We start from the raw sequence: 115343 nt of genomic DNA, 5'->3' as shown, positions 1-115343 counted from the left end.
GCCGACCGGGCGCGATCCGGCTCAGGGACGCTGGCGGCGCAGCACGTCCACTACCGCCCGCATCAGGCTGGCGAGTTCGCCGTCGGCGATCGTCAACGCCGGCGTGAGATAGACCACATTGCCGAACGGCCGCACCCACACGCCGGCTTCGACCAGGCGCCGCTTCAGGCCCTCGCGGTCGGCGATGCCGTCCAGTTCCACCACGCCGATCGCGCCCAGCACGCGCACGTCGCGCACCCAGGGCAGCTCGCGGCACGGTTCCAGGCCGGCCGTCAGGCTCGCGGAGATCGCTTGCGCCTGGGCCAGCCGCGGTTCGGTCTCAAAGAGATCCAGCGAGGCGTTGGCTGCGGCGCAGGCCAGCGCATTGCCCATGAAGGTGGGGCCGTGCATCAGCGCGTGCGAAGGATCGTCGGACCAGAACGCCTCGAATACCCGGCTGCTGGCCACCGTGGCGGCCAGCGGCAGGGTGCCTCCGGTCAGCGCCTTGGACAAGGTCACGATGTCCGGCCGGATGCCGGCCTGCTCGAAGGCGAACATGGTGCCAGTGCGGCCGAAGCCGGTGAAGATCTCGTCGAAGATCAGCAGCAGGCCGTGCCGGTCGGCCAAACGGCGCAGACGGCGCAGTACTTCCGGGTCGTGCAGCAGCATGCCGCCCGCGCCCTGAACCAGCGGCTCGACCAGGATGCCGGCCAGCCGCGAGCCATGGGATTCCAGGTGGGCCTCCAGCGCAACCAGCTCCGCTTCGCCGCGCGGCAGGTCGACGATGTCGTGTTCGGCCAGCATGCCGCGGTACAGGCTGTGCATGCCCTCATCCGGATCGCACACCGCCATGGTGCCGAAGGTGTCGCCGTGATAGCCGCCGCGGAACGCCAGGAAACGGCTGCGGCCGCGTTCACCCTGGTTGAGCCAGAACTGCAGCGCCATCTTCATGGCGACTTCCACCGCCACCGAGCCGGAATCGGTATAGAAGACGCGGTCCAGTCCCGGCCCCAGCATGCCGGCCAGGCGGCGGGCCAGGGTCAATGCGGGTTCATGGGTCAGTCCGCCGAACATGACGTGCGGCATGGCGTCCAGCTGCGCGCGCACCGCCTGGGCGATGTGCGGGTGGTTGTAGCCGTGGCAGGCCGTCCACCAGGACGCGACGCCGTCGATCAGGCTGCGGCCGTCGGCCAGCTCAAGCCGGCTGCCATGGCTGCGCACCACGGGCAGCGGCGGCGTGGCCGTCTTCATTTGGGCATAGGGTAGCCAGATATGGGGCTGGCCCTGGGCCACCCAGTCGGGCGTGTGCATGATTCACCTCTCGATACCGGCGGCGCGAGCCGGGTCCGCCCGGCGCATCCGGCCGGAACGGGGGCAGCGTCCGCCTCCACTACAATGGCCCGCATTCTACGGCCTGGCGCGGCCTCCCCCTGCCCGGCCGCTGCCGGAAATATAGATGTCCAAGCTGGATCCGCTTTTCTCCTCCGAGCTGGCGCGCGCGGAAGCGCGCCGCGTGCGCCGCCGCCTGCGCACGGCCTCCGCCGCCGCCCCGGGACGCCTCGTCCTCGAGGGCGAGCCGGTCCTGAACTTCTCCAGCAATGATTACCTCGGCCTGTCGCGGCATCCGCTGCTGGTCGAGCGGTCGCGCGAATGGGCAGCCCGCCACGGCGCGGGCGCCCAGGCGTCGCGCCTGGTGACCGGCAACCTGGACCTGCACGAACAGGTGGAAGCCAAGCTGGCCCGGCTGAAAGGCACCGAAGCCGCGCTGCTGCTGGCCTCGGGCTGGCAAGCCAACGCCGCCGTGCTGCCCGCCCTGCTGCGCGCGGCCGCCAGCCAGGGCGAGGTCGAGCTGTATGCCGACAAGCTCAACCACGCCAGCCTGCACCATGGCTGCCAGGCGGCGGGCGTGAAGCAGATCCGCTTCCGGCACAACGACCTGGACCATCTGGAAAGCCTGCTGGCCGCCAGGGCGGACAGCGCGGCCGGCCAGCCTGTATCGCGATTCATCGTCACCGAAAGCGTGTTCAGCATGGACGGCGACCGGACCGACGTGGAACGGCTGGCAACCCTGGCCGACCGCTACCGCGCCTTCGTCTACCTGGACGAAGCGCACGCCACCGGCGTGCTGGGCCCCCGCGGCATGGGGCTGGCAGGGCTGGCGCCCGGCCGCATCGACCTGGCCATGGGCACGTTCAGCAAGGCGCTGGGCGGATTCGGCGCCTACGTCGCCGGTTCGCGCGCGCTGTGCGACTACCTGGTCAACGCCTGCTCGGGCTTCATCTACACGACGGCGCTGCCGCCCGCGGTGCTGGGCGCCATGGACGCGGCGCTGGACCTGGTGCCCACGCTGGACGCCGAACGCGCCCGCCTGGCGGCCGCGGGCGACAACCTGCGCGCCGCGCTGCGCGGCATGGGGCTGGACACGGGGGCATCCTCCACCCAGATCGTGCCGGCCATCGTGGGTGACGAAGCCCGCGCCCTGGCGCTGGCCTCGGGACTGGAACAGCGCGGCTTGCTGGCCGTGGCGATCCGCCCGCCCACCGTCCCCGCCGGCACCAGCCGCCTGCGCGTCACGCTGAGCGCCGCGCACCGCGACGTGGACGTGGCGCGGCTGATCGACGGTTTCGCCGCCGCGCTGGCGTGATGGCCGCCGTTCCCATGCAAGCCGGCATGCCCCGCCCCACCCTGCTGTTCGTACACGGCTGGGCCTTCGACGGCTCGGTCTGGACGCCGCTGCGCGCCGAACTCGCAGACTGGCCGCAAGCCGTCTTCGACGCGGGCTACTTCGGGCCGGCGCAGGAGCCTGCCATGGCCGGCCCGGTGATCGCCATCGGCCATTCGCTGGGCGTGTTGCGCCTGTTGCGCGAACTGCCGCAAGACTGCCTCGGCCTGGTGTCGATCAACGGCTTCGCCCGCTTTTCCGCCGGCCCCGGCTTCGAGGCCGGCGTGGCGCCGCGCGTGCTGGATCGCATGTCCAGGCGCCTGTCCTCCGACCCCGCGGCGGTGCTGGGCGACTTCCGCCAGCGCTGCGGCGACGCCACCGATTTCAGCGAGCCGCAGCTGGCGCCGCTGGCGCGCGACCTGCAAGCCCTGCGCGACGAGGACCGGCGCGAGGCCCTGGCGGCGCTGCCCGTGCCGCTGTTGGTCCTGGCTGGCGCGGACGACCTCATCGTGCCCCCGGCCATGACGCAGGCAGTTTTTGCCGGCAAGGCCGACACGGAGATCCATGAGCGGGCTGGCGGCGGCCACCTGCTGCCGGCGTCGGATGCGCCCTGGTGCGCGGAGCGGATCCGCGCCTTCGTTGCCGGACTGGCGCACGCCGCATGACGCAAGCTCCCCGCAACGCTGGCGTCGGCGCGCGCTTTGGCGCCGCCGCCCCCGCCTATGAAAACCACGCGTCCGTCCAGCGGCTGGCAGCCGAGCGGCTGGCCGGCGATATCGCGCTGCTGCCCCTGCCATCCCGCCCGCGCATCCTGGAGATCGGCTGCGGCACCGGCCTGCTGACCCAGGCGCTGGCGCGCCGCATCGGTCCCGCCGACTGGACCGTCACCGACATCGCTGCCGGCATGCTCGCGGCCGCGCAGCGCGGCCCCGCATTGCCAGGCCAGGCCCGCTATCAATTGCTGGACGGCGAGCACCCCGCGGGGCTCGAAGGCGGCTACGACCTGATCTGCTCCAGCCTGGCGGTGCAATGGTTTTCCGACCTGAATGCCGGGCTGGGCCGGCTGGCCGCGCTGCTCGCCCCGGGCGGCTGCCTGGCCGTGGCGACGCTGGCGAACGGCACATTCCAGGAATGGCAGGCCGCCCATGCTGCGGCAGGGCTTGCCGCCGCCACGCCGCGTTACCCGGCCGCCGCCTCCATCCATCCGGACAGGGGCAATCTGGCGGGTGGCGTGCGCAGCGAACGGCTGATACAAAATCATCCTGACGGGCTGCATTTCCTGCGCGCCCTGAAAGGCATAGGCGCCACCACGCCCGCTCCAGGACGCGCGCCGCTGGGCGCGGCGCAACTGCGGCGGGTGCTGGCGGCGTTTGACGAACAAGGAGCCGGGGTGACCTATCACCTGGCCTACGGTATGTGGAAAAAATCGAACCAGTCCCCCGCCGGCGTTTTCGTGACCGGCACTGATACCGGCATCGGCAAGACCCTGGTGTCCGCGATCCTGGCGCGCGCCTGGAACGCCGACTACTGGAAGCCCGTGCAGACGGGCGTGGCGGAAGAACCCGGCGACACCGAGACCGTGGCGCAACTGGCCGGGCTGCCGCCCGAACGCCTGCACCTGCCCGCCTACGTGCTGCAGGCGCCGCTGTCGCCCTGGGCCGCGGCCACGCTGGAAGACACCATCGTCGACGCCACCAGCATCGTCCCGCCGGCCACGCAGGCGCCGCTGATCGTGGAAGGCGCGGGCGGCCTCTACGTGCCGATCGACGACACCCACATGATGATCGACCTGATCGCCAGGCTGGATATGCCGGTGGTGCTGGCCGCCCGCAGCGGACTGGGCACCATCAACCACACCCTGCTCAGCCTGGAGGCCCTCAAGCGCCGCGGCATTCCGGTTCTGGGCGTGATCATGAGCGGACCGCTTTCGGCGGGCAACAAGGAAGCCATCGAGCGCTTTGGCGACGTCCGCGTGCTGGCCGAGATTCCGCCCTTGGCCAAGGTCGACGCGCAAACCGTCCAGGCCCTGGCCAGCGCCATTCCTCCGCTGGCGGAATGCCTGCAGGCGCTGGGCGGTGCGCCCGCGGTCGCCAGTTGAGATCCTGGCGCGGCCGCGGATGGCGTGATTTCCGGGGCCATAGCCGTTACGCATTCGTACAAAATAAATTCCGCTGACGGCCACCCGTCCCCCACGCGGACAGGTTCCGCCGCAGCACTTCGCGTGGCTGAGGATGGCGGCAAAAGTCTCATGCAAAGCATGAACTTCCCCGGCGTAAGCACGCCTCTCCTACATCTTTCAGCCACATCCGGATTCTCAAGCCGGCGCGGCCGCGGCGACAGCGGCCGCATGCTCGTGCGTTGTTGACTACTAACGCAACACAACGATAATTTTCGCCACATTGGCAGTTCGATTCGCAGGTAGCTGGACGTGCAGGATTTCGTTCCTGGGTTTCCTTATTTGCAGGAGAACTGGCATGGTCACCAGAAGGCTGAACATTCCTGTTTTGGCCCCCAATCCCAACCGTAATTTCTTCGACGGCACCCGCCCCGGCCATGCCGTGCTGCGCCCGGCCGATCTGCTGGCCTTGCGGCTGGAGCTGCGCAACCTGACGGTCACGCCGGGCCAACCTCCTCGCCTGAAAAAGGCTGGCGACGGGGCCGCCACGCTCATCGTCCACTTCCCGCCGCAGTCGATCAGCGAAGAGACGTTCTTCGAACGTCCGCCTCCCGGCACCGCCAACCAGCCGCCGCCCCGTCCTACGCCGGGCAAGCCGGAACCAGGCGGCGTGGAAGATCCCACCGGTCCGCCGGTGCGCGCGCGCATCGCCGGCGAATCGCGGCTGGCCTTTGACGTTCCCGACGGCTTCGACGTGCCCTACACGCTGGAAGGCGTGCTGGCCGCGATGGAGTCGCTGCCGTTGACCGTGGCCGCCAATGCGCGCCCGCCCGGGCCCAGCGCGCCGCGCCTGAACCTGCGCGATCTGTTCGACACCCGCATCGACAAGCTCTCGCCGGTGCAACGCGCGGCGCTATCGAGCTTCGCGCTGCGCAGCGCACGCATCGCCACGCAGCAGAACGCGCCCGGTGCGCTGTTGCTGCGGCAGGCCGGCGGCGCGCCAGGCCTGCGCGCATTGCGCCTGGGCGGCGGCGCGCCGGTCCGTGAGGTTCAGCGCACCAGCGCCCTGATCGAAATCCTCAGGCGCGGCCCCAAGCCCGCGCTGCCCGCCGCGCAGCAGACGGCGATAGAACTGCCGTGGCGGCTGATCCTCAGCCCGCATGCGGACGAACGCTGGCGCCACGCCAAGGCGCCAGCGACTTCCGCCGCCACGCAGCACACCGAGCTCTGGCATACCCAGCTGCTGGCCGCGCAGCCGCAGAACAGCGCAACGGCGCCGCAGGCGGACGATCCCAAGCCGACCCTGCGCGCTATCTGGGCGCTGGGCGGCGAAGGCACGACCAAGCCCATGCAGGCAGCGTTTCCCGTGCCGGCGACGACCTATCTGCCGCAACCGAACACCTCGCCCTTCCGCATGCCGATGGACGATTTCGACCGGTTCCAGATCGCGCACCTGTCGTCGAATTTTTCCGTCGCCAACTACACGCCGCAGCCGGTGGACGCCAAGCTGCTGATGCTGTCCGCGCTGGGCGCCTGGCTGGACTCGCGCGGCAACTGGGACGCGCCCGGGCTGTCGCTGGAAGAATGGACGCATCGCGGCGCCATGGGCCGCGACCACTACGTCCGCGTGGTCTACAAGGGCCTGCTGTTCCCCTTCGGCCACCGCGCTTCGCTGGTGAAGGTCAGCGAACGCAAGTTCCATACGGCCAGGGCGGGTAACCCGGCCTACCTGCGCCAACGCCTGTTCATCATCGTGCGCCAGCGCGAACGCGTGTATGCCGATCCGCAGCTGCAGGCGCGGGACGACTCGGGGAACATGATCTTCCTGCATCGGCAGATGCCATTCTCCAGCGTGCGCATCCTGACCACCGTCACGCCAAGTTTGGATGCCCCTACCTCCCAGGCCAGCAACATCGATGGCCTGGGACAATTGCTGTTCTGGCCGTGCATAGGCGGAACCCCCTTCCGCTTCGCCTGTTCGGCCACCGACATCGATGGCCGCATCGTGCAGTTCGACCTGCCCATGATCTTCATGGACGGCGGCCATGCCTGCCCGCGCAAGCTCAGCGGCCAATGGCTGACGCCGGACTACGTGAACGCGGAGATTTTCGCGAAGCAGACGCGCAAGGCCTGGCGCGATGCCGAATCCGGCCGCCGCACCGCGCAGTTCAAGCAGCAGCGCGTCACGTTCGCCTCCCCGCTCAAGCCCGGCGATACCGCCGCGCAAGCGGAGACGATCGAGTTCGACGGTTTGGTCGATCCGGGCAATACCCAGCTGCGCGCCTACAGCGACTCCTTGAACGGCCCGCTGTTCTATCCCGGCATCAAGCGCGCCGAGATCCGCATCGCCGCGCTGGCTGAACTGACCGGCAGCGACAGCAACAGCGTGCTGAGCTGGAACGACCATTACCTCCGGTTCGGATTCGATTCCGGCAACGTCGGCCAGGTCTTCGGCAACATAGACGCCGAGCCCGGCTATCGCGGCGACGCGGTGCTGAACTTCTCCGCGCAGGGCGACCGCGCGGGCGGCTTCGTCCAGCCGAATCTGCGCCCCACGGCGCTGTCGCGCATGGCGGGTCCGGTCAGCGGCAAGGTCTCGGACTTCGTCGCCGGCAAGATGAGCGGCCCGGACATCTTCCCCAAGGTCATGTCCTCGGACCTGCCCTTTCCGCTGCTGTTCGGCTGCATACCGCTGGGTGACGTGATTGAAGCGGTGTCCAACGCCGCCGGCACGCCGGAGCGGGTGCCGCGCTTCGTATCGGAAGCCTGCTCCCAGCTGGAAAGCCTGGTCAACGAAATGGGCCGGCTCTACGCCCTGGTGGCGGACCTGGCGCAGCAACCAGGCCGCATCGCCGAGGCCGCGTTGCAGGTGTTGAAAGACACCTTGCAGGATCTGCTCGGCCAGGCGCAGGCCTACGCGCAGAACCTGGTGCAGGACGCAAAGGCCCGCGTCAACGATCTGATCGCCGCGCTGGACGCCGTGCGCGCGCAGGTCGCGCTGCTGGCCGGACTGTCCTTCGACGCCGCGCCCGCGCTGCCGGGATTGCCTGCCGTGCTCACCGCCGCGCGCGATGCCGCGCGGGCGTTGAGCACGGCGGCGGACGCGCAGGTGAACGGCGCGCACTTGCCTGATGGCCTGCGGCAATCGCTGCGCCAGGCCGCCAACACCGCCCAGACGCTCCTGGACAGCGTCGGCGTCGTGCCGGCGCTGCTGGTGCAGGGCAAGGCGCTGTATGACGCGCTCGACGCGGTTGTGGGCCACCCCGACCAGCTGGACGACCTGTTCGCCGACGCCGCGACGCTCAGGCCGCGTCTGCAGGCCATCACGGCCGCGGTCGATCCGCTGTCCGGCACCATAGGCGGCGCACGCCTGCTGGAAGGCGCGCCGCGCCAGATCGCGCAGACAGCGCTGCAGGCGGTCAAGCTGGCGGTCGATGCGGTGCTGGCCAGCGCGGAGCTGCTGGAACTGCTGACCGGCGATGAGCTCACCCTCCGCTTCGACTGGAATCCGGTGATCAAGAGCTGGTCGATCAAGCCTGGCGACCCGCCGCTGTTCCGCGTCAACGATACGCATGGCTTTCGCGTGGCGGTGGAAGCGCGTGTGCGCAAGAACGGGCAGAGCGCGCCCAAGATGTCGGTGGTCTGCTCGCTGAAGGACTTCGACCTGGTCCTGATCGCGCCTGCCAGCTTCATGGAGCTGAACTTCGAGAAGATCGAGTTCCGCATCGACACGGCCGCGAAGATGGACGTGGACGTGCTGCTGACAGACATCAAGTTCGTGGGCCCGCTATCCTTCGTCGAAACGCTGCGCGACCTGATCCCGCTGGACGGATTCTCCGATCCGCCTTATCTGGATATCTCGGCCAAGGGCGTGGACGCCGGCTTCGACCTGGCGCTGCCGGCCGTCGCCATCGGCGTCTTCAATCTGTCCAACCTCAGTCTGGGCGCGGGCTTCACCGTGCCCTTCATCGGCCAGCCCCTGTCCGTGCGCTTCAATTTCTGCACGCGCGAACAGCCTTTCAACCTGTCGGTATGCATGTTCGGCGGCGGCGGGTTTTTCGGCATCACCCTGGATCCCAGCGGCATCCAGCTGATGGAAGCGGCCTTCGAGTTCGGCGCCAGCGTGTCGGTGAATCTGGGCGTGGCCTCCGGCGGCGTGCACGTCATGGCCGGCATCTACTTCCGCATGGAAAAGAACGCCTGCTCGCTGGCCGGCTACTTCCGCATGGGCGGCTGCGTCAGCGTGCTCGGCATCGTCAGCATTTCCATCGAGATCTACCTGGAACTGCGCTACGAGTTCGAAAGCGGCAAATGCGCGGGGCGCGCCACCATCACCGTCGAGATCGAAGTCTTCATGTTCTCGATGAGCGTGTCGCTGTCATGCGAACGCAAGTTCGCCGGGTCCAATGGCGACCCCGGCTTCCGCGACCTGATGGGGCCGCATCCCGACCTGCCGCTGGCGCAGGAACTGGCGCAGATCGACGACAGCAGCGAGTACGCCTGGCGCGAATACGCCGAAGCCTTTGCCTGAGGAACGTCCATGGCCAAGCAAACGATAGTCTGGACCGCGATCCCCAACGGCCGCGTGCCCGCCGGCCCCGACGCCGGCCGGCTGCGCATCTCCATCGTGGCCTCGCCGCGCCTGACGCCGCAGGCCGTCAACGAGCAGCAGTTGCACGCGTTCGCCGACTGGGTCAACTGGCCGCGCACGCTGGAGCGCGTGCGCTTTGCGCTGAACACCGGCGCGGCGGAGATCGAACTGGAGCCGCAGGCGCAGGCCGACGCGGCGCTCTGGGAACGACTGCTGCCCAAGACCACGCCGGTCGCCGGCTTCGTGTTCCGCGACATGAGCAAGGTCAACCTGTTCTCGTATTCGGTGGCGGGTGTGCTGGGCTTGGCGCGCAAGCACTACGGCAGGCTGGCGGTGCAGGCCACCGGCACGCCGCCCACCCTGCTGCCCTGGCGCGACGCGCATCCGGGCCTGAAGGACATGCTGGGCGACTGCGGCACGCGCACGACCTTCATCTCGCTGGGCGACCGGCGCGTCGAAATGCCGCTGCCTGGCTTCGACCGCTTCTTCGACGACGGCGGCGACGGCGCCGAGCGCGTGCTGCGCTCGCAGGTCTACGGCCCGCACAGCGTCTACGAAGGCCACGCCGCCGCGCCGGGCGTGAACGCTGAAGGCAATCCCCAGCCCGGGGTGAGCTTTCCGCTGCGCGCCCTGCCCACCCGCTGGAACGACGGCGGGCTCGCCGGCCCCGACCAGAACCTGATGAAGCTATGGAACTCGCAGGCCGAGTACACCCTGTTCCAGGCCAACCGCTTCTATCGCCGCGATCCGCCCACGGCGCAACAGCGCAGCATCCGGCGGCCGGACGGCGAGAACGTACCCGCGCCGCCCGTCCAGCCGGAAATGGATTTCCACGCCATCGTGGCGTCCTACGGCGATTACCCGGCGCTGCTGCGCCAGCTCGGACTGGTCATTGATTGCCTGGTCCCGGCGGGCTCGGCCTTGGAGCAGCAGTTGGCGGCGGCGCCCGCCGCGCAGGGCTATTTCTTCCTGACCCTGCGGTGGGAGGACGGGCACGACGCCGGCGATGACGCCTGCCCTGCCACCGCTTGGACGGGCGACGCGGAACGCTTCACCACGCGTCCGCGAAACCCCGCCGACCATGAGCGCGGCATGCTGAAGCTGCGCCGCGCCGACGACAGCTGGAACCTGTACGAACCCCGCACGCCGTTCGACGTCTACCAGGTCGACGCCGACGGCGCGGCGCTCAAGACCGTGGACTTCGTGCTCAGCGCACAAAATCTGATCGCCAGGAGCCTGGCGCTGGGCGCCGACGGCGCGGTGACCTACACCACCGGCGACAAACAGGGCGTGGCCGCGCTGCGCTCGGGCGGCCTGGGCGTGGCGCGGCGCGGCCGCGCCTGGGAAGTGGCGCAGAACGCGGCGGCCGCGGCCCTGAAGAATGCCGCCCTGTCGGGCGCGCCGGGCAGCATCGTGCTCTATGCCGAGGATCTGCTGCGCGGCTATCGCGTGGATGCGCAAGCGCAGGCTCCGGGCGATTCCCCGAAATGGCGCTCGTTGTGCCAGCGCGCCGGCGCCTACCGCTGCACGGACGGCGGCGCGCCGCTGCAATTTCCTGATGACGAGGGCTATGTGAAAGGCGCCTCCACCAGCGGCGGAGAGAATCCGGACGACCAATACCTGCATGAATCCCTGTTCCGCTGGACTGGCTGGAGCCTGGTGGCGCCACGTCCGGGACGCACCCTGCGCGATCGCGTGGACCCGGACAGCGGCGTGCAGGGCGAAACGCCGGAAGAGGTGCAGGACACGGCCACGGAGAAAGGCAACGGCCTGGCGGTCAGCTTCGCGGCGGCCAAGGGCAGCCTGCCGCGCCTGCGCTTCGGCATGCCCTACCGCTTCCGCGCGCGCCTGGTGGACCTGGCCGGCAACAGCCTGGCGCATGACGATCCATCGCTTGAGCGCGACGACAACGCCACCCAGCCGGTCGTCTACTGGCGCTTCGAACCGGTGGATCCGCCCGCGCTGGTGCAGCGCGCCCGCCTGAGCGAAGGCGAGTCGCTGGAACGCATGGTGATCCGCAGCAATACCGGCATGGACCCGGCGGCCTACCTCGACAGCCCCGATTTCAAGGCTGCACGCCAGGAGGACGCATCCAAGGACTACGCGTATACCGCCATCAATGAACGCCACGTGGTGCCGCCCAAGGCCTCGCAGCTGCAATGCGAAACACATGGCCTGTTCGACGGCATGATGGGCAACCCCGCCAACATCAAGCAGGCCTATGAAATCGCAGCCCGCGACGCGGGCACGCTCTACGACCAGGGACCAGGCACGGACATAGAACTCGTGACGCCGCAGGCGTTGGACCAGGTCGCCACCACCGCACAGGTGCCGCCGAAAGAGCCCTCGCCCGAGCACCCCACCGGCGAGCGCCTGGCCGCCGGGCAATATGTCATCCACCGCGAAGCCCAGGTGCTCACGCCCTATTTGCCGGACCCCGCTGCGGGCGGCATCGCGCTGCGCGCCCAGCCCGGCCATGCCCTGCCCGGCGTCACGGGACCGAAGGTGCTGGGACCCAGCGCGGTGATCGCGCTGACGCCCGCGCAAGAACTTGTGCTGCTGGTGGCGCATGCGTCCAAGTGGCCGGACACGCTGGGCTTGCGCATCGTGCTGGAAGAGCGCCGCGCCACCCTGGCCGACCCGCCCTGCTCGGAGGATTTCCTCGACGACGGACTCCCAAGCTGGGACGAGGCCAAGCGGGTCCTGACCTTCTACCTGCCCAAAGGGCGCATTGCCCGCTTGCGCTATTCCAGTTTTGTGAATCCCGGCCTGGCCAACACCTTCGGCATCCCCGCCTGGGCGAGCAACGAAGGCGAGCGCGCGACGCTGCGCCTGTCGTCCGTGCTGGGCGGCTGCTGGATGGTCACGCCGTACCGCTCGCTGGTGCTGGTCCATGCGACCCAGCAGCCGATCTGCGAGCCCCTGCTGCTGATGGCCGAGGAACCGCAGCGCGGACCTGGCGATGCCCATGCAAACCTGTATGCCCGCGTGCGGTTGCACGGCCCCACCACCGGCAAGGTCGAGATCGAGGCCGACTGGCACGAATGGGTGGATGACCTGCAGAAGCCGCGTCCGGAACGCCAGGCCGGCCATGGCGTGCTGGCGGAGGTTCCCTTGTCCGAAAACTACGCAAACCTCTTCACCCTGAGCAATGCGGTGAAGGAACAACTGAACGCGGACGGCAAGCTGCGCGCGCGCGGCGACCGCCATGAATTCGGCGACACCCGCTTTCGCCTCATCCGCTACCGCCTGCGCGCGGCCACGCGGTTCCGCGAATACCTGCCGCCCTCGCTGTACGCGCAGACGGACAAGGTCACGCGGCTGGGGCCCGTTGCCGACGGCCCGCTGGTGGAAACAGGAGCGGACGATGACCCGGGCGCTCCGGTGCTCAGGCGCGACGGCACGGCGCAGAACACCATCGTGCGCGCCAGCGCGCCGCCGGACGCCCCCGTCCTGACCTACGTCGTGCCGACCTTCCGCTGGGAGGAAACGGCGAGCAACGGCAAGCTGGACGTGACGCGACTGGGCAACGGCCTGCGGGTCTGGCTGGAGCGGCCCTGGTTCTCCTCCGGCGACGGCGAGCTGCTGGGCGTGGTGATCGCGGGCGACGGCCAGAACTTCACCGACATCACCAACCCGCTGACGCCGTTGGTGACGCAATGGGGCATGGATCCGCTCTGGGAGACGCCCCCGCCCAAGCACAAGGCGCGCGTGTCGGACTTCTCGGCGCGCGTCACCGACGAGCAGGTCTATCTGCAGGAAATCCCGGCCCAGCTGGTCCACGTGGTCGGACACCGCGTGCGCTGGAGCGAGGAACGCGCGCGCTGGTACTGCGACATCGAGCTCGATCCCGGCCGGACCTACATGCCCTTCGTGCGCCTGGCGCTGGCGCGCTATCAGCCCAACGCCATCGGTTCGGCCAAGCTGTCGCGGGTGGTGCAGGCCGAGTTCTCCCAGGTGCTGCCGCGCCGCCGCGCGGTGTTCGAGGTCAAGCGCGGCCGGCTGGCGTTCAGCCTGCGCGGCGTGGTGCCCAAGCATGGACCCATGAAGTTCCCGCTGGACTCCGAGTACCTGAACATCTCCTTCATCCCTGGCATAGGCCAGACCGCCGAAAGCGGCCGCAACCGCGTAGAGCTGGTGCTGCAGACACGCGACCCGGCGCTGGACAGCGACCTGGCCTGGAGCGACGCCGCCGTGCTGGCGTCGGGCCTGCTGGACCCGTCCGGGCCGGCGCCCCAGCCGCCCGGCCCGATACCTGGCCCCATACTCATAGACCGCATGCGCGAACTGCCCATCCTGGAAACCGCCACGCCCGCGACGCTGGCCGATCTATCGCGCCTGGGCAACGTGGCGGTCGGCCCGGTGGTGCGTTTTCCGCCGGTACTGGAGGGGCCTCTGCTGGGCGAACTGCTGGACCCGGTCATCTGGTCCGCCAGCGTCACGCTGCCCGACCGCGGCGGCAAGCCCGCGCGCATCGCGGTGCGCGAGTATGAACGCTATTACACCGACAACGCCGTGCCCGAACGGCGCGCCGGCGCCATCCAGCAGCGTCGCGTGGTGGAGGAAAGGCTGGTGTATTCGGCGTTCTTCGGGCTCTAAAAAAAAGGGTGCCCGAAGGCACCCGAATCCACCCTACAACAGCAACTACAACTGCATAACTCTCCTGCGATGCTTACGCGGCCTTCTGTTCCTTGCCGTGTTCGAACTGCGCTTCCTCCGTCGAACCGGTCAGCGCGGTGGTCGAGGACTGGCCGCCTTCGATGGTCTGCGTCACGGCGTCGAAGTAGCCGGTGCCGACCTCGCGCTGGTGCTTCACGGCGGTGAAGCCCATTTCAGCGGCGGCGAACTCCTTCTGCTGCAGTTCGACGAAGGCGCTCATCTGGCGGCGGGCGTAGCCGTGGGCCAGTTCGAACATGCCGTAGTTCAGCGCGTGGAAGCCGGCCAGCGTGATGAACTGGAACTTGTAGCCCATGGCGCCCAGCTCGCGCTGGAACTTGGCGATGGTGCCGTCGTCCAGGTTCTTCTTCCAGTTGAACGAGGGCGAGCAGTTGTAGGCCAGCAGCTTGCCCGGGAACTGGCGATGGATGGCCTCGGCGAACTTGCGGGCGTATTCCAGGTTGGGCGTGGACGTTTCGCACCAGATCAGGTCGGCGTACGGCGCATAGGCCAGGCCGCGCGAGATGGCCTGGTCGATGCCGGCCTTGGTGCGGAAGAAGCCTTCGACGGTGCGCTCGCCGGTGATGAAGGGACGGTCGTTCTCGTCGACGTCGCTGGTCACCAGGTCGGCCGCGTCAGCGTCGGTGCGGGCCAGCAGCACGGTGGGCGTGCCCATCGTGTCGGCCGCCAGGCGCGCCGACACCAGCTTGGCGACGGCCTCGCGGGTCGGGACCAGCACCTTGCCGCCCATGTGGCCGCACTTCTTGACCGAAGCCAGCTGGTCTTCGAAGTGCACGCCCGAAGCACCGGCCTCGATCATCGCCTTCATCAGTTCGAACGCATTCAGCACGCCGCCGAAGCCGGCTTCGGCGTCCGCCACGATCGGGGCGAAGAAATCGATGTAGCCTTCGTCGCCCGGATTCTTGCCTTCCATCCACTGGATCTGGTCGCAGCGGGTCAGCGAATTGTTGATGCGGCGGACCACTTGCGGCACCGAATTGGCGGGGTACAGCGACTGGTCGGGATACATCTCGCCGGCCAGGTTGGCGTCGCCGGCAACTTGCCAGCCGGACAGGTAGATCGCCTTCAAGCCGGCCTTGACCTGCTGCATGGCCTGGTTGCCGGTCAGGGCGCCCAGCGAATTCACGAAAGGCTCGCTATGCAGCAATTCCCACAGACGGGTGGCGCCGCGGCGCGCCAGCGTGTGTTCCACGCCGATGGAGCCGCGCAGGCGGATGACGTCCTCGGCGCTGTAGTCGCGCTTGATGCCTTGCCAACGGGCGTTTTCAGCCCAGTCCTTCTGCAGATTGCGGATTTCGGTTTCGCGGTTGCTCATGTTGATGCTCCTGGTCAGTGATGGGAAGACTTCAAAAGATTCGCGTCCTGCGTTGCGTGAATCGTTGGACAAAGTCTATGCCTCTGCTGCGGAGCAATGTGGACTGATGTCTTATAGAAGACGAAAAATATTATTCTTATAAATCAATTAATTACAAAGTTGATTTCGTATTGCGGAACGCAATTATCATCTGTGAAATGGGCTCCCGCTGCTGCGCAGCAGTGGCTTTCACATGACGAAGGTTACATTTCACAATGTGGAAAATCGGCCTTTTTTACGACCGCCTACAATGCGTTCATTCTTCAAGTTTCCGATGACTCCGCTATGACGCTGTCCCACGGCCCGCTGGGCCAGAGCGTGGCCTACGCCTCGCAATACGACCCCTCCCTGCTCTTCCCCATCGCGCGTTCGCACAATCGCGCGGCGCTGAACCTGGAAGCCGGCAAGCTGCCCTTTACCGGCGTGGACCTGTGGAATGCCTATGAGCTGTCCTGGCTGGATGCCAAGGGCAAGCCGCGCGTGGCCATGGCCACCTTCTCGGTGCCGGCCGACAGCCCCAACATCATCGAGTCCAAGTCCTTCAAGCTCTATCTGAACTCGTTCAACCAGACCCGCCTGGTCAATTCGGCCGCCCTGCGCGGCCGTCTGGAGCGCGACCTGAGCGCCGCCGCCGGCGCGCCGGTGGGGCTGGATTTCTTCCTGCCGCAGCGCTTCTCCGAATTGCAGATGGGCGAAATGGACGGCATCTATATAGACAAGCTGGACATCGAGATCGACACCTACGAGCCCGCGCCCGAAGTGTTGCGCACCCGCCCGGGCGACGTGGTCGAGGAAACGCTGGCCTCGCGCCTGCTGAAATCGAACTGCCCTGTCACGGGCCAGCCCGACTGGGCCAGCGTGCAGATCCGCTACCGCGGCGCGCCCATAGACCGCGAGTCGCTGCTGCGCTACGTGGTCTCGTTCCGCCAGCACGCGGAATTCCACGAGCATTGCGTGGAACGCATCTTCAGCGACATCATGCAGGCCTGCCGGCCGGAACAACTGACGGTCTATGCGCGCTATACCCGCCGCGGCGGGCTGGACATCAACCCCTGGCGCAGCAACTTCGAAGCCGGGCCGCCGGCGGACGTGCGTACCGTCCGCCAGTAGGCGCCGGAAACCGCGTTACTTCACAAAAGGCTCGGGCCGCGGCGTGTCATCCGCCGACGGCGGCAGCACCGGGTACTGGATCGCCGGCTGATCGCCCGTCAGGGTTTTCAGGAACGCCACGATCTGCGCGTTCTCATCGGGCGTGAAGGTCCGGCCCAGCTGCAACCGGCCCATCACGTCCACGGCCTGCGTCAAGGTAGCTGCCTCGCCATCATGGAAGTACGGATAGGTCAGCGCCACGTTGCGCAGCGTCGGCACCTTGAAGTTGAAGCGGTCGGCGTCCTTGCCCGTCACCGCCGCGCGGCCCTCGGCCTTGTTCTCGGTGACGTAGGGCGTAACCAGGCCCATCTTCTGGAACGAATTGCCGCCCACCGCCACGCCGTTGTGGCAGGCCACGCAACCGCTGTTCTTGAAGAGTTCGTAGCCGGCCAGCTCGCGCACCGTCAGCGCCTTCTGGTCGCCGCGCAGCCACTGGTCGAAACGCGAATTGGGCGTCACCAGCGTTTCCTCGAACGCGGCCAGGGCGCCGGTGACCTCGTCGATGGTGATGTCGTCCTTGCCGAAGACCTGCTTGAATTCCGCCCGGTAGCCGGGAATGGAATTCAGCACCTGCACCGCTAGTTCGTGAGTGGACGCCATCTCCATGGGATTGGCGATGGGGCCGCCCGCCTGCTCGCGCAAGTCCTTGGCCCGGCCGTCCCAGAACTGGGCGATGTTCAGACTGGAGTTGAGCACCGTCGGCGAATTGATCGAGCCCTGCTGCCACTTGTGCCCGATCGAGGCCTTGAGATTGTCCGAACCGCCCATGCCCAGGTTGTGGCAGGAATTACAGGAAATCGCGCCGGAACGGGACAGGCGCGGATCGAAGAAGAGCTTTTTGCCCAGTTCGACCTTGGCCGGCTCCTTGATGACCGCCGGCTCCACCGGCTGTATCGGTTCCTGCGAAGCCGCCTGGGCCAGACCCATCCAACTGCCCAAGGCGACCCCGGCCGCCAGCAACGCGCTTGCCCTTCTCATTTCGCTTCTCCTGTAAATAACCTTTGTCCCATAAAGGTCATTACATCAGAGGGAAACGGGTCGAACCTTGCGCCGGGTCAAACGGTCGGGCCCGTGCAGGGCCCGCCATGATCAGGAACGCACAGCCGCCGAAGCCGCAGCGGCGGGTTCCGCACGCCGCGCCTGCACCGCGATCCATTGCGCCAGGAAGGCGGCGGCAGCGAATGCCACGCCCGCGCCCACCCAGGGGCCCTGCCGCAGCCCGGCGTCCAGCAGCAGGCCGAAGGCCAGCGGCCCCAGGGCCGAGCCCACGTCCATGCCGGAGTACACCAGTCCGTAGACCGAGCCGGTGGAACCCTTGGGCGTGACGCGGCGGATCAGCATGTCGCGCGACGGCGCCGCGACGCCGGAGCAGAAGCCCGCCAGGGCCACCACCGGTGCGGCCATCACAGCCGGCACCAAACCCAGCGCCAGCACCACCAGCGTCAGGCCCGCCAGGATCAGGGCCACCATCACGGTGCGTTCGGTGCGCGGATTGGCCGACACCAGAAAGCCGCCCGCGGCCATGCCGACGGCCGAAGCCACCATGTAGCCGGACAGCGCCGAACTGGCCGCGACCTTGGACAGGTCGTACAGCTGGCCCAGCAAGGGGATGGTGTAGTTCTGCACCGAGGACAGCGCAATGGAGGTGCAGGCGAAGAACAGGAACGCGCCCCACAGCGCCGGCTTGGACAAGAGCGTGGTCAGCGTCGTCAGCACGCTTTCCTGCGGCTTTGCCGTGGGCTTGGGAGCGGCCTTGCCGGCTTCCACGTCCGCGTGGCCTTCCAGCGGCGACGGGCCGCCGATCAGATCGCGACCCAGAATCGTCAACAACAGCACCAAGGCCACCAGCCCGGCGGCGCTATAGGCCGCTACGCGCCAGTCTGCGAGCAAGGTGATGCTGGTCATGAAAACCGGGGTAAGCGCCCAGCCCAGATTACCCGTCAGCCCGTGCGTGGAGAAGGCATGTCCCAGGCGCGGCGCGGAAATGCGATGGTTGATGATGGAATAGTCGGCGGGATGGAACACGGAGTTGCCGATGCCGCCCACGACGGCCGCCACAATCAGCATGGCGTAGCCGTTGGCCGATCCGATCAGCACGCCGGACAACACGAAGCACGCCAGCCCGAACCACAGCACCGGCCGCGCGCCGATGCGGTCCACCACGAAGCCCGAGGACGCCTGGCCGATGCCGGAAACCACATAGAACGTGGACACCAGCAGCCCAAGGCGGGCAAAGTCCAGGCCGAACTCGTTGCCCAGCGAGACATAGAGCGAGGGCAGGACCAGTTGGAAGAAGTGGGAGGAAGCGTGGGCCACCCCGATCAGCAGAATGATCTTCCAGTCGCGCCGGCGGGCGGCGGCGTCCAGGGCCAGGGTATTCGCAGCGGTGTTCATTGCAGGCGGCCGCGGTCAGCGGCAGGTGGCGCGGCGCCGATGCGGCGGTGCGCGGGTTGTCTCCGGCAACGTCCGGATGTTCCGGGCGTTGGACTGTAGGCGCCGTCCCGGACACGCCGGCGGATCGCTCTTGGTATGTAACGGCGGCCGCCTTGCGCGAGCCGTGCCGCCGCTCTGCCAAACAAAAATACGGACTCTGGACTACATGGCCTTTTCGCGGATGGCAGGCCACGCGCGCTGCAGGTAATACAGCATCGACCACACCGTCAGTACCGCCGCCACGATGATCAGCACATCGCCCAGCAGGCGCGAGCTGACGCCGTAGATCGGCTGGTTGTACAGCAGGCAGGGAATCGCCACCATTTGCGCGGCCGTCTTGAACTTGCCCAGCCGGTGCACCGCCACGCTGGCGCTGGCGCCGATCTTGGCCATCCATTCGCGCAGCGCGGAAATCGTGATTTCACGGCCGATGATGATCAGGGAAATAAAGGCGTCGACGCGGCTGAGGTCCAGTAGGACGATCAGGGCCGCGCAGACCATCAGCTTGTCGGCGACCGGATCCAGGAAGGCCCCGAACGCCGAGGTCTGGTTCCAGCGGCGGGCCAGCCAGCCATCGAACCAGTCGGTCAGCGCCGCAATAATGAAAGCCCAGGCGGCGAAAGTGTCGCGCACAGGGACCGACATCCAGCTTTCGGGCAGGTAGAACAGCCCGACCACCAGCGGAATCATGGCGATGCGCAGCCATGTCAGGATAATGGGTACATTAATTGGCATAGTGTCCGTATGCTAACAGTAAGACGCCCCCCCGAAGCGCCTGAGGCGCTTCCCCCCCAGGGGGGCGCCGCTGCGGACCGGCGGAGCCGGATCCGCGCGGCCCGGCGGGCGCTACGCCGGTTGCTGCGTCTGTAACCGAGCAGAGGGTGAGTAACCGCCGGCATTTATGCATGGCGGCTACCGCAGGGCTTCATAGATGCGGATCGCCAGGTCTTGGGAGATGCCGTCGACCGAGGCCAGGTCTTCGATGCTGGCCGAAGCCACGCCGGAGAAGCCGCCGAAACGGGCCAGCAGGCGCTGGCGGCGGCGGGCGCCGATGCCTTCGATTTCTTCCAGGCGAGAAACGTTGCGGGCCTTGGCGCGGCGGGCGCGCATGCCGGTGATGGCGAAGCGGTGCGCCTCGTCGCGCACTTGGGCGATCAGCATCAGCGCGGCGGATTCGCCGCCCAGCGCCACCGGCGGGCGGGCGTCGGCGAACACCAGGGTCTCAAGGCCGACCTTGCGCCCTTCCCCCTTGGCCACGCCTACCAACGTCTGGATATCCAGGCCCAGTTCCACGAACACCTGGCGGGCGACTTCCACCTGGCCCTTGCCGCCATCGATCAGCACCAGGCCGGGCATGGGCGCCTCGCCGTCCGCCACCTTGGCGAAGCGGCGGCTCAGTACCTGGCGCATCGCGGCGTAATCGTCGCCCGGCGTGATGCCGGCGATGTTGTAGCGGCGGTACAGCGACGGCTGCATGTCGTGGTGTTCGAACACCACGCAGGACGCCTGGGTCGCTTCGCCCGCCGTGTGGCTGATGTCGAAGCATTCGATGCGCAACGCGTCGAGCGCGGCTTCGTCCGTGTCCAGGTCCAGCGCCTCGGCCAGCGCCAGTGTCCGGGCGGCGCGGGCGCCGGACTCGGTCAAGGCGCGGGCCAAGGCCATTTCGGCGTTCTTGGCCGCCTGCTCCAGCCAGGCGCGGCGCGCGCCTTGCGGACGCGTCAGCACCCGCGACGGGCGTCCGCCCGCCTGTTCCACCAACAGGCCGATCAGGTCAGGATCCGGCAACGCGTGCGAACAGACCAGCACCGGCGGCATGGCATTGTCGGTGTAGTGCTGGGCCACGAAGGCTTCCAGCACCTGCGGCGCGGCCTCGCCCTCGGCATGCGTGGGAAAGAACGGCTTGTCGCCAAGATGGCGGCCGCCCCGCACCATGGCCAGATTAACGCAGACCTTGCCGCCCGCGATCGCCACCGCAATGATGTCGGTGTCCTCGCCGCTGACGTTTTCCATGGTCTGCTGGTGCAATACGCGCGCCAGCGACCCCATCTGGTCGCGCAGCGCCGCCGCTTCCTCGAAGCGCAGTTCGCTGGCCGCCTGCTGCATCCGGCTTTCGATTTCGCCCATCACCTCCTTGGCTTCCCCGTTGAGGAAGCGCACGGCGCGCTGCACGTCGCGTTCGTAGTCGGCGGCTTCGATCGCGCCGACGCAGGGCGCCGAGCAGCGCCCGATCTGATGCAGCAGACAGGGTCGCGAACGGTTGGCGAAGACCGAGTCCTCACAGGTCCGCAGGCGGAATACCTTCTGCAGGATCTGGATGGTCTCGCGCACGGCCCAGGCATTGGGGAACGGCCCGAAGTACTGCCCGCGCTTGTTGGTGGCGCCGCGGTAATAGGCAATGCGCGGCCATTCGTGGCCGGTGATCAGCAGGTAGGGATAAGATTTGTCGTCGCGGAACAGGATGTTGTAGCGCGGCTTCAGGGTCTTGATGAGGTTGTTTTCGAGGATCAGCGCTTCCGCTTCGGAGCGCGTCACCGTCACCTCCAGCCGCGCCACCTTCGCCACCATCTGGGCGATGCGGGGGCTGGCCAGGTTTTTCTGGAAATACGACGAGACGCGCTTTTTCAGGTCGCGCGCCTTGCCGACATACATGACCTCTCCGGCCGCATCCAGATGCCGGTACACGCCCGGCAGATGCGGCAGGTCAGCCAGGAACGATTTGAGATTGAAGTCGTCGGGCATTCTGATAACGGCTTTCAGCCTGCAAGGTATCCCAGTCCGGCGCGTCAAAGCGCGGCATCAGGCGGCGGATGCGCGCCACGGACTCGGGCGCGTGCTCGAACTTCAGGCGTTCGAGCAATTCGTCCGCCAGGTCCGGCCGGTTGCATACGAGCACCATGTCGCAGCCGGCGCCCAGCGCCGCGTTGGCACGGTCCAGGATGTCGCCCGCGACCGAGGCGCCTTCCATGGTCAGGTCGTCCGAGAACACCACTCCATCGTAGCCCAGGCGGGTGCGCAGGATGTCCTGCACCCAGCGCTTGGAGAAGCCGGCCGGGTGCTTGTCGACCTTGGGATAGATCACGTGCGCAGGCATCACCGACGGCAGCACTGCGTCGCCCAGCCAGGCGTACGGCGCGGCATCGTCCTGCAGGATCTTGTCCAGCGGACGCGGGTCCACCGGGATCTCGTGGTGCGAATCCGCCTCCACGAAACCATGGCCGGGGAAATGCTTGCCGCAGGCCGACATGCCCGCCAGCTGCAAGCCCTGGATCAGCGCGCGCGACAGCATCGTGACCACGCGCGGGTCCTGGTGGAAGGCGCGGGTGCCGATCACCTTGCTGACGCCGTAGTCCAGGTCCAGCACCGGCGTGAAGCTCATGTCCACGCCGCAGGCGCGCAGCTCGGCGGCCAGCACGTAGCCGGCTTCGGTCGCAAGGCGCATGGCCTGCAGCGGATCGCGGTCCCACAACGCGCCCAGGTCGCGCATGGCGGGAAGCGCCGTGAAGCCGTCGTCGCGGAAGCGCTGCACACGGCCGCCTTCGTGGTCCACCAGGATCAAGAGCGGCTCCTTGCGGGCCTTGTGGATCTGGCGCGTCAGCTCGGTCAGTTGCTTGCGGCTTTCGAAGTTGCGCGCAAACAGGATCACGCCGCCCACCAGCGGATGGCGCAGGCGCTTCTTCTCCGCCTTCGTCAGCGAGTGTCCCGCCACATCGACCATCACGGGGCCGGGCGGCAGGACCGCCCTGGATTTCTTCTTGGCCATGTCAGGCTGTCCTTCTGTCTAAGTCTGGCAAGCCGGCGGCGGACACGAGTCCGCCGATCAGGGCTTGCGTTCGACCACCACGTAAGCGGCGGCCATGTCGGATTCGTCGGTAATGGAAACGTGGGCCGCACCAAAGCGCTGCTCGTACCATTGCAGCAGTTCGGGCGCGATCACCAGCACGGGACGCCCGCCGGGCGCGTTCAGCGTCTGCACGCGCCGCCATGTCATGGGCATGCGCATGCCCAGGCCTATGGCCTTGGAAAACGCCTCCTTGGCCGCGAAGCGCGTAGCCAGGAAACGCAGGCCGCGCACCGGGTCGCGGGCGCGGCGCGCGTGGAACTTCTGCAGTTCTTCGACGCCCAGGATCTTTTCGGCGAAACGGTCGCCGTGGCGCGCCAGCGCGCGCTCGATGCGGTCGATGCGCAACAGGTCCATGCCGATGCCGGCAATGGCGCCTGCGGGCGCAGCGGGGCGGGAAGCGTCAGACATGGGAATCAGCGCGCGGCCGCAGGAAAAAACGGGATAACGGGCTCGCGGTCACAGCCCGCGCAGCGCTTGCAGGCGGGCCTGCACCATCAGCGCCTTCATGTCGCGCACCGCTTTTTCCCAGCCGTCGAACACCGCCTGCGCCACGATGGCGTGGCCGATGTTGAGTTCGGAAATGCCTTCCAGCGCGGCCACCGGCTTGACGTTGCCGTAATGCAGGCCGTGGCCTGCGTTCACGCGCAAGCCGTGGCGCAGCCCTTCGGTCACGGCCAGGCGCAAGCGCTGCAGTTCGGCCTCGGCGGCCTCGCCTTCAGCTTCGGCGTAGGCGCCGGTGTGCAATTCGATCACCGGCGCGCCGGCCTTGGCCGCGGCCGCGATCTGCACGGGATCCGGATCGATGAAGAGCGACACGCGGATGCCGGCCTCGGCCAGCAGGCCCACCGCATCCGACACCGGCCCCATGGCGCCCGCGACTTCCAGGCCGCCTTCGGTCGTCAGTTCGGTGCGCTTTTCGGGCACCAGGCAAACGTCGCTGGGCTTGACCGCGCAGGCGATCTCCAGCATTTCCGCCGTCACCGCGCATTCCAGGTTCATGCGCGTACGCAATTGCGGACGCATGGCGTAGACGTCCTTGTCCTGGATATGGCGCCGGTCTTCACGCAGATGCAGCGTGATCAGATCGGCGCCGGCGTCCTCCGCGCGCAGCGCGGCGAGCACCGGGTCCGGATAGGTCGTGTGGCGCTGTTGCCGCAGCGTGGCAACGTGATCGATGTTTACACCAAGTTCTATCATTGCACTTTCGTTGTTTCTTCCCAGCCGCCGCCCAGGGCCTTGTACAGCTCCACGCGGTTGATCAGCGCGGCCAGGCCAGTCTGGACCAGGGCGAGCTGGGCATTGAAAAAGTCCACCTGCGCGGTCTGCACCTGCAGGTAGCTGTCGATACCATTGGTATAACGCAGATTCGACAGTTCCAGCGTGCGGCCGGACGCGTCCTGCAGGGCGCGCTGGGCATCCAGTTGCGCCCCGTAGGTGGCTTCGCCGGCCAGCGCGTCCGACACTTCGCGGAACGCCTGCTGGATGGACTGTTCGTACTGCGCCACGGCGATATTGTCGCGCGCCTTGGCCAGGTTCAGCCCTTCGCGGATGCTGCCGCCGGCAAACAGCGGCGTGGTGATCGACGGCGAGAAGCTCCAATAGCCCTGGCCGCCCTTGAACAGGTCGCCCAACGAGGGGCTGGCCACCCCTAGCAGGCCGGTCAGCGAGATGGTCGGGAAGAACGCCGCGCGCGCCGCGCCGATATTGGCGTTGGCGGACAGCAGCTGGTTTTCCGCGGCCATGATGTCCGGACGGCGCTCGAGCAGATCGGACGGCAGGCCGGCTGGCACCGTCGCCAGAAGCTGGTCGCGGCCGAACACGGCCGGCGCCGGCAGGTCCGGCGGCAAGGGCGTGCCGACCAGCAGCACCAGCGCGTTCATGGCCTGGGCCTGGGCGCGGGCCAGTTGCGCCAGATCGGACGAGGCCGTATCCAGCAGCGACTTGGCCTGGTTCAGGTCCAGCTCCGAAGCCACGCCGCCGTCGAAACGCCGCTTGACCAAGTCATAGGATTCCTGGCGCGACGCCAGGGTGCGCTGTGTCAGGTCCAGCTGGACCTCGGCGGCGCGCAGGTTGAAGTACGACTGCGCGACTGCGCCGACCAGCGTGATCTGCGCACTCTTCTGCGCCTGCTCGGTCGACAGGTACTGCTGATACGCCGCCTCGGAGAGGTTGCGCAGGCGGCCGAACAGGTCGATCTCGAAGGTGGTCAGGCCGATGCCTGCCTGGTACGAGCTGCTGATCGAACCCGCGCCGGGCTGCCGCATGTTCTGGGGCAGATGCTGACGCTGGCCCTGGATGCCGGCGCCGATGCTGGGCCATTGCGCGCCGCGCTGGATGCCGTATTGGGCGCGAGCCTCTTCCACGCGCTCCACCGCCACGCGCAGGTCGCGGTTGTTGACCAGCGCCAGCTCGATCAGGCTTTGCAGGCGCGGATCGCGGAAGAACTCGCGCCAGCCCAGATTGGCCGCCGGCGTGCCGTCCTGCGGCATGACCGCGGTGGACGGCTGGGTGCCCAGCGAGGTGGGCTTGGCGTAGCCGCCATACTGCACCTTGGGCTGATCGGGCCACGTACCGGAAACCGGCGCATCGGGGCGCTTGTAATCGGGCGCCAGCGAGCAGCCGGCCAACGCCACCGCCACGAAAGCGGACAAGGCGGTCTGTTTGAACTTCAGGGCTTTCATTCCTTGCCCTCCTGGCCACCGTTGGGTTGTGCGGGGTGTTGCGCGGGCGCGTCCGGCGCAGCCTGTCCGGCTGCGGCCTTCTTGGCCGCCTGCTCTTCTTCGAAGGCGCGCAGTTCAGCGCCCAACAGGCGCGGACGGGTCTTGAACAGGCCCAGCACCACCACGAAGAAGGTCGGCACGAAAATCACCGCGAACGGCGTGGCGGCCAACATGCCGCCCAGCACGCCCAGACCCACGGCGCGCTGGCTGGCGGCGCCTGCGCCGGTCGCCATGGCCAGGGGCACCACGCCCAGGATGAAGGCCAGCGACGTCATCAGGATGGGACGGAACCGCAGCCTCGCGGCTTCCACCGCGGATTCATACAGCCCCATGCCGCGAGCGTACTGATCCTTGGCGAATTCCACGATAAGAATGGCGTTCTTGGCCGCCAAGCCGATCACGGTCACCATGCCCACCTGGAAGTACACGTCGTTGGACATGCCCAGCGCGCTGATCAACGCCACCGCGCCCAGCATACCCAGCGGCACCACCAGCATCACCGAAATCGGGATGGCCCAGCTTTCATACAGGGCGGCCAGCACCAGGAACACCACCAGCAGCGACAGGCCCATCAGGATCGGAGCCTGGTTGCCGGCCTGGCGTTCCTGGTAGGAAAGGCCGTTCCACTCGTAGCCGAAGCCCTGCGGCAACTGGCCCACCAGACGCTCCATCTCGGCCATCGCCTCGCCCGTGGTGTAACCAGGGGCGGCGTCGCCGCCGATACGCATGGACTCGTAGCTGTTGTAGCGCACCACCTGCACCGGACCCTGCTTCCACTCGGCCTTGACGAAGGTGGACAGCGGCACCATGCCGCCCTGGCTGTTGCGGGCGTTCAGCTGCAGCACGTCATTGAGCTGCATGCGGTACGGCGCGTCGGCCTGCACCCAGATGTTCTGCATCCGGCCCAGGTTGGGGAACTTGCTCAGGTAGGCGGAGCCGACCGCGGTGGAAATCAGCGAGGCAGCCTCGTTGAAGTCCACGCCCAGCGCAGCCGCTTTCTCGCGGTCGATGGTCAGGCTGAGCTGCGCGCCCGGCCCCAGGCCGGTGATGCGCACCTGCGACAGCACGGGGCTCTTCATGACCAGGCCCATGAGTTCGCCGGTGGCCGCGGCCAGGGCGGCGGAACCCGCCGCGCCGCGATCCTGCAGGCGGAAGTCGAAGCCGGTCGCGTTGCCCAGGGACGAAATGGCGGGTGGCACCAAGGTGAACACCTGCGCGTCATGGATGCCCATCAGCTGCTTTTCGAAGGCATGGAAGGCAATGGCGCCCGCCGAGTCCTGGCGCGACTTGCGCTCGCTGAAGTCCTTCAGCGTGACGAAGGCGATAGCGGCGTTCAGGCCGTTGCCGTTGAAACTGTAGCCCTGCACGGCGATGATGTTCTCGACCGCGGGCACGTCCGAGAAGTACTTCTCGACCTGCTCGATGACCTCGACCGTGCGGTTGGCGGTAGCGCCGGTGGGCAGCTCGATGTTGCTGACCACGTAGCCCTGGTCTTCCTCGGGCAGGAAGGACGAAGGCAGGCGCAGGTACAGCCAGCCCAGCAGCACGACCAGCAGCAGGAACGCCAGCATCATGCGGCCGCCCTTGTGCAGGATGCGCGACACCCAGTTCTGGTAGTTGTGGGTGGTGGCGTCGAACTTGCGGTTGAACCAGCCGAAGAAGCCCTTCTTGTCCTCGTGGTGGCCCTTGGGCACCGGCTTGAGGATGGTGGCGCACAGCGCCGGGGTGAAGGTCAGGGCCAGCAGTGCCGAGAAGAAGATCGACACGGCCATCGCGATCGAGAACTGGCGGTAGATCACACCCACCGAACCGCTCATGAAGGCCAGCGGCAGGAACACCGTCACCAGCACCAGCGTAATGCCGATGATGGCGCCGCTGATCTGCGGCATCGCTTTCTTGGTGGCTTCCTTGGGTGGCAAGCCCTCTGTGGACATGATCCGCTCGACGTTTTCCACCACCACGATGGCGTCGTCCACCAGAATCCCGATGGCCAGCACCATGGCGAACATGGTCAGCACGTTGATGGAGAACCCGAGCGCCAGCATCACCGCGAACGCCCCCAGCATGGCCACCGGCACCACCAGGGCCGGGATCAGGGTGTAGCGGACATTCTGCAGGAACAGGTACATCACCAGGAACACCAGCACCATGGCTTCCGCCAGGGTGTGGACCACCTGCTCGATGGACACCTTGACGTAGGGCGCCGTGTCGTACGGAATGGAGTACGTGATGTTGCCCGGGAAGTACTTGGACAGCTCTTCCATCTGCTGGCGCACGCCCTGGGCGGTGGCCAGCGCGTTGGCGTTGGGCGACAGCACGATGGCGAATGCGGCCGTCGGCTTGCCGTTCAGGCGGGCGCCGAACTGGTAGTTGTCCGCGCCGACTTCGATGCGGGCGACGTCGCGCAGCAGCACCTTGGAACCGTCGGTGTTGGCGCGCAGGACGATCTTGCCGAAGCCCTCCACCGTGCTCAGCTGGCCGTTGGCCGTGACCGTGGCGGTGATGCGCTGCGAATCCGGGTTGGGCGGCGCGCCGATGCTGCCGCCGGAAATCACCACGTTCTGCTGGGCGATGGCCTGGTTGACCTGCGACATGCTCAGGTTGAACCCGACCAGCTTGGCGGGATCGACCCACACGCGCATGGCGCGCGGCGCCGCGAACAGCTGGAACTGGCCCACGCCGGGCACGCGGGAAACCGGGTTCTTGATGTTGCGGGTGATGTAGTCGGCCAGCGCCGTCTGGTCCAGCGAACCGTCCGTGGACGACACCGCCGCCACCATCAGGAAGCCGGTACTGGTCTGCTCATATTGCAGGCCCTGCTGCTGCACGGCGGTGGGCAACTGCGCGACCACGTTGGACACGCGGTTCTGCACGTCCACCTGCGCCAAGTCTGGATTGGTGCCAGGAGCGAAGGTCGCGGTGATGGTCGAGGTGCCGTAGGAATCGCTGACCGACTCGTAGTAGATCAGGCCCTTGGCGCCGTTGAGCTGGTCTTCGATGATACTGGTGACCTGCTCGGCCACTTCGTTGGCCGACGCGCCGGGGTACGTGGCCGTGATCGTGATCGCGGGCGGCGCTACGTCCGGGTACTGCGAAATCGGCATGTTCGGGATCGCCAGCACCCCGGCCAGCAGGATGAACAGGGCGACTACCCAGGCGAAAATCGGTCTATCAATAAAAAATTGCGGCATGTGGGCTGACTCTGAAAGCGATGCTCACCAAAGAGGAACGCGGCGCTTGCGCCGCGTGCCGCTTAAGATTTCTGGCCTGCGGCCTTGTCCTGCTGCGCAGGCTCGGCCGGCTTGGCGCCAGGCTGCGGGGCGGATTCCGCGGGCTTGGCGCCCGGTTGCGCGGGCGCCTGGCCGCCCGGGGCGGGCGTGCCGTTCTTCCATTCGCTGGCCTGAACCGGAGCGCCCGGGCGAACCTTCTGGAATCCTTCCACCACGACCACGTCGCCGGCCTTCAGGCCGCTGGTGACGATCCAGTTGCTCTTGAGGGCGCCGCCGGTGGTGACCGGAATCTGCTCGATCTTGTTGTCCTTGACCAGCATCAGGCTTTGCAGGCCGTCCGCGGTACGCTGCAGCGCTTGCTGCGGCACCATCAGGGCCTTGTCGTCCACGCCCTGCTCGAGGCGCACGCGCACGTACATGCCGGGCAGCAGGATGCCATCGGGGTTGGGGACTTCGGCGCGCAGGTTCACCTGGCCCGTGGTCGGATCCACGGTGATGCCGGTGAACAGCAGCTTGCCCGGCTGGCCGTATTCGGAGCCGTCTTCCAGCACGATGGTGGCGCGCGCCGTATCCTTGCCGACCTGTTGCAGTTGGCCGCTGGCGAAGGCGCGGCGCAAGGATGCGAGTTCCGCGGTGGACTGGGTGAAGTCGACGTAGATCGGATCCAGCTGCTGCACCGTGGCCATCTGCGTGGCCGAAGTGGCCTCGACCAGCGCGCCTTCGGTGACCAGCGGCTTGCCGATGCGGCCGGTAATGGGCGAGGTGACGTCGGTGTAGCCGAGGTTGATGGCGGCATTGTCCTGCGCCGCCTTGGCGGCGGCGACGGAGGCGTCGGCCTGGCGGTACGAAGCCACGGCGTTGTCGTATTCCTGCTTGCTGACGGCGTTGGCCTTGACCAGCGGGGCGTAACGGTCGGCCAGCAGCTTGGCGCTGAACAGGTTGGCCTGCGCCTGCTTGAGCTGCGCCGTCGCCTGATCGTAGGCAGCCTTGTAGGGCGCCGGATCGATCTTGAAGAGCAGTTGGTTTTCCTTGACGTCGCCGCCTTGCTCGAAGGCGATCTTCTGGACGATGCCGGTGACCCGCGAACGGATCTGCGCATCCCGGACGGCGTCGACGCGGCCGGGCAATTCGGACACGATGGGCGCGCGCTGCGGCTGGATCGTAATGACGCTGACCTGGGGCATGCCTGGATTCATGTGCGGCTTTTCGCCGCAACCAGCCAATATCAGTGCGAGGACCCCGCCGGAAAAAGCCAGCCCTGAAACACGTTTAGGCGAAAACCGCATTGAAACCCCCGCGTAGCGTAATTAACCGTAATCGCGTCATGTAATCGCAGTATTTAAGCGCGACATTGGCCACGTTAAATAAGAAGCATGCGTCATCAAGGCACGTAATCAGCCCAGTAATGTAACTCAGTTATTGGGGAAATCACTGATTTTTAGTGCTTCAAATGCCACGCGCGCGGGGATTTCATACAACAGATCAGCTCTCGGAAAGCTCCCGCAACTTGCCCAGGAACACATAGCCCATGCCGTGCACGGTATGCAGCGGCAGCCTGGCGCCGGCCAGCAGGACCTTGCCGCGCAGGCGGCAGATCGCCACATTCAGTGTGCGCATGGTGGTGCGTTTGCGCACCGCCATAAATTCATCGCGCCGCAATTCCCTGGCGGGATTGCCCGCCAGGCAAAGCAGGCAGGTACGCTCCAGGGCTGTCAGGCCGATGCGGGCTCCATGGGGCGTAAGCAGTGTCCAGCCCTGGTAGACCAGGGACCACCAGCCGTCCATGGCGTAAGAAGTGTCGGCCGCGCGGGCGGGCGCGACCTGTGCAAGGCGAGCGGGGGCATTCACGACGGATCTCCACCAGGAAGGCCCGCGCCGCACGGGGTGGCGGCCGGTTCCCGGAACAAGGTTGCAATTGGCCCCGAAAGCCTACCGCTGGAACCCGTGGGCGTTGAAATTGCAAGGCATCTATAAGACCAATCCGGCAGGAAATCCGTCCGGACTTTGTCCAGATGTGCCGCACTCGCCCCCCCTGCCCGCCAGCTCAGGTGCGCTTGCCGTTGCGATGGATATCGTGAGTGACGAAACAACTGTCCTGGGTCGGACGGGCCAGGATCCCGGGCTTGGCGAGCGTCGCGCGGATGTCGGCCAGGCCCGACTCCCAGTGCTCGCGCATGGCCTCGGTGCCGAATTCGTAGTCCTTGGAAAAGCGCTCGCGGTGCTTGGACTCGTAGATGAGGTTGATGATGTTGGTGGCCGGCGTATGGGACAGCTTGCGGATCTCGGCGAACTCCGCCGCGTTGCGCTCGGCCGCCGGCAGCTTCGCCAGCAGGCGTTGCAGGCCGTGGCGCAGCTTGAGCACGCGCCGCAGCTGGTCCGTGACCAGGCGGGTGCGGCTGGAGTACTGGATATCCTTCTGGCGCTCGGCCACTTCCTCCAGGTTGCTCGGCAGACCGCCGCGCGCGGGCCACAGATCGACCTGGAACGCCAGCGTGTCCCGCATGCTGTCGGTGGTCAGCACTTGTGCCAGCGGCGTGTTGGACACGACGCCGCCGTCCCAATAGTGTTCGCCGTCGATCTCGACGGAAGGGAAGCCTGGCGGCAAGGCGCCCGAGGCCATGATGTGCTCGGGCCGCAGCGTGTCCTTCAGGCTGTCGAAGTAGGCGAAGTTGCCGGTCCGCACGTTGACCACGCCAAAGCTGGCGCGCACGGCCCCGCTATTGAGCAGGTCGAAGTCCACGAACTCCCGCAAGGTCGCAGCCAGCGGCGTGGTGTCGTAGAAGCTGGTGGACGCCGCGCCCCTGCCATGCACCAGGTAGGGCGGCGGAAAACGCGGTTTGAAGAAGCCTGGCTGGCCCGAGAACAAGGCCTGGAAGGCTGACACATGCCCGTTCATGACCGGCGAACCAAAGCCGAACGGCAAGCCTTCGAACATGGGACCGAGCGTCTCGCCCCAGGGTACCGAAGCGAAACCCGCAGGCCGGCAGATGGCTTCCCAGAAGCCGCGCAGGCGCTCCACGCGCTCGTCCTCGGGCGACCCCGCGATGATGGCCGCGTTGATCGACCCGATGGAAATGCCGGAAATCCAGTTGGGCCGGATACCCGCTTCGTGCAGCCCCTGGTACACCCCGGCCTGGTAGGCCCCCAGCGCCCCGCCGCCTTGCAGCACCAGGGCGACGACTTCATAGGGCGGCGTATCGCCGGTGTCTTGCTTCGGAGCCTTGCGGCGAGTACTCATGCGGCTTCCTCTAGGCAGGGCCGGCGGACCGCCCTACTTGCTTTTGTCCGGCAACTGCGGCGCAGCCACGCCGGCGCGGAACGGATACTTGGAGAAGATCTGCGCTACCACCTTGTCCGTGTTCTCGGGCGAGGCGCTGGCATCGGGCTGGACCTCGCCCACCGCCACGCCTTCCCACACCAGCTGCCTGCGGCGCGCGTCGACGAGGTCGATGTTCAAGGTGCCCTCAGTATATTGGTAGACGTCATCGCCCCAGCCGTAGCCGGGCCAGCCGCCATAGAAGCCGGCGCGATAGCCGTAGTACGGACCCATGGGCGGCGCGGCCGGAGTGACCTGCACCTTCTGCTGCAGCTTGGCGCTGAAGTTGACCAGCAGGTCGGGATTTGCTGCGCTATAGGTATAGCCGCGCATTTCCATCTGGCCGCGCGTGGCGTTCTTCAGGCGCTCGGTCAGCAAGGTGCTGTAGCCGGCCTTGTCGGTGCCCAACGGCGTCATGTACCCGAAGGTTCGGTACTGCGCGAAATTTGCCTGATGATCGTAGTCGCTCTTGACGTCAGGGCCAGTGGCGCAGGCCGCCAACAACGCCGTCATGGAACCCGCAGCCAGCAATTTGAACGCTTTCATGTCGTTTTCTCCGTGAGCCCGATGCCTGAACATAGTGCCGCGAAGCCTGCAAAATTTCAACAGAATCTCATTCGCATCGCGTCCGCCGTGAACCACGGGCACAGCCCCCGTCCATTACACTTTCAGCTATCCCATACCCTGACCACGGCACGACAAAGATGTTGGAACTCGACGGCTCGATTTGGTTTCGCTCCGGCGCCCAGACCTGGGGCGGAAAAAACCGCATAGACCTGCTGGCGCAGATCGACGCCACGGGATCCATCACGGCCGCCGCGCGCGCCGTGGGCATGAGCTACAAGGGCGCATGGGACGCCATCGACGCCATGAACAATCTGGCGGGCGAGCCTTTGGTGATCAGGGCCGCCGGCGGCAAGGGCGGCGGCGGCACGCGCCTGACGGACCGCGCGCGCGGCCTGATCGGCACCTTCCGCGCCCTGGAAGCCGAACACCGCAAGTTCATGGAAAACCTGACCCGCGCTGGCGTGAACGCCAGTGGCGACATCGATCTCATGAGGCGTTTCATGCTCAAGACCAGCGCACGCAACAAACTGCTAGGCACCGTCATCCAGATCCGCGCCGGCGCCGTCAATGACGAAATCGTGCTGCGCATCGCGGGGGGCCTGACCATCACGGCCACCATCACCCGTGAAAGCACGCAGGAATTGGGGCTGGCGACCGGCAAGGAAGCCATCGCGCTGATCAAGGCGTCGTCCGTCATCGTGGGCGCGCCCGGCCCCGGCCTGCGCCTGTCGGCGCGTAATCAGCTGCCGGGCAAGATCACGGCATTGCGCCCGGGCGCCGTCAATAGCGAGATCCTGATCGGACTGGACGGCGGCATGACGCTGGCGGCCATCGTCACCAATGAAAGCGCGCAGGACCTGGGATTGGACGCAGGCGCCGACGCGGTGGCGATCTTCAAGGCTTCCAGCGTGATTCTGGGCGTGCTGGACTGAGCCGATCAGACGCCCACGTCTTCATCGTGGCGTCGCACCCTGCCCTCGCGCACTTCGAACACCTCGTCGGCCAGCGCATCCACATCCGCCGGGTCGTGCGTGATCAGCAGCATCGGCACGTCCAGCTGGCGCTGCAAGGCATTCAGTTCCAGCCGCATCTTGCCGCGCAACTGCGAATCCAGCGCTGAAAAGGGCTCGTCCAGCAGCAGGATGTCGGGCCGCAGCATGAGGGCTCGAGCCAACGCCACCCGCTGCTTCTGGCCGCCGGATATCTCGCTGGGATAGCTGCCCACGATGGAACCCAGTTCGAACGCGTCCACCCAGCGCTGCGCCTCGGGCCCGACCTCGCGCCGGGGCGGGTTGCGCCAGCCGCGGCGCAGCCCGAAAGCGATGTTCTGCGCCACTGTCAGGTGGGGAAACAGGGCGTAGTCCTGGAACAGGTAGGCCACCCGGCGCGATTGCGCCGGCAGGTTGACGCCGGCGTCCGTGTCGAACAGCACGCGGCCGTTGATCTCGATGCGGCCCGCGTCAGGGCGCAGCAGGCCCGCCACCGCGCGCAGGGTCAGGCTCTTGCCCGCGCCCGAGGGGCCGAACAGCGCTATACGCTTGGCTGACGAATCGAATGCGACGTCCAGCGCGAAGCGCCGGTCGCCGGACACCATCTGCTTGCGCACCCGGATGCTGACGCTCATAGCGCGCTCCCGTTGCGCCGGCCGCTGCTGACGGGCACCAGCTTGCCGGCCAGCAGCAGGACCACCACGCAGGTCACCGAGGTGACCAGCACCAGCATGTTGGCCGTGGCGTCGTCGCCCGCCTGCACCGCCTCGTAGATGGCGACCGACAGAGTCTGTGTCCGTCCCGGCAGGTTGCCGGCGATCATCAGCGTGGCGCCGAATTCGCCCAGCGCCCGCGCGAAGGCCAGCAGCACCCCGGCGGCGATGCCGCGCGCGGCCAGCGGCAAGGTGACGCGGAAGAAGACCCCCGCTTCGCACACGCCCAACACGCGCGCCGCGCTTTCCAGTTGGCTATCAACGTTCTCGAAGGCGGCCCGGGCGGATTTGAACACCAGCGGAAAAGCCACCACCGAAGCCGCGATCACCGCGCCCTGCCAGGTGAAGACCAGTTCGATGCCCCAGCCCGCCAGCGTCTCGCCGATGATGCCGCGGCGCCCCAGGAGCACCAGCAGGTAGTAGCCGAGCACCGTGGGCGGCAACACCAGCGGCAAGGTCAACAGCGCGTCCAGCAGGTCGCGCCCCGGCCAGCGCCAGCGCGACAGGCCATAAGCCGCGGCGGTGCCCGCCACGGTCGCCAACAGCGTTGCCCAGCCCGCCACTTTCAGGGAAAGCAGCAGGGGCACCCAAACCGGATCACTCATCAATGCCTACGATTCAACGGATATCAGGGCTTCTGGAAGCCGTAGCGCGACAGTATCGCCTGACCTGCGGGAGACAGCACATAGGCAACGAAGCTTTCGGCTTCCTTGGCAGCGGCTTCACGGGTGGTGACGGCGATGGGATAGGTAACCGGCGTCTGCGAAGGCACGCGTACCGCGACCTTAACCTTGTCCGCCATGATGGCCGCGTCGGTCGCGAACACGAAGCCCGCATCGACCTCGCCGCGCGCCACGTAGTCCAGGCTCTGGCGGACGTTCTGGGCCAGCACGCTCTTGGCCTGCACCGCGCTCCAGAGGCCGGCCGTCTCCAGCGCGCCCTGCGTGTAGCGGCCCACCGGCACCGATGCCGGGTTGCCATAGGCGATGCGCTTGATGTCGTCGCGGGTCAGGTCCTTGAGCGCGGTGATGTTGGCCTTGCTGTCCGTCGGGACGATCAGCACCACCTGATTGGCGGCAAAGTCCACGCGGGAGGCCGGCTTGACGGCCTTTTCCTCGACCGCCTTGTCCATGGCCTTCTGGTCCGCCGAGGCGAACACATCGGCCGGCGCGCCCTTGACGATCTGCTGCAGCAGCACGTCGGACGCGCCGAAGTTCAGGATGACCTTCGTGCCGGCATGCTCTTTTTCGTAGCCTTGCGCGACCTCCTTGAAGGCGTTGGTCAGGCTGGCGGCGGCCGACACCACCAGGTCGCCGGCAGTGGCGTTGGCGCTCCATGCGGCGGCCAGCGCCAAGGACAGCGCCACGATCGGACGTTTGCGGAACATGTTCTTCTCCCGGGGAAATCGCTAAGTCGGTAACGAAATATATATAGGTATATAACGCTCGTCAATTTGGCTGTCCAAGGGAGCATTGAGCAATATCAAGGAGTGGCGGGCGCGGGCTTCAGCCGCGCGCCACCGTGGTCGCGTGCACCGCCTCGGGCGCCAGCCGCGCCTGCAGGTGCTCCAGCGCCAGCTCGGGCCGCGCCGCGCCGCACATGAAGATGTCCAGCGCCGCGAACGCATGCTCGGGCCAGGTGTGGATGCTGATGTGGGATTCGCTCAGCAGGACCACGCCGGTCACGCCCGCGCCCTCGCCGAAATGATGGAAGTGCGCGCTCAGCACGTGCGCGCCCGCCGCCTGCGCCGCGGCGATCAGGTCGCGTTCCAGCGCTTGCGCGTCGGTCAGGCGATCCGCCGGCACGCCGCGGAAATCCGCCAGCACGTGGCGGCCGGGTGTGGCGTGCGGGGTCACTTGTGGGACCCGCCCGAGGACCAGCCCGATCCGCCCGAAGAACTGCTGCCCCAGCTGCTGCTGGAGCCGCCGCTGGACATGCGCGCACCGGGGGTGTTGAAGCCGGTGGCGAAAATCACCACCACGATGGCGTAGACGGTGTAAAAGAGCTTGCCCATCCTGTTATTCGTCCTTGCCAGATAATTTGTCCGCCACCGCCGCCGGAATCCACAGGAACGCCGCGCCGATCAGGATCGGGACGATGCCGCCACTGAAAATGGTGTCGATATTCAGGAAGGCCAGCACGATCATGGCCGTCCAGGCGAACTTGCGATAGCCCCCGGGCTTGCCGCTGAGCGGCATGGCCTTCTGCTTGGCAAGTTCGGGATCGCCGAACCATTCAGCCAACTGCGCCGGCGCCACCGGCCCCGAGGCGGACCAGCCCAATTCGGACTCGCTCAGTTCGCGGGTCAGCTTGAGGTTGCCGGCCTTGTAATCCGTGATCTTGGTGCTGTCGCCGACCTTGACGCGCCAGTTGAAGGCGCCCAGGGCCAGTTCCACGCGCGAGGTGTAGTCGTACAGCTTCTGATAAAGCTTGGAGCGCCAGCGCACGCTGCTGGCGTTGTTGTGGCTGGGCCAGGTGTCGCATACCTGCACCCGCTCCCAGCCCTCGTCGGTTTCCACCAGCCAGATGAAACCCTTTGCGGGATTGAACAGCAGGTATTCGATCCAGTCGGACGGTTCCTCGGGATCCGGATCGGCGCACTTCATCAGGCCGATGAGCGTATAGGACGCGCCATCGATCTTGGCCACCGCGCCCAGCGACAAGGTGGTCTTGATGGCTTTGACCTTGCGGGCCTTTTCGATGACTTCGGCCGTGGGCCCCGAGCAGTCGACCGCGGCGGCGCACGAGGGGCAGACCACTTGCGTGGCCATCGCGGCCACGAAGCTTATCGGGCCGCCGCAGTTGGGGCAGTCCAGCGCCTTGATCTGGCCGCGGAAACGGCCGGCGGTCTCCTCGACCTGCTCGTTGGTCCGCAGCGATGCCGCCTGCATGGCGGACAGGTCGAATGCCTTGCCGATGTACAGCTCGGGCTCGGGCCCGTCGGAAAAGTCCAGCGTCAGGAACGCGTCCAGGCAGCGGTAGTCGGCCACCTTGGCCAACCAACCTTCGCCCGGCACGAAGGGCAACTCGCCTTGCGTGCCGCCCGCCTGGCAGGCGCGCACGTCGGCGGCCGTGAAGCGCTGGCCGTCCAGCTTCAGTTCATCGCCGGGCGCGATGTCGTCGAACGCCGGCATGCCCTGCGTAGACTTGACCTTGCGCCGCCGGGTCACGGCGTACTGGCCCGACGCGTCCGACAGCCAGCCGTCGGAACCGTCCTCGAACCACAGGTACCACTCGTTCCAGAAGCCGTCGTCGTAGCGCAGCTGGACGCGGCCGATCAGGTCGAAGCGCTTGCCTTCATAAGTGCCGGCCGCGCCCAGGCACAAGGGCGAGTAGTCCTCCAGGACCTCGGCCGCCTCGCCGATGCGCTTGACCGACTCGGCGTCCTTCAGCAAGGTGCTGCGGCAGGCGCCGCAGACCGCCATGACCGATGCCGCGGACGTGAACTTGACTGGGGCGCCGCACTGCGGACACAGAACCTGCTGCATGGAGCCTTAGCTGGTGAGTTTCTTCAGCACTTCGGCCTTGGCCGAATCGTAGTCCGCGGCCGTGATCAGGCCCTTGTCCAGCAGATCCTTGAGCTGCTGCAGCCGCTGCGCCGGATCTGCGCCCGCGGCGGCGGGCGCCTGCTGGGCGGGCTGCGGCGCGGCCTGCGGCTGCCCCTGGGCGCCTGCCAAGCCCGCGGCCATGGTCTGGCCCAGCGCCGCGCCGGCCGCCAGGCCCGCGCCGATGCCGGCGATGCCGCCTTCGTTCTGCGCGGCCATCGGTATGGCCGTGGCGGTCTGGTACTGGGTGAACTTGCCCAGGTCGCCGGCCATGCCCATGGAGATCCGCGTGTCCAGCGCCTTCTGCAGCTCTTCCGGCAGCGACACGTTCTCGACCGTGAAGTTGTCCAGCTTGACGCCGTAGCGGTCGAACACCGGCGCCAGCTGTTCAGCGATGCTTTGCGACATCAGCCCCTGGTTGCCGGCCATGTCCAGGAACGGCACCTTGGAGCCGCCCAGCGCCGTCGTCATCGCCGCGACCACCATGTTGCGCAGTTGCGCTTCCAGGTCGTCGACGGTGTATTCGTCGCGCGTGCCGCTGATCTCGCGGTAGAACTTGGCGGGATCGGAGATCTGATAGGAATACACGCCGAAAGCGCGCAGCCGCACCATGCCGAATTCGCTGTCGCGCAGCGTCACCGGCTGCGCCGTGCCCCAGCGCCGGCCCAGTTGCAGGCGCGTGCTGAAGAAGATCACATCCGACTTGAAGGGAGACTCGAACAGCTTGTCCCAGTTCTTCAGGTAGGTCAGGATCGGCAGCGTCTGCGTGGTCAGCTTGTACATGCCGGGGCCGAACACGTCGGCCACCTTGCCTTCGTTGACGAACACCGCCATCTGCGATTCGCGCACGGTCAGGCTGGCGCCGTACTGGATTTCGAAATCCTGCATGGGATGACGCCAGGCGAGCACGCCGTCGCGGTCCTCGTTCCATTGCAGGATGTCGATGAACTGTTTGCGGATGAATGAACCGAGACTCATGAGTCGTTCTCCTGTCAGATCGAGTGCGGCGCGCGGCCGCGTCAGGTCAGGCTGGCGGCGTTGACGATGCCCGCGGCGATGGAAATCGAGCCGATCAGCCCGCCCATGGCGATGTTGTTTTCTTCGATGGCCTCGTTCATGCCGCGCACGGTCTGGGATACGCCCACGTACACGACCAGCTGCACCAGCATGGCCACCAGGCCCCACAGCAGGAACATGGCATAGCTGGCATGGATCGCGATGCTGGAGCACAAGGTGAAGCTGAAGCCGACCAGCGCGCCGCCATACGACAGCGCGGCGGCGATATTGCCTTCGCGGATCAGCTCGAATTCCTTGTAGCGCGTGACGGCCGTGTAGACCACGGTGAAGACACCCAGCATGGCAAGCGCAGATGCCATGTAGATAAGATAGGTCACCACCGGATGCATTGCTTCTCCCATTGCCGCCCTCCTAATTGCGCGCAGTATATACGGCGCGTTCGATATACTGCGAACGCATTTTTCGTGTCGGACACCTCATGCGCGACCGCGTTCTCATCCTTTCGGTATTGATCGTCGCCTCCTGCGGTTTGGGCTATGAGCTCATCAGCAGCGCGCTGGCCAGCTATTTGCTGGGGGATTCGATACTGCAGTTCTCTTCCGTCATCGGCTGCTATCTCTTCGCCATGGGCATAGGTTCGTGGTTGTCAAAATATGTAAGAGACGAAGACGTTTTGAATCGCTTCATCGACGTGGAGCTGCTGGTCGCCCTGTTGGGCGGCGTCTCCGCCGCGGTGCTGTTCCTGGTCTTCGCCTGGCTTTCCACGCCCTTCCGCGCTGCCCTGTATGTCGGCGTCTTCGTCATCGGCCTGATGGTCGGGATGGAGATTCCGCTGGTGATGCGAGTGTTCAATCAGCGCAAGGCCGAGTTCCGCGAAATCGTCAGCCGCGTGCTGACCTTCGACTACCTGGGCGCGCTGGCCGTGTCGCTGGTGTTTCCCCTGCTGCTCGCACCCAAGCTCGGATTGCTGCGCACCAGTTTCCTGTTCGGCATCATGAACGCCAGCGTGGCGCTGTGGACCACCTGGCTGTTCCGCGCGGAACTGCGCAGGCCCGGCGAAAAAGCCATCCGTGCTGGGGTGGTGATCGGGTTCCTGGGGATGGGCTTCATCTATTCCGGCAGCATGACGGCCTGGGCCGAGAAAGGCCTGTACGGCGACGACGTGGTGCACGCGGAAACCACGCAGTACCAGCGCCTGGTGGTCACGCGCTGGCACGACGACCTGCGCCTGTACATCAACGGCAACCTGCAGTTCTCGTCGCGCGACGAGCACCGCTATCACGAAGCGCTGGTGCACCCCGGCCTGCAAGCCCTGCCCTGGGCGCGCAATGTGCTGGTGCTGGGCGGCGGCGACGGCCTGGCGGTGCGCGAAATCCTCAAGTACAAGAATATCGAACATGTGACGCTGGTGGATCTGGATCCGGCCATGACCGGCCTGTTCTCCCGCTCCGAACCGCTGGTCAAGCTGAACCAGGGGTCGCTGAAGGATCCCCGGGTCACGGTGATCAATGACGACGCCGGCCGCTGGCTGGAAACCCACGCCGAGGTCTATGACTACATCGTGGTGGATTTTCCGGACCCGTCCAACTTCGGCCTGGGCCGCCTCTACTCGGTACCGGTCTATCACCTGATGGCGCGCCACCTGGCCGAGAACGGCTATATGGTGGTGCAGTCCACCTCGCCCTACTTCGCGCCGCGCTCATTCTGGAGCGTGGACGCCACCTTGAAGGAAGCCGGCCTGAACACCTGGCCGTACCATACCTACGTGCCGTCCTTTGGCGACTGGGGCTTCATTCTGGCCAGCAAGCGCCGCGACTACGAGCCGCCCGCCGCGATTACCGTGCCCACGCGCTACCTGGACCCGGTCACGACGCGCGAACTGTTCCACTTCCCTGCCGACATGCCCGCGCTGGCGATGCCTCCGAACCGTCTGAACGAGCAATCGCTCGTGCGCTACTTCGACGAGGACTGGCGCAAGGTCATCCGCTGATGCGGCGGCGCAGCTTCCTCTTGGGCGCGGCCACGGCCGCCGTCGCCGGCACCGCCGGGTACTACCGTTCGCGCATCGTCGAGACCACGCCAGAAATCCATTACCCGGGCATGCAGGCAGGCCATGCCTTGCGCAACGCAGCGGCCTGGCCGCACCCCTCCGCCAGCCGCCAGCGCGACGTCGTGATCCTGGGCTCGGGCGTGGCAGGCCTGTCCTGCGCCTGGAAGCTGGCGCGCGAAGGGCACACGGATTTCCTGGTGGTGCAGGGCCCCGAACTCGAAGGCAACGCGGCCGCCGGCCAGCGCGACGGCCTGGACTACCCCTTGGGCGCGCACTACCTGCCGCTGCCCTCGATGGCCTCCACGCACATACGCGAAATGCTGGCCGATTTCGGCATCATCGAGCGCGGCGCAAGTACCCCCCGACCCTACTACGACGAGACCGCGCTGGTGCACTCGCCCCAGGAGCGTCTGCTGCGCGGCGGCCATTGGGAAGAGAACCTGCTGCCCATGAGCGGGCTGCCGGAAGCGGACCTGGCGCAGCACCGCAAATTTCTTGCGCTGATCGATCGTCTGCACACGCAGACCGGCAACGACGGCCGCAAGGTCTTCAGCATTCCGCTCACGCTGTCGTCGCAGGACCCGGCCTGGCGCGCGCTGGACGCGATTACGTTCAAGCAATGGCTGGACCGCGAGGGCTATACCTCGCCCGCGCTGCACTGGTACCTGAACTATTGCTGCCGCGACGACTACGGCGCACAGTACGACGCGATTTCGGCCTGGGCGGGCCTGCACTACTTCGCCAGCCGCGACGGCCATGCCGAAAATGCCGGCGAAGGCGCAGTGCTGACCTGGCCTGGAGGCCTGTCGACGTTGATGCAGCGCATGCGCGACGCCATCACGAACAAGCTCGGCAATGCCGACTGGCTGGCCGCCGGCACGGCGGTCCGGGTACAGGAGACGCCTGCCGGCGCGCTGGTCACCTGCCTCGCCTCGTCTTCCAGCGCCTACACGGTGCAGGCGCGCCGCGCCGTGTGCGCGATGCCCTTGTTCGTGGCCCAGCGCATCCTGCCCGACATCCGCTCCTATGGCTACGATCCGGCGGTGCACGCGCCGCCGCACGCGCCCTGGATGGTGTCGAACTTCGTCATGGAAGGCTACCCGGCCGAAGCCCCGGGCGAACCGCTGTCCTGGGACAACGTCGTCTACCAGGGCAAGGCGCTGGGCTATGTCGTCTCCACGCACCAGCTGCTGCGCGTGGCCCGCACGCCGCGCTGCGTCTTCACGGCGTATCACGCGCTCAGCGGGCGGACGCCCCGGGCCGCGCGCGAGTGGCTGACCCGCGCCAGTCCGGAAGAACTGCGGGCCGAGGCCGCGTCCGACCTGGTCGCGGCCTACGGCAAGGAGTTCTGGCGCCATGCGCGCCAGCTGGAAATCACGGTGCGCGGCCACGCCATGGCCTCGCCGCTATGCGGCTACCTGTCCAATCGGGGATTGGCCGCGCTGCGCGACGTGGACGGTCCGGTGCTGTTCGCGCACTCAGACCTTTCAGGCTATTCCGTATTCGAGGAGGCCTCGTGGTGGGGCGTGGCCGCGGCAGGACGCATCATGGGCCAGAAGCCGCCGCAGGCCTGAAGTTCGCGCACCGCATATTCTCCGGCCGCCTGCAATACAATTCCGCGAGCTTGCCGGGCATCACGGCACCTCCTGACCGGACTCAGATAAAAAGACATGGGAAAGCACGTCGTTGTCCTAGGCGCGGGTATCGTGGGCGTCTGCTGCGCCCTGGAACTGCAGCGCCGCGGCCTGTCCGTCACGCTGGTGGACCGGCAGGAGCCGGGCCTGGAAACCTCGCTGGGCAACGCCGGCGTGATCGCGCGCAGTTCGCTGATGCCGTTCAACCACCCCGGCTTGTGGCCGCAGTTGCCGCGGCTGCTGAAGAACGACACCGTGCAGTTCCGCTACAAGCTGAGCTATCTGGCGCGGAACCTGGGCTGGGCCGCCCGCTTCCTGCTCAACGCCCGGCCGGCGGTGTTCAGGCAGACCGTGGAGGCGCTGGATGGCCTGATCCGGCTTTCGGCGCCCGAGCATCTGCGGCTGCTGAACGAATCGGGCGCGGCGCACCGGCTGCGCGATACGGGTTGGGTTTTCCTGTACCGCTCGGAACAGGGCTGGAACAGCGGCGAACTGTCGCGCAAGACCTTTGCCCAGTACCAGGTGCCGACCCAGGTCTTGCAGCCCGCGGAACTCGCTGAGATCGAACCCGCGCTTGCGCCCATCTTCCACCGCGCCCTGTGGATCCAGGGCTCCTACTCTGTCGATGACCCGCACGAAGTGGTCGCGGCCTATGCCGCCCTGTTCCGGCGCTCGGGCGGCGCGTTCCAACGCCTGACCGCCAGCGCCATCCGCCGCGAGGGCCAGGGCTGGATCGTGCAAGGCGCGCAGGAGTCCGGGTCAGTAGCGGCGGATCGATTGGTGGTGGCGCTGGGTCCCTGGTCGAAGGGCCTGTTGAAAACGGCGGGCATAGACCTGCCCATGGCGTTCGAGCGCGGCTACCACATGCATTACAGCGGCGCAGACGGCGCCAGCCTGACACGCCCGGTCTACGACACCGGCGGCGGCTACGTGCTGTCGCCCATGGCACGCGGGCTGCGCCTGACCACGGGAGTGGAACTGGACGCCTGCGAAGCGCCCGCCCGGCCGCTGCAGCTGGACCTGGCGGAGGCGCGGGCCCGCGAGGCGTTTCCGCTGGACCGGCGGCTGGACGCCGAGGCGTGGCTGGGGCGGCGTCCGACGCTGCCCGACAGCCGGCCGATGATAGGCGAAGCGCCGCGCCATCCCGGCCTGTGGCTGGCGCTGGGCCACCAGCACATCGGCTTCAGCACCGCGCCCGGCACGGCCAGGATACTGGGAGAACTGATGTGTGATGGCGGCGCTGCCTCGCGCCACGAGGCCTTCCGGCCCGGTCGGTTCATCTAGTGCGGCAGGAAGCCGCCGGCTGTGGTTCACACAACCGGCGCCTGGCGCTTACCCCAGCAACAGGGCGTCGTCCGAGATCTTCTCGCCGCGCACGCGCTCGAACATGGCCAGCAGATCCGGCACGTCCATGCCGCGGCGCTCGTCGCCCGACACATCCAGCACCACCTGCCCTTGATGCAGCATGACGGTGCGGTCGCCCACGTCCAGCGCCTGGCGCATGCTGTGGGTCACCATCATCGTGGTGAGCTGGCTTTCGGCCACGATGCGCGCGGTCAGCTGCAGCACGAAGTCCGCCGTGCGCGGGTCCAGCGCCGCGGTGTGCTCGTCCAGCAGCAGGATGCGCGAGGGCTGCAAGGCCGCCATCAACAGGCTGACCGCCTGGCGCTGACCGCCAGACAGCAGGCCGATGCGGTCGGTCAGGCGGTTTTCCAGGCCCAGGCCCAGCGTGGCCAGGCGCTCGCGAAAGCCCTCCTTCATGGAGGCCTTGACCGCGCGGCTGTAGCCGCGGCGCGCGCCGCGCATCTGCGCCAGCGCCATGTTCTCTTCGATGGTCAGGTCTTCGCAGGTGCCGGCCATGGGGTCCTGGAACACGCGGGCCACACGGCCCGCCCGCGCCCACACCGGCTGGCGCGTGACGTCGACGCCATTGATGTCGATGCGGCCGGAGTCGACCGGCAGGTCGCCCGACACTGCATTCAGGAAGGTGGACTTGCCGGCGCCATTGGAGCCGATGACGGTCACGAACTGGCCCGAGGGGATCTCCAGCGACAGGCCGCGCAAGGCGCGGGTTTCGATGGGCGTACCCGCGTTGAACGTGATTTTGAGGTCTTTTGCGGACAACATATTTCAGTACTCCATTGTGCAATCGCAGCACACAGGCCACATCAATTCCATACAGCCCGATCGGGGCCGCCGCGGAGCCGGCTTTGCCGGTCCGCGCGCGGCGCCCCCTTGAGGGGGAAGCGCCGCAGGCGCTTCGGGGGTGGGCCTCATCCTTTCTTGCCGACCAGGCGGCGCTTGAGCATGGGAATGACCAGGGCAAACGTGACCAGCACCGCAGTGACGAGGTTCAGGTCTTGCGCCTTCAGGCCGATGAAATCGCTGTTCAGCGCCAGGGCGATGAAGAAGCGGTAGACAATGGCGCCGATGATGACGGCCAGCGTGGCCAGCACCAGCTTGCGCGACGGCAGGATGCTTTCGCCCACGATCACCGCGGCCAGGCCGATCACGATGGTGCCGATGCCCATCGAAATGTCCGAACCGCCCTGGGTCTGCGCGAACAGCGCGCCCGCCAGCGCGACCAGCGCGTTGGACAGCGCCATGCCGCCCAGAATCATGCGGCCGGTGTTGACGCCCTGGGCGCGGGCCATGCGGCCGTTGGAACCGGTGGCGCGCACCGCCAGGCCGGTCTGCGTGGCGAAGAACCAGTCCAGCGCCAGTTTGGCCAGGATCACGATCACGATCAGGATCAACGGGCGGGCGACGTAGTCCGACAACCACTCAGGCTGCAGGATGGTGAATACGGTGGGTTCGGTGATCAGCGGGACATTGGGCTTGCCCATGATGCGCAGGTTGACCGAGTACAACGCGATCATCATCAGGATGCTGGCCAGCAGATCCATGATCTTGAGCTTGACGTTCAACCAGCCCGTGACCAGCCCGGCTGCGGCGCCAGCGATGGTGGCGATGACGGTAGCCATGAACGGGTCGGTGCCCGAGGCGATCAGCGTGGCACAGACCGCGCCGCCCAACGGGAAGCTGCCGTCAACGGTCAGGTCCGGGAAGCGCAACAGGCGAAACGAGATATACACGCCCAGAGCCACCAGGCTGAAGATCAGGCCGATCTCCAACGCACCTAACAACGAGAACAATGACATGGGTCAAATCCAATCAGTAAGAAGCGGGCATATTAAAAACTTGCACGAAGGCAAGAAACGAGCATATTAAAGAGTTGCCGCGTCGGATATCTTGCGTTTCGGGGTCAGTTTTACCCCAGCTTTCGCAAGAAACGTTTCCCTGCGAGGGATTTTCTCCGGTTTCCTGCCAAAGCCTTCCCGTGCCGGACGGCCGGGCCGCCAGCATGAGTCTGCAGGACCATTCAGGGAGCAAAAACGCCGGGCGGGCACAACGCCGTAAGGCGGGCCGCCGGCCATTCAAGACCAGCACATTGCGCCGGGCCGCGAGCATCTTGTGAATGCTGCCGCCCTGAAGACCATGGGGTAAGGCAAGACACCAGAACATAAAACAAGCCCCGCTCACGCCGGGTAGGCATGGCGGGGCGGGTACGGCTGATTATTACTTCACAACCACCGCGGCCGACTTGATGATCGCATCGGACAGGGTCACGCCCTGCTTGGCGGCAGCGCCCGGGTTCACGTAGAGCTCGAGCTTGGAGATGGTTTCCGAGGGAATGGCGCCGGGCTTCTCGCCCTTCAGGATGCGCACCACCACCTTGCCCGTCTGCACGCCCAGGTCGCGGTAGTTGATGCCCAGGGCGGCGATGCCGCCGCGCTTGACGCTGTCGGTGTCGGAAGCGATGAGGGGGATCTTGGCGTCGTTGCCGACCTTGACCAGCGACTCATAGGCCGACACGACGTTGTTGTCGGTGTTGGTGTAGATGACGTCGACCTTGCCGATCAGGCTGCGGGCGGCGGAAGCCACGTCCACCGAGCGCGGCGCTGCCGCTTCGACCAGGCTCATGCCAGACTTCGGCAGGATTTCCTGCAGCTTCTTCACGACCACGACCGAGTTGGCCTCGCCCGGGTTGTAGACGATGCCCACGCGCTTGGCGTTAGGGACGATTTTCTTGATCAGTTCGACCTGCTTGTCCAGGGCCAGCAGATCCGACACGCCGGTCACGTTCGTGCCCGAGGCGTCCATGCTGGCGACCAGTTGGGCAGCGACCGGATCGGTCACGGCGGAATACACCACCGGCACGTCCTTGGTAGCGGCGACGACGGCCTGTGCCGACGGCGTGGCGATCGCGACGATGGCGTCGGGCTTGTCGCCGACGAACTTGCGCGCGATCTGGGCGGCGGTGCCGTTGTTGCCCTGGGCGCTCTGGTATTGCCACTTCAGGTTCTTGCCCGGCTCGTAGCCGGCCTGCTTGAGGGCATCCTGCACCCCGTCACGCACGGCGTCCAGCGCCGGATGCTCGACGATGGCGGTGACCGCCACGGATTTCTGCTGCGCGGACACAGGCGCGGCGATAGCCATCGCCAGCGCCATGGCGCCAACCGTCAGAAAATGTTTTTTTCCGATCAGCATAGATAAGCTCCTTGAACCCTTGTTTTTGCTCATTATTACGGCGCCGCTGGCGGCTCCCCGCCGGCCGGACTAGCCATAAAGCCGTATAGTCTAACTTGCCGCCCACCCAAAGCGTTTCGGGGGAATCCCTGAAATGGTGCATGCCGCAACAGCATGCCCCGCAGCGGGGCGCAGCGGCGTCAATATACTGAAAAGCCCGGAATCGCAGCGGCCGGATCCGCAGAAACCGGACTTCTTTCACGCCGCCAACCGCAGCATCCAGAGGCCTCACCATGATCAAACGCGCATTGGGCCGTTCCGGCCTGCAGATTCCTCCCCTCACCTTCGGCGGCAACGTCTTCGGCTGGACCGTGGACGAAGCCGGCACGTACTCGCTGCTGGACGCGCTGGTGGACGCCGGCCTGAACTTCATCGACACGGCGGACGTGTATTCGCGCTGGGTTCCGGGCAATCAGGGCGGCGAATCCGAGACCCTGATCGGCAAATGGCTGAAGCGCTCCGGCAAGCGCGACCGCGTGCTGATCGCCACCAAGGTCGGCATGGAAATGGGACCCGACGCCAAGGGCCTGGCGCCCGCCTACATCCGCCGTTCGCTGGAAGCCTCGCTGGCCCGGCTGCAGACGGACCACATCGACCTCTACCAGTCGCACCAGGACGACCCCGACACGCCGCTGACCGACACCCTGGCCGAATACGCCAAGCACATCGAGTCCGGCAAGGTGCGCGCCATCGGCGCCTCCAACTACACCGCGGTGCGGCTGTCCGAAGCGCTGATCGCGAGCGAACGGCACAGCCTGCCGCGCTACGAGAGCATCCAACCGGAATACAACCTGTACCGCCGCGAACCCTTCGAGTCCGGGTTGCAAAGCCTGGTGAAGACGCAGCAGATGGGCACGATCAACTATTACGCCCTGGCCAGCGGATTCCTCAGCGGCAAGTACCGCAGCCCCGCGGACGCGGGCAAGAGCCCGCGCGGACGCAAGATCGTCGACACCTATCTCAACGACCGCGGCTACCGGATCCTGAAAGCGCTGGACGAAGTGTCCGAGGACGCCAACTGCACGCCCGCCCAGGCCGCGCTGGCCTGGCAGATCGCGCAACCCGGCATCACCTCGCCCATCGTCAGCGCGACCTCGCTCGAGCAACTGGACGAACTGGTCAAGGCGGCCAGCCTGGCGCTGACGCATGATCAGTTGGCCAAGCTGAGCCAGGCGAGTGAATGGCGGTGAGGGAGGGCGCGCGCCACGTGGCGCACGCCTGACTCGCGGCCATCAATCCAGCTTCACCCCCGAGTCCTTCACCACCTTGGCCCAACGCCCAACCTCGCTATCGACGAACTTGCCGAACTCGGCGCCGGTCAGGGTGGGCACGGCCGAGCCGTTGCCGGCCCAGGTTTCCTTGATCTTCGGCGCATTCAGGGCCTTGGTGATCTCGGCGCTCATCCGATCCACCGCTTCCTTGGGCGTGCCAGCGGGCGCCCAGATCGCGTACCAGGTCGACACCACGTAGTTCGGCACGCCGGCCTCGGCGGTGGTGGGCACGTCGGGCAGCGATTGCGAGCGTTCGGTGGCAGCCACGGCCAGGGGCTTGATCGTGCCGGAGCGTATATGGCCGGCGGACGAACCCAGGCCGTCGAACGCCAGGTCCACCTGTCCGCCGATCAGGGCCGACAGCATGGGCCCGGCGCCCTGGTAGGGCACGTCCACCAATTTGATGCCGGTCTGCATGGCGAACAGCTCGCCGGCCAGGTGATGCGTGCTGCCCTTGCCGGCAGTGCCGAAGTTGATTTCTCCGGGACGCTTCTTGGCGTAGTCGATCAATTCCTGCACCGTCTTCACCGGCAGCTTGGACGGATTGATGACGATGACCTGCGGCGGCTGGGCGACCAGCGCGACCGGCACGAAGTCCTTCTGGATGTCGTAGTTCAGGTTCTTGTACAGCGAGGGGGCCAGCGCATGGTGCGCGCCGCCCATGAAGAAGGTGTAGCCGTCAGGCCTGGCCTTGGCCGCGACGCCCGCGCCCACGGTTCCGCCCGCCCCGCCCTTGTTGTCGATGACCACGGGCTGGCCCAGCTGCGTGGTCAGTTGCTGGGCCAGCGGACGGGCAAAGGTGTCCGTGCCGCCGCCTGCGGGGAACGGGACGATCAGCGTGATCGGGCGTTCGGGCCATTGTGCGGCGGCGACGCCGCCAAAGCCCAGGGCGGCCACGGCGAATACGGCCGCGGCGGTGGTGCGATATTTCATATTGTCTCCTCTTGCTGCAGCATGGGGACGGCGCGGTTATGTGCGTCTCGTCTCTTGAAGTTTTTGTATGGAATGGGCTGCTGGGACTTGCGGTTTTTTTGGGGGCGAGCGCTCCTGAAAGATGGCCTGCGCATCACACGCCGGGCCTGAAGAAAACCCGCTCCCCAGATCGGGGAGCGGTCGGCAAGTACGTCAGAGCGCCTTGTAGGTTTCGCGCAGCACGTTCTTCTGCACCTTGCCCATGGTGTTGCGCGGCAGTTCGCCAATGATGTGCACGCGCTTGGGTACCTTGAAATTGGCGATGCGCGATTTCAGCTCGGCCTGCATCGCGTCCGCGTCCAGCGCCGCGCCTTCCTTGGGCACCACCACGGCCACCACGGCCTCGCCGAAGTCTGCGTGCGGCACGCCGATGACCGCCGATTCGGCCACGCCGGGCATGTCGTCGATCAGCGTTTCGATCTCCTTGGGGTACACGTTGAAGCCGCCGGAAATGATCAGGTCCTTGCTGCGGCCCACGATGGACAGGTAGTCGGCGGGCACGTCGCGTCCCGCGGACTCGCCGCCCCAGCGGCCCACGTCGCCCGTCTTGAACCAGCCGTCGGCGGTGAATTCCTCGGCGGTCTTTTCCGGCATGCGCCAGTAGCCCGAGAACACGTTCGGCCCGCGCACCTGCACGTTGCCGATCTCGCCCGGCGCCAGCGCGATGCCGGCATCGTCGACCACGCGCACCTGCACTTGCGGCAGAGCGCGGCCCACGGTACCCGCCAGGCGTTCGCCCAGCTTGGCGTCATAGGGATTGGAGGTAAGCATGACCGTCTCGCTCATGCCATAGCGTTCCAGGATGGCGTGGCCGCTGCGTTTCTGGAAGTCCGAGAAGGTCTCTGCCAGCAAGGGCGCCGAGCCCGAGATGAAGAGGCGCATGTTGGCGCAGACGCTGCGGTCAAAGCGCGGGTCGGCCAGCAGACGCACGTAGTACGTTGGCACGCCCATCATCACGGTGCTCTGCGGCAGGTAGTGCAAGGCCTGGTCGACGTCGAGCTTGGGCAGCCAGATCATCCTGGCCCCTGCCAGCAAGGCGCCATGCGAGGCCACGAACAGGCCGTGCACATGGAAGATCGGCAGCATGTGCAGCAGCACGTCGTCCGGGCGCCAACCCCAATAGTCGTGCAGCACGCGGGCGTTGGCGGCGAGGTTGCCGTGCGACAGCATCGCGCCCTTGCTGCGCCCGGTGGTGCCGGACGTGTACAGGATGGCGGCCAGATCGTCGGGCTTGCGCGCGACGGTCTTGAAAGTCTGCGGCAGGCCGCCCGCGGCATCCAGCAGCGTGCCGCTGCGGTCTTCATTCAGCGTGTACACGTGCGCGGTGCCCGCCTTGTCTGCCGCGCGCTGCACCCAGTCCAGGTTCTTGCTGGCGCAGACCACCACGGCCGGCTCGGCATTACCCAGGAAGTACTCGATTTCCGATTCGCGGTAGGCGGTATTCAGCGGAAGGTAGACCAGGCCGGCACGCAAGGTGGCCAGGTACAGCAGCAGCGCTTCGGGCGACTTTTCGACCTGCACCGCCACGCGCGAACCGGCCGGCAGATCCAGCGAGGTCAGCAGATTGGCCAGGCACGCGGTGGCGCGATCGATGTCGTCCCAGGTGTATTGCAAGTCGGGCGTTTCCAGCGCGACTTTGCTGCGGTCTTTGGGAAAGCCGCCTTGCAGGACAGCATATAGATTAGCGTTGGTCACCTTGTCTAGTCTCCGGAAAAGGAAGGGTCCACGCCGGCCAGGAAGGCGCGCACGCCCTCCTTGTGGTCCCGGCTGTCGGCGTACGAGAAATAATCCTGGTATTCGTCTTCGGTCAAGGCGCCGCCGGCGGCGAGCCTGCGCGACAGGCGCTTGTTGATGCGGGCGGCCAGCGGCGCGCCAGCCGCGATGCGCTCGGCGCTGCGTTTGGCCGCGTCGACCACCTGGTCGTCGGGAACGACGCGCGTCAGCAGGCCCAGCTCGCGGGCCTCGGCCGCGCCGAACACGCGGCCTTCGAGCAGGATGGCCAGGGTGGCGGCGCGTCCGACCAAGGCCAGCAGGCCGCTCATTTCGTCCGGCGCCATGGGAAATCCCAGGCGGTTGATCGGCACGCCGAAACGCGCGGATTCGCCCGCGATCCGCAGATCGCACTGGCTGGCGATCTCAAGCCCCCCGCCCACGCATACGCCTTCGATCTGCGCGACGACCGGATGCGGACACAGGGCGACCGCCTGCAAGGCAGGCGCCAGCACCTGGCGGTGGTAGCGCTGCACGCCGGCCATGTCGCCGCGCTGCGCGGGGAACTCGCGAATGTCGGCGCCGGCGGCGAAGTTGCCGCCCTCGCCGCGCACGATCACGCAGCGCACGGTATCGTCCTGCGCAATGCGCGTGAATACGTCCCGCAGTTCATGCCACATGCCCACGGTGATCGCGTTCAGGCGCCCCGGGTGCGATAGCGTCACCCGCGCCAGATCGCCCTCGCGTTCCAGCAGCACGCGGCCGGCCACGTTGTCCGTCATGTCTCCTGCCCTCTTTCTTATGTAGTTGCGCCGCGGGCGCGACGCCTATGCCACCCGCCCCACGCCGCGGCTGACCTGGGGCTTGCCCTCGCCCAGCCGGGCCAGGTTGTCATCCAGCTCGTCGAGGTCGTAGAGGTAGTTCACCATCAAGCCGCAGGACTGCTTGAGTCCCTTGGGCGAGGTATCCGCGGCCCAATTGAGCCGTTCGATGCGCGCGCCATTGCCCAGGTGGAAACGCGCCACCGCGTCCACCGGCATGCCGTTCTTCATGGACTGCAGATAATTGGCTGTCAGGCGGAAACCCGCGCGCTTGACCACGTCGGCGGCCTTGCCCTGGGCCGCCTTGGCCAGGCGCGCAACCCAGCGCCGCCCGTCGGGCACGCCCTCGCGCTTGCGCGCCTTGGCGCGCACCTTGTCCTCGCGCACGATGGCCTCCACCGCCTCGGCGTCCAGCTTGCCCAGCCAGTCGGCGAAGCCCGGGATGGGCGACAGCGTGGCGAAGGACTTCAGCTTGGGCAGTTCATGCAGCAGCTGCTCCACCACGCGCTTGAGCAGGAAGTTGCCGAAGCTGATGCCCTTCAGGCCGGGTTGCGTGTTGGAGATGGAATAGAAGATGGCCCAGCGCGCCTTGTCCAGGTCCTGCGGCGGCAGGGTGCTGTCCAAAAGCACCTGCACGTTGTCGGCCATCTGGCTGGCGAAGGCGACTTCCACGAAGATGAGCGGCACGCCCGGCATCTGCGGATGGAAATAGGCGTAGCAGCGACGGTCCGGCGAAACGCGGCGGCGCAGGTCGTCCCAGGAGGTGATCTCGTGCACGGCTTCGTAAAGGATCAACTTTTCCAGTAACGACGCAGGCGAATCCCAGGTCAGCGGCCGCAGTTCCAGCAGGCCCACGTCGAACCAGGCGGACAGCAGACCCTCGAGGTCCTTGTCCAGCATCTGAATGCCCGCCACCTGCTTGCGCCAGCGCAGCATGTCCGCGCGCAGCTCCACCAGGAAGCGCAGGCCCTGGGGCTGCGCATTGAAGCGCTTGAAGAGGCGCACGCCCTCGCCGCCTTCGCCAGCGTAGCTGCCGCGCGCCTGCGCCAGCGCGGTCAGCATCAGCCGGCGGTCCTTGCCATCCGCGGCGCTGTACTGTTCGCACCAGCGGCGGGCCAGCTTGTTGGCGGCCACGTCGGTCAGGCGCGCTTCGAACAAGCGCCGGACTTCGGATTCACTGGGCAGCCGGCCGCGTTCCCACAGCTTGCCCAGGCGGGACATCAGGCCCGCGCTTTCGGCGGCGGCCGCTTCATCGATGGCCTCGGCCTCGGGCTCAGGCGTGCGTGCGCCGCGCGCGGGCGCGAGATTGGCGGGTGCGGACATGGGCGGGCTCCTCGATGACGATGGGATCGGACGGCGCCGCATCGGCGGCGTCCGCATGGCTCAATGCGCGCAGCGCTTCCAGCTGGCGCATCAGGTGGTTGTGCGCGAGCGCCTGCGCGGCCTCGCTGTCGTGCGCCTTGAGCGCTTCGAATATGGCCAGGTGCTCGGCGCAGGACTGCTGGATGCGGCCGGGCTGGGACAGGCTGCGGTGGCGCGACAGGCTCAGCACCTTGCGCAGATTGCCCACCATGTCCGACAGCCATTGGTTGCCGGCCAGGGCCTGCACCGCTTCGTGGATCAGGTAGTTGGTCTTGTAGTAGGCATCGATGCGGCCAGCCTGGGCATGGCCCGCCAGCGCCGCGTGCAGGGGTTCAAGCTCGGCCAGTTGGGCATCGCTGGCCTTGCGCGCGGCCTCGAAGGCGCAGCGCCCTTCCAGCATGGCCATCAGCGGGAAGATGTCTTCCAGGTCTTGCGCCGAGAGTTCATTGACGAAGCAGCCGCGGCGCGGCTCCAGCCGCACCAGCCCTTCGGTGGCCAGCACCTTGAGCGCCTCGCGCAAGGGGGTGCGGGAGATGCCCAGCTCGCCCGCCAGGCGCAATTCGTCTATCCATTCGCCGTTGCGCAGGGAACGCGCGTGGATCATGCCGCGCAGGCGATCCGCGACTTCCAGGTAGAGGGCTTGCCGGACGATGGGAAGGGTCATGGGTCAGCGGCCTGGACTGCACCGTAATTCATAATTATGAATAAGGCCATGATAGTGCTGGATGCGGGAAAAAGAAAACCCCTTGCTCCTCGGTAGCTACCCTAGGAATAAAAAGGGCCTCCGGCATCCGGAGGCCCGTCGATTCATCTCGAAAAATGGGGACAAAATCAGAAGTGCAGCACCCCATCGACCGCGTGGCGGGTCAGGGAGCGGGCCCAGCGGCGCGCCGGCAGGCCGTATTTGGCCTCCACCACCTCGGCGCGGGCCAACAGCTCGGCGGGAGTGACTTCCAGGCGCGGGCCAGAGAACGCCAGCACGATCTGGTTGCCCGCCTCGACCTCGGGCAGCAGCACGATGCGGTCGTCGAAGGCCTTGGACAGATTGTCGATGTTCTTGCCGAAGCTCTCGTGGCGGCCGAACAGGTTCACGGCCAGCACGCCGACCTCGCCCAGCACGCGGCGGCAGTCGCGATAGAACTTGACGCTGTCGCGCACCGGTCCCTCGGCCATGGCGTCGTACAAGTCCACCATCAGCACCGGGCAACGCCCCGCGTTGAGCGGATCGGCCACCCAGGCGCCGGCGTCGGCGTGTTCGACTTCGAGGCGGTTCGCGCCCGGCAGGCGGAAGAACATATGGCAGGCCGCCGTCACCCGCGGATTCCATTCCACCGCCAGCAAGGGGCTGCGCGTGTGCTTCACGCAGTAGCGCGCCAGCGAGCCGGCGCCCAGGCCCAGCATGCCGATGGCTTCGTCCTTGGGCGGCTCCAGGAACAGCAGCCAGGCCATCATCTGGGCGGTGTACTCGAGCACCAGCTCCGACGGGTTCTTGATGCGCATGGCGCCCTGGACCCAGACGGTGTTGAAGTGCAGATAGCGGACGCCGTCCACCTCGGACAGGGTCGGCTGGTCCAGCTCGGAAGGAAAGTTCGATTTATGCATGGCGGCGATTGTAGGTCGGACGCCGCCTCTGCGTCAGGCGGCCAGCCGGTCGTCCCCGCTCTCCCAGATGCGTTCCAGCAGTTCCGCGCGGGACGTTTCGGCTTGCAGGCCGGCCGCCAGCCGCAGCACCCGCTTCAGGTAAAGGTGCGCATCGCACTCCCAGGTGACGCCCAACGCGCCGTGGACCTGGATGGCGTTCTGCGCCGCGCGCCGGCCCGCCTCCACCGCAAGCAATGGCGCGAACAGGCTGTCGCGTTCCGCCGAAGCCGCGTCCGCGTCATGCGCCGCGACCGCTGCCACGCCCGCCAGCCTGGCGTCGTCCAGGGCCATCCAGTCTTCCGCCAGCCGATGCTTGATCGCCTGATTGGCGCCGATGGCGCGGTCGAATTGCCGGCGTTCGCGTGCATGGGCCGCCGCCATGTCCAGCGCGACCGAGGCAGCGCCCAGCAGCTCAGCCGAACGCAACAGGCGCAGGCGCGTCCGCAGGCGCTCCCAGGTTCCCGCCTCGACCTCCAGATCGACGCTGTCCAGCAATTGCGGGCGGGTCACACGCGCCACCGGCATGGTGGGATCGAGCCGCGCCTCGCCGGATACGGGCGCCAGCGCCTCCAGGCGCAGGGCGGTGGCGCTCAAGCGCCGCACGGCCAGTGCACGCACGCCCTCGCCCGCGCCTTCGATGAAGACCGATCCGTCGGGACGCACGGCAGCGTCAGCAAAGTAGGTGTCGCCCGCCATCACGGCGGCAGCCCATCCCGCGGCCGGCCCCGCCGCGCACAGGGTCGGCAGTATCGCCATGTTGGCCGCCAGCGGCAGGCTCAACAGGTGCCGCCCGGCGGCTTCGGCCACGATCCAGGCTTCGCGCATGCCCAGCCCCAGTCCGTCCTGCGCGGCCGGCGCCAGCAACGCCGGCCAGCCCTGGGCGGCGATCTCGCGCCATTGCGCCAGGCGCGCTTCATAGGGTTTGCCGGCCGCGGCGCGTGCCGTGGCGGGCGGATGGCGGTCGGCCAGAAAGCGCCGGGCCGCGTCGTCCAGCATGCGCTGGTCTTCGGTCGGATGCAGATCCATGAGGTTCAAGCCTTGGGCAGGCCGAGCATCTGCTCGGCGATGATATTGCGCTGGATTTCGGAGGTGCCGGCCAATATGGTTTCGGCGCGCGACCACAGATAGGCATGCGTCAGTTCGGCGGCATGCGCGTCGCTCGCGTCGTCCGCCAGGCAGGCATCCTCGCCCAGCAGTTGCAGCGACAGTTCCAGCAGCCGCTGATGCGCTTCGCTCCAATGGATCTTGGTGGAAGACCCCTCGGGCCCCGGCGGATCGCCGCGCATCGCGCCGGCCAGCGCGCGCTGCGACTTCAACGCCAGCACATGGCTGTCGGCCGCGAGCCGCGCCCACTGATGGCGCACCGCCGCCGAGGACGCCGGAACGTGGCCGTAGGCGTCGGCGCGCAACGCCAGTTCGCGCACCTGGCGCAGTTCCTGCGCGAAGCGCACCAGCCGCGGGATGAAGTAGGTGCCGCGCTCGAAGCTGGCCGCGGCCATGGCGATTTTCCAGCCCTGGTTCGGCGCACCTAGCAGGCAGTCTTCAGGCACGAACACATCCTCGAAGAACACCTCGCAGAATTCGGCCTCGCCCGTGATCTGCCGGATCGGTTCGACCCGCACGCCCGGGCTGCGCATGTCCACCAGCAGGAAGCTCAGCCCCTTGTGCCTGGGCGCCTGCGCATCGGTGCGCGCCAGCACGAAGCACCATTGCGCGCGGTCGGCGAACGAGGTCCAGATCTTGTGGCCGTTCAAGCGATAGCCGCCCGGCGCCGCCTCCGCCCGCGTGCGCACCGACGCCAGGTCGGAGCCGGCGCCCGGTTCCGAATAGCCCTGACACCAGACCTCGCGGTTCGACAGGATGCCGGGCAAAAAGCGGCGCTTCTGCGCCTCGGTGCCGAAATGCAGCAGCGTCGGCGCCAGGATGCCGTGCCCGATCAGGTTCACGCCCAGCGGCGCGCCGCAGCGCGCGTGCTCTTCGTGGAACACTGCCTGCCGCGACAGCGGCAGGGCGCGGCCCCCGTGCTCCTTGGGCCAGCCCAAACCGGACCAGCCGTTGGCGCACAGGGTGTCTTCCCAGGCCCGCCGGAAATCGAGGCTGCGCGGCTCGGCCCCGCCCGGCCAATCCTTGACGAAACCCGCGTAGGCCGATGCCAGCCAGCCGCGCAGGTCCAGGCGGAACGTCTCGTCTTCCCGCGCGGCGCTTTCCAACTGCGTCATGCCATTACTCCAGGCGGATGTTCGAATCGCGCGCGACCTTGGCCCACGTGGTCACGTCCTGGCGGATGAAAGCGGCGAAAGTCTTGGGATCGCTGCCGATGATGTCCAGCCCCAGGCCGGTGAACTGCGCCTTGACGTCGGGCTGCTGCAGGATCTGCGCGAGATTGCTGTAGATCTTGTCCACCACCGGCTGCGGCGTACGCGCCGGCGCCACCAGGCCCAGCCAGGGCATGGCGGAATAGCCCGGCAGGCCCGAGGCCGCGACGGTCGGCAGATCCGGCACCGAGGCCGAGGGCTGGGCGGTAGTCACCGCCAACACGCGCAGCTTGCCGTCCTTCACGAAGGGGCCGGATGAGGCCCAGGCGTCGAACATGACCTGCAGGCGGCCCGCCACCAGATCGTTGAGCGCTGGCGCGCTGCCCTTGTACGGGATGTGCGTCATCTGCACGCCCGCCATGCTGTTGAAGAGTTCGGCTTCCAGATGGGTCGAGCTGCCGGTGCCGACCGAACCGTAGCTGACCTTGCCCGGATTCGCCTTCAGGTAGGCGATCAGCTCGCCCACGTTCTTGGCCGGCACCGAGGGATGCACTTCCAGCACGTGCACCACCGACGCCACCTGGCTGATGGGCGCGAAGTCCTTGATCGGGTCGTAGTTCACCTTGGCGTAGATGCTGGGCGCGATGCCCAGCGACGAAGCCGCCATCAGCAAGGTATAGCCGTCGGGTTCGGCGCGCGACACGTAGTCGGACGCGATCATGGTGCCGCCGCCCGGCTTGTTTTCCACGATTACCGGCTGGCCCAGCTTGCCGCTGAGCTTTTCCGCCAGCAGGCGGCTCATAATGTCGGTCGCGCCTCCTGGCGAGAACGGCACCACGATGCGTATCGGACGGTTGGGATAGCTGTCCTGGGCCATGGCCGGACCCGTGACGCCGATGCAAGCCAGCGCGACGCCGGCCAATAGTTTCTTCATCATGCTTGTCTCCTCCTGGGATGGATTGCGCGCTAGGCGCTACGGGTTGCGGGCAGGATCAGCGCGTCCAGTACCGCAACGCCCTGTCCAGCCTCTTTGATCAGCAATGGATTGACTTCGATTTCCGCCACATGCGCGGGCGCGGCAAGCAAGGCATTGCCCACGGCCACGATGCTGCGGCACGCGGCCGCCACGTCGGCCTGGGGCTTGCCGCGATAACCGTCAAGCAGCGCGTAGGCCTTGAGCTCCTGCAGCATTTGCAGCGCAATGTCCTCGTCCACCGGCAGCAGGCGATGGCTGGTGTCCTGGTACAGCTCGGTCAACACGCCGCCCAGCCCCACGGTCAGCACCGGACCGAAGACGGGATCGCGCGTGGCGCCGACGATGATCTCGGCCACGCCGCGCTCCATCTTCTGCACCATCACGCCGTCGATCCGCGCCCCTGGCTGCGCCGCGGCCGCCGCCCGCGTCACCTCGCCGTACGCGCGGCGCACGGCGTCGTCGTCGGCCAGGTTCAGCGCCACGCCGCCCGCCTCGGTCTTGTGGGCGATGTCGGCGCTCAGTATCTTCAGGGCAACCGGATATCCGGCCTCCCGCGCCTGCGCGACGGCTTCATCCGCGTTCGCGGCCACCTTGGTCCGCGCTTGCGGCAGGCCGAAAGCAGCCACGTACCCGCGCGCATCCGCTTCATTGCAGGGCACAGCCGGCACCGCTGGCGCGTCCAGTTGCGGCGCCGCCGCGATGCGCTTGGCGCCGCGCGCCTCGCACCACAGCAGGTAAGGCGCCAGGGCCGCGACCGCGAGACCCAAGTCCTCGAACACGGCCACCTCGGCGTCGCGCAAGGCCGCGCGGCTCTGGGCCACGCCGGTATCGATGGCGACGAACAGGCGCTTGTGCCGGCGCGACACGTCCGTCAGCGCGTCGGCCATGCGGTCCAGCATGTAGCCGGGCGCATACACGACGACGGCGTCGATCGCATCGGTGGTGGCCAGCCCTTCCAGCACGGTATGCACAAAGGCGGGATCGTTGACCACGTTGCCGGTCACGTCCACCGGATTGCCGACCATGCCGTAGTCGGGAATCCCGCCGCGCAGTACCGCCTGCAGGTCCGGCGGCAGATCGGGCAACTCCAGTCCTGCGCCGATGAACTTGTCCGCCAGGATGGCGCCCAGCGCGCCCGACATGGTCAGCACCGCGACGCGCTTGCCCGCCGAGCGGTGACGTAGCGTGGCCAGGCTGGCCAGATGCGCCATCTGCGCGAAATCGGTGGCCTCGATCACATTCAATTGGCGGAAGGCCGCCCCGTACACGCGCCGGTCCCCGGCCAGCGCCGAGGTATGCGACTGCACCGCCTGCGCGCCCTTGTCCGTGGTGCCGGCCTTCAGCGCGATCAGCAACTTGCCCTGGCGCTCCAGTTCGCGGCAGGCGCGCTTGAAGCGCTCGCCATCGCGCAACTGTTCTATGTAGCCCAGGACGATTTCCGTCTGCGGGTCGGCCGCCAGGTACTCCAGGTATTGCGAGAAATCCAGGCAGGCTTCGTTGCCGGTGTTGATGAAATGCGAGAACGGCAGGTCCAGCCGGCGCGCGATCGCGTACACCGCCGCGCACACGTTGCCGCTTTGCGTCAGCAGGCTGACCTTGCCCGGCCCCGTCTGCGCCGGCGCGGTCTTGAAGACCGAGGCGAACGCCGTGTAGGCCTGCGTGTTCAGGTTGGCGAAGCCCATGCAATTCGGGCCCGCCACGGCCATGCCGCTTTCGGCCACGAAGGCCTCCAGCTCGTCCTGCAGGCGCGCGCCCTCGCCGCCCGCTTCGGCAAAGCCCGCGGCGTAGACGATGGCGGCGCGCACGCCCTTTGCGTGGCAGCGGCGCAGCATGGGCGTGACGTCCGCGGCCGCGATGGCCAGCACCGCCAGGTCCACCGCCTCGGGCACGGACTCGATGTCCGGCCAGCAGCGGCGGCCGAAGACTTCCTGGTACTTCGGATTCACGGGATAGATGCCGCCCGCATAGCCGAAGCGCGTCAGCAGATCCAGCGGCATGCCGCCGATGCGCCCTGCGTCGGCGCTGGCGCCGATCATCGCGATGGAGCGCGGGTTGAGCAAGGGGTCCAGAGTCATGCTGCCTCACCCGTTTTGCCGCCGGGCCGCCCCAAGGCAAAAGGCGCCCCCTCGGGGGGCAGCGCGCTTGCGTCGCGTGGGGCCATTTGCTTGTTGCGCTGGATGGCTTGCGCCAGGCCGCGTGCACGGACGGCCTGGAACTCCTCGCTCAGATGCGACAGCTGGTGCGTATCGAAATGCGCCGACAGAGCGGTGCGGAAACCCTGTGCGTCCGCGGTGCGGTTCAGCGAGCGCTTGATGAGGCGCAGGCCGAAGGGCGGCGCCTGGGCAATGCGCTGCGCCAGCGCCAGGGTCGCGGCGTCCAGCTCGGCCTCGGGCACCACGCGGTTCACCATGCCGATGCGCAGCGCTTCCTGCGCGTCCACCTTTTCGCCGGTGTAGAGCATTTCCTTGGCCTTGCGCAGCCCCATGACCCAGGGATGGATCAGCACCTCGGTGGCGGCGGCCGCCAGCGTGTGGCCGACGGGATCCGAAAAATAGGCGGTGTCGGAGCACACCACCAGATCGCACATATTGGCGATCATGAAACCGCCCGCCACGCAGGCGCCCTGCACCTGCGCCACCGTCGGTTTGGGAAAGTCCCAGATGCGCATGCAATAGCCGTAGTAGCGGCGCGACTCGTAATCCCAGCGCTCCTCCACCGTGAAGTCGGCGCGTTTGGCCTGGGCTTCCTTCAGGTCATGGCCCGCGGAAAAGTGCGCGCCGCGCCCGGCCAACACCACGACCCGCACCGAGTCGTCCCGTTCTGCGCGCGTCAACGCGTCATCCAGTTCGTCCAGCATCTGCTGGCTTTGGGCATTGCGCGCGGATTCGCGCGCGAGGCTGATGCGGCATACCGAGTCGTGCCGCTCGACGGCCAGGGTGGCGTATTCCATGGTCTCCTCGTCCTTGTTCTGCCGCGCCTTGAGAGGCGGCGCGGTCGACTGGATTGAATTAACGCACCTGGAATCCTAAAATACAAAATATTCAATCAATATTTCCCACATTATGAACAACAGTGGATCCACTGGCGGTACCCAGAGCATGCGGCGCGCCCTCGGCCTGCTACGCGTACTGGCGCAGCACCAGGAAGACGGCATAGACCTGCAAGGCGTCATGGCCGAGGCCGGACTGGAACGCTCCACCGCGCACCGGCTGCTCAGTTGCCTGCTGGAAGAGCAATTCGCCGAGCGCGACGCCACGACCCGGCGCTACCGCCTGGGCGTGGATTCCATGCAACTGGGATTCGCGGCGCTGCGGCGCACGCCGCTCCTGGACGCGCTGCGTCCGTTTGCGCAGAAGCTCGCGCGCCTGTCGGGCGACACGGTGTTCCTGGTGATACGCCAGGGCGACTACGCCCTGTGCCTGCTGCGCGAGGCTGGCTCGTTCCCCGTCAAGGTATTCACCATCGACCAGGGGGAGCGGCGTCTTCTGGGCGTGGGCGCGGGCGGCCTGGCGCTGATGGCCACCCTGCCCGACGAGGAAATCGCCGCGCTGTACGCGCGGCACTCCGCTACTTACGCGCAGATCGGCGCATCCAGCGCTGCCCTGATGAAATCGGTCAGGCAGGCGCGCGCAGCGGGCTATTCGGAAATCGTGGACACCATCACGCCCGGCGTGTCGGGCGTGGGCGTGGCGTTCCGGGTGTCGGAACTGACCTGGGTGGCATTCAGCTTCGGCGCGATCAGCAGCCGGCTGGACGCGCCGCGGCGGGCGCAGATGGGCGCGCTGCTGCGCGCCGAGTGCCAGGCGTGGGCCCAGGACTACCTGGAAAAATAAAGCCCCCTCGCGCAGCGAGGGGGCAGTCTTGCGGCCGGGCGCCCAGAGGCGCCCCTAGGCGCTTCAGATCCGCTCGAAGATGGCGGCAATGCCCTGGCCGCCGCCGATGCACATGGTCACCAGCGCGTAGCGCCCGCCCACGCGCTGCAGTTCGTGCAGCGCCTTGACGGTGATGATCGCGCCGGTGGCGCCGATGGGGTGGCCCAGGCCGATGCCGCTGCCGTTGGGGTTCACCTTGGCCGGATCCAGCTTCAGTTCGCGCGACACCGCGCAGGCTTGCGCCGCGAACGCTTCGTTGGCTTCGATCACGTCCAGCTGATCCACCGTCAGGCCGGCGCGCTTGAGCGCGGCCTGCGTGGCCGGCACCGGACCGATGCCCATGATGTTGGGGTCCACGCCCGCGTGGGCATAGGCCACCAGGCGCGCCAGCGGCTTGACGCCACGCTTGGCCGCGACCGAGGCGTTCATCAGCACCACGGCGCCCGCGCCGTCGTTCAGGCCCGAAGCGTTGCCCGCCGTCACCGTGCCGTTTTCCTTCTGGAACACCGGCTTCAGGCCCGCAAGGTTTTCGGCCGTGACGTCGCGGCGCACGTGCTCATCGGTGTCGAACACCACTTCGCCCTTGCGCGACTTCATCACCACCGGCACGATCTGGTCGCGGAAGTAGCCCGCGTCGATGGCGGCGGCGGCGCGGCGATGCGATTCCGCGGCCACGGCGTCCTGGTCCTGGCGGCTGATGCCGAACTTGGCCGCCACGTTCTCGGCGGTCACGCCCATGTGCATGCGGCCGAACGGATCCGACAGCGCGCCGGTCATCATGTCCAGCATCACGCTATCGCCCATGCGCGCGCCCCAGCGCTGCGCCGGCGCGATGTACGGCGCGCGGCTCATGCTTTCGGCGCCCGCGCCGATGGCGATTTCGGCATCGCCCAGCATGATGGTCTGCGCAGCCGACACGATGGCCTGCAAGCCCGAACCGCAAAGGCGGTTGACGTTGAAGGCGGGGGTTTCCTTGGCGATGCCGGCGTTCATGGCCGCCACGCGCGACAGGTACATGTCGCGGGGTTCGGTGTTGATGACGTGGCCCACGGCGACGTGCCCGACCTCATCGCCCTTGACGGCGGCGCGTTCCAGCGCGGCCTTGATGACGGTTGCGCCCAGGTCGCACGGCGGCACGTCTTTCAGCGCGCCCCCGAAATCGCCGATGGCGGTGCGGACGGCGGACGCGACGATGACTTCATTCATGGTGTTTCCTCCTTGTAATGCGTTCCATCATACCGCCGCCGTCTTGTGCCCGGGGCTGGCGCGGCGTGAATGCCCGATACCGAAGGGATAGCACCAATACCCCTATCGATACGAACTTCATATCATCCATGCCCAATGCCATCTGGAGCGCCCGCATGGATTTCCGTCATCTGCAGCAGTTCCTGGTCCTGGCCGAAACGCTGAATTTCCACCGCGCTGCCGAAAAACTGCACATGTCGCAGCCGCCCCTGTCCGTCTCGATACGCAAGCTCGAAGAGATGGTGGGAGTGCCGCTGTTCCTGCGCGGACGCCAGGGGGTGAAACTCACCGAAGCCGGCCTGGCCGCGTTGGACGAGGCGCGCCGCGCCCTGTTCCATGCCGAACAGTTCCGGCAGGCGGCGCGCGCCGGCGCCGCGGGCGAAGGCGGCACCGTGCGCATCGGTTTCGTGGGCTCGGCCACGCACGGCGTGCTGCCGCGCATCCTGCCGCAGTTCCGGCAACGCTATCCCGGCGTCACCGTGGTGCTGCGCGAAGCCACCTCCATACGCATCATGCAGGAACTCGAGGAAGACACGCTGGAGATCGGCATCGTGCGCGTGCCGGTGGCGATGGGATCGAACGTGCGGCTCGCGCCGCTGACGACCGAGAACTTCGCGCTGGCCGTGCCCAAGACGCATCCGCTGGCGCGGCGCGGCCGCATCCGCCTGGCGGACCTGGCCGACGAGGCCTTCATCATGTACACCGCCACCGAGGCTGCCGGCCTGCGCATGGCCGCCATCAACGCCTGCCAGCTGCGCGGCTTCACGCCCCGCATCACGCAGGAGGCGGTGCAGGTGCAGACGCTGCTCAGCCTGGTGGAAAGCGGCCTGGGCGTGGCCCTGGTACCGGCCGGCGGCCGGCGCCTGCCCGGCACCAACGTCGTCTACAAGACGCTGGCCGATTTTCCCGCGGATGCAACGATCGGCATTTCGCTGGCATGGAACCCCGCGACCGAACGCAGCGCCACGCGCAACCTGCGCGAAATGGCCAGTCAGGCGTTCCGGGACAAGAACGCGAAATAAGCGCGCCGCTTGCGGCAACACGGCCGCCAGGCTTAGGATGGAGCATGGGTTTTATCCTCACCAGCGATCCGGGAGCGCATCGTGAAGACAGTTGCTGAGATACTCAGGGAAAAAGCCAATCATTCCGTCGTGACGGTTTCGCCCGACGCGTCGGTTTTCGAAGCCGTCAGAATCATGGCGGAACGCAGCATCGGCGCCGTGGTGGTGGTCCAGGGCGACGCGGTGCTGGGCATGTTGACCGAGCGCGACTACGCCCGCAAGATCGTGCTGCAGGACCGCTCCTCGCGTACCACGAAGGTGCGCGACATCATGACCGATTCCGTCTACTACGTCAGCCGTGCGGACACGCGCGAACACTGTATGGCGATGATGACGGAACGCCACTTCCGTCATCTGCCTGTCATCGAGGACGGCAAGCTGGTCGGCCTGCTTTCCATCGGCGACCTGGTCAAGGACGTCATGAGCGAACAGAAGTTCATCATCCACGAACTCGAACGCTACATCACCGGCGAACGCGGCTGACGCCGCGCGGTCCATGCGACAGACTCGCGGCTAGCCCGCCGCGAGCGCCTTGAATGCCGGCACGATCAAACCCATGCCGGCCGCCAGCAACAGCACGAACACCATGCGCTTGACGGTCTTCATCGAGCCCGCCGTGCTGTAGCGGCGAGCCACCCAGGTGACGCCGATCACAACCGGCAACGCCAGCAGACTCAACCAGAACGACGAGGCCATGAAGGCCCCCTGCCCGGTCACGAGCGCCAGGCGCACGACCGCGTTAAGCGAAAACAGAATCAGCAGGCTGTTGCGGATGGCGGCCAGCGGCAGGGGCTGGCGGTACAGGTGATAGACCATGGGCGGACCCGCGCTGGAAAACAATCCGCCCAGCACGCCGGAAATCGCGCCGAAGAACACGAACGAACCGCGCGAGGACACATGCGCCAGCGGCTGCGCACGCGCGATCAACAGCACCGCGCAGCCCAGGATGGTGCAGCCCAAAAGCAGTTGCAGCAGCACGCCCATGGAGCCGCTGATCCAGGCCAGCGCCGCCACGCCCGCCCCCACGCCGACCAGGCTGCTGGCCATCGCGGGCCGCATCAACGACCAGTTCACCTGCGGCTTGGCGCGTGCCAGCGTCACGGCGGCATTCACCAGCGACAGCACGCTGACCACGTTGGCCACTTCGGACACGGAAGCCAGCTGGAACACGCCCGACAGGCCCAACAACACCAGCCCGAAGGCGAAGCCCGTCATGGTCTGCGCATAGGTGGCGAGCGCCACGCAGGCGAGGAACAGCAAATATTGGGAAATGCTCATGCTAATGGGAGAGCCTGACCTGCCTCGGCTCTGCCCGGAGCGGCGCGTTGCGCGGCGCGGGAGCGGATCGACGGGGAACAGCGTTAGGGGTTTGGGATCGGGTTTTTTCCGCCGGCGATCATAGCACCGGGACGCGCCGACTCACACTTTGTCACAACTGGATGCGCTCGTGCACCATGACCGGCGCGCCCTGCCGCTATCCTTGCCGCCCTGTAAATCCCTTGCGCCTTGCTCCCGCCGCGCCATCCGCCGCGCCGTCTGGATACGGCGCGCACGGCTGCGAGAATGACGCCCAAACAGACCACGATCAACACGGTGACGCTGACCTGCTCGACCTGCGGCAGCGCCCAATTCACCAAGCTGGACACCAACGAATACCGCTGCAGCCATTGCCACGCGGTCACGCTGGTCGAAGACAACGTCGCCCAACGGCTGGAGAAGATCCTGCGCGGGATGCAGCAGCCGGCTCCCAAGCCGCAGCTCGGTCCGCGCGCCATCGCGGCGGTGGCAGTCGCCGTCGCCGCCGTAATCGCCGTGCCTTTGGTCGCCTCCATGATCGGGTCCAAACCGACCGTCACACGGCAGCCGCCTGCGCCGCCTCCCATCGACGCCTCGCTGGTCAAGCTGACGGACGTGCAGGAGATCCGGGTCCGCGACCGCACGCAGCTGGTCATGATCATGCGCAACGAGACGGGCAAGAAGATCGACGTGCCGCGCGTCACGGCTTCGTTCTTCCAGGGCGACCTGTCGCTGCCGTCGAACTCCGGCTCGGCGCCGGCGCGTTCGCTGCAGCCGGGCGAGTACACGCCTGTCATCATCTCCACGCCCAGCCAGGCCTACAGCCGCTATACGCTGCAGGTCTCGCAGCCGACGCTGGCGCGGGACAGGAACAACGACGTGGCCGCCAGCAAGGTGCAGCTAGTGCGCAACGACGGCGCCTACCGCCTGGTCGGCCTCTTGAAGAACAACGGCGCCAACGAGGCCAACAGCAGCCAGATCACGGTGATGCTGTACGACGAGGACGGCAAGCTGATCGGCACCGGCAACGGCTACGGCGCCGCCAGCCCGCTGGCGCCGAACGCGCTGACCTCCTTTGACGTGCGCTGCGAGATGCTGACCGAGGGCCGGGTCGCCTCCTACGACTACATGGTGCAAAGCGAGACCCACACGGCAGCGTCTGCCGCGTCCAAGGCGGAAACGCCCGCCAGCCGCATCGTGCGCGTCAGCCCGGCCGACCCGCGAATCATCGAGCACGTGCGCCTGACGACCGCGGAACTGCTGGATCCGGACTTCGCGCTGTTCGACGCCAGCGCGCTCAAGCTGTCCGCGCCGCGCCGCCTGCTCGACGAGATCGAGCGCCCGGTCCTGTACGCCGAACTGGTCAACACCAGCGACCAGTACGTCGTCCTGTCGCCGAAAGCCAACATTACGGTGTTCGACGGTTCCAACCGGCTGGACCTGCGCCAGAGCTGGAGCCTGCCGGCGCGCCTGTACCCCGGCGAGCGGGTGCCGGTGGCGTTGACCGGCCGCGTCGACCGCTATACCGAGGTCAAGACCGACTGGCTGCCCGCCAAGCGCGCCGCCCTGCCCGGCCCGCGCCCCAAGCTGGCGGTCACGGTCGAGAACACCGAGGCCCAGGTCGGCACCGGCACCCTGAACTTCACCCACCGCTTCCGCTACAAGTACGTGACCGTGCACGGCCGCGTGCGCAATGACAGCCAGGCCGAGGTCGAGAACGTCAAGGTCTGGATCAGCCTTTACGACGCCCAGGACAAGCTGACCGGCGCGGTTTTCCAGGAATTGCGGCTGCCCAAGCTCAAGCCGGAGGAAAGCGCGCCGTTCCAGGTCGACGTCAAGCAATACGGCGGCAACTTCGCCCGGGTGGGCGTGGTGTACGACGCCGGGCCGCGCTAGGGTGCCGTCCTGCGTCGCCCTTAAGCAACAGCTATGGGCTCAAGTCTTATATAAGATATAAGACATTTGCTTGCGTCCCCCTGTTCCCTCTACAATTCGGCGAACAACCCTTCTTCCAACCCGACTTTGAGCAGGCCTCACATGCTGGATAATTACCGCCAACACGTTGCCGAACGCGCGGCTCTGGGGATCCCCCCGCTGCCCCTTACGGCCAAACAAACCGCTGAACTGATCGAACTGCTCAAGAACCCGCCCGCTGGCGAGGAGCAGAACCTGGTTGACCTGCTGACCCACCGCGTGCCCGCCGGCGTGGACGACGCCGCCAAGGTCAAGGCTTCGTACCTGGCTGCCGTGGCGCTGGGCAAGGAAGCTTGTGCGCTGATCAGCCGCGCCAAGGCGACTGAACTGCTCGGCACCATGCTGGGCGGCTACAACATTGGCCCGCTGGTCGACCTGCTGGACGACGCTGAAATCGGCACCATCGCCGCCGATGCGCTGAAGAAGACCCTGTTGATGTTCGACGCCTTCCACGACGTGAAGGAAAAGGCGGACAAGGGCAACGCCAACGCCAAGTCCGTGATGCAAAGCTGGGCCGACGCCGAATGGTTCACCAGCCGTCCGGAACTGCCGCAGAGCCTGACCATCACCGTCTTCAAGGTGCCTGGCGAAACCAACACCGACGACCTGTCGCCGGCTCCCGACGCCACCACCCGCCCCGACATCCCGATGCACGCCCTGGCGATGCTGAAGAACAAGCGCGACGGCGCCGCGTTCGAACCGGAAGAAGACGGCAAGCGCGGTCCGGTCAAGTTCATCGAATCCCTGAAGGAAAAGGGCCACCTGGTCGCCTACGTCGGCGACGTGGTGGGTACGGGGTCGTCGCGCAAGTCGGCCACCAACTCGGTGCTGTGGTTCACCGGCGAAGACATCCCCTTCGTGCCGAACAAGCGTTTCGGCGGCGTGTGCCTGGGCAACAAGATCGCCCCGATCTTCTACAACACCATGGAAGACGCCGGCGCCCTGCCGATCGAACTCGACGTTTCCAAGATGGAAATGGGCGACGTGGTCGAACTGCGCCCCTATGAAGGCCGCGCCCTGAAGAACGGCGAAGTCATCGCCGAATTCGAAGTGAAGTCCGACGTGCTGTTCGACGAAGTGCGCGCCGGCGGCCGCATTCCGCTGATCATCGGCCGCGGCCTGACCGCCAAGGCGCGCGAAGCGCTGGGCCTGCCGGCCTCGACGCTGTTCCGCCTGCCCAAGGACCCCGCCGACACCGGCCGCGGTTACACGCTGGCCCAGAAGATGGTCGGCCGCGCCTGCGGCCTGGCCGAAGGCAAGGGCATCCGCCCGGGCACCTACTGCGAACCGAAGATGACCTCGGTCGGCAGCCAGGACACCACCGGCCCCATGACCCGCGACGAACTGAAGGATCTGGCCTGCCTGGGCTTCTCGGCCGACCTGGTGATGCAGTCGTTCTGCCACACCGCCGCCTATCCGAAGCCCGTGGACGTCAAGACGCACCACACGCTGCCGGAATTCATCAGCACCCGCGGCGGCGTCTCGCTGCGCCCGGGCGACGGCGTGATCCACTCGTGGCTCAACCGCATGCTGTTGCCCGACACCGTCGGCACCGGCGGCGACTCGCACACCCGCTTCCCCATCGGCATCTCGTTCCCGGCCGGCTCGGGCCTGGTCGCCTTTGCCGCCGCCACCGGCGTGATGCCGCTGGACATGCCGGAATCGGTGCTGGTCCGCTTCAAGGGCAAGCTGCAGCCCGGCGTGACCCTGCGCGACCTGGTCAACGCGATTCCGCTGTACGCCATCAAGCAAGGCCTGCTGACGGTTGCCAAGCAAGGCAAGAAGAACATCTTCTCCGGCCGCATCCTGGAAATCGAAGGCCTGCCCGACCTGAAGGTCGAACAAGCCTTTGAACTGTCGGACGCTTCCGCCGAACGTTCGGCCGCCGGCTGCTCGGTGCGCCTGAACAAGGAACCGATCATCGAGTACATCAACAGCAACATCGTGATGCTGAAGTGGATGATCGCCAACGGTTACGAAGACGAGCGCACGCTGGGCCGCCGCATCAAGGCCATGGAAGCCTGGCTGGCCGACCCCAAGCTGCTGGAGCCGGACGCCGACGCCGAATACGCCGCTGTGATCGAGATCGACCTGGCCGACGTGCACGAGCCCATCGTGGCCTGCCCGAACGACCCTGACGACGTGAAGACGCTGTCGGAAGTCGCTGGCGCCAAGATCGACGAAGTGTTCATCGGCAGCTGCATGACCAACATCGGCCACTTCCGCGCAGCCTCCAAGCTGCTGGAAGGCAAGCGCGACATCCCGGTCAAGCTGTGGGTCGCCCCCCCGACCAAGATGGACGCCACCCAGCTGACCGAGGAAGGCCACTACGGCGTGTTCGGCACCGCCGGCGCCCGCACGGAAATGCCGGGCTGCTCGCTGTGCATGGGCAACCAGGCACAGGTGCGCGAAGGCGCGACCGTCATGTCGACCAGCACCCGCAACTTCCCGAACCGCCTGGGCAAGAACACCAACGTGTACCTGGGTTCGGCCGAACTGGCCGCCATCTGCTCGAAGCTGGGCCGCATCCCGACCAAGGACGAGTACATGGCCGACATGGGCGTCATCAACAAGAGCGGCGACCAGATCTACCAGTACCTGAACTTCGACAAGATCGCGGACTACAAGGACGTGGCTGACGTCATCGAAGTCTAAGCATCGGGCAGCGCAACCTGGCTGCATCGCCTGCAAGACGGCCCCGGAGCAATCCGGGGCCGTTTTTCTTTGCCTGGCGCATGCGGCACGGGTCGGAGAATTTCAGGGACGGAACTTTTTCCGCGATACGTTTTCATACAATCGCGGTAACTTGTGACATCCGCCCCCAACCCTGCCCCGATCTCCGGAGGAAGACCGCCAATGACCCGGCTTTTGCTGCCGCCGCTGCTATTGCTGGCGCTTGCCGGCTGCGCCACCGCGCCGCCCTCGAATCCCGAGAACATCTGCGCCATCTTTCGCGAAAAGCCGGACTGGCACGATGCCGCCCTGAAGGTGCAGAAGAAATGGGGTGCGCCCGTGCCGGTGCCCATGGCCATGATGTACCAGGAGTCCTCCTTCAAGCATGACGCCGTGCCGCCGCGCTATTACTTCCTGGGCTTCATCCCCTGGGGACGCGTCAGTTCCGCCTACGGCTACGCCCAGGTCAAGGACGAGACCTGGGACGACTACAAGAAAGATGCCGGCGGCTGGGGTTCCAGCCGCGACGACTTCGCCGACGCGCTGGATTTCATGGGCTGGTACATGAACAAGACCCAGCGCATCAACGGCGTGTCCAAGTCCGACGCCTATGGCCAATACCTGAACTACCACGAAGGCTGGACCGGCTACCGCAACCGCAGCTACGACCGCAAGGCCTGGCTCAAGACCGTGTCGCAGAAAGTGCAGGCACGGGCCCAGAAGTTCGCCGCGCAGTACAAGAGCTGCGAGAGCGACCTCACGCGCGGCGGCTGGTTCTGGTGAACGCCGCCGCCTGAACTCAGAAGTCCATGCTCGCGCTGAGCGAGAAGGTGCGCGGTCCGCCCAGCACCAGATAGCCGTTACCCGGATAACCGCCCACCGACGACCAGTAGTTGCGGTTGGCGATGTTGTCCACGCGGGCGCGCAGGGTCACGACGTGGCCGTCCACGTCCATCATGTAGCGCAGGCCCGCATCGAAGCGGGTCCAGCCCGGCACCTTGAGCGTGTTGGCGTCGTCCGCGTAGGACGAACCGGTATAGACCACGCGGCCATCCACCGCCAGGCCCGGCACGCCGGGGATGTCCCATTCCACGCCCATGTTCGCCTGGAAGCGCGGCACGCCGATCACGCGGTTGCCGTCGATGGACGGGTTGCCGGTGGAGCGCTGCGTGGCGTCCAGCCAAGTCAGGCCGCCCAACAGGCGCACGCTCTTGACGGGCTCGCCGTACATGGTGAGCTCCACGCCCTGATGGCGGTCCTTGCCGGACGTGGTCAGTTCGTTGCTGGCGTTGTACATGGCGCGCGGCTTGTCGGTCGAGAACAGCGCGAGTCCCGCGCCCAGTCCGTCGCCTTCATACTTCGCACCGATTTCCTTCTGCTTGGAGACGAAGGGCGGCAGGCTCTGGCCGGCGTTGGGCACCGGCTTGCCGCCGGCATTGGCCGGGGCGGTCGGTCCCGCGACCAGCGCCTCGATGTAGTTCGCGTACAGCGAAACGCTGGGCGCGACCTTGACGACCAGGCCCGCGGCGGGCGAATTATGGCTGGCGTCGTAGGCGCCGTTTTCCTTGCCGGTGTTGTACGCGTAGTCGCGTTGCGACAAGCGCTGATGGCGGATGCCCGCCGTGAGCAGCACCTTGTCGTCCAGGAACGACAGCGTGTCGCCGATGGCGTAGCTGCTCAGGCGGGTGCGGCCTTGCAGCGCCGGATCGTCCAGGTCGTTGCCACGCAGCGCGGTGGCGCTGAATGGCGGCTTGTCATACGAAATCGGGTTGTAGATATTGGTGGGATACGTGTTCTGCCAGTCCATCACATAGGCATTTTTCTTCTTCAGGTCGAAGAAGGATGCCGACACGACGAACTCGTGGCCTACCGGCCCCGTGCGCAGTTTGCCGCGCAGGCCCAGTTCGCCCGTGTTCACGCTGTCTTCGCGGGTATTGTCGAAGCGGTAGAAGGTGCCCGCCCCCGTGCTGCCGTTGGTCAGCGTGACGTTGCCCAGCGAATTCGCTTCATCGCTGCGGCGCATGCCAAAGGCCGCGTAGGCGGTCAGCTTGTCGCTGAAATCATGTTCGCCGCGCACGGTGCCGAAGACGTCGCGCTCGTTCGAATACGACCAGGGCTGCGCATAGTTGGAGCTGGCGTCGGGCGCGTCGGGCACCTTGGTGACGCCGGCGCCCAGCGTCACGTTGGGACGCGCGCGCTTGAGCTTGTTCTCCTGCCAGCCGATATCGGCAGACAAACGGGTGTCGGCCGAACGCCAATCCAGGCCCAGCGATACCAGGCTGGTACGGGAATGTTCATCGTCGATACCGGTATCGCCGCTGCGCTGTGCGGCGTTGAGCCGGATGCCGGTGCTGTCGCCCGGGCCAAAGCGGCGAGCAATGTCGGTGGACAACTGGAACTGCCCGCCGCTGGACACGCCGGTGGTAACACGGGTCAGAGGTTCGTTCGGTGCGCGCTTGGGCACCAGGTTGATCACCCCGCCGATGCCGCCGCCGCCGGGCGCCGCGCCCGTCAGGAAGGTGGACGCGCCGCGCAGAACCTCCACGCGTTCGAACAGTTCGGTGGCGATGTATTGGCGCGGCAGCAGGCTGTAGAGGCCGTTGTAGGCCACGTCGTCCGAACCCAGGATGAAGCCGCGGATGAAGTACGACTCCTGGAAGTTGCCGAAGCCGCGCGCCACGCGCACGCCCGGGTCGTTCTGCAGCACGTCGCCCACGCTGCGGGCCAGCCGGTCCTGGATCAGTTCATTGGTGTAGCTGGTGATGCTGAATGGCGTGTCCATCAGGTCCTGCGTACCCAGCAAACCGACGCGGCCGCCCCGGGCGACCTGCCCGCCGGCAAAGGGTTCGGCCAGGCCGCCGGCCGAGGCATCGGCGCTGGCTTCGACCTTGATGGCGTCCATGGAAACGACGGAGCCGGCCTGATCGGACGCGGATTGGGCGTGGACAACGGGGAGATAGCACGGCAGCGCGGCGGCCATGCAGGCAAGAGTTCGGATTTTCATGTCGGGAAGTTCGCAGGCAGAGATCAAAATCCCGATGGGGTCACGCGCGCACTAAGAATTACGGATGCGTCTGGAATGTGCCGGAAGGCCAGGGCCTTGCCGGGCCGGCTGCACCAAAGGGGACTGGAATTGCTGAGCGCCCCATTCTACGGCAAACGGAATCATTCTCATTTATGTTACTTTTTGTTTGAGAATGTTCGTTGCCCGGGCGCCACAGCTGCCGCTTGTGGCGCCCTGCTCTTTCCGGCGGGTCTATCGGCCGCCCGCGCGAGGATCGTAGTCCGCCGCCGCCATGGGTTCCAGCGGGTACAGCGGCCGCGCGCGTCTGCGGAATTCGAACAGCGACCAGTCGGAGCTGGTCACGCCGGGGCTGTCACATTCGACCAGCGCCTGGGAGATCGGCACGAACACCGGGCGGCAGTACATGCGCGACTTCACCAGCACGTAACGGGCGCGGGACGGATCCAGTCCAAGACTCTGGAACACGCCCAGATCCCAGGGTTCGTGGGTCTGCTCGGTCAGCACCAGCTGCGCGGCGCCTATGTCCAGCACCGCGCTGCGGCCCATGCAGGCCAGTTGCCCGGTATAGGTCGGCCCGGTGATCAGGTACTCGCCATTGCTCAGCGCGCGCACGGTGCCGCGCAGCGTGACGGGCTGCGCCTCCCGGCCGATTTCGCCGATGGCGCGCTTGTTGCCTACCGGCAGCTCGACCGTGGCGCCGACGCCGGCGCGGGTCAATTCGGCCACCGCCTCGGGATCGCAGTACAGCCCCGCCTGTATGCCTTCCAGGCCCGCATCCAGCGCGGCCATCAGCACGTCCAGGGTGTCGCAAGTGCCGCCGCTCATGCAATTGTCGCCATGGTCCAGCAGCAGCACCGGCTTGCTTGCGCCTTCGGCCAGGACCTTGGCGCGCGCCAGCGACTCGGCCAGCGGCTCGCTGTCATAGAAGAATCCGTCGCGCTGCTCCCAGATCAGGGAGGCGATCTCGCCCGCCACGCGCTCCGCCTCGGCGCGGTCGCCGTCGGCCACCACGACCACGCTGACGCAGGGATGCGGGATGTCGGCCAGGCCGAAGCCCGCCAGCACCGACACGCCCAGCGCCCCCGCGGCCTCTGCCTGGCGCGCCGCTACGACGGCGGCGCGCATGGCGCCTTCGGCCGTGTTGCTGCGCAGGGAATGCGACACCAGCGGCAACCGGCGCCACGCCATGACCGGCTTGCATCGGCCGTCGATGCCCGCAAACAGCAGCCTGCCGGCGTGTTCGCCGGTTTCGTACATGTCGATGTGGGGATAGGTCTTGAAGCTGACGATGACGTCGGCGTTGTCCATCATCTTCTGCGTGACGTTGCCGTGCAGATCCAGCGCCACGGCAACCGGCACGCCAGGCGCGGCGGCGCGCAGCCGTTCAAGCAGGTCGCCCTCGCCGTCATCGGTGGTCTCCACCGCCATGGCGCCATGCAGGTCCAGCAGGATGACGTCGCAGCCCGGCGCTGCGGCCACGATGCGGTCGCATAGCTCGGCATAGGCCTGGCCATCGACGCGGCCGCTGGGATAGGCGGTGGCCGACACGGGGGTGACCAGTTCGGCGCCGCGCGCTTCGGCCAGGTCGATGAACGCCGACATCGCGGTGCGCTTGCCCTTGTTCTCTTCATAGGCCGCCGCATCGTAGGCGGGGCCGCCGTTGCCGAAGGCGGACAGCGGCGTGGGAACCGGCGAGAAGGTATTGGTCTCGTGGTTCAACCTCGCGATCAGCGCCTTCATTGCGCGCCCCCACCGGAAAACTGGATGCGCCCGCAGCAGCGCAGCATGGCGTGCAGCAGCACATTGCAGCCCGCCTCCAGGTGCTCGGGCTGCGCGTCCTCGATCTCGTTGTGGCTGATGCCGTCCTTGCACGGCACGAAGATCATGGCGGTGGGCGCCACCCGCGCCATGTAGACGGCGTCATGGCCCGCGCCGCTGATCACGTCCAGCGAATCCAGGCCCAGCGTGGCCGCGCCGTCGCGGATCGCCTGCACCAGGCGCGGCTCGAAGGGCTGCGGCGGGAAGTACACGACCTCCTTGCTGTCGACCTGGAAGCGGCCCGGCTCGGCCAGTTCCTCGCAGACGCGCGCAAACGCCGCGGCCATGCTGTCCAACGTGGCGTCGTCGGCGGCGCGCAGGTCTACGGTAAGCGCCACGCGGCCGGGAATCACGTTGCGCGAGTTCGGGAAGCTGTCGATGCAGCCAACCGTGCCGCGGCCATGCGGCGCATGCTCCAGCGCGATCCGGTTGACCTCAAGCACCAGCCTGGACGCGGTCAGCAAGGCGTCGCGGCGCAGTTCCATGGGCGTGGGCCCCGCATGCGCCTCCTGGCCGGTGATGGCGACGTCGTACCAGCGCTGCCCCAGGGCGCCCTGCACCGAACCGATGGTGATGCCGCGGTCCTCCAGGATGGGGCCTTGCTCGATGTGTGCCTCGAAGTAGGCGCCGACATCCCCGGGCCGCGCGGGTTCCGGACCGGCGTAGCCGATGGCGCGCAGCGCTTCATCCACGCTGACGCCGTCGCGGTCGCGCGCAGCCAGCGCGTGCTCCAGCGTGAAAGCGCCGGCGTACACGCCGGAACCCATCATCACGGGTACGAAGCGCGAGCCTTCCTCGTTGGTCCACACCACCACTTCCAGCGGCGCCTCGGTGGCAATGCCGCGTTCGTGCAGCGTGCGCAGGACCTCGATGCCTGCAAGCACCCCATAGTTGCCGTCGAATTTTCCGCCGGTGGGCTGGGTGTCGATATGGCTGCCGGTCATCACGGCGGGCAAGTCATCGCGCAGGCCGGGGCGACGCATGAAGATGTTGCCGATGGCGTCCACGCGCACACTGCAGCCCAGCTCGCGGGCCCAGGCGCAGACCAGGTCGCGGCCCTGCCGGTCCAGGTCGCTCAGCGCCAGCCGGCACACGCCGCCCTTGTCGGTGGCGCCGATGCGGGCCAATTCCATCAGCGAATTCCAGAGGCGGCTGCCATCGATGCGGATGCCGCTGACGGCCTCCAATGTGTTCATTTCCATGGTGTTTCCCTTGCTTCGGTTGCGCGGCGCAGGCGGTCCCTAGACGCCCACGCCCAGGTATCGGTCCTTCACGTTTTCGTCCGCCATGAAGGCCGCGTTGCTGCCTTGGTAGACGATGGATCCCTGCTCGATGATGAAATGACGGTCGGCCAGCTGCGTGCAGACTTCCAGGTTCTGCTCCACCAGCAGGATGGTGACGCCGGCCTGCTTGATGGACTTGATCTGCGCCACGATCTCCTCGACGATCACCGGCGCCAGGCCTTCGACCGGCTCGTCCAGCATCAGCACGCGCGGATGGTTCATGAGCGCGCGCCCGATGGCCAGCATCTGCTGTTCGCCGCCGGACAACTGGCCGCCGCCGTTCCTGCGCCGCTCCTTCAGGCGGGGAAAGATGCGGTAGACGTCTTCCAGCTGCCAGGGCGAATCGCGGCGCATGCCCAGCTTGAGGTTTTCCTCGACCGTCAGCAGCTTGAAGATGCCGCGGTGCTCGGGCACCAGGCAGATCCCCATGGACGCGATCTTGTGCGCCGGCAGCCCGGCGATGTCGCGTCCGCCGTAGCGCACCGCGCCGCCCTTGGGCGCGATCACGCCGGCGATGGTCTTGAGCGTGGTCGACTTGCCCGCGCCGTTGCGCCCGAGCAGCGTGATCACCTCGCCCTGCGGCAGCTCGAGCGACACGCCTTGCAGAATATGGCTCTTGCCGTAATAGCTGTGTACGGCGTCGACATGCAGCATCATGCCCGGCCTCCCGTGATCATGTTGCCCAGGTACGCGGCGCGCACCCGCTCGTCGCTGCGGATCGCGGCAGGCGTGCCTTCGACCAGCACGCGGCCCTGCTGCATCACCGTGATCGTGTCGGAGATATCCATCACGATGTTCATGTTGTGCTCGATCAGCACCACCGTGTGATCGTCGCGCAGGCTGCGGATCAAGCGCTTCATCTCATCCAGGTCGTCCACCCCCATGCCCGAGGTGGGCTCGTCCAGGAAAATCGCGCGCGGCCGGGCGGCCAGCGCCATGCCCACTTCCAGGCGCCGCTGCTGGCCGTGCGACAGCGCGCCCGCCGCCACCTTGGCCAGCCGCGACAGGCCCAGCCGTTCCAGCGCCGCGTCGACGATCTCGCGCTGCGCCCGCGGGCCGGTGGGCGTATGCCAGCAGTCGAAAGCGCCGGCGCGATGCGCGCCCTGCGCCGCCAGCCGCAGGTTCTCCTGCACCGACAGGTTGGCGAACAGGCTGGTGACCTGGAAAGAGCGCGCGATGCCGCGCTGCACCCGTTGATAATCGGCCTCCTGCGTCACGTCATGGCCGTCGAACACGATGCTGCCCTCGCTGGTGCGCAAGGTGCCCGTCAGCGTATGGAACAGTGTGGTCTTGCCCGCGCCGTTCGGGCCGATGACGGAGTGCACCGTGCGCGGCTGCACTTGCAGATCGACCCCATGCAGGGCCACGAACTTGCCGAAGCGCTTGACGATGCCCCTGGCCTGCAGCAGCGGCGCGGAATGTTGCGGATTCATGCGCGTCCCTCCTTGGCGGCCGGCTCGCCGCCGGCAGGCTTGCGCCGCAGCGCCAGCCAGATGCGTTCTCCCAGCCCCCACAGCCCCTTCTGCATGAACAGGCTGACCGCGATCAGCAGGAAGCCCAGCAGCATCAGCCAGCGCGGCCACAAGGTGGAAAGCCAGTCCGCGAACAGCACGTAGAAAGCTGCCCCCAGCACTGAAGCGAACAGGTTGCCGGTGCCGCCGATGACCGTCATGACCAGGATCATCTCGCTGCTGTGGTATTCAATGCTGGACAGCGGCGCGATGCCGGTCATCATCGCCAGGAAGGCGCCCGCCAGCGCGGTGACGGCGCCCGAGATGGCGAAAGCCGCCAACTTGAAGAGGCGCACGTTGTAGCCCACCGCCATGGCGCGCGCCTCGTTGTCGCGGATCGCCAGCAGCGTGCGGCCGAACACCGAGTTGGTCACGCGCAGCAGCAGCCAGAATATCGCCAGGAAGCACACCGCCACGAAGGCGTAGAACTGCCAGGGCGTGGCCAGCGGCATGAGCTGCAGGCCCGCCACCGACAGCGCCGGACGCGGCACGTCCAGCAGGCCATTGTCGCCGCCGGTCAGGTCAGGCAGGCTGTACGCCAGGAAGTAGAACATTTGCGCGAAGGCCAGCGTCAGCATCACGAAGTAGGTGCCGCGCTGGCGGATGGCGAACCAGCCCACCAGCGTCGCGCCCAGCGCGCCCACCGCCATCGCCGCCAGCAACGCCAGCGGCATCGGCAGGCCGGTACGCGTCAACAGGATGCCGGCGGCATAGCTGCCCAGGCCGAAGAAGATGCCCTGGCCGAACGACAACAGCCCGGTGAAACCCAGCAGCAGATTGCAGCCCAGCACCGCCAGCGCGTAGATCAGCACTTCCGTGGCCAGCGAGCCCGACTGCACGCACAGCGGCAACAGCAGCACCACGGCCAGCGCCAGCAGCAATTGGGCATGAGATTTCAAGCGCGTCATCATCCTCTCCCCATCAGGCCGTGGGGACGCAGCAGCAGCACCGCCGCCATCGCCACATAGATCATCAGCCGCGCGCCTTCCGGCCAGAGCGTGCTCATCACGCTCTGCACCACGCCGATCAGGAGGCCGCCGACCAGCGCGCCGAAGAAGCTGCCCATGCCGCCCACCACCACGATGACGAAGGCGATGCCCAGGGCCTCGATGCCCATGAAGGGTTCGACGCCGCGTATGGGCGCGGCCAACACCCCGGCCAGGGCGGCGGTCGCCGCGCCCAGCGCGAAGACCAGGCTGAACATGCGGAACACATTGATGCCCAGCATGGACACCATTTCGGTCGATTCGCTGCCCGCGCGCACCGCGCTGCCCAGCCGCGTGCCTTCCAGCACATACCAGAGCAGCAACGAGAAGACAGCGGTGAAGCCGATCACGAACAGACGGTACTTGGGATAGATGAAGCTGCCCCACATGACCACGCCCTGCAGGGCCGAGGGTGCGGCGACGTTGTCGCCTATCGGCCCCCAGATCACGATGACCAGTTCCTGCAGGACCAGCGCCAGGCCGACGGTGATCAGGATGTGGAATTCATGCGCCTGCGCGTAGACGTGGCGCAGCAGCACTTTCTCCACGACCCAGGCGCCGGCGCCCACCAGCAGCGGCACGATGGCCAGCGCGAGCCAGAAATTCAGGCCCCATTGGATGGCCTGGAAACAGAAGTAGGCGCCCAGCAGATAGAACGCCCCGTGGGCGAAGTTCACGAAGCGCAACAGACCGAAGACGATGGACAGGCCGACTGCCAGAAGGAAGTACAGCATGCCTACCCCGATCCCATTGATGATCTGGAGGAGATAGACGTTCATGGGTATGCCCGATGGAGGTAACGGAAGGCCGCGGGGCGCGCGGCGGCCGCGGACGCGGCGCGCCCACGGCCGCCCGCCTCAGGGGCGGGCTACAGCTTGCAGCCGGTTTCCGCGGGCGGCAGGAAGGAACGGCCGCTATGCACGATCTCGGCGTAATCGTCCTTGTCCTTCATGTCCTTCTTGGCGCGGCCCTTGAGCAGGTAGTAGTTCTTCAGGACCTGGTGGTCTTCCTTGCGGATTTCCTCCTTGCCCGTCAGGCCCTCGTAGGCCATGCCCTCCATGACGGCGATCACCTTGGCCGGGTCGGCGCTGCCGGCCCGGGCGATGGCGTCCAGCATGATGCGGGTGCAGATGTAGGAGCCCGCCAGGCTGTAATTGGGATTGGCGCGCGTCTTGTCGCGGGACAGCTGTACCAGTTCCTTGTTGAGCGGCGAGTCGATGCCGTGCCAGTACTGCGCCCCGAAGTACACGCCTTCGCACAGGTCCGCGCCCAGGCCTTCGAACTGTTCCAGGCCCGAAGCCCAGGCCACCAGGATGGTGCAGTTCTGCTTCATGCCGAAGCTGACGGCCTGGCGCAGCGTGTCGGAGGACTGCGAGCCGAAGTTCAGGATCAGCAGCACGTCCGGCTTGGCGGCCATGGCGTTGGTGAGGTAGCCGCTGAATTCCTTCTCGGTCAGCGAGTGATAGCTGTTGCCCACATGCTCGATGCCCTTTTCCTTGAAGATCGCCTTGGCCGCGCTGAGCAGGCCGTCGCCGAACACGTATTGCGGCGTGATGGTGTACCAGCGCTTGGCGTTGGGCAGCTTTTCGAGCAAGGGACGCACGGTCTGCTCGATGGCGCCAAAGGTGGGCACGGACCAGCGGAAGGTGGCCCGGTTGCAGTCCTTGCCGGTGATTTCGTCCGCGCCCGCGGTGGTGATGAAGACGCCGCCGGCGCGCTCGACTTCCTTGCCCATGGCCAGCGCTTCGGACGACAGGATGCCGCCGGCGAAGAACTTGACGCCCTTCTGTTGCGAGACTTCCTGGACCTTGCGCACCGCCGTGGCCGGCTTGCCCTCGGTGTCCAGCACGGTATAGGCCAGCGGCCGGTCCAGCGCGCGGCCATACTGCTCCAGCGCCAGTTTCATGCCCAGGTCGGCGTATTTGCCGTTGGCGGCAAAGGCGCCCGACATGGGCACCGGACACCCGAACTGGATGGCGTCGGCTTGCGCCAGCGCGGACCGGGCGGTCCAGAGTGATCCGGGCACGGCGCCAAGCGCGGCCAATTTCAGCAGGTTGCGGCGATTCAAGATGGTTCTCCCTGGCTGCCGCTGGCGGTGCCGCGGCATATTGACGATGTCGAGCGCGCACCATGCGCGTCCCCATTCCGACTCTGTCTGCTCCAAGCTCCCGTGCCAGGGCTGCCGCCGCGTGGGCGTACTCGCAAGTCCCGGCGCTCATGCCTATACTGCGACTACCATCCTATTTATCATGATAAATAGGATTATTATCATGATCAGTTTGGCGAGCCGGCTCTGTCAATAGCGGGCGCATCAGGTATAACCCGGGGTCCGCGCAGAACCCGCCCGGGGCATGCCCCGCGCACACCACGCAGCAACGGAGGAACGCAATGGCGTTCAACAGTCACGACCTACAAGCCGCGGGCGCGTCGAGTCCGCCCAAGCGCAGCGACCTGGTCGCCGAAGAGATCAAGCGGCTGATCACGGCCAAGAACCTGTTGCCGGGCGACAAGCTGCCGCGCGAAAGCGAGCTGCAAAGCATGTTCTCGGTCAGCAAAAGCACCATGCGCGAAGCGCTCAAGTCGCTGGAGGTGCAGGGGCTGGTCAAGGTCAGCACCGGACCGGGCGGCGGCGGCACCGTGGTCGAGGTGCCGCTGGACCGCACCTTCCAGCTGATGCAGAACTACCTGTTCTTCAAGGAAGTGCGGATCGAGGATATCTACCAGGTACGCAAGCTGCTGGAGCCCGAGCTCGCGGCCAGCGCGGTGCCGTTCCTGACGGACGCGCATTTCGCTGCGCTGGAGGAGAACATCGCCTGCTGCGATCCGTCGGCCGAGCACGTCGATGACCCGCTGGCGCAGCGCCAGGAAGAAATCAATTTCCACGACATCTTCGCGGCGGCCTGCCCCAACCCGTTCCTGCGCTTCAGCTGCGAGATGACCAATGAAATGATCCGGCAGCTGACCGTGTTCGACAACGAGATGCCGCTATCCGAGCAGCAGCGTTTCGGCAGCGCCAATACGGGCTTTCACCGCAAGATCCTGGCTGCGGCGCGCGAGCGCGACGTGGAAAAGGTGCGCGACTTGATGAGCGAACACATGCAGGACGCGATGCGTTCGGTCAAGCGCATGCACGGCAAGCTCGAAGGCCGGTTGATCCTAGACTCCGAGATGTCGCGGCGCAATGTCACGCGCAAGGCGCGCCGCGGCGGCAAGAAGGCCTGACGGCGCCGACGGCCAGGCGGCGTGGGCCGGCCGGCCGTGGCCGCCTCAGTCCAGCTTGATGTGATTGGCTTCGATCACCGCGCCCCAGCGCTGGCGGTCTTCCTGCACGTAGGCATCGATTTCTGCCTGGCTGCGGGGCGCCTGGATCACCAGGCCCAGGGGTTCAAAACGGCCGCGGAATGCCGGATCCTTCAGCACCTTGTCCAGCGCCGCCTGCAAGCGCTGCGCTTCGGCCTGCGGCACGGCGCGCGGCACGGCCAGACCGAACCAGGTGGCGGCGCGGAATCCCGGAAAGCCGCTTTCCGCCACGGTCGGCACCTCCGGCAGCACGGCCAGCCGCTCGCTGGTCGTGACGGCCAGCGCCTTGATCTTGCGTTCCCGCACCAGCGGCAGCGAGGTGCTGATCACGTCCACCATGAGCTGCGTGTCATTGCCCATCAGCGAGGTCAGGGCCGGCGCGCTGCCGTTATACGGGATATGCGCCACGTCCATGCCCGTGCGCGATTTCAGCAGTTCGGTCGCCAACTGCAGCGGATTGCCTATGCCCACGGAGGCGTAGTTCAGTTTGCCGGGCCGGGCCTTGGCATAAGTGACGAACTCGGCCAGCGTGCCCGCTGGGACCTCGTTGTTCGCCACGACCACCAGCGGCAGCTCGGCAGCGATGCCGAACACGCGGAAGTCGCGCGCGGCGTCATAGGCGATGCGTTGATAAAGCATGGGATTGAGCACCATGCTGGCGTTGCTGGCGAGGAAAACCGTGTATCCGTCCGGCGCCGACCTGGCCACCTGGGTCGCCGCGACCATGGTATTGGCGCCGGGTTTGTTCTCCACCACCACGGGTTGCCCAAGGTCGCGCGACATGCCTTCGGCCAGCACCCGCGACAATTGGTCCGCGGAGCCGCCCGGCGTATAGGGCACGACCAGTTTGACCGGTTTGTCCGGAAATGCCGCCAGCGCGGCGGCCGGAGCCGCGAGCGCGACGATCGCCGCGGTCGCGATGCGACGCAGCCTGAGGTTCAGCCTGATTGCCATGCCTGTCTCCCTTGTGGGTTTTGTTGTTGCGGCGATGCGCCGCCCTGCTATACCTGGCGCTGCCTGCCCGCCCAGAATTCGGCGCGCAGCCGGCGCTTGGCGATCTTCCCGTTGTCGTCGCGCGGCAGTTCCGCGCGCAGTTGTAGTTCACGCGGCACCTTGTAGCGCGCGATCCGTTCACCCAGCCATAGCCTCAGCGCCTCGGGGTCGGGCGCGGCGCCCGCCGAGGGCTGCACCAGCGCCATCAGCCGCTCGCCGTATTCGTCGTCGGGCACCCCGAACACCGCGCAATCCGCCACGCCCGGATACTGCATCAGCTGGTGCTCGACCTCGGCGGGATAGATGTTCACGCCGCCCGAGATCACCAGGTCCGATTCGCGGTCGCACACATAGAGATAGCCGTCCGCGTCCAGATAGCCCAGGTCGCCCAGACCGATGAGTCCGTCCTTCTCCACGTCGGCGCGGGCCTGCGGGTTGTTGCGATAGGTGAAGTCCGCGTAGGCCGGCTGGCGCACGTGGATCCGCCCGACCTGGCCCGCCGCGCAGGGCGATCCGTCTTCGCCATAGATCCTGACCTGCGCGCCGCCGATAGGCCGGCCGGCGCTACCGGGATGGGCGAGCGCTTCGTGCGAATCGATGACGGTGACCATGCCCGCCTCGCTCGACGCATAGGTTTCATGGATGACCGGTCCCAGCCATTCGATCATGGCGCGCTTGATTTCCGGCGCGCAGGGCGCGCCGGTCGAGGCCACGAAGCGCAGCGACGACAGGTCGTGCGCCGCGCGGGTGGCGGCGTCCAGCTTCAAGAGGCGCACGTACATGATGGGCACCAGATATACCGTATCGATGCGATGCGCCTCGATCAGGCGCAGGACTTCCACGGGATCGAACCTGTCCGTCAGCACGAAGGTCTCGCAGACCCGCAGGGCGACCTGCGCGAATACGCTGGGCGCACTGTGGTAGATCGGCGCGGGCAGCAGCGCGCGCGATCCCGGGCGCAGGCCGTAGGCCGCCTCCACCACCGCTTCGACCTGTTGCAGGTGGCGCCCCAGGTGTTCCAGCGGGAACGGCGCGCGCACCACGCCCTTGGGCCGACCGGTGGTGCCCGAGGTATAGGCCATATGACCGCGCGGCGCCACGCGCGGGCCGTCGTAGGGCAGTTGGCGGTCGCGCCAGGCGTCGTAGTCGGCATGCCCTGATTGCGCCGCGCCGGGACCGGCCAGCAGCACCGGCAGGCCGGCGGGCAGCGCATCGCGCAGCGGAAGCCACAGGTCGTCGTGCGCGACCAGCAGGCGGGCGCCGCTGTCTTCGATGAGGAATGCCACTTCCGCCGCGGTGAAATGCCAATTGATCGGGCAGTAGTAGCAGCCCAGCCGCTTGCAGGCCTGGATGATCTCCAGATAAGGCAGGCCGTTGCGCAATAGCACGGCGATCACGTCGCCTTCCCGCACGCCCATTGCCGCCAGCCCGGCGGCAACCTGTTCGCCGCGTGCGGCCAGCGCCGCGCCCGACAGGCGGTCGCCGCCCGCGTGGATGGTGCTGCCTGTCATGCGCCCCCCGTGCTGCGCTGCGCCTTGTCCTGCGCGGTGCGCGCTTCGATGGCCTGGCGCGCGGCGGCCCAGTCCGCGTCGCTCCATTCCGCGTACTGCTTGAAGTAAGCGCCGTTGGCCAGATAGTCGCCGCCGTCCAGCGCAATGGTCTGGCCGTTGATCCAGTCATAGCCCGGACTCAGCAGGAAGGCCGCCAGCTCGCCGATGTCATGTCCGGTGCCCAGGCGCCGCATAGGATTCTGCTGCGTCTGCGCGTCCGCGCCCGAGTCCTTGGGCCGCAGCCGCGCGCTGGCCCCTTCGGTCGGAATCACGCCCGGCGCGATGGCGTTCAGCCGGATGCCGTGGCGGCCCCATTCGATGGCCAGCGACTTGGTCATGGCGTCTATGCCGGCCTTGGACATGGCCGAGGGCACCACGAACGGCGAACCGGTCCAGACCCAGGTCACCACGATGGACAGCACCGCCCCGCCCGTACCTTGCGCGATCCAGCGCTTGCCCACGGCCTGGGTCGTGTAGAAAGTGCCGCGGAACACGGTGTCGGCAATGGCGTTGAAGCCGCGCGGCGACAGTTTTTCAGTGGGGCTGATGAAATTGCCCGCGGCGTTGTTGATGAGGCCCGTCAGCGGACCGTGCCCGGTCCAGATGGCGTCGACGGCGGCGTCCACGGCCTCGGCATCCCGGATATCCACCGCCTGAACGTGGACCTCGGCGCCGTAACGTGCGCGCAGCCCGGCGGCGGCTTCTTCCAGCACGGCGGCGCGGCGTCCCCACAGGTGCAGCGCGGCGCCCAACGACGCCAGGCGCTCGGCCATGGCGTAGCCCAGGCCGGTGCCGCCCCCGGTGACGAGGATGCGCTCGCCGCGAAATAGATCGGCGCGGAACATGGTTTGCGGGGACATCCCGCCGGACGGGTTATGGGGCATGGTCTGGTCTCCTTTGCGATGGTGGCCAGAATATCAACCGCCGCCACGCCGCGACAATCCCGCAGCTTGCGTAAACTATGTTTCCTCACAGTCAACAATAGGACTGCGCATGCCCGCCCTGCCCGCGCTGGACCTCAACCTGATACAGCTGTTCGTCACCATCGTCGACGCCGGCACCTTGAGCGAGGCGGCGGTGCGCCACGGCGTGACCCGTTCGCACGTGAGCCGCAATCTGCAGAAGCTGGAACGCGCCTTCGGCGCCCAGCTCATCCGCCGCAGCACCCGGCGGCTGGAACTGACGCAACAAGGCTCGGTGCTGTACGAGCACGGCGCGCGCATGGCGCACGAAGTCGAATCCGCCCGCCATGCGTTGCAGAAGCTCGGTTCCGAGCCCGCGGGCCACGTCCGGCTGAGCATCCCCACCGGATTGGGGGAACTGGACCAATTGCGTCCACTGCTGGTGAGCTTCGCCCTGCGCCATCCGTCGCTGACCTTGCGCGTGCTGTTCTCAAACCGGGTGAGCGACCTGATTTCGTCGGAAATCGACGTGGCATTGCGGGTCATGACGACCCCGCCGCAGGATTACGTGGCGCGCGCGCTGGGCGACGTCAAATGGGTGCTGTGCGCGGCGCCCTCCTATCTGCAGCAGTTCGGCCCGCCGGCTCATCCGCGCGATCTCGGCCGCCTGCACTTCCTGGGCCCGCCCGACCCCAGGCCCCAGGTCACGCTGCGGCTGCGGCGCAAGGACCAGCTGCATGAGGCCAAGCTCGCGCCGCGGCTGCAATCAGAGTACTTCCCGTTCCTGGCGCAAGCCGCGCGCGCCGGCGCGGGCGTCGCGCTGCTGCCGGCCTACGTGGTGCATGAGGATCTTGCCGCGGGCCGGCTGACGCCGGTGCTGCCCGCATACCAAGCCCTGGGGCCAGGCGACAAGTTGTTCATCCTGACCACGCCCAACCCTTATCCATCGACCGCCCAGCGCGCGGTCGTCGATTTCCTGCGCAGCGAGCTGACCGTGCTGCTGCGCGAATTCCTTGCGTAGACCCGCCTTCCCTCGCAGGGCCGCAACATCCGCGTAGGACTTTCTTGATAAAAGAGGCTTGCGACCCGCGCACGCCTCGGCCAGAGTATCGGTTTGGGCCAACGGCCGCCCGCCCCTGATCGCAGTAGGGGAACTTTGGCGGTTCGCTCAAGTCTTATATAAGATATAAGACATACGGCCGCGCAGGCGCCAGTCTCACATAGAATGACAAATGCGCAAAAACGCCAGAAAATGCCGGCTTCAACCGGGCAAAACCACGGAGTCCATCATGCCGCACAACACCCTAGACACCCTCAAGAATTTCAAGATCGGCAATAAATCCTGTCAGTACTATTCGCTGCCGGCGCTGGGCAAGTCCCTCGGCATCGACGTGCAGCGGCTCCCGGTTTCGATCCGCATCGTGCTGGAATCCGTGCTGCGCAACTGCGACGGCAAGAAGGTCACCGAAGAGCACGTCAAGCAGTTGGCGAACTGGCAGGCCAATGCCAAGCGCGAAGACGAAATTCCGTTCGTGGTGGCCCGCGTGGTGCTGCAGGACTTCACCGGCGTGCCGCTGCTCGCCGACATCGCCGCCATGCGTTCCGTAGCCGACAAGATGGGCAAGAGCCCCAAGAGCATCGAGCCGCTGGTGCCGGTGGACCTGGTGGTGGACCACTCGGTCATGATCGACTACTTCGGCACCAAGAATGCGCTGGACCTGAACATGAAGCTGGAATTCAAGCGCAACCAGGAGCGCTACCAGTTCATGAAGTGGGGCATGCAGGCGTTCGACACCTTCGGCGTCGTGCCTCCGGGCTTCGGCATCGTCCACCAGGTCAACCTGGAATATCTGGCGCGCGGCGTGCACCTGGACAAGAAGAACAACGTCTACTACCCGGATTCCCTGGTGGGCACCGACAGCCACACCACCATGATCAACGGCATCGGCGTGGTGGGCTGGGGCGTGGGCGGCATCGAAGCCGAGGCCGGCATGCTGGGCCAGCCCGTGTACTTCCTGACCCCCGACGTGGTCGGCGTGGAACTCAAGGGCAAGCTGCGCGGCGGCGTCACCGCCACCGACCTGGTGCTGACCATCACCGAAATGCTGCGCCGCGAGAAGGTGGTGGGCAAGTTCGTCGAATTCTGCGGCGAAGGCACCGCCAGCCTGTCGGTGGCCGAACGCGCCACCATCGGCAACATGGCGCCGGAGTACGGCGCCACCATGGGCTTCTTCCCGGTCGACGAGCGCACCATCGACTACTTCCGCGGCACCGGCCGCACCGAAGACGAAATCGCCGCCTTCGAGGCCTATTTCAAGGCCCAGAAGATGTTCGGCGTGCCCAAGGCAAAGGACATCAATTTCACCAAGCTGCTGACGCTGGACCTGTCCACCGTCGCGCCGTCGCTGGCGGGCCCGAAGCGTCCGCAGGACCGCATCGAAATCGGCAACGTGAAGAACACCTTCATCGACCTGTACTCCAAGCCGGTAGCTGAAAACGGCTTCAATCAGCCCGCCGAAAAGCTGGGCCAGACCTTCACCACCAGCGCTGGCACCCAGGTCAAGAACGGCGACGTCCTGATCGCCGCCATCACGTCCTGCACCAACACCTCCAACCCCAGCGTGCTGCTGGCGGCCGGCCTGCTGGCCAAGAAGGCCGTGGAAGCCGGCATGACGGTGCCCAAGCACATCAAGACCTCGCTGGCCCCCGGATCGCGCGTGGTCACCGAATACCTGACCAAGACGGGTCTCCTGCCCTACCTGGAAAAGCTGGGCTTCGACGTGGCCGCCTACGGCTGCACGACCTGCATCGGCAACGCCGGCGACCTGACCCCGGACCTGAACGAAGCCATCACCGGCAACGATCTGATCTGCTCGGCCGTGCTCTCGGGCAACCGCAACTTCGAGGCCCGCATCCACCCGAACATCAAGGCCAACTTCCTGGCCTCGCCCCCGCTGGTCGTGGCCTACGCCCTGGCCGGCACCGTCACGCGCGACCTGATGACCGAGCCCGTGGGCCGCGGCAAGAACGGCGACGTGTGGCTGGGCGATATCTGGCCGACCACCGAGGAAATCGAATCGCTGCTGAAGTACGCCCTGGATCCCAAGGCCTTCGAGGCCAACTACGGCCAGGTCAAGAGCAATCCCGGCCAACTCTGGGAGAACATCAAGGGCGTGACCGGCGACACGTACAACTGGCCTGATTCCACCTACATCGCCGAGCCGCCCTTCTTTGACGGCTTCGGCATGACGCCGGGCGCGATGCCGACGGTCAAGAACGCCCGTGCGCTGGGCGTGTTCGGCGACTCGGTCACCACCGACCACATCTCGCCGGCCGGCTCCATCAAGGAGACCTCGCCCGCGGGCAAGTGGCTGAAGGAAAACGGCGTCATGAAGGCCGACTTCAACAGCTACGGCTCACGCCGCGGCAACCACGAAATCATGATGCGCGGCACCTTCGCCAACGTGCGCATCAAGAACCTCATGATTCCGGCGCTGCCGGACGGCAGCCGCTTCGAGGGCGGCGACACCCTGTTCCAGCCCACCGGCGAACAGATGTCCATCTATGACGCAGCCATGAAGTACGTCGGCGCGGGCACCCCCACCGTGGTGTTCGGCGGCGAAGAGTACGGCACCGGCTCGTCGCGCGACTGGGCGGCCAAGGGCACCCAGCTGCTGGGCGTGAAGGCCGTTATCACCCGCAGCTTCGAACGCATCCACCGCAGCAACCTGGTCGGCATGGGCGTGCTGCCCCTGCAGTTCAAGGGCGCGGACAGCGTGCAGTCGCTGGGCATCACCGGCGAGGAAACCTACGACATTTCCGGCCTGGAAAACGGCATCAAGCCGATGCAGGACGTGACGCTGACGATCACCCGCAAGGACGGATCGAAGCAGGACGTCACGGTGCTGCTGCGCATCGACACCCCGATCGAGGTGGACTACTACCAGCACGGCGGCATCCTGCCCTTCGTGCTGCGCCAGCTGCTGGCTGCCTGATCTCCTGACAGGCAAGGCAATGGCCCGGGAACCGCGAGGTTCCCGGGCCATTTTCATTGCGGCCTGCGCGGCGCCGCGGCCGCGCTTGGGATCAGTCCGCGAACTCGTAGGCATCCATCGCCAGCGCGCCGTACGAGATTTCGTCGGTCAGGCGCCGGAAACCGGCTCCGCCCGCACCCAGCGCCACATACAAGGGCATCAGGTGGTCGTCGTGCGGATGGGCCTGCGCCGCGCCCGGCGCCTGGGCCTCCCAATCCAAGAGCGCCGGCAGGTCATGGCCGCCCAGCTTGTCCGCGTACCACTGCTGGAAAGCCGGCACGTAAGGCAGCGCGGGCGCGTCTTGCGGCATGCGCACGTGGCGCAGGTTATGCGTCAGCGAACCGGAGCCGATGACCAGGATGTCTTCGTCCCGCAGCCGGGCCAGCGCGCGGCCCAGTTCCAGTTGGCCAGCCGCGTCGCGCCCCATGTCCAGGGACAGTTGCACCACCGGCACGTCCGCTTCCGGATAGAGGTAGCGCAGTGGCACCCAGGCGCCATGGTCCAGCGGCCGTCGGGGGTCCAGGTCTGCAGCGATACCCGAGTCGGCCAGCAGGGCCTGCACCCGCGCCGCCAACTCCGGCGAACCGGGGGCTGTGTACTGCAATTCATAGAGTTCCGGCGGAAAGCCGCCGAAATCGTGCCAGGCCACCTGGCGGTCGCGGGTGGACAGCGCCAGGCCCTCGCCCATCCAGTGCGGCGAGACCACCAGGATGCCCTTGGGCTTGCGGCCCTGCTCGGCGCTCCAGGCGGCGAGCGCCGGGCCGGTCAGTCCGGGTTCCACGGCGAGCATGGGGGATCCATGGGATACGAAAAGCGTAGGCCAACGCATGGCGGTGCCTCCTGATATTGAGTAGATGGCTAGATTTTCCGTCGATTCTTCTCAGCAATAAACCCCTTGGCTCGGCATTATCTGTTGCTTATTTAGCATCAATCACACCGTCGCGCCGTTGTTGCGCCCCGCCGCCGGAGGTGCGCGCCGCCGTCCGCGCCGGGCGTTAAACTACACAGTTGCACACTTACTGGACGCTCCCCGAAGTTATGGCCCGATCCCGCAGCCAATCCGCTCCCCGCCTCACCCGTGACGCCGCCAAACTGGTCGCGCTTGCCCAGGCGCTCAACCGCTCGGGCAGCCGCCTCGAAGACGTGTTCTGGGAGAACCAGCTTGGCGTAGCGATTCCGAAGCTGCTGAAGGCGGGGCAGGATGCCCCCCTGGAAGCGGCCCTGGACCACCTCGCCCAGAGCGACGTGGGCGCATACGAGATCCTGATCGAACAGGCCGAAACCCTGTCCGAATCGATGAAGATCGAGAAAAATGGCGTCCACTACGACATTTTGCTGGTCGTGGCCCCCATCGTCGCCTGGACCCGCTACGCCATTCCGACCGGCCCGATCGCCGCCGGCGCGCAACAGGCCCTGATGGCGCAATTGCATGGGCATGTCCTGTCCAGCAAGGCCCGCAGCTCGCTGATGCCGGTGCTGGTCAGTGTGGACCAGATGCCGCGCACCTTCTCCGAAACCTGGCAATGGCTGCAGCGCCTGGGCACCCAGGCGCTGGGCGCAGAAACCGCCAAGCCCGCCTTGAACACCGAGACCGAAACGGCCAACATGCTGGCCGATACGCGCTACATCGTGGCGGCCGTCGCGGTGCCCGAAGGCGAGCCGATCTTCCGCTGGCAGGAACAGCTGGGCGAAGCCGACGCCAGCCGCGATGCCTGCCAGGAACAATGGGCGGCGCAGGCCCAGCCGACCCTCGCCAATCTGCTGCCGGGCTGCGGTTTCGAAGCCCTGCTGCCCGACGCCTACTATGTCAGCAACCGTGAAGCCGACCGGCGCGTGCGCCCGCTGTCGCTGCGTGCAGCGGTCAGCTGGCTCGAGGGCGCGGTCAGCCTGGAAGCCTCCCAGTTGCGCGCGGTGGTGGCCGGCTGCGGCGAAAGCCGCATCGACGAGTACCGCATCGGCTTCACCGCGCGCAGCAGCAACGACGTGTACTACGGCTGCGTCTGGCCGCTGTATGGGCGCGAGGAAGACCTGCCGGCTGACGAAGGCCAGCCCGACGTGGTGGACGAGATCGCCGCGCTGCTCAAGGAATACGGCGTCACTGAAGTGCGCCGCATCCCCGGCGTGCTGCCTCCCGAGTACTGTGAAGACTGCGGCGCGCCCTACTTCCCGAATCCGCTGGGCGAACTGGTGCACGCCGAACTGCCCGAGGACGCGGAAGCCTCGCCGGCCAAGTTCCACTAGGCGGCAATGCAAGCGGACATCTTCTGCCGGGTCGTCGACAACTATGGCGACATCGGCGTCTGCTGGCGGCTGGCGCGCCGGTTGGCGCACGGCCGCGGCTGGGATGTGCGCCTGTGGGTCGACGACCTGGCCAGCTTCGCCCACATCCAGCCCGGGATCGCCACGGATAGCCCGCGCCAGCAACTGGCGGGCATCGACATCGTGCACTGGACCGAATCCCCGGATCCGGCGCTCGCCGCGCGCGATGTGGTGATCGAGGCATTCGCCTGCGATCCCCCCGAGGCATTCCTGGAGAGCATGCGGCGTGAGCATCCGGCCTGGGTCAACCTGGAATACCTGAGCGCCGAATCCTGGGTGGAAAGCTGCCACGGCCTGCCCTCGCAGCGGCCGGACGGGCTGGTCAAGCACTTTTTCTTTCCCGGCTTCACCAGCGCCACCGGCGGACTGCTGCGCGAGCCGGGCCTGTCGGCGGAGCGCGACGCCCTGCAGACATCGCCGCAAGACCAGGAAGCCTTCCTGCGGTCGCTGGGCGTGCCACAGGACCTGCTGTTGCGCCGCCGCGACGGCGCGCGCACCGTGTCCCTGTTTTGCTATCCGACGGCGCCGGTAACGGCGCTGGCCGAGGCTCTGGCGGCGGATCCGCGGCCCACCCTGCTGCTTGCCCCCGAAGGCGTGGCCCCCGGGCTGGAAGCCGCCTGTGCGGCGCCGGGCGCGCCGGCGGTGGCCCGGCTGCCCTTCGTGGCGCAGCCGGATTTCGACCGTCTGCTGTGGTGCTGCGACCTGAATTTCGTGCGGGGCGAGGATTCCTTCGTCCGCGCCGCCTGGGCCGCGCGCCCGCTCGTCTGGCAGATCTATCCCCAGGACGAAAACGTGCATCTGGAGAAACTGGAAGCGTGGCTGGCGCGCTATCCGGCCCCGGAAACCGCCCAGACGCTGATCCGGGCCTGGAACGAGCCGGAAACGGGCGCAACCGCTGCGGCGCTGTCTGCCGCCCTGGCGCCAGCCGCCTGGGGGGACTGGGCCGCCGCCGCGCGGGCCTGGGACGCAAGCCAGGCCGCGCTACCAGATCTTGCCGAAAATCTGGCTGATTTTTGCGCAGACTTGGCCAAGAAACGTTAGAATAGAGAGTTTTCCGAGCGCCCTGTATTTGTCGGGCCTCAACTATGACGCCTCCCGGGGTGTGCACGAAGCCGCTAGACGCTATAGCTGCGGCGGCTTTTTGCAAGCACGGCGAGTGCACCCATCACCCCCGGAGTTTTATCGATGAAAACCGCTCAGGAATTGCGAGTCGGCAACGTGGTCATGGTCGGCAAGGATCCCCTCGTGGTCCAGAAAGCCGAATACAACAAGTCGGGCCGTAACGCCGCTGTTGTGAAGCTGAAGTTCAAGAACCTGTTGACCGCCTCGGCCAGCGAATCGGTCTACAAGGCCGACGAAAAGTTCGAAGTCGTCCAGCTCGACCGCAAGGAGTGCACCTACTCCTACTTCGGCGACCCGATGTACGTCTTCATGGACGAAGAGTACAACCAGTACGAAATCGAAGCCGAGAGCATGGGCGACGCCCTGAACTACCTGGAAGAAGCGATGCCCGTGGAAGTGGTCTTCTACGACGGCCGCGCCATTTCGGTTGAACTGCCCACGACGCTCGTGCGCGAAATCACCTACACCGAACCCGCCGTGCGTGGCGATACCTCGGGCAAGGTGACCAAGCCCGCCAAGATCAACACCGGCTACGAACTGAACGTGCCGCTGTTCTGCGCCATCGGCGACAAGATCGAAATCGACACCCGCACGAACGAATACCGCAGCCGCGTCAACAACTGATCCGGCAAGCAGGCAAGAAAAAGCCAGACCTTCGGGTCTGGCTTTTTTATTGCCGTCTGCCTGACCAATCTTGCGGCCCTTGCTTGAAGGCATATAGCCGGACCACATGGGACCTGCCCTAGTCCCAAATTGGGACTAACATTGCGCTATGCGACTCATAGCCTTAAGCGCCCTCCGCCAGTTCTGGGAAAGGTACCCAGCGGCAGAACAACCCCTCAAGGCGTGGGTGGACGAGGCCAGCAAGGCGCAATGGAAGCAGCCTGCGGATATCAAGGCTCAGTATTGCCACGCCAGCATCCTGAAGAATCGGCGTGTGGTGCTCAACATCAAAGGCAATGATTTCCGCCTGATTGTGGCAATCGCATTCAACTTGAGCATCGTCTACGTGAAGTTCATCGGCACTCACGCGGAGTACGACAAGATTGACGCCGAAACCGTGGAAATGGAATGAACATGGAAATCCGCCCCGTACATACCGAGGCCGATTACAAGTCGGCGCTCAAGGAAATCTCCCGGTTGATGGAGTCTGATCCTGAACTGGGCACACCTGACGGTGACCGCCTGGACGTGCTGGCCACCTTGGTGCAAGCGTATGAAATGAAGCACTATCCGGTCGATCTGCCAGACCCTGTCGAGGCCATTAAATTCCGGATGGAGCAAGGCGGCCTGACCCCTAAGGATCTGGAGCCTATGATCGGCAAGCGCAACCGTGTATACGAAGTGCTGAACCGCAAGCGCGGTTTGACATTGCCAATGATCTGGCGTTTGCACACCGAGCTCGGCATTCCCGCAGAAAGCCTTATTCGGCCACCGGCTCACGCCTAATAACTGAAACGCGCTCATTCATCGACGACTTCCTGACGAAGCGGAATGCTTGCGCTGACCGCGGCAACACTCTGCCTAAGCTGGAGAACTGCGACTGTGGAAATTCGCCGTGCAAAGCTGGTGCCCGAGTTGCTTGTCGCAGATATCGCGGCAAGTCTGCAATTCTGGGTTGGTCTCTGTGGATTCTCGATCATGTACAGCCGCGAGGAAGACGGCTTCGTATATTTGGACCTCGACGGAGCGCAAGTCATGCTCGTCGAACGGCGCGGCGACAACGGTTGGATCACAGGTCCGTTGAGCGTGCCGCTGGGCAGGGGAATCAATTTCGAAATCGATGCGCCCTCTGTGGAGCCCTTTCTTGCCGCGCTTGCTAACGCCAAATGGCCACTGTTCCGGAATCCGGTAGAGCAGTGGTATCGGGGCAATGACGTTGAAATCGGCGTGCGCGAGTTCCTGGTTCAGGACCCTGATGGTTATCTGCTGCGCTTCTCGGCCAAGATCGGTGAACGCAGGCATACCACCTGACATTCCGTACGCCCGTTTTCCTGTCCGAATCGGCTAGGGGCGGCGCAGCGGGTCACTGCAGGCGCTCGTCATCCAGAAAATCCGGCACCGCCATGACGTCGATGCCGTCCTCGGCCAGCGATTCGCGCTCTTCCGGCGTTGCCGTGCCGCGGATGGGACGGTCGTCGGCATCGCCTTCGTGGATGCGGCGCGCCTCTTCGGCGAAGCGCGGCCCGACGTTTTCGGTGTTGCGCAGCAAGGCGCGCACCTGGCGCATGACGACTGCCTGCAATGCGGCCATTTTTTCCGCGTCAGACGCGTTGGCCGGCAACGCCGGCGGCTGGGCGGCTGGCGTGTGCAGGTGGGCGACGTTCAGGCGCGGCGCGGACAGCCGCTTGGTGATGCTGGCCGAACCGCAAACCGGGCACGTGACCAGGCCACGCGCCTGCTGCGCGTCATAGTCTTCGTGCGAACCGAACCAGCCCTCGAAAATGTGGCTGTGTTCGCACTGGAGGTCGAAAACTTTAAGTGCCATGGCGTCTATATGGGGTGCAACTCCCAGAATACAAGAAAGCGCCCCAGGGCAGGCGCTTAGCCCCTGCGTGCGCAATGCCTATTCACGGCCGGCCAAGACAAAGCGGGCCCGCAGGCCCGCTACTCAGCCTGCCCAGCGGGTTACTTGCCGCGGTTCTGGGCCACCGGGTTTCCCACTTGCGCCTGCTGCGCCTGCAAGGCGTCGATCTGGCGTTGCAGATCACGCAATTGCTGGCGCACGTCCTTCTGCTGGTCAGCCAGCGCCGTGGCTTCCTGGCGCGACTGCTCCTGGCGGGCCGCGACCTGCTCTTCCTGCTGCAGGCGCACCGCGCGGTCGGCCTGCAGGGTGCTCAGTTCGGCGCTGCGGCTGGCCAGCAGCTTCTCGGCGTGCGCGTATTCAGCCTGCATCTTGATGCGCTTGATGTCCACCTCGGCCAGCTCGGCGGATTGGGCGACGAAGGCGCGGTAGGTGGCTTCGGCCTGCTTGTCCGACTTGCTCTTCACCACGCGCCAGAAATCCTTCTGCTGGAACAAGGCAACGTAATAGGTCAGGTCGTCCGGCTTGAACAGCAGGCTGGCGCCATAGGTGCCGTTATAGGCAGTACGCAGCTCCGACACCTGGCGGCTTTGGATCAGGCCTTGCAGCTCCGACAGCGTGGATGCCGGACGCGCGGCGGGCGGCGGCGCGGGGGGAGTCACGGGCGTGGAGGCCGCCTGCGTGTCCTCGACCTGTTTAACCGTGGCCCGGGGCGCTTCGGATTGTGCGCTGGCGCAAGCGGCCAGGCCGGACAGGGCCGTGCCCAACAGCGCCATGCGGGCGGCGCCACGGATAAATTGGACGTTCATGCCTTCCCCAAAAAAATCGTTGCGGAACTATAGCAATTTATTTCGGCCGGGACAGACCCGCTTACATGCGCCGGCTCCGCAACTGTCGCCCACTACGGGGCATTACCTATTGCGTGTTCACATCGTCGTCTCGGCGAGACCATCGGCGGGTTCTCCCTGGCCCGTCCCGAGTTGCAGCTTGCGCATTTTTTCCCACAACACCTTGCGGCTGATGCCCAAGGTGTGGGCGGTATCCTGACGGCGCCAGCCGTTGGCGTCCAGCGCCGCCAGCACGCGCTCGCGTTCTGCGCGCTCGGCATCGGTGAAGGCGGCGGGCTCGACCCTCGCGGCTGCCGAGGCTGGAGCAGAGTGCAGCGGCTCGGCCAATTGGTCGAAGATGCGTTCGATGCGCGGCGGGTCCCAGGCCTGGAGCTGCCGCCGCACGATCGCGACGCGCTCGGCCACGTTGGACAGTTCACGCACATTGCCCTCGTAGCGCGTGCGCGAGACGCGCTCCAGCAACCACTGCGGCGGTTCCTCCTCCACGCCCAGGCGTTGCAGCAAGGCGCGGAAGATCGCCGCCTTCTCCTGCGGGCCGCGCTGCTCCAGGTTGGGTATGCGCAGTTCGATCACCGCCAGCCGGTAATACAGGTCCGCGCGGAACTCGTCCTGCCCCACCAGCACGCGCAAATCCTTGTTGGTCGCGGCGACCAGGCGGAAGTCCACCGGCACTTCCACGGTCGAGCCCAGCCGCGTCACCGTGTTCTGCTCCAGGACGCGCAAGAGCTTGACCTGCTGGTACAGCGGCAGGTCGCCGATTTCGTCCAGGAACAGCGTGCCGCCGCTGGCCTGCTCGAAATACCCCTTGTGCGCGCCGATCGCGCCGGTGAATGCGCCCTTGGCATGGCCGAAGAAATGCGCCTCGAACAGGCCCTCCGGAATGGCGCCGCAGTTGACCGCCACGAAGGGGCCGTCGAACCAGGCGGCCTGCTCATGCAGCAGGCGCGCAATGCGTTCCTTGCCCACGCCGGTTTCACCATGGATCAGCACGTTGCTGCGGCAGTCTGCATACATGTCCACTTCCGCCAGCAGGTCCCGCATGGTCGCGGAGACGGCAATCAGCGGCTGCTCGCGCCGGGGCGCGGCGCGATTGAGTTGATTCAGCGTGCCCAGCAGCTCATACAACAGCTTGCGCAGGTCCGCGGTGGTGAAGGTCAGCGGCAGCGTGTAGGAGTATTCCGGCGGGTAGTAGCGCGGGTCGCGTCCGCGCGCTTCCGCGGCGACCCAGATGACCGGCAGGCCTTGGGCCGCCAGCCAGTCGTAGCCGCTGAAGCGCTTGTCGCCCATCACCGACACCGACACCAGGGCCACCGCGGGCCGCGCCAGGTCGCGGGGCGGCGGAAACGCGGTGCCGGCGTCCGCCCGCAGCAGCGACACGTCCATACCCGCCAGGCAACGCTCGGCGCGGCTGGCAATGTCGGAGGTGCCTTCCCAGACGTACACGTCGAATTCTTCGCGCGCGAAATTCTGGCTCATCGCTTGGACCATGCGGGGATGGAAAGGACAGGGGTCAGAGGCTTCATCATCAATACACCAGGCGGGGTTTGCCGCAATCCACGGAAATCAGCGCTACGTCGGTCTGGCCCACGCTCAGGCCCAGCACATTAAGCAGTTGCTGCAACGCCACGGACAACGAACTCAGCAAAGGATCCAGCAGCACCATGACGACCGACAGCACGCCGCCCACCTGCCCGCTGCCGTTCAAGGCCAGCGCGCCGACGGCGTTGACGCGGCACTGCCGGATCGCGTCCGGCACCAGCGCCAGCGCGCAGGTCACGTCGCTGAGGGGGGCCAACAAGAGCGAGTTCAGGATGCCGCCAACCAGTTGCAGCGTGCCGCCCAACACCCCCGTCAAGCCACCCGTGGTCAGGCGCGCCCCGAGCTGGTCCATCGCCGTCTTGGACCACTGCATGTCGTTGACGACCTTGGAGATGGTCTTGCCGGCGTTGTTCTTGTCTCCGCCCACCAACTGCGTCGCCAGCTCTGTGCGTTGCGTTTCGGTCAGCGGGGTGCCGGTGTTGAACAAATCCCCCAGGATGCCCCCGATCAGCGCGTCCGTCAGGTTGGAGGCCAGCTTGGACAGGTCCACGTTGGTGGCATTGACGGTGGTGGTGGCGTTGGGCGATGGCGGCGCAGTGAGCGTCACCGACACGGGCGCCGAGGAACTGAACACCGGCAGCGTGACCCGGGCGGTAAGCGGCAATATGCCCAGTACGTTCAAGACCTGATGCCGTCCTATGGCGCCGAATGCGCTGGGCTCGCAGCGGTTCGTGAGCGACTGGAAATTCGCGGCGCTCGGGTCGGTGGCTGACGCCATGCCGGGGAAGCGGCCCAGACAGACGCTGGCCGCAGCCGACGTCACATCGATCATCGCCTGGTTCTCGGCCAGCGGCGCTTCGCACAGCTTGCGCAGCGTACCTGTGGATTGCGCCACGTCGATGATGATGGGCAGATCCACCTTGGTATTCAGGGTGTTGGCCAGCAAGGGCCCGACCAGCGGGATGTTGCTGGTGTTGACGCGCAGATACACGCGTATGCCGGCGCTGATGGCTTGCGCGCCGACACCGCCCACGCCCACGGCAGGCGGCTCGACGATGCGCACCCGGGCGTCCAGGCCCAGCAGCGGCACGCTCAGCCCCAGATTGATCAGGTTGCTGCCGTTGGCGATGGCCAGTCCGGTTTCCAGGATGTTCAGCGCGTTGACCTGGGCCTGCAAGGCAGCGGTGGGGTCGCCGCCCACCAGGTTCAGATTCAGCACGCCGCCATCGCCGAACAGCTTCACAGGCAGGTTTAGCGGCATCAAGTCCAACACCGTGTTGATGGCTTCGCTCAACAATCCGACATCGGCGTTGGCGGTTCTCTGCTTGTCGATGACGCTCAGCGTGGCGCGCAAGAGCTGACCCAGGGTCAGGTTGCTCAGCGCCGTCAATTGCTCGGGCGTGCCCACGCCCGCAGCCACCGACAGCGGCAGGCCCAGCGCCTCCAGCAGGCCGGCCGGCGTAATGCCGACATTGGCCAGGCCGGCGGCGTCCAGCACGTCCAGTTGCGTGGGCGACGCCCCCACCGTGGCCAGCAGCTGCGACAGCAGGCCGCCGCGTTCCAGGCGCAATAGCCGCGACCCCACTGTGAAGGTCGCCACGGGTTGGGTGTTGGTCGCCACCGCCGCCACCGACGCCGTGACGCCGCCCACGCCAGGGATAAGATTGGCCAGTTGCTTGCGCGCCGCTACCCGCACTGCGTTATAGGCCTGCCCGCCCGCCGCGTCGAAGACGTGCATGCCAGAGGGATCGGACCGCGTCGGATCCCACACCTTGCATTCCACCGTGAAATCGGCGGCCGTGAACGCATCCAGGATGTTCGGCACATTGGCCAGGGCGGAAGCGCGGCCAGCGGCGGCGGCCCGGGCGCAATCCGCGCTGGAGCCCAGGCTCAGCACCTGGACGGCCGACAGCGCCGCCAGGTCCGCCGCCTTCTGCATTTCGCGCTTCATGTAGAAGCCGTAGCCAAGCTGCAGCACGCCGAGCAACACCACCCCCACCAGCACCGCGAAGACGACGGCGACGGTCATGCTGCCGCGTTGCCGCGACGGCGAGGAAGGATGTGGACGGCCGGCTGACATGCTCTTGCGACTCCATACCCGCATGCGGCGGGGAATACCAACGCCCGGAACCTATTGGACGTTGGGAATTTCCACATTCCGGTCGAACCACACGGGAATGGGATGCTTGAAGCTCTCCAGATAGCGGTTCCAGGCGGCGGTAGACACCGGCCCCAGCACGGGCAAGGCATTGCCAGCGCGCCGCCCGTCGGCCTGCGCCGCCAGCAGCCCGCGCGTCACGTCGCCAAAGCCTTCTTGCGCCGCAGGCGCGGCGGCGGGCGCCTGCGGCAGCGGAGTCTGCACCTGCTGCACCACGGCCCGCTCCAGCATGGCGGACACAGGTTCCGGCGCCGACACGGCGGCAGGCGCCTGAGCGGACGGCGCGCTGCCCGCGGCGCCCGACATGCTGCCCGTCAACGGCGCATTGGATTGCGCCAGGACGGCCGCGGGCGCCTGCGCCGCAAGCGCGCAGGCCACGATGAACAAGGCGTGCTGGGTCGAATGGGACATGGCAGTCTTCCTCAAAACGGGGTTAGCGCACGATGGGTCCGTTACCCAAGCCGTCCATCAAGGGGCTCATCAACGGCATGACGGCCTGTTCGCCGCTGGACACCCGGGTGGCAGGCGCATAGGAAGCGCCCGCCGCCGGGGCCAGCTGGCCGCGGATCTCGGCGGCCAGGCGCAGCACCTGTCCGCGCGCCTCTTCATTCAGTTGCGCCCGCTCCATCAGGCGCTGCGCCTTGAGCGGATCGCCCTCGACCAGCAGCAACACCGCCAGGTTCGCCAGCACCTTGCCGCTTTCCGGCGTCAATTCGGCCGCCTGCCCCAGCGGCACGCGCGCGCCCGCCGGGTCGCCCGCGCGCAGGCGCGCATAGCCCAGGTCGCCCAGGATGCGCGCGTCCATGGGAGCCAGCTTGGCCGCCCGCGAAAAATAATCGGCCGCCTGGTCGAACTGCCCGCGCGAACCGGCGATCAGACCCAGGCCGTGCCAGCCCTCGGCCGCCTGGTCGGTGGCGGTAAGCGCGCGATAGGCCTGTTCGCTCAGCGCCGCCTGCCCGGTCTGGCGCAGCGCCTCGGCGCGCAGCACGGCCACGCGCGCGTCGTTGCCGTACTTCTGCTGATAGCCGTCGATGTACGCGAGCGACGCGAAATAGCGTTCCTGGCGTTGCGCCTCGACGATCATGGACAGCATCATCTCGGGTTCCTTGGGCCGGCTCTTGCTCTGGGCCTCGTCCTCCTTCTGCCGCAACAGCGCCTGCTCCTGCTGCTGTTGCTGGATCAGTTGCCAGGCGGATTCCGCGTTGTTGGTCTTGCATCCGCTCAAACCCGCGCCCGCCGCCAACACCGTGACGACAAGCACGCAGCGCCATGCGCGCGAGCTGCTTTCCGTTGCGCCGTTCATTACATCCCCCCCATGCGCGACAAACCGCGCAACACCGCGATGAACCCAGCCCCGCCCGTCACGATCAACAGCGCGGGCAATAGCGTCACGATCATGACCCCGGTCATCTTGACCGTGGTCTTGCCCACCTTCTCCTTCAGTTCCAGGCGCCGCTTGTCGCGCAGGCGTTCGCCGAAGCGGTTCAAGGGCTCCTGCACCGCGCCGCCGTGCTGGTCCACCTGCGCGATCAGGCGGCAGATGGCGGACAGGTCGTCGTTGTCGAAGCCCGTGGCCATCCTGGCCAGCGATTGTTCGCGCGTGCGGCCACGCACATAGAGCTCGGACGCCAGCCGCAATTCGAATGACAGCACCGGCAGCACCTGGCCGAACTCCTTGACCAGCACCTGCAGGCTCTGGTCGATCGACAGGCCCACGCCCTGCAACAGGCGCAACAGGTCAATCAGCAAGGGCAACTCATCGGCCGCTTGCCTGCGACGGCGCGCCAGGCGCCGCTGCACGATCCATTTCGGCAGCATGTAGCCGACAGCGAAAGCCACGAAGGCCACGACAAAAGCGCCCAGCGGCATATCCGGAAGATGCTTGTGCCAGTCCAGCATGACCGCCGCCACGGGCAGCAGGATCGCCAGGCCAAGCCGGATCAGGACGAAGCGCGAACGCGCGGTGCCGGGGTTGGCATAGCCAGCCATGTCCACCAGCTTGCGGTCCTCGGCGGCCAGCAGCGCATCGGCCAGCCGGCCTTCGCTCAGGCGCTTGCCGAACGTGTCGGCCGCCCGCGCGGCCGCTGCCAGCCTGCCCTGCCCGCCTTCGCTGCGCGCGGCCGCCGACGCCCTCGCGCCGTCGCGCGCGGCCAGCGCCTGATCCACCACCTGGCGACTGCGGCCCTGGCTGCGCAGGCGCCGCGCCATGCCCAGGCCCAGCACCACCAGGCCAGCCGCCACCAGCATCAGCGCCATCGCCAGCACGGTGGAAGCGTTCCAGGATTGCAGGATTTGCATGGCGCCCCTCCGGTCAAATGGCCTTGGCCATGCGATAGAGCCAATAACAGCCGCCGATCTGCAGGCAGACCGCGGTCAGCAGCATCCTGAAGCCTTGCGGGTCCTGCCACAGGCCCATGAACAAGTTGTTGTTGGCGACGATGATGAAGCCCGCGATGCCCACCGGCAGCAAGGCCAGAATCCAGGCCGACAAGCGGACCTCGGCCGAACTGGCGGTCAGTTCATTTCGCGCCTGCGCCACGTCGCGCATGAAGGCCGCCATGCGTTCCAGCACCTGGTCGCTGCGGCCGCCGAAGCGCAGGGCCAACGACACCACCGCCGCCACCATGTACAGCTCCTTCAGCCCATACAGGCGCGACACGTGCGCCAGGGCCGCGTCGAGCTCCTTGGAGCGGCTAAGGCCGGCCGCCGTCTCCACCACTTCGCGCAAAGGTTCGTCGGCAGCGGCGGCGGCCGTCTGGAACGCGGCGCCCATGCTGTTGCCGATGGTGAGCAGGCGCACGATGTTGTCCAGGAACGCGGGCAGCTGCGAGATCATGCGCCGCTGGCGCTTGTCGGCCTTCAGCCACAGCAGGAAGTAGGCGAACACCGCCAGCAGCAGCAGGGTCACCGCGCCGGAAAGCGCCCCCAGGAATGTCCATGCCAGCGCCGCGCCGACCACGACGGGAAGCGCGATGCGCACATACAAGCCGGCGCTTTGCCGCAGGCCGGCCAGGCGCAGCAAGCGGTCCCAACCGGAAAACCCGCTGCGGAACTCACGTGTGTTCTCAGCGAAAGGCGCGTCGGCGGCGGCCTCGTCGCGGCCCCGCTGCAGCTGGCTCTCCAGAAAGGCGGAACTGGCCGCCCGGCGGGCGCGGCGGTCGGCATGGCGCCACAGCAGCACCGCTCCTATGGTCAGCACCACGGCCAGGCTCGCAAGCGCCAGGGCTTCCTGCATCAGCGCCTCCTGCTCCAGAATCCGCCGCCCCCGCCATCGCGGTCGTCCGGCGGGTTGTCGCTGGCGCGCGCCTCGTTGCGCAGCTTGGCCAGCTTGGGCGTGTGAGGATGAATGCCCAGCCAGTTCCAGCGATCTTTCTCCTCGCCATCCTGCGTTGCGTAGGATTCGTGGCGATAGAGTTCCTGGGTGGAGATCACGTTGTCGCCCATGCCCGTGATCTCGGTCACCGACAGCACGCGGCGCTTGCCGTTGGACAGGCGGCCGATCTGCACGATGAAGTCCAGCGCGCTGGCGATCTGCCTGCGCAGGCTGTCCTCGCTGCCCTGAAATCCGGCGAAACCGGCCAGCATCTCGATCCGGTACAGGCATTCGCGCGGGGAGTTCGCATGGATGGTCGCCATGGATCCCTCGTGTCCGGTGTTCATGGCCTGCAGCATGTCCATGACCTCGGCGCCGCGCACTTCGCCCACCACCACGCGGTCCGGCCGCATGCGCAGGCTGTTGCGGATCAGCTCGCGGATGCTGACGGCGCCGCTGCCGTCAAAGCCGCCCTGACGCGACTCCAGCCGCACCACGTGGGGATGGTTGAGCGACAGTTCGGCGGTGTCCTCCACCGTCACCACGCGTTCCGTTTCCGGAATGAAGAACGCCAGCGCGTTCAGCAGCGAAGTCTTGCCCGAACTGGTGCCGCCGGACACCAGGATGTTGCAGCGGTTCTTCACGGCCTCGTTCAGCAGCCGGTAGATCTCTTCATCGAAGCTGCCCAAGGTCAGCAGGTCCGCCGGCTTGAGCGGGTCCTGGCGGAACTTGCGGATCGACACCATGGGGCCGTCGACCGCCAATGGTTCGATCACCACGTTCAGGCGGCCGCCGTCGGGCAGGCGCGCGTCCACCATGGGGCTGGACTCGTCGAGCCGCCGGCCGATCGGCGCCAGGATGCGGCGCACGATGCGCAGCACATGCTGATTGTCGGTGAAGCGCAGCGTCTCGCGGGCCAGCACGCCGCGGCGCGAGACGAAGACATTGTCATAGCCGTTGATCAGGATGTCCTCCACGGCCGGGTCCGCCAGCAGATCCTCCAGGGGCCCCAGGCCGGCCAGTTCCTTGGTCAGCGCTTCGGCAATGGCGCGCATTTCCCCTTCGTTGATCGGCACCCGGCGCAGGCGTACGAAGCTCGCGACCTCGATGTCCACGAATTCCTGGATCGCCGACCTGGCCCAGCGGCCGAACTCCGCACCCAGCTCCTCGATGCGGGACAGCAGGTGCTCGTACGCCGCCGTCTTCACTTCCTGGTAGCGGTCCGACGCCGAAAAGCCTTTGTCGCCATCGCCGCCGAACTCTATCGTCGCTGTCATGATCATGTCGGATCCCGTAGCCGTCCGTCTGTCTGTCCGTCAACCGACCACCATGCGGCGGTGCACGCCGGGCAGCCAGGTGGCCAGCCAGCCTGCACGCCCGCCAGGCGAGTTCTCTTCGGCGCACAGGCGTTCCGCCAGCGCCTGCACCGCGCGCACGTAGACATCGCGTTCGGCCTCTTCGTGCAGCAGATGGCCCCGGTTCGTGCACACCATCAGGGGCAGCGTGCGGTCCGGCAGCGTGCCCACCAGTTCCAGCTGGAAGCGTTCGGCGATCTGCTGCGCCGTCATGCCGTAGCGTTCGTCATAGCGGTTGACGATCAGGCCCAGGCTGCGCCGGTCCACGTGCTGCTGCTCCAGCTCCTGCAGTACGCCGGCCAGCGACACCAGCGCGCCGACGCTCTGGTCGGTCACGATCCAGTTCAGCTGCGAGGCGCGCGCCAACCCCGACACGAATTCGGGATTGCTGAAACCGCCCGCATCGGCCACCACGACCGAGAAGTGCTGGCGCATGCGCTCGAACACCAGCAGCGAATCCGACTGCGACACGTCACGCATCTGGCCCAGGTCTCGCGGCAGCGACAGCACGCTCAAGCCGTTGGCCGTATGCGCCATGGCCGATCCCAGCAGCGTCGAGTCGAGGCGGCGCAGGTTGCGGGCCGCCTCGGCGAAATCGAAGTCGCCGCCGATATTCAGATAGAGCTGGCAATCGCCCACGGGCCAGCCCAGGTCCATCAGCGCCACGCGGCTGGACAAGGGCAGCGGTTCGCCGGAAGGCTTGGCCGCCTTGGCTCCCAAGGCAGCGGCGCGCTGGCCGTGCGCAAGCTTCAGGCGGTCCTGCACCATGCCCGCCAGATGCACGGCCAGGGTGCTGGCGCCCACGCCCGGACGCGCGCCCAGCAGCACGACGCTGCGGCGCGTGCCGTCCATGCGGCCATCGGACGGCCGGTCGAGCAGGCGCAGCACCACTTCCTTGATTTCCTGCGGCGCAACCGAGGGATCGACAAAATCGCTGACGCCTGCCCGCAAGGCGGCGATCGCCCCTTCCGGCTGGCTCAGGAAGCCCACCGCCACGCGCGGCAACGTCGGCGCAATGCGGGCCAGCAAGCGCGCCAGTTCGGCGGACTTGAACAGTTTGCCGGGCTCGTCGTCGCTCAGGGTGAAGTCCAGGAACACCACCTGCGGCGCGATCTCCGTCAGGCGCCGCGCCAGTTCCTCTATGCGCGGCGATTCCTGGGTCAGCATCCCCAGGTCGCCCAAAGCCTGTCCCAACTGCGCCGCAACCGCGTTGCCCTGGGAGCAGAACAGGAACCGCGTGCCGTTTTGCAGGCCCACCCATTCGCTGGCATGTGTCTTCATATTGCTCACCGTGAAAAGCCCGGCATCTGCTGGCCGCCCACCGGGCCGGTCAGGTAATAGCCCCAAGCGTTGAATGCCGTGTCCGTCTGTTCCTGCTTGGCTCCCGGCAGCGGCAGGGCCACGCCGCGCGCGATGGGGCGCACCAGGCGCGGCGTCACGACGATGACCAGCTCGGTGTCCTCCTGGGAGTAATCAACGCTGCGAAAGAACGCGCCGATGATGGGCAGGTCGCCCAGCATGGGCACCTTGTTGACCATGGCCTTGGTCTGGCGCGATACCAGGCCGCTGATCACGAAGCTTTCGCCATCGCCCAGTTCCACCGTGGTATCAGCGCGGCGCGTACGCAACGCGGGAATGATGGTGCTGGTGTCCGCGCTGGTATTGATGGCGATGCCGTTGGTGTAGTCGAGTTCGCTGGCCTCGGGCGCGACCTTCAGCGAGATGCGGTCGCGCGAGAGCACGGTCGGCGTGACGGTCAGGCCGATGCCGAAGGGCTTGAAGGTCACATTGACCGTGCCCAGGCCGCCGGCCTGCGGAATCGGCAGCTCGCCGCCGGCCAGGAAACTGGCGCTCTGCCCGGTCAGGGCCACCAGGGTCGGCTCGGCCAGGACGCGCGCCATGCCATTGGTCTGCAGCAGGCGCAGCCGCGCCGCAAAGTTGTTGGAGTCGTAGAACAGCGAGAAACCCGAAGCCAGCGCGCCGCCCAGACTGGCGGGCATCGTGGAGCTGCCGCCGCTCCAGGGGCCGTTGCTGGCCGTGAAGCTGATGCCGGCCGCCTTCATCACCGAGCGCGACACTTCCACGACCTTCACTTCCACCTGCACCACGCCGCCGGCGCCTGCGGTGGACATGTCCACCACATTCTTTTCCCCGCCCACGGCGGATGCTGCCATGGTGGCTGACGCGATCTGCCCCAGCTGCGATTCGGCGTGGCCCGACACCACGGCATGGCCGTCGGCGATGTCCACGTTGGCGCCGCCGCCCAGGCCGCGGCTCGCCAACGCGCCCTGCACGCTGCCGCCGACGCGGACGTTCCATATCTGCGGCGCCGCATTGTTGCCGGACCAGACCTGCAATTGCGTGGTGCCGGGCTTCTTGCCATAGAGCAGTACTGAGCCCGCGCGCTTGCCGGAAGCGGGCAATACCTTCACGTCCGCCACATCCGGGTCGCCGATGGCGATACGCGTGGGCGCGCCGCCATCCAGCATGAGGGTCTGCTGTCCCTTCACCGCCATCGAGATGTCGCGGGCCGGCGCATTCGCGCCTGCCGCGGGCGCTGCGGTCTGTGCCAGGCCTAGGTCGCCATGCATCATCGCTGCCGCGCCCGACAGCAGGCAAATCATGGTGGTGCGCTGATGTTTCTTCATAGTGCTGGACCCGATGATGGAATAAGTCCGGCTGCGGCCAGCGCCTGGTCCGCCCGCAGCCCCGTTCAATAGCGCACGCGCTCGGATTTCTCTCCTCGGATGATTTCCACAGTCCTGCCGCCGCCGGAACCCTGGGGCCGGCCGGCGGCGCGGGCGGCGGGCGCCAGCGCCGCGGCCGTCGTGCCGTCCAGTTGCACCAGGCTCTCGCCGGCATAGGCGCGGTTCGGTCCCGTCAGCAGCGATTCGCGCTGCGCAGGGGTCAGGTCGGCCCGCACCGGCAGCACCGTGCCGCGCTGGGCGAACAACTGCGCGTCGGGCATGCTGTCATCGCCCACCGGGCGCAAAGCCAACTGCAGGCGCCCGGCGCGGCTGGCCAGCATCAGCTCGTTGACGCGATCGACCGGCACGGCCAGCACCGCGGTGCGCGCCGGCTGGCCGGGACCGCCCTGTTGCAGCGCCGACTTTTCGTCCGGCCCTTCCACCGTCGCCTTGCCATACGCCAGCACGCGCACCTGCGACTGCAGCAGGCGGGCCTGGCCGACGGCCACTTCGGCGCTTTTCTCGATCATGAAGAACACGTCCACCATGTCGCCGGGAACGATGCGATTGCCGCCGCCGATCACTTCGTCCACCGCGATGGCGACGGCGCGTTCGCCCGGTTTGAGCTGGCGCGCCAGGCCCTGCGTCAACAGGCTGGGCACTATCGGATCGCCTGCGGCGATGTCGACCTTCGTCACCGCGCCCTCCAGCGGCGCGACGTCGGCAAACCCGCCGGACAGTGCAACCTGCCACTGCGCCACCGTCAGCATTCTTGCGCTGTCGATGCGCGAACCGGCCGGAATCGGCTCTCGCGCCACCACCACCGGATGGAGTTTGAGCGGTTCCGCCGGCGTCGCCGCGACAGGCGCAGGCGCCACGCTGGTCGGGGGACTCGCGGGCGCCGAGGCCAGCCGCCAGGCCACGAAGGCCAGCACCAGGCCCGCCACCAGCAACATGCCCGCGATGATCTTGCTCAGACTGCTCATGGTGTCCCCTGCGATATCTGCACGACGGCCTGCGAATGCAATCTGTTGGGTATCCAGTTCCGGTTCGTGCCCGGCAACGCCGTGATCAGCCCTCGCACGGTCTCCAATAGCGGCCAGGACTGCGTGTTGTAGGTCATGGCGACGGTGGCGCAATCGGCTGGCCTGCCGCCCGCCCCAGTCCATGCACACGGCGCGCGCGTGGTGCTGCACAGCACCGCCGAGCCGGCGGAAAAGGTGCCCATCGCCGCCAGGCAGGCCGCCGCAGGCACATCGGCCTGACCACTGAAGCGGGCGTAGACCGCGGCGCGCGCGCCGTCGGCCGCGGCGGCGGCCAACTGCTGCTGCATCCAGAACAGCGCGCCGAATCCGACCACGCCGCAGATGAAGAGCAGCAGCAAGGTGAGCGTCAGCGAAAACTCCAACGCCGCGATGCCGCGCTGGCGCTTGCGTGAAGTCTGGCCGGCAGGGAGTTGCACGCAGGCTCGCATCTCAGCCTCCCCCGCCCAGGGCATTGCCCAGATGCACCGTGGCGCGCGCACTCAGCACGCTGGAGGCCGGCATCAACGCCGCCTGCAGCAGCGGCACCGAGGGGATGAGCGGATGGGCGCCATAGGCGTAGGACACGGTGACTTCGATCTGGTCCTGCGCCAACGGCATGCCGCTGCAGGCGCCGCCGGCCGCGCTGCTGAGCGCGCCCGCGCTGCCGCAGACCGCCACCTGGACCGGCGCGGCGGACATCGTGCTGATCCACTCCGCCTGGTACAGCGCGGAATCGCGGCCGGCGTCGGCTCGCGCCGTCAGCGACGCGGAACCCGCCTGCCACTGCAGGACCTTGCGCGCGCCATCCTGCGCGGCCAAGGTCACGGAATGCTGCGCGGCGACCACCAGGGAATACGTCAGGATCCCGTAAAACACCAGGAAGAACACCACGAATACCAAGGCGAACTCCACGGAATAAGAACCGCGATGCCGGCGGCGAGGCCCAGATACGCGGCATAGGGGATCTGCCGCGCCCGGTTGCTCAGCGCCCAGACCCGGGACACCGCCAGATACAGCAGGCCATGCAGGCCGGCCAGCACGCTGGCCAGCGCCAGCGTCACCATCAGCGGCGCGAAGCCCAGCAGCAGTCCGAGCACGGCGATGGCCTTGATATCCCCTGCTCCCATGAGACGCCTGCGCCACAAGGGCAGGAATGGCGCCGCGACCAAAAAGCCGGCCAGCGCCATCCACCATCCCGACCATCGCGGCGGATAGGCCCAGCCAGGCGCCAGCAAGGCCGCCAGCAGCCATAGCAATTGGCCCGCAAGTCCCGCGATGATCAGCCGGTTGGGGACGCGGCGATAGCGCAGATCGGCGTGGATCAGCGCCAGAATCCAGCATGTGAACAACAGCCACCACAGCACTACCCCTGGATACAAGGCTAAGACCTTCTGAAAAAACGAATGCGACAACGGGCGCGCCGGATCGGCGCGGACTCCTTCAATCAAGTGATGCGATGTTGCGGGCACGCGCCGCGGCGGCTATGGATACGCTGCCGCCGCGGCGCGGATCGGCTTGCGGCTCACTCCGCGGGAGGCGTGGTCCGGGCAGTGTCGAGCTTGGTCCCGAGGTCCGAGAACATCGATTGCAAAGCGCCGGTAAACGCCCCCACCGCGACAATGAGGGCTACCGCCACCATGCCCGCGATCAGCCCGTACTCCAGGGCAGTGATGCCCTCTTCGTCATTCCAGAACTGCGAGAGTGTTGCTTTCATGTCGAGCTCCATGGGTCTCGATTGATGACCGGGGCCGTTCTTCAACATTCTTCAAGAAGCAGAGCCAGCCCCCTAAAGCCTGGAACCGCCCACGCGCCGCCCTTGTTTGCACGGCGCGCGTCCAGGGTCCAGCTAACCCGGCCCTGGCGTGGCTCCGGGCAATCTGTCCGGAGCCGCGCCAGGTGCCGATTCAATGATCGAGTCGATGCGCTGCGCCGTGCGCGCGCGAAAGCGTTCGGAAGCGCGCTGCAAATGCCAACGCATGAGGAACAAGGTGACGATCGAGAGCGCGAAAGCGATGTATGGCAGCTTGGCGCCGCCGATATGCAGGCCGACGGCGTCATTCTGGGTCGTGCAGATGACGGCGCCGGCGGCCGCGCCGGTGTAGTGCATGCCGCAAACCGCGATGGCCATCAAAACGGCCGCGCCGATGCGCTGGCGTTCATTCTGGGTATTGAAGGCAAGCCACAAGGCCGCGGTAGCCGCGATGACGGCGATCAGCACCGACAAAACCACCAGCGGCAGGTTCCAGAGCAATACCGCCGGCATGCGCGCCGCGCTCATGCCGACATAATGCATGGAGGCCACGCCAAACCCCGCGGCACAGCCACCGACCAGGCATCGGAGAAAGCTGAAACGTTCGCGGCCGACATACCAGAACGCCCAGCCGGAAAATCCTGCGGCAACCACGAAACTGAGTATCGTCAGGCCGACCTGGTAACCCACTTCAAACGGCAGGTTCTGCGCCAGCATGCCGATGAAATGCATGCTCCAGATACCCACGCCGCCCATCGCCACCGCGCCGATGACGATATAGCCGATGCGGATTTCGCCGTCCTGGGTTTCTGCCCGAATACCGGCTGCGGCCAGCAGGGCCACATACGAACCCAAGGCGGCGATCAGGAACGAAAGCGCCACCAGACCGCCATTGAATGAAAGCGGAACGATATCGCCCGGGCTCATGAATGCCCCGCTTGTGGCGAGCCATGACGGCAATACGCGGCCGTCAGGCAGTTGCAGCAATTCTTGCGGTAATCCCCAGCCATCTTGACCTCCGGGCGGGCCACACATTTTGCGTATTTTTGATACGTATCTTTAGTTTATATATTGCCAAATCATACACATCAGGGTTTTCACTGAATTTCGCTATATTGCGACATAAGATGTGTAACGAACGCTCCTAAGTTTTCGAAAACATTATTAAATCCGGCTGAACGGCGGTTATCTTGGCCCGAAAATAGTTTCCGCAACGGAAGAATATTCCGAAATAATGTCGACGCGATGAGCCGAGGGAGGCGGAATTTGAAATTAATTGTCATTCTGCCGGGATTGCTGGCACCATATGCGCACCGGCAAATGCAACTTTTTCCTAACACTGTTGCAGCCCTTTTCCATCCGATACTCGATCGGGATCAGCTATCCGTTCAGAAGCGCCAGCGGAAATGAGAGACGAAAAAGGCAAGAGACGCATGTTTCCGGCGAGTCCGATTTGCCTCGCCCTCTTGTGCATATTGGCGGCCAGCTCTCAGGCCAGGGCGGAAGGCCCGCTACGCGGCAACCCGGTGGACGCCATGCCGCGGCTGGAGCGTCCGCCCTCGGCAACGCAACCCCCGCCCTACGTCCAGACCGCAACGCCAGAACAACTGGCCTTGCAGGCCCGGCTGGCTCAACGCATCGTGCCGCGCAATTTCGACGTCAGCGGCGTGCGCGCCATTCCATTCGAGGAAGTGTCCGGATTGCTCAGCCCTCTGGCTGGCAAGGAAATCAGCCTGGGCGAGCTGGTCCAGGAAGTCGACAAGATCACGCAGCTCTACCGCGACAAGGGCTTTCCGCTTTCCTTCGCGCTGCTGCAGAACCAGACCTTTGCCAACGGCCTGGTGGTAGTGACAGTGGTCGAGGGCTACATCGCCAACGTGCGGATCGAAGGCGACATCGGCAATGCGCAGGACCGGCTTGAAGCGCTGGCCGCGCCGATGCAGGAAGAAAGGCCGCTCAAGCAGGCCACGCTGGAACGTCAGTTGAACCTGATGCGCACCGTGCCCGGCGTCAAGTTCACGCCCAGCCTGGATTTGCCGCGCCGCGCGGACGGCGCGACCGAACTGGTGCTGGCGGCCAGCCGCCAGCCCGTCAGCCTGACCGGCGGCATCGCAGACCTGGGCACCGGCATGCAGCCCATCGTGAACCTGGCGACCAACAGCCTGACGCCCCTGGGCGAGCAAGTGAAGCTGACAGCCTCGGTGCCCTTCAATACCGATGACGTGAAGTACGTGTCGGGTGAAATCCGCGTGCCGATTGGTGCGGACGGCCTGGCGATCAAGATCGACGGCTACCACTACGACGCCCGGCCCCAGGACGACGCAATCGAAATGCTGGGCTTCGAACGCCGCGTGAAGAACGACCGCATCGGGGTTGGCGTGAGCTATCCGTTCCTGTTGAACAACACCCGATCGCTGACGGGAACGCTGGGCGTATACGCGGCCAATTCGAAGGACCGGTACGAGGCCCACAGCACCGACCGGTGGCTGCAGCAGGATGCGCAGGTGCGTGCGGCGACCGCCGAAATGCGCTACATCCAGGTGTCCGAGACCAAGGCCACCGACGTCACGTTGAGCGTGGCCAAGGGGTTCGACGCGGCGGGGGCAAAGAAGGACATCGCGACCAACTATGGTTATTCCGCCACCCCGCTGCTGGACCTGGACTTCACCCGCTACAACCTCAACGCCAGGCAGACCTTCGTGCTGCCCGCCCAGATCGGCCTGGTTTTCTCGGGTGCGGCGCAGTACTCCAGCAATATCCTGCCGTCGTCCGAACAGATCTCGTACGGTAGCTGGCGTTACGCCATGGGCTATCCGCAGGGCGACCAAAGCGGTGACAAGGGCGTCGGCGTATCGGCGGAAATCAATCGCCGCTTCGGCGTGGGCTGGGAATACCTTTCCAGCGTGCAGCCCTACGCCCTGGTCGACTACGCACGCACTTGGTACAACAACAAGGACCTGCAGACTTTGAACCAGCGGCACCTGTCTTCCGTGGCTCTCGGCTTGCGCTTTACCGACGACAAATACTATCTGTTCGATTTCAACGTGGCCAAGCCGGTGGGATCGGCCACCGTGAACGACAACCGCGACGTGCGCTTCAACGCCAACTATTCGCTGTTTTACGACGCGTTCTAGCCGTCCTGAACAGCGCGCCCGACAAGCCGATGAACGCCCGCCATGACGGGCGTTTTTTCTTGGGCGACGCCGCCGGCGTTACGTAACGCCCGCCGTAACGTTACGTCGGATGGGCGGCTTTCCGTAACATTCGCAGGCTCCTGGCGATCGCAAAAGTGAGGATTTTCCAGATTTAAGGAAAACCCTTAATCACCGCCATATCCCATTGATAATGAAGCGATTTATTTCCTCAGAATTTACCGAAGCAGGCGTCTTGAAGCGGGCCTGAAAAATCTTGGCATGATTTGTGCATGAGGAAGCGTATCGGGTTGTTTCGACGCCTGACTCTTCCAACCAAAGGAGCTCGCCATGCATACCCATTCCGACACGCGCCGCCTGCAACGCGTCCTGACCGCCACCGTCCTTGCCACCGCGCTGGTAAGCGCCCTGGCCGCCTGCGGCGGTGGCGGCGGCGGAAAGAAAACCGCGGGCCTGCCCGGGACGGACATTCCGACCAATCCTGGCGGTGGCGGCCTGGATCCCGGCGGCGGTCTGAACCCCGGCGGCGGTACCAACCCTGGCGGCGGCACCGACCCGGGCGGTGGTACCAATCCCGGTGGCGGGACCAACCCCGGCGGCGGGACCAACCCCGGCGGCACTGACCCCGGAGGCGGCACCGATCCTGGCGGCGGCACCAACCCGCCGCGCGTGAGCGGCCTGCTGGAAACCACGTTGGGCAATACCGGCGCGGCGCTCGACAACACCCTGCCCCTCAATCTGGACACGACCTTGAGCGGCGTGGGCAAGGCGCTGGATCCCACGATCAAGCCGGTCGCCGACACCGTCGTCGGCCTGACCCAGCAGATCGGCGCCACGACCGGCTTGGGCCAGCCCGCCGACGGCGTCGTCAAGCAGGTGGGCGGCCTGGTCAGCGACCTGGGCGCAAGCGTCAAGGGCACGGGACTGCCTGGAGGTCTGAGCACCGGCGTCGGAGGCCTGGTGGATGGCCTGGGCAAAACCGTGGCCAGCACCGGCGGCCTGCTGAGTGCGAACCCGAACAACCCGAATCCTCTGACCACAGTGCTGGGCAACACCACAGGCGCTATAGGCGCCCTGACTGGGGCGCTATCGGGCCAGGGCGGCCTGCTGCAGCCCCTGACCCAGGTGGTTGGCAGCCTGACGGGAGAGGTCTTGAGCGGCCCCGCGTTGGGAGTGCTGGAACCCTCATTGGGCAACACAGGCCAGGCCGTCGATAACGTGTTGCCGCTGGGCCTCCAACCCGTGCTGGGCGGCGTAGGCCACGCACTCGATTCGACCGCCAGTCCGCTGGTCGCCAAGGTTACTGGTCTGACGCAGCAAGTGGGCGATGGCGCCAAGTTGGGCGCACCGGTGGCGGGGCTGCTAAGCAGCCTGGGCGGCACCGTCACCAATCTGGGCAGCGCCTTGCCGGGAAACGCGACTGGGCTTAACGATGTCGTACGGAACCTCGGCGGCGCGCTCAACACTGCGGGCGGCTTGCTCCATGCCTCGCCATCCAATCCCAACCCCTTGGGTTCGACACTACACAACGCCACGGCTGCCGTAGCTTCGCTGACCGGCACCCTGGGCCTGGGCGGAGTGACCGGTGGCCTGACGGGCGGCGCGAGTGGTACGGGCGGACTGCTGGCGCCGGTGACGGGCTTGCTCGGCAACGTGACCGGAGCCGTGGGCGGCGCAACCGGCGGCGCCAATGGCGGACTGCTGGCGCCGGTGACGGGCCTGCTCGGCAACGTGACCGGAGCCGTGGGCGGCGCAACCGGCGGCGCCAATGGCGGACTGCTGGCGCCGGTGACGGGCCTGCTCGGCAACGTGACCGGAGCCGTGGGCGGCGCAACCGGCGGCGCCAA

At 66.7% G+C, this 115343-nt stretch carries 96 protein-coding genes; 28 read left to right on the top strand and 68 right to left on the bottom strand.

Annotated features, from left to right (window positions below; genetic code table 11):
- Positions 1-21: 21 nt before the first annotated feature.
- On the bottom strand, positions 22-1290 hold the full coding sequence (locus IB268_RS27935; protein WP_175163155.1) for an adenosylmethionine--8-amino-7-oxononanoate transaminase: 1269 nt from the start codon (positions 1288-1290) through the stop codon (positions 22-24).
- Positions 1291-1435: 145 nt separating this feature from the next.
- Between IB268_RS27935 and IB268_RS27930 the strand changes: the two genes are divergently transcribed.
- The 5 genes from IB268_RS27930 to IB268_RS27910 all read left to right on the top strand — a co-directional run bounded on the left by IB268_RS27930 (position 1436) and on the right by IB268_RS27910 (position 13947).
- The gene (locus IB268_RS27930) at positions 1436-2623 is read left to right on the top strand and encodes an aminotransferase class I/II-fold pyridoxal phosphate-dependent enzyme (RefSeq protein ID WP_054452865.1); all 1188 of its coding nucleotides are present in this window, start codon (positions 1436-1438) and stop codon (positions 2621-2623) included.
- Between the two features lie 26 nt (positions 2624-2649).
- Positions 2650-3306: an alpha/beta fold hydrolase gene (locus IB268_RS27925; protein ID WP_225591513.1), complete on the top strand. Its 657-nt coding sequence runs from the start codon at positions 2650-2652 to the stop codon at positions 3304-3306.
- Positions 3303-4739, top strand: coding sequence for a dethiobiotin synthase (gene bioD / locus IB268_RS27920; RefSeq protein ID WP_192355152.1), 1437 nt, complete (start codon positions 3303-3305; stop codon positions 4737-4739). Before IB268_RS27925 ends, bioD begins: the two co-directional genes overlap by 4 nt.
- 376 nt (positions 4740-5115) lie before the next feature.
- Positions 5116-9288 (top strand): hypothetical protein, encoded by a 4173-nt coding sequence (locus IB268_RS27915; RefSeq protein WP_054452870.1) that lies wholly within the window; start codon positions 5116-5118, stop codon positions 9286-9288.
- Between the two features lie 9 nt (positions 9289-9297).
- Positions 9298-13947: a hypothetical protein gene (locus IB268_RS27910; protein WP_192355151.1), complete on the top strand. Its 4650-nt coding sequence runs from the start codon at positions 9298-9300 to the stop codon at positions 13945-13947.
- 73 nt (positions 13948-14020) lie between these two features.
- Here IB268_RS27910 and aceA read toward each other — a convergent pair whose 3' ends face one another.
- Positions 14021-15340 (bottom strand): isocitrate lyase, encoded by a 1320-nt coding sequence (aceA, locus tag IB268_RS27905; protein WP_042794353.1) that lies wholly within the window; start codon positions 15338-15340, stop codon positions 14021-14023.
- Between the two features lie 324 nt (positions 15341-15664).
- Here aceA and queF point away from each other — a divergent pair, with 324 nt between their 5' ends.
- Positions 15665-16489 (top strand): NADPH-dependent 7-cyano-7-deazaguanine reductase QueF, encoded by an 825-nt coding sequence (gene queF / locus IB268_RS27900; protein WP_192355150.1) that lies wholly within the window; start codon positions 15665-15667, stop codon positions 16487-16489.
- Positions 16490-16504: 15 nt separating this feature from the next.
- On the opposite strand, the gene IB268_RS27895 is transcribed toward queF, so the two are convergent.
- The 13 genes from IB268_RS27895 to IB268_RS27835 form a co-directional block, all read right to left on the bottom strand.
- Positions 16505-17506 carry a cytochrome-c peroxidase gene (locus IB268_RS27895; RefSeq protein WP_054452876.1) on the bottom strand — a complete coding sequence of 334 codons (1002 nt, stop codon included), beginning with the start codon at positions 17504-17506 and terminating at the stop codon, positions 16505-16507.
- Positions 17507-17617: 111 nt separating this feature from the next.
- On the bottom strand, positions 17618-18922 hold the full coding sequence (locus IB268_RS27890) for an MFS transporter (RefSeq protein ID WP_192355149.1): 1305 nt from the start codon (positions 18920-18922) through the stop codon (positions 17618-17620).
- A 201-nt stretch (positions 18923-19123) separates the two neighbouring features.
- On the bottom strand, positions 19124-19696 hold the full coding sequence (gene pgsA, locus IB268_RS27885) for a CDP-diacylglycerol--glycerol-3-phosphate 3-phosphatidyltransferase (RefSeq protein WP_119449989.1): 573 nt from the start codon (positions 19694-19696) through the stop codon (positions 19124-19126).
- 177 nt (positions 19697-19873) lie between these two features.
- Positions 19874-21700 (bottom strand): excinuclease ABC subunit UvrC, encoded by a 1827-nt coding sequence (gene uvrC, locus IB268_RS27880; protein WP_054452880.1) that lies wholly within the window; start codon positions 21698-21700, stop codon positions 19874-19876.
- On the bottom strand, positions 21663-22721 hold the full coding sequence (gene nagZ, locus IB268_RS27875) for a beta-N-acetylhexosaminidase (RefSeq protein WP_054452882.1): 1059 nt from the start codon (positions 22719-22721) through the stop codon (positions 21663-21665). Before nagZ ends, uvrC begins: the two co-directional genes overlap by 38 nt.
- A gap of 57 nt (positions 22722-22778) precedes the next feature.
- Positions 22779-23210, bottom strand: a complete 432-nt coding sequence (gene acpS, locus IB268_RS27870; RefSeq protein ID WP_054452884.1) for a holo-ACP synthase — start codon at positions 23208-23210, stop codon at positions 22779-22781.
- Positions 23211-23258: 48 nt separating this feature from the next.
- Positions 23259-23999 (bottom strand): pyridoxine 5'-phosphate synthase, encoded by a 741-nt coding sequence (pdxJ, locus tag IB268_RS27865; RefSeq protein WP_054452886.1) that lies wholly within the window; start codon positions 23997-23999, stop codon positions 23259-23261.
- Positions 23996-25483 carry an efflux transporter outer membrane subunit gene (locus IB268_RS27860; RefSeq protein WP_054452888.1) on the bottom strand — a complete coding sequence of 496 codons (1488 nt, stop codon included), beginning with the start codon at positions 25481-25483 and terminating at the stop codon, positions 23996-23998. The genes pdxJ and IB268_RS27860 overlap by 4 nt, the downstream gene beginning before the upstream one ends.
- Positions 25480-28713: a multidrug efflux RND transporter permease subunit gene (locus IB268_RS27855; RefSeq protein WP_054452890.1), complete on the bottom strand. Its 3234-nt coding sequence runs from the start codon at positions 28711-28713 to the stop codon at positions 25480-25482. The genes IB268_RS27860 and IB268_RS27855 overlap by 4 nt, the downstream gene beginning before the upstream one ends.
- A gap of 62 nt (positions 28714-28775) precedes the next feature.
- Entirely contained in the window at positions 28776-30038 is a 1263-nt protein-coding gene (locus tag IB268_RS27850; RefSeq protein ID WP_054452892.1) for an efflux RND transporter periplasmic adaptor subunit, read from the bottom strand.
- Between the two features lie 196 nt (positions 30039-30234).
- The gene (locus tag IB268_RS27845) at positions 30235-30600 is read right to left on the bottom strand and encodes a winged helix-turn-helix domain-containing protein (protein WP_054452894.1); all 366 of its coding nucleotides are present in this window, start codon (positions 30598-30600) and stop codon (positions 30235-30237) included.
- Positions 30601-30796: 196 nt separating this feature from the next.
- Positions 30797-31990 carry a patatin-like phospholipase family protein gene (locus IB268_RS27840; protein ID WP_054452896.1) on the bottom strand — a complete coding sequence of 398 codons (1194 nt, stop codon included), beginning with the start codon at positions 31988-31990 and terminating at the stop codon, positions 30797-30799.
- Between the two features lie 33 nt (positions 31991-32023).
- Positions 32024-32614 (bottom strand): DUF4136 domain-containing protein, encoded by a 591-nt coding sequence (locus IB268_RS27835; RefSeq protein WP_054452898.1) that lies wholly within the window; start codon positions 32612-32614, stop codon positions 32024-32026.
- A 158-nt stretch (positions 32615-32772) separates the two neighbouring features.
- On the opposite strand from IB268_RS27835, the gene IB268_RS27830 reads away from it, so the two are divergent.
- Positions 32773-33567: a TOBE domain-containing protein gene (locus tag IB268_RS27830; RefSeq protein WP_054452900.1), complete on the top strand. Its 795-nt coding sequence runs from the start codon at positions 32773-32775 to the stop codon at positions 33565-33567.
- Between the two features lie 5 nt (positions 33568-33572).
- Here IB268_RS27830 and IB268_RS27825 read toward each other — a convergent pair whose 3' ends face one another.
- The 8 genes from IB268_RS27825 to IB268_RS27790 all read right to left on the bottom strand — a co-directional run bounded on the left by IB268_RS27825 (position 33573) and on the right by IB268_RS27790 (position 39288).
- Entirely contained in the window at positions 33573-34259 is a 687-nt protein-coding gene (locus IB268_RS27825) for an ATP-binding cassette domain-containing protein (RefSeq protein ID WP_192355148.1), read from the bottom strand.
- Positions 34256-34942, bottom strand: a complete 687-nt coding sequence (gene modB, locus IB268_RS27820; protein ID WP_054452904.1) for a molybdate ABC transporter permease subunit — start codon at positions 34940-34942, stop codon at positions 34256-34258. Before modB ends, IB268_RS27825 begins: the two co-directional genes overlap by 4 nt.
- Before the next feature lie 23 nt (positions 34943-34965).
- Positions 34966-35724 carry a molybdate ABC transporter substrate-binding protein gene (gene modA, locus IB268_RS27815; protein ID WP_054452906.1) on the bottom strand — a complete coding sequence of 253 codons (759 nt, stop codon included), beginning with the start codon at positions 35722-35724 and terminating at the stop codon, positions 34966-34968.
- A gap of 118 nt (positions 35725-35842) precedes the next feature.
- Positions 35843-36193 carry an adenosylmethionine decarboxylase gene (speD, locus tag IB268_RS27810; RefSeq protein WP_054452908.1) on the bottom strand — a complete coding sequence of 117 codons (351 nt, stop codon included), beginning with the start codon at positions 36191-36193 and terminating at the stop codon, positions 35843-35845.
- Entirely contained in the window at positions 36190-36351 is a 162-nt protein-coding gene (locus IB268_RS27805; protein WP_175163941.1) for a hypothetical protein, read from the bottom strand. The genes speD and IB268_RS27805 overlap by 4 nt, the downstream gene beginning before the upstream one ends.
- Positions 36352-36355: 4 nt before the next feature.
- Positions 36356-37825 (bottom strand): DUF4178 domain-containing protein, encoded by a 1470-nt coding sequence (locus IB268_RS27800; RefSeq protein ID WP_119449992.1) that lies wholly within the window; start codon positions 37823-37825, stop codon positions 36356-36358.
- A gap of 6 nt (positions 37826-37831) precedes the next feature.
- Positions 37832-38860 carry an SPFH domain-containing protein gene (locus tag IB268_RS27795; protein WP_054452912.1) on the bottom strand — a complete coding sequence of 343 codons (1029 nt, stop codon included), beginning with the start codon at positions 38858-38860 and terminating at the stop codon, positions 37832-37834.
- Between the two features lie 41 nt (positions 38861-38901).
- Positions 38902-39288 (bottom strand): DUF350 domain-containing protein, encoded by a 387-nt coding sequence (locus tag IB268_RS27790; RefSeq protein WP_192355177.1) that lies wholly within the window; start codon positions 39286-39288, stop codon positions 38902-38904.
- 89 nt (positions 39289-39377) lie between these two features.
- On the opposite strand from IB268_RS27790, the gene IB268_RS27785 reads away from it, so the two are divergent.
- The 3 genes from IB268_RS27785 (at position 39378) to IB268_RS27775 (ending at position 43867) form a co-directional block, all read left to right on the top strand.
- On the top strand, positions 39378-40889 hold the full coding sequence (locus IB268_RS27785) for a polyamine aminopropyltransferase (RefSeq protein ID WP_192355147.1): 1512 nt from the start codon (positions 39378-39380) through the stop codon (positions 40887-40889).
- Positions 40889-42523, top strand: coding sequence for an NAD(P)/FAD-dependent oxidoreductase (locus IB268_RS27780; protein ID WP_192355146.1), 1635 nt, complete (start codon positions 40889-40891; stop codon positions 42521-42523). Before IB268_RS27785 ends, IB268_RS27780 begins: the two co-directional genes overlap by 1 nt.
- A gap of 96 nt (positions 42524-42619) precedes the next feature.
- A complete protein-coding gene (locus IB268_RS27775; RefSeq protein WP_119449994.1) occupies positions 42620-43867 on the top strand; it encodes an FAD-binding oxidoreductase in 1248 nt (415 codons plus the stop codon).
- A 48-nt stretch (positions 43868-43915) separates the two neighbouring features.
- Here IB268_RS27775 and IB268_RS27770 read toward each other — a convergent pair whose 3' ends face one another.
- From IB268_RS27770 to IB268_RS27760, 3 genes are all read right to left on the bottom strand, one after another.
- Positions 43916-44710 (bottom strand): ABC transporter ATP-binding protein, encoded by a 795-nt coding sequence (locus tag IB268_RS27770; protein WP_013395026.1) that lies wholly within the window; start codon positions 44708-44710, stop codon positions 43916-43918.
- Between the two features lie 146 nt (positions 44711-44856).
- Positions 44857-45744, bottom strand: a complete 888-nt coding sequence (locus IB268_RS27765; protein ID WP_054452922.1) for an ABC transporter permease — start codon at positions 45742-45744, stop codon at positions 44857-44859.
- A gap of 418 nt (positions 45745-46162) precedes the next feature.
- A complete protein-coding gene (locus tag IB268_RS27760) occupies positions 46163-47134 on the bottom strand; it encodes an ABC transporter substrate-binding protein (RefSeq protein ID WP_054452924.1) in 972 nt (323 codons plus the stop codon).
- A 272-nt stretch (positions 47135-47406) separates the two neighbouring features.
- Between IB268_RS27760 and IB268_RS27755 the strand changes: the two genes are divergently transcribed.
- Complete coding sequence (locus IB268_RS27755) at positions 47407-48363, top strand: aldo/keto reductase (RefSeq protein WP_054452926.1); 957 nt, start codon at positions 47407-47409, stop codon at positions 48361-48363.
- A gap of 42 nt (positions 48364-48405) precedes the next feature.
- Here the strand turns inward: IB268_RS27755 and IB268_RS27750 are convergent, their stop codons facing one another.
- From IB268_RS27750 to IB268_RS27700, 11 genes are all read right to left on the bottom strand, one after another.
- On the bottom strand, positions 48406-49377 hold the full coding sequence (locus tag IB268_RS27750; RefSeq protein ID WP_192355145.1) for a tripartite tricarboxylate transporter substrate binding protein: 972 nt from the start codon (positions 49375-49377) through the stop codon (positions 48406-48408).
- A 192-nt stretch (positions 49378-49569) separates the two neighbouring features.
- The gene (locus IB268_RS27745) at positions 49570-51111 is read right to left on the bottom strand and encodes a malonyl-CoA synthase (RefSeq protein WP_192355144.1); all 1542 of its coding nucleotides are present in this window, start codon (positions 51109-51111) and stop codon (positions 49570-49572) included.
- Positions 51112-51116: 5 nt separating this feature from the next.
- The gene (locus IB268_RS27740) at positions 51117-51908 is read right to left on the bottom strand and encodes an enoyl-CoA hydratase/isomerase family protein (protein ID WP_119449998.1); all 792 of its coding nucleotides are present in this window, start codon (positions 51906-51908) and stop codon (positions 51117-51119) included.
- A gap of 45 nt (positions 51909-51953) precedes the next feature.
- Positions 51954-53270 carry a malonyl-CoA decarboxylase domain-containing protein gene (locus IB268_RS27735; protein ID WP_192355143.1) on the bottom strand — a complete coding sequence of 439 codons (1317 nt, stop codon included), beginning with the start codon at positions 53268-53270 and terminating at the stop codon, positions 51954-51956.
- On the bottom strand, positions 53221-53973 hold the full coding sequence (locus IB268_RS27730; RefSeq protein WP_175163182.1) for a GntR family transcriptional regulator: 753 nt from the start codon (positions 53971-53973) through the stop codon (positions 53221-53223). The genes IB268_RS27735 and IB268_RS27730 overlap by 50 nt, the downstream gene beginning before the upstream one ends.
- 167 nt (positions 53974-54140) lie before the next feature.
- Entirely contained in the window at positions 54141-54911 is a 771-nt protein-coding gene (locus IB268_RS27725) for a hypothetical protein (protein WP_059372341.1), read from the bottom strand.
- Positions 54912-54944: 33 nt separating this feature from the next.
- A complete protein-coding gene (locus IB268_RS27720; RefSeq protein WP_192328758.1) occupies positions 54945-55976 on the bottom strand; it encodes an acyl-CoA dehydrogenase family protein in 1032 nt (343 codons plus the stop codon).
- A gap of 5 nt (positions 55977-55981) precedes the next feature.
- Positions 55982-57169: an acyl-CoA dehydrogenase family protein gene (locus tag IB268_RS27715; RefSeq protein WP_192355142.1), complete on the bottom strand. Its 1188-nt coding sequence runs from the start codon at positions 57167-57169 to the stop codon at positions 55982-55984.
- A 4-nt stretch (positions 57170-57173) separates the two neighbouring features.
- Positions 57174-58142 carry a tripartite tricarboxylate transporter substrate binding protein gene (locus IB268_RS27710; protein WP_125473428.1) on the bottom strand — a complete coding sequence of 323 codons (969 nt, stop codon included), beginning with the start codon at positions 58140-58142 and terminating at the stop codon, positions 57174-57176.
- A gap of 29 nt (positions 58143-58171) precedes the next feature.
- The gene (locus IB268_RS27705; RefSeq protein WP_192355141.1) at positions 58172-60256 is read right to left on the bottom strand and encodes an acetate--CoA ligase family protein; all 2085 of its coding nucleotides are present in this window, start codon (positions 60254-60256) and stop codon (positions 58172-58174) included.
- Positions 60253-61131, bottom strand: a complete 879-nt coding sequence (locus tag IB268_RS27700; protein ID WP_225591512.1) for an enoyl-CoA hydratase — start codon at positions 61129-61131, stop codon at positions 60253-60255. Before IB268_RS27700 ends, IB268_RS27705 begins: the two co-directional genes overlap by 4 nt.
- A gap of 112 nt (positions 61132-61243) precedes the next feature.
- Here IB268_RS27700 and IB268_RS27695 point away from each other — a divergent pair, with 112 nt between their 5' ends.
- Positions 61244-62014, top strand: coding sequence for an IclR family transcriptional regulator (locus IB268_RS27695; RefSeq protein ID WP_119450004.1), 771 nt, complete (start codon positions 61244-61246; stop codon positions 62012-62014).
- A gap of 63 nt (positions 62015-62077) precedes the next feature.
- Here IB268_RS27695 and bktB read toward each other — a convergent pair whose 3' ends face one another.
- A complete protein-coding gene (bktB, locus tag IB268_RS27690) occupies positions 62078-63259 on the bottom strand; it encodes a beta-ketothiolase BktB (RefSeq protein WP_054452951.1) in 1182 nt (393 codons plus the stop codon).
- 155 nt (positions 63260-63414) lie between these two features.
- Between bktB and IB268_RS27685 the strand changes: the two genes are divergently transcribed.
- Positions 63415-64320: a LysR family transcriptional regulator gene (locus IB268_RS27685; RefSeq protein ID WP_054452953.1), complete on the top strand. Its 906-nt coding sequence runs from the start codon at positions 63415-63417 to the stop codon at positions 64318-64320.
- 81 nt (positions 64321-64401) lie between these two features.
- Positions 64402-64842 (top strand): CBS domain-containing protein, encoded by a 441-nt coding sequence (locus IB268_RS27680; protein WP_054452955.1) that lies wholly within the window; start codon positions 64402-64404, stop codon positions 64840-64842.
- A 30-nt stretch (positions 64843-64872) separates the two neighbouring features.
- Here IB268_RS27680 and IB268_RS27675 read toward each other — a convergent pair whose 3' ends face one another.
- Positions 64873-65637: a sulfite exporter TauE/SafE family protein gene (locus IB268_RS27675; protein ID WP_054452957.1), complete on the bottom strand. Its 765-nt coding sequence runs from the start codon at positions 65635-65637 to the stop codon at positions 64873-64875.
- Positions 65638-65922: 285 nt separating this feature from the next.
- Between IB268_RS27675 and IB268_RS31140 the strand changes: the two genes are divergently transcribed.
- From IB268_RS31140 to IB268_RS27655, 3 genes are all read left to right on the top strand, one after another.
- On the top strand, positions 65923-67551 hold the full coding sequence (locus IB268_RS31140; RefSeq protein ID WP_225589273.1) for an FxLYD domain-containing protein: 1629 nt from the start codon (positions 65923-65925) through the stop codon (positions 67549-67551).
- Positions 67552-67692: 141 nt separating this feature from the next.
- On the top strand, positions 67693-70284 hold the full coding sequence (gene acnB / locus IB268_RS27660) for a bifunctional aconitate hydratase 2/2-methylisocitrate dehydratase (RefSeq protein WP_054452959.1): 2592 nt from the start codon (positions 67693-67695) through the stop codon (positions 70282-70284).
- Between the two features lie 201 nt (positions 70285-70485).
- Positions 70486-71085 (top strand): hypothetical protein, encoded by a 600-nt coding sequence (locus IB268_RS27655; RefSeq protein WP_054452962.1) that lies wholly within the window; start codon positions 70486-70488, stop codon positions 71083-71085.
- 16 nt (positions 71086-71101) lie between these two features.
- Here IB268_RS27655 and IB268_RS27650 read toward each other — a convergent pair whose 3' ends face one another.
- From IB268_RS27650 to IB268_RS27615, 8 genes are all read right to left on the bottom strand, one after another.
- Positions 71102-73306 (bottom strand): TonB-dependent siderophore receptor, encoded by a 2205-nt coding sequence (locus IB268_RS27650; RefSeq protein ID WP_175214125.1) that lies wholly within the window; start codon positions 73304-73306, stop codon positions 71102-71104.
- A 252-nt stretch (positions 73307-73558) separates the two neighbouring features.
- Entirely contained in the window at positions 73559-75067 is a 1509-nt protein-coding gene (locus IB268_RS27645) for a M81 family metallopeptidase (protein ID WP_192355140.1), read from the bottom strand.
- Positions 75064-76347, bottom strand: coding sequence for a Zn-dependent hydrolase (locus IB268_RS27640; protein WP_192355139.1), 1284 nt, complete (start codon positions 76345-76347; stop codon positions 75064-75066). Before IB268_RS27640 ends, IB268_RS27645 begins: the two co-directional genes overlap by 4 nt.
- A 39-nt stretch (positions 76348-76386) precedes the next feature.
- Positions 76387-77085 (bottom strand): ABC transporter ATP-binding protein, encoded by a 699-nt coding sequence (locus IB268_RS27635; protein ID WP_054452969.1) that lies wholly within the window; start codon positions 77083-77085, stop codon positions 76387-76389.
- Positions 77082-77861 (bottom strand): ABC transporter ATP-binding protein, encoded by a 780-nt coding sequence (locus tag IB268_RS27630; protein WP_192355138.1) that lies wholly within the window; start codon positions 77859-77861, stop codon positions 77082-77084. Before IB268_RS27630 ends, IB268_RS27635 begins: the two co-directional genes overlap by 4 nt.
- Positions 77858-78847, bottom strand: coding sequence for a branched-chain amino acid ABC transporter permease (locus tag IB268_RS27625; protein WP_192355137.1), 990 nt, complete (start codon positions 78845-78847; stop codon positions 77858-77860). The genes IB268_RS27630 and IB268_RS27625 overlap by 4 nt, the downstream gene beginning before the upstream one ends.
- Entirely contained in the window at positions 78847-79704 is an 858-nt protein-coding gene (locus tag IB268_RS27620; protein ID WP_054452975.1) for a branched-chain amino acid ABC transporter permease, read from the bottom strand. The genes IB268_RS27625 and IB268_RS27620 overlap by 1 nt, the downstream gene beginning before the upstream one ends.
- A gap of 89 nt (positions 79705-79793) precedes the next feature.
- Complete coding sequence (locus tag IB268_RS27615; RefSeq protein ID WP_054452977.1) at positions 79794-80993, bottom strand: ABC transporter substrate-binding protein; 1200 nt, start codon at positions 80991-80993, stop codon at positions 79794-79796.
- A gap of 320 nt (positions 80994-81313) precedes the next feature.
- Here IB268_RS27615 and IB268_RS27610 point away from each other — a divergent pair, with 320 nt between their 5' ends.
- Complete coding sequence (locus IB268_RS27610) at positions 81314-82147, top strand: FadR/GntR family transcriptional regulator (RefSeq protein ID WP_054452979.1); 834 nt, start codon at positions 81314-81316, stop codon at positions 82145-82147.
- 45 nt (positions 82148-82192) lie between these two features.
- On the opposite strand, the gene IB268_RS27605 is transcribed toward IB268_RS27610, so the two are convergent.
- From IB268_RS27605 to IB268_RS27595, 3 genes are read right to left on the bottom strand one after another with little or no spacing between them, the layout of a single operon-like run.
- Complete coding sequence (locus IB268_RS27605; RefSeq protein ID WP_054452981.1) at positions 82193-83179, bottom strand: tripartite tricarboxylate transporter substrate binding protein; 987 nt, start codon at positions 83177-83179, stop codon at positions 82193-82195.
- 47 nt (positions 83180-83226) lie between these two features.
- Positions 83227-84729, bottom strand: coding sequence for an AMP-binding protein (locus tag IB268_RS27600; protein ID WP_192355136.1), 1503 nt, complete (start codon positions 84727-84729; stop codon positions 83227-83229).
- Positions 84726-85613: an SDR family oxidoreductase gene (locus IB268_RS27595; protein ID WP_054453670.1), complete on the bottom strand. Its 888-nt coding sequence runs from the start codon at positions 85611-85613 to the stop codon at positions 84726-84728. The genes IB268_RS27600 and IB268_RS27595 overlap by 4 nt, the downstream gene beginning before the upstream one ends.
- Before the next feature lie 148 nt (positions 85614-85761).
- Here IB268_RS27595 and IB268_RS27590 point away from each other — a divergent pair, with 148 nt between their 5' ends.
- Together IB268_RS27590 and acnA are read left to right on the top strand one after the other, a co-directional pair.
- A complete protein-coding gene (locus IB268_RS27590) occupies positions 85762-86691 on the top strand; it encodes a LysR family transcriptional regulator (RefSeq protein WP_082400873.1) in 930 nt (309 codons plus the stop codon).
- Positions 86692-86959: 268 nt separating this feature from the next.
- Entirely contained in the window at positions 86960-89665 is a 2706-nt protein-coding gene (acnA, locus tag IB268_RS27585) for an aconitate hydratase AcnA (RefSeq protein WP_054452985.1), read from the top strand.
- 91 nt (positions 89666-89756) lie between these two features.
- On the opposite strand, the gene IB268_RS27580 is transcribed toward acnA, so the two are convergent.
- Complete coding sequence (locus tag IB268_RS27580; protein ID WP_119450010.1) at positions 89757-90533, bottom strand: class III extradiol ring-cleavage dioxygenase; 777 nt, start codon at positions 90531-90533, stop codon at positions 89757-89759.
- 209 nt (positions 90534-90742) lie between these two features.
- Here IB268_RS27580 and IB268_RS27575 point away from each other — a divergent pair, with 209 nt between their 5' ends.
- The 6 genes from IB268_RS27575 to IB268_RS27550 all read left to right on the top strand — a co-directional run bounded on the left by IB268_RS27575 (position 90743) and on the right by IB268_RS27550 (position 95119).
- Positions 90743-91945, top strand: coding sequence for a DUF2863 family protein (locus tag IB268_RS27575; RefSeq protein WP_054452990.1), 1203 nt, complete (start codon positions 90743-90745; stop codon positions 91943-91945).
- A 6-nt stretch (positions 91946-91951) separates the two neighbouring features.
- Positions 91952-93064 (top strand): elongation factor P maturation arginine rhamnosyltransferase EarP, encoded by a 1113-nt coding sequence (gene earP / locus IB268_RS27570; RefSeq protein WP_192355135.1) that lies wholly within the window; start codon positions 91952-91954, stop codon positions 93062-93064.
- Between the two features lie 144 nt (positions 93065-93208).
- Positions 93209-93769 (top strand): elongation factor P, encoded by a 561-nt coding sequence (gene efp, locus IB268_RS27565; RefSeq protein ID WP_006225610.1) that lies wholly within the window; start codon positions 93209-93211, stop codon positions 93767-93769.
- A gap of 148 nt (positions 93770-93917) precedes the next feature.
- Positions 93918-94220, top strand: coding sequence for a type II toxin-antitoxin system HigB family toxin (locus IB268_RS27560; RefSeq protein ID WP_192352252.1), 303 nt, complete (start codon positions 93918-93920; stop codon positions 94218-94220).
- Between the two features lie 2 nt (positions 94221-94222).
- Complete coding sequence (locus tag IB268_RS27555; protein WP_346546232.1) at positions 94223-94594, top strand: type II toxin-antitoxin system HigA family antitoxin; 372 nt, start codon at positions 94223-94225, stop codon at positions 94592-94594.
- Positions 94595-94639: 45 nt separating this feature from the next.
- Complete coding sequence (locus IB268_RS27550; RefSeq protein WP_225590288.1) at positions 94640-95119, top strand: VOC family protein; 480 nt, start codon at positions 94640-94642, stop codon at positions 95117-95119.
- A gap of 52 nt (positions 95120-95171) precedes the next feature.
- Here the strand turns inward: IB268_RS27550 and IB268_RS27545 are convergent, their stop codons facing one another.
- The 17 genes from IB268_RS27545 to IB268_RS27465 all read right to left on the bottom strand — a co-directional run bounded on the left by IB268_RS27545 (position 95172) and on the right by IB268_RS27465 (position 111271).
- Complete coding sequence (locus IB268_RS27545) at positions 95172-95633, bottom strand: DUF1178 family protein (RefSeq protein WP_125471861.1); 462 nt, start codon at positions 95631-95633, stop codon at positions 95172-95174.
- Between the two features lie 140 nt (positions 95634-95773).
- Positions 95774-96478, bottom strand: coding sequence for a DUF2968 domain-containing protein (locus IB268_RS27540; RefSeq protein ID WP_192355134.1), 705 nt, complete (start codon positions 96476-96478; stop codon positions 95774-95776).
- Between the two features lie 117 nt (positions 96479-96595).
- Positions 96596-97993, bottom strand: coding sequence for a sigma 54-interacting transcriptional regulator (locus tag IB268_RS27535; RefSeq protein ID WP_175163168.1), 1398 nt, complete (start codon positions 97991-97993; stop codon positions 96596-96598).
- 49 nt (positions 97994-98042) lie between these two features.
- Positions 98043-100085, bottom strand: coding sequence for a pilus assembly protein TadG-related protein (locus IB268_RS27530; RefSeq protein ID WP_175181775.1), 2043 nt, complete (start codon positions 100083-100085; stop codon positions 98043-98045).
- Positions 100086-100187: 102 nt separating this feature from the next.
- Positions 100188-100625 (bottom strand): DUF3613 domain-containing protein, encoded by a 438-nt coding sequence (locus IB268_RS27525; RefSeq protein ID WP_192355133.1) that lies wholly within the window; start codon positions 100623-100625, stop codon positions 100188-100190.
- 22 nt (positions 100626-100647) lie between these two features.
- Complete coding sequence (locus IB268_RS27520) at positions 100648-101517, bottom strand: tetratricopeptide repeat protein (protein WP_054453006.1); 870 nt, start codon at positions 101515-101517, stop codon at positions 100648-100650.
- Positions 101517-102512: a type II secretion system F family protein gene (locus IB268_RS27515; protein ID WP_175181773.1), complete on the bottom strand. Its 996-nt coding sequence runs from the start codon at positions 102510-102512 to the stop codon at positions 101517-101519. Before IB268_RS27515 ends, IB268_RS27520 begins: the two co-directional genes overlap by 1 nt.
- A gap of 13 nt (positions 102513-102525) precedes the next feature.
- On the bottom strand, positions 102526-103449 hold the full coding sequence (locus tag IB268_RS27510) for a type II secretion system F family protein (RefSeq protein WP_119450015.1): 924 nt from the start codon (positions 103447-103449) through the stop codon (positions 102526-102528).
- The gene (locus tag IB268_RS27505) at positions 103449-104810 is read right to left on the bottom strand and encodes a CpaF family protein (RefSeq protein ID WP_054453013.1); all 1362 of its coding nucleotides are present in this window, start codon (positions 104808-104810) and stop codon (positions 103449-103451) included. Before IB268_RS27505 ends, IB268_RS27510 begins: the two co-directional genes overlap by 1 nt.
- 33 nt (positions 104811-104843) lie before the next feature.
- Complete coding sequence (locus IB268_RS27500) at positions 104844-106172, bottom strand: pilus assembly protein CpaE (protein ID WP_175164483.1); 1329 nt, start codon at positions 106170-106172, stop codon at positions 104844-104846.
- A complete protein-coding gene (locus IB268_RS27495) occupies positions 106169-107530 on the bottom strand; it encodes a type II and III secretion system protein family protein (protein ID WP_192355132.1) in 1362 nt (453 codons plus the stop codon). The genes IB268_RS27500 and IB268_RS27495 overlap by 4 nt, the downstream gene beginning before the upstream one ends.
- A gap of 65 nt (positions 107531-107595) precedes the next feature.
- Positions 107596-108555, bottom strand: a complete 960-nt coding sequence (cpaB, locus tag IB268_RS27490; protein WP_119450018.1) for a Flp pilus assembly protein CpaB — start codon at positions 108553-108555, stop codon at positions 107596-107598.
- The gene (locus IB268_RS27485; RefSeq protein WP_244958701.1) at positions 108552-109031 is read right to left on the bottom strand and encodes a TadE/TadG family type IV pilus assembly protein; all 480 of its coding nucleotides are present in this window, start codon (positions 109029-109031) and stop codon (positions 108552-108554) included. The genes cpaB and IB268_RS27485 overlap by 4 nt, the downstream gene beginning before the upstream one ends.
- Before the next feature lie 13 nt (positions 109032-109044).
- A complete protein-coding gene (locus tag IB268_RS27480) occupies positions 109045-109506 on the bottom strand; it encodes a TadE/TadG family type IV pilus assembly protein (protein ID WP_082400878.1) in 462 nt (153 codons plus the stop codon).
- The gene (locus tag IB268_RS27475) at positions 109452-109973 is read right to left on the bottom strand and encodes a prepilin peptidase (RefSeq protein WP_082400946.1); all 522 of its coding nucleotides are present in this window, start codon (positions 109971-109973) and stop codon (positions 109452-109454) included. Before IB268_RS27475 ends, IB268_RS27480 begins: the two co-directional genes overlap by 55 nt.
- Before the next feature lie 143 nt (positions 109974-110116).
- A complete protein-coding gene (locus tag IB268_RS27470) occupies positions 110117-110308 on the bottom strand; it encodes a Flp family type IVb pilin (protein ID WP_192355131.1) in 192 nt (63 codons plus the stop codon).
- Positions 110309-110440: 132 nt separating this feature from the next.
- On the bottom strand, positions 110441-111271 hold the full coding sequence (locus IB268_RS27465) for an MHYT domain-containing protein (protein WP_054453023.1): 831 nt from the start codon (positions 111269-111271) through the stop codon (positions 110441-110443).
- 608 nt (positions 111272-111879) lie between these two features.
- Here IB268_RS27465 and IB268_RS27460 point away from each other — a divergent pair.
- The gene (locus IB268_RS27460) at positions 111880-113478 is read left to right on the top strand and encodes a ShlB/FhaC/HecB family hemolysin secretion/activation protein (protein WP_370126546.1); all 1599 of its coding nucleotides are present in this window, start codon (positions 111880-111882) and stop codon (positions 113476-113478) included.
- 348 nt (positions 113479-113826) lie between these two features.
- Positions 113827-115343: collagen-like triple helix repeat-containing protein (locus IB268_RS27455; RefSeq protein ID WP_192355130.1), on the top strand; the 1517-nt coding region annotated here is incomplete at its 3' end.

Origin of the sequence: Achromobacter sp. ACM01 (genome assembly GCF_014851745.1) — a bacterium.
GTDB lineage: Bacteria > Pseudomonadota > Gammaproteobacteria > Burkholderiales > Burkholderiaceae_B > Achromobacter > Achromobacter aegrifaciens.
Note: the sequence above shows the minus strand (reverse complement) of the source record. Positions and strands in the feature narration are given on the sequence as shown.

Coding starts and splice junctions, on each gene's coding strand:
- IB268_RS27935 (WP_175163155.1), bottom strand. CDS start 1,290: ATGCACACGCCCGACTGGGTGGCCCAGGGCCAGCCCCATATCTGGCTA.
- IB268_RS27930 (WP_054452865.1), top strand. CDS start 1,436: ATGTCCAAGCTGGATCCGCTTTTCTCCTCCGAGCTGGCGCGCGCGGAA.
- IB268_RS27925 (WP_225591513.1), top strand. CDS start 2,650: ATGCCCCGCCCCACCCTGCTGTTCGTACACGGCTGGGCCTTCGACGGC.
- bioD (WP_192355152.1), top strand. CDS start 3,303: ATGACGCAAGCTCCCCGCAACGCTGGCGTCGGCGCGCGCTTTGGCGCC.
- IB268_RS27915 (WP_054452870.1), top strand. CDS start 5,116: ATGGTCACCAGAAGGCTGAACATTCCTGTTTTGGCCCCCAATCCCAAC.
- IB268_RS27910 (WP_192355151.1), top strand. CDS start 9,298: ATGGCCAAGCAAACGATAGTCTGGACCGCGATCCCCAACGGCCGCGTG.
- aceA (WP_042794353.1), bottom strand. CDS start 15,340: ATGAGCAACCGCGAAACCGAAATCCGCAATCTGCAGAAGGACTGGGCT.
- queF (WP_192355150.1), top strand. CDS start 15,665: ATGACGCTGTCCCACGGCCCGCTGGGCCAGAGCGTGGCCTACGCCTCG.
- IB268_RS27895 (WP_054452876.1), bottom strand. CDS start 17,506: ATGAGAAGGGCAAGCGCGTTGCTGGCGGCCGGGGTCGCCTTGGGCAGT.
- IB268_RS27890 (WP_192355149.1), bottom strand. CDS start 18,922: ATGAACACCGCTGCGAATACCCTGGCCCTGGACGCCGCCGCCCGCCGG.
- pgsA (WP_119449989.1), bottom strand. CDS start 19,696: ATGCCAATTAATGTACCCATTATCCTGACATGGCTGCGCATCGCCATG.
- uvrC (WP_054452880.1), bottom strand. CDS start 21,700: ATGCCCGACGACTTCAATCTCAAATCGTTCCTGGCTGACCTGCCGCAT.
- nagZ (WP_054452882.1), bottom strand. CDS start 22,721: ATGGCCAAGAAGAAATCCAGGGCGGTCCTGCCGCCCGGCCCCGTGATG.
- acpS (WP_054452884.1), bottom strand. CDS start 23,210: ATGTCTGACGCTTCCCGCCCCGCTGCGCCCGCAGGCGCCATTGCCGGC.
- pdxJ (WP_054452886.1), bottom strand. CDS start 23,999: ATGATAGAACTTGGTGTAAACATCGATCACGTTGCCACGCTGCGGCAA.
- IB268_RS27860 (WP_054452888.1), bottom strand. CDS start 25,483: ATGAAAGCCCTGAAGTTCAAACAGACCGCCTTGTCCGCTTTCGTGGCG.
- IB268_RS27855 (WP_054452890.1), bottom strand. CDS start 28,713: ATGCCGCAATTTTTTATTGATAGACCGATTTTCGCCTGGGTAGTCGCC.
- IB268_RS27850 (WP_054452892.1), bottom strand. CDS start 30,038: ATGCGGTTTTCGCCTAAACGTGTTTCAGGGCTGGCTTTTTCCGGCGGG.
- IB268_RS27840 (WP_054452896.1), bottom strand. CDS start 31,990: ATGAGTACTCGCCGCAAGGCTCCGAAGCAAGACACCGGCGATACGCCG.
- IB268_RS27835 (WP_054452898.1), bottom strand. CDS start 32,614: ATGAAAGCGTTCAAATTGCTGGCTGCGGGTTCCATGACGGCGTTGTTG.
- IB268_RS27830 (WP_054452900.1), top strand. CDS start 32,773: ATGTTGGAACTCGACGGCTCGATTTGGTTTCGCTCCGGCGCCCAGACC.
- IB268_RS27825 (WP_192355148.1), bottom strand. CDS start 34,259: ATGAGCGTCAGCATCCGGGTGCGCAAGCAGATGGTGTCCGGCGACCGG.
- modB (WP_054452904.1), bottom strand. CDS start 34,942: ATGAGTGATCCGGTTTGGGTGCCCCTGCTGCTTTCCCTGAAAGTGGCG.
- modA (WP_054452906.1), bottom strand. CDS start 35,724: ATGTTCCGCAAACGTCCGATCGTGGCGCTGTCCTTGGCGCTGGCCGCC.
- IB268_RS27805 (WP_175163941.1), bottom strand. CDS start 36,351: ATGGGCAAGCTCTTTTACACCGTCTACGCCATCGTGGTGGTGATTTTC.
- IB268_RS27800 (WP_119449992.1), bottom strand. CDS start 37,825: ATGCAGCAGGTTCTGTGTCCGCAGTGCGGCGCCCCAGTCAAGTTCACG.
- IB268_RS27795 (WP_054452912.1), bottom strand. CDS start 38,860: ATGAGTCTCGGTTCATTCATCCGCAAACAGTTCATCGACATCCTGCAA.
- IB268_RS27790 (WP_192355177.1), bottom strand. CDS start 39,288: ATGCATCCGGTGGTGACCTATCTTATCTACATGGCATCTGCGCTTGCC.
- IB268_RS27785 (WP_192355147.1), top strand. CDS start 39,378: ATGCGCGACCGCGTTCTCATCCTTTCGGTATTGATCGTCGCCTCCTGC.
- IB268_RS27780 (WP_192355146.1), top strand. CDS start 40,889: ATGCGGCGGCGCAGCTTCCTCTTGGGCGCGGCCACGGCCGCCGTCGCC.
- IB268_RS27775 (WP_119449994.1), top strand. CDS start 42,620: ATGGGAAAGCACGTCGTTGTCCTAGGCGCGGGTATCGTGGGCGTCTGC.
- IB268_RS27770 (WP_013395026.1), bottom strand. CDS start 44,710: ATGTTGTCCGCAAAAGACCTCAAAATCACGTTCAACGCGGGTACGCCC.
- IB268_RS27765 (WP_054452922.1), bottom strand. CDS start 45,744: ATGTCATTGTTCTCGTTGTTAGGTGCGTTGGAGATCGGCCTGATCTTC.
- IB268_RS27760 (WP_054452924.1), bottom strand. CDS start 47,134: ATGCTGATCGGAAAAAAACATTTTCTGACGGTTGGCGCCATGGCGCTG.
- IB268_RS27755 (WP_054452926.1), top strand. CDS start 47,407: ATGATCAAACGCGCATTGGGCCGTTCCGGCCTGCAGATTCCTCCCCTC.
- IB268_RS27750 (WP_192355145.1), bottom strand. CDS start 49,377: ATGAAATATCGCACCACCGCCGCGGCCGTATTCGCCGTGGCCGCCCTG.
- IB268_RS27740 (WP_119449998.1), bottom strand. CDS start 51,908: ATGACGGACAACGTGGCCGGCCGCGTGCTGCTGGAACGCGAGGGCGAT.
- IB268_RS27735 (WP_192355143.1), bottom strand. CDS start 53,270: ATGTCCGCACCCGCCAATCTCGCGCCCGCGCGCGGCGCACGCACGCCT.
- IB268_RS27730 (WP_175163182.1), bottom strand. CDS start 53,973: ATGACCCTTCCCATCGTCCGGCAAGCCCTCTACCTGGAAGTCGCGGAT.
- IB268_RS27725 (WP_059372341.1), bottom strand. CDS start 54,911: ATGCATAAATCGAACTTTCCTTCCGAGCTGGACCAGCCGACCCTGTCC.
- IB268_RS27720 (WP_192328758.1), bottom strand. CDS start 55,976: ATGGATCTGCATCCGACCGAAGACCAGCGCATGCTGGACGACGCGGCC.
- IB268_RS27715 (WP_192355142.1), bottom strand. CDS start 57,169: ATGACGCAGTTGGAAAGCGCCGCGCGGGAAGACGAGACGTTCCGCCTG.
- IB268_RS27710 (WP_125473428.1), bottom strand. CDS start 58,142: ATGATGAAGAAACTATTGGCCGGCGTCGCGCTGGCTTGCATCGGCGTC.
- IB268_RS27705 (WP_192355141.1), bottom strand. CDS start 60,256: ATGACTCTGGACCCCTTGCTCAACCCGCGCTCCATCGCGATGATCGGC.
- IB268_RS27700 (WP_225591512.1), bottom strand. CDS start 61,131: ATGGAATACGCCACCCTGGCCGTCGAGCGGCACGACTCGGTATGCCGC.
- IB268_RS27695 (WP_119450004.1), top strand. CDS start 61,244: ATGAACAACAGTGGATCCACTGGCGGTACCCAGAGCATGCGGCGCGCC.
- bktB (WP_054452951.1), bottom strand. CDS start 63,259: ATGAATGAAGTCATCGTCGCGTCCGCCGTCCGCACCGCCATCGGCGAT.
- IB268_RS27685 (WP_054452953.1), top strand. CDS start 63,415: ATGGATTTCCGTCATCTGCAGCAGTTCCTGGTCCTGGCCGAAACGCTG.
- IB268_RS27675 (WP_054452957.1), bottom strand. CDS start 65,637: ATGAGCATTTCCCAATATTTGCTGTTCCTCGCCTGCGTGGCGCTCGCC.
- IB268_RS31140 (WP_225589273.1), top strand. CDS start 65,923: ATGACGCCCAAACAGACCACGATCAACACGGTGACGCTGACCTGCTCG.
- acnB (WP_054452959.1), top strand. CDS start 67,693: ATGCTGGATAATTACCGCCAACACGTTGCCGAACGCGCGGCTCTGGGG.
- IB268_RS27655 (WP_054452962.1), top strand. CDS start 70,486: ATGACCCGGCTTTTGCTGCCGCCGCTGCTATTGCTGGCGCTTGCCGGC.
- IB268_RS27650 (WP_175214125.1), bottom strand. CDS start 73,306: ATGAAAATCCGAACTCTTGCCTGCATGGCCGCCGCGCTGCCGTGCTAT.
- IB268_RS27645 (WP_192355140.1), bottom strand. CDS start 75,067: ATGAAGGCGCTGATCGCGAGGTTGAACCACGAGACCAATACCTTCTCG.
- IB268_RS27640 (WP_192355139.1), bottom strand. CDS start 76,347: ATGGAAATGAACACATTGGAGGCCGTCAGCGGCATCCGCATCGATGGC.
- IB268_RS27635 (WP_054452969.1), bottom strand. CDS start 77,085: ATGATGCTGCATGTCGACGCCGTACACAGCTATTACGGCAAGAGCCAT.
- IB268_RS27630 (WP_192355138.1), bottom strand. CDS start 77,861: ATGAATCCGCAACATTCCGCGCCGCTGCTGCAGGCCAGGGGCATCGTC.
- IB268_RS27625 (WP_192355137.1), bottom strand. CDS start 78,847: ATGACGCGCTTGAAATCTCATGCCCAATTGCTGCTGGCGCTGGCCGTG.
- IB268_RS27620 (WP_054452975.1), bottom strand. CDS start 79,704: ATGAACGTCTATCTCCTCCAGATCATCAATGGGATCGGGGTAGGCATG.
- IB268_RS27610 (WP_054452979.1), top strand. CDS start 81,314: ATGGCGTTCAACAGTCACGACCTACAAGCCGCGGGCGCGTCGAGTCCG.
- IB268_RS27605 (WP_054452981.1), bottom strand. CDS start 83,179: ATGGCAATCAGGCTGAACCTCAGGCTGCGTCGCATCGCGACCGCGGCG.
- IB268_RS27600 (WP_192355136.1), bottom strand. CDS start 84,729: ATGACAGGCAGCACCATCCACGCGGGCGGCGACCGCCTGTCGGGCGCG.
- IB268_RS27595 (WP_054453670.1), bottom strand. CDS start 85,613: ATGTTCCGCGCCGATCTATTTCGCGGCGAGCGCATCCTCGTCACCGGG.
- IB268_RS27590 (WP_082400873.1), top strand. CDS start 85,762: ATGCCCGCCCTGCCCGCGCTGGACCTCAACCTGATACAGCTGTTCGTC.
- acnA (WP_054452985.1), top strand. CDS start 86,960: ATGCCGCACAACACCCTAGACACCCTCAAGAATTTCAAGATCGGCAAT.
- IB268_RS27580 (WP_119450010.1), bottom strand. CDS start 90,533: ATGCGTTGGCCTACGCTTTTCGTATCCCATGGATCCCCCATGCTCGCC.
- IB268_RS27575 (WP_054452990.1), top strand. CDS start 90,743: ATGGCCCGATCCCGCAGCCAATCCGCTCCCCGCCTCACCCGTGACGCC.
- earP (WP_192355135.1), top strand. CDS start 91,952: ATGCAAGCGGACATCTTCTGCCGGGTCGTCGACAACTATGGCGACATC.
- efp (WP_006225610.1), top strand. CDS start 93,209: ATGAAAACCGCTCAGGAATTGCGAGTCGGCAACGTGGTCATGGTCGGC.
- IB268_RS27560 (WP_192352252.1), top strand. CDS start 93,918: ATGCGACTCATAGCCTTAAGCGCCCTCCGCCAGTTCTGGGAAAGGTAC.
- IB268_RS27555 (WP_346546232.1), top strand. CDS start 94,223: ATGGAAATCCGCCCCGTACATACCGAGGCCGATTACAAGTCGGCGCTC.
- IB268_RS27550 (WP_225590288.1), top strand. CDS start 94,640: ATGCTTGCGCTGACCGCGGCAACACTCTGCCTAAGCTGGAGAACTGCG.
- IB268_RS27545 (WP_125471861.1), bottom strand. CDS start 95,633: ATGGCACTTAAAGTTTTCGACCTCCAGTGCGAACACAGCCACATTTTC.
- IB268_RS27540 (WP_192355134.1), bottom strand. CDS start 96,478: ATGAACGTCCAATTTATCCGTGGCGCCGCCCGCATGGCGCTGTTGGGC.
- IB268_RS27535 (WP_175163168.1), bottom strand. CDS start 97,993: ATGAGCCAGAATTTCGCGCGCGAAGAATTCGACGTGTACGTCTGGGAA.
- IB268_RS27530 (WP_175181775.1), bottom strand. CDS start 100,085: ATGACCGTCGCCGTCGTCTTCGCGGTGCTGGTGGGGGTGGTGTTGCTC.
- IB268_RS27525 (WP_192355133.1), bottom strand. CDS start 100,625: ATGTCCCATTCGACCCAGCACGCCTTGTTCATCGTGGCCTGCGCGCTT.
- IB268_RS27520 (WP_054453006.1), bottom strand. CDS start 101,517: ATGAACGGCGCAACGGAAAGCAGCTCGCGCGCATGGCGCTGCGTGCTT.
- IB268_RS27515 (WP_175181773.1), bottom strand. CDS start 102,512: ATGCAAATCCTGCAATCCTGGAACGCTTCCACCGTGCTGGCGATGGCG.
- IB268_RS27510 (WP_119450015.1), bottom strand. CDS start 103,449: ATGCAGGAAGCCCTGGCGCTTGCGAGCCTGGCCGTGGTGCTGACCATA.
- IB268_RS27505 (WP_054453013.1), bottom strand. CDS start 104,810: ATGATCATGACAGCGACGATAGAGTTCGGCGGCGATGGCGACAAAGGC.
- IB268_RS27495 (WP_192355132.1), bottom strand. CDS start 107,530: ATGAAGAAACATCAGCGCACCACCATGATTTGCCTGCTGTCGGGCGCG.
- cpaB (WP_119450018.1), bottom strand. CDS start 108,555: ATGAGCAGTCTGAGCAAGATCATCGCGGGCATGTTGCTGGTGGCGGGC.
- IB268_RS27470 (WP_192355131.1), bottom strand. CDS start 110,308: ATGAAAGCAACACTCTCGCAGTTCTGGAATGACGAAGAGGGCATCACT.
- IB268_RS27465 (WP_054453023.1), bottom strand. CDS start 111,271: ATGAGCCCGGGCGATATCGTTCCGCTTTCATTCAATGGCGGTCTGGTG.
- IB268_RS27460 (WP_370126546.1), top strand. CDS start 111,880: ATGCCGCGGCTGGAGCGTCCGCCCTCGGCAACGCAACCCCCGCCCTAC.